92 protein-coding genes, 3 tRNA genes and 1 pseudogene (2 of these 96 cut by a window edge) are annotated in these 115343 nt (G+C 40.2%); 48 read left to right on the top strand and 48 right to left on the bottom strand.

Translation table 11 applies throughout. From position 1 onward, the window contains the following. Together coaE and G7B20_RS10040 are read left to right on the top strand one after the other, a co-directional pair. Positions 1 to 92, top strand: partial view of a dephospho-CoA kinase gene (coaE, locus tag G7B20_RS10045; protein WP_164110838.1) — the 3' end only. It extends 508 nt beyond the left edge of the window; 92 of the gene's 600 nt are visible here — the last part of the coding sequence; its start codon lies off the left edge, out of view; its stop codon occupies positions 90 to 92. Continuing rightward, positions 80 to 1033: an MBL fold metallo-hydrolase gene (locus G7B20_RS10040; protein ID WP_164110836.1), complete on the top strand. Its 954-nt coding sequence runs from the start codon at positions 80 to 82 to the stop codon at positions 1031 to 1033. The genes coaE and G7B20_RS10040 overlap by 13 nt, the downstream gene beginning before the upstream one ends. 57 nt (positions 1034 to 1090) lie before the next feature. Here G7B20_RS10040 and G7B20_RS10035 read toward each other — a convergent pair. Further along, positions 1091 to 1163 (bottom strand) — tRNA-Phe (locus G7B20_RS10035). 44 nt (positions 1164 to 1207) lie between these two features. Further along, positions 1208 to 1280, bottom strand: a tRNA-Phe gene (locus G7B20_RS10030). 185 nt (positions 1281 to 1465) lie between these two features. Here G7B20_RS10030 and mnmA point away from each other — a divergent pair. Next, on the top strand, positions 1466 to 2557 hold the full coding sequence (mnmA, locus tag G7B20_RS10025) for a tRNA 2-thiouridine(34) synthase MnmA (RefSeq protein WP_164110834.1): 1092 nt from the start codon (positions 1466 to 1468) through the stop codon (positions 2555 to 2557). Positions 2558 to 2569: 12 nt separating this feature from the next. Here the strand turns inward: mnmA and rimK are convergent, their stop codons facing one another. The 4 genes from rimK to rnhA form a co-directional block, all read right to left on the bottom strand. After that, positions 2570 to 3505, bottom strand: coding sequence for a 30S ribosomal protein S6--L-glutamate ligase (rimK, locus tag G7B20_RS10020; RefSeq protein ID WP_164110832.1), 936 nt, complete (start codon positions 3503 to 3505; stop codon positions 2570 to 2572). A gap of 49 nt (positions 3506 to 3554) precedes the next feature. After that, on the bottom strand, positions 3555 to 3986 hold the full coding sequence (locus G7B20_RS10015; RefSeq protein WP_164110830.1) for an ATP-dependent zinc protease: 432 nt from the start codon (positions 3984 to 3986) through the stop codon (positions 3555 to 3557). A gap of 5 nt (positions 3987 to 3991) precedes the next feature. Then, on the bottom strand, positions 3992 to 5170 hold the full coding sequence (locus G7B20_RS10010) for an AIR synthase related protein (RefSeq protein ID WP_164110828.1): 1179 nt from the start codon (positions 5168 to 5170) through the stop codon (positions 3992 to 3994). 92 nt (positions 5171 to 5262) lie between these two features. Beyond that, complete coding sequence (gene rnhA / locus G7B20_RS10005; protein ID WP_164110827.1) at positions 5263 to 5754, bottom strand: ribonuclease HI; 492 nt, start codon at positions 5752 to 5754, stop codon at positions 5263 to 5265. Between the two features lie 92 nt (positions 5755 to 5846). Between rnhA and G7B20_RS10000 the strand changes: the two genes are divergently transcribed. Further along, positions 5847 to 7673 (top strand): alpha-L-fucosidase, encoded by a 1827-nt coding sequence (locus G7B20_RS10000; RefSeq protein ID WP_164110825.1) that lies wholly within the window; start codon positions 5847 to 5849, stop codon positions 7671 to 7673. A 184-nt stretch (positions 7674 to 7857) separates the two neighbouring features. Here the strand turns inward: G7B20_RS10000 and G7B20_RS09995 are convergent, their stop codons facing one another. The 3 genes from G7B20_RS09995 to G7B20_RS09985 form a co-directional block, all read right to left on the bottom strand. Continuing rightward, positions 7858 to 8496 (bottom strand): hypothetical protein, encoded by a 639-nt coding sequence (locus G7B20_RS09995; RefSeq protein ID WP_164110823.1) that lies wholly within the window; start codon positions 8494 to 8496, stop codon positions 7858 to 7860. A gap of 64 nt (positions 8497 to 8560) precedes the next feature. Beyond that, positions 8561 to 9682, bottom strand: a complete 1122-nt coding sequence (gene lpxB, locus G7B20_RS09990; RefSeq protein WP_164110821.1) for a lipid-A-disaccharide synthase — start codon at positions 9680 to 9682, stop codon at positions 8561 to 8563. Between the two features lie 230 nt (positions 9683 to 9912). Continuing rightward, complete coding sequence (locus G7B20_RS09985; RefSeq protein ID WP_164110819.1) at positions 9913 to 11142, bottom strand: porin; 1230 nt, start codon at positions 11140 to 11142, stop codon at positions 9913 to 9915. Between the two features lie 180 nt (positions 11143 to 11322). Between G7B20_RS09985 and dinB the strand changes: the two genes are divergently transcribed. Beyond that, complete coding sequence (gene dinB, locus G7B20_RS09980; RefSeq protein ID WP_164110817.1) at positions 11323 to 12393, top strand: DNA polymerase IV; 1071 nt, start codon at positions 11323 to 11325, stop codon at positions 12391 to 12393. 204 nt (positions 12394 to 12597) lie between these two features. Here the strand turns inward: dinB and feoB are convergent, their stop codons facing one another. Beyond that, positions 12598 to 14694 carry a ferrous iron transport protein B gene (feoB, locus tag G7B20_RS09975; RefSeq protein ID WP_164110815.1) on the bottom strand — a complete coding sequence of 699 codons (2097 nt, stop codon included), beginning with the start codon at positions 14692 to 14694 and terminating at the stop codon, positions 12598 to 12600. Further along, positions 14694 to 14933 (bottom strand): ferrous iron transport protein A, encoded by a 240-nt coding sequence (locus tag G7B20_RS09970; protein WP_164110813.1) that lies wholly within the window; start codon positions 14931 to 14933, stop codon positions 14694 to 14696. Before G7B20_RS09970 ends, feoB begins: the two co-directional genes overlap by 1 nt. Positions 14934 to 15052: 119 nt before the next feature. Between G7B20_RS09970 and G7B20_RS09965 the strand changes: the two genes are divergently transcribed. After that, the gene (locus G7B20_RS09965) at positions 15053 to 15508 is read left to right on the top strand and encodes a MarR family winged helix-turn-helix transcriptional regulator (protein ID WP_164110811.1); all 456 of its coding nucleotides are present in this window, start codon (positions 15053 to 15055) and stop codon (positions 15506 to 15508) included. Between the two features lie 7 nt (positions 15509 to 15515). On the opposite strand, the gene G7B20_RS09960 is transcribed toward G7B20_RS09965, so the two are convergent. Next, a complete protein-coding gene (locus tag G7B20_RS09960) occupies positions 15516 to 16418 on the bottom strand; it encodes a ZIP family metal transporter (protein WP_164110809.1) in 903 nt (300 codons plus the stop codon). Beyond that, positions 16415 to 17011, bottom strand: coding sequence for a phosphatase PAP2 family protein (locus tag G7B20_RS09955; RefSeq protein ID WP_164110808.1), 597 nt, complete (start codon positions 17009 to 17011; stop codon positions 16415 to 16417). Before G7B20_RS09955 ends, G7B20_RS09960 begins: the two co-directional genes overlap by 4 nt. A 188-nt stretch (positions 17012 to 17199) precedes the next feature. Between G7B20_RS09955 and glmM the strand changes: the two genes are divergently transcribed. After that, positions 17200 to 18585, top strand: coding sequence for a phosphoglucosamine mutase (glmM, locus tag G7B20_RS09950; RefSeq protein ID WP_164110805.1), 1386 nt, complete (start codon positions 17200 to 17202; stop codon positions 18583 to 18585). A gap of 44 nt (positions 18586 to 18629) precedes the next feature. Here the strand turns inward: glmM and G7B20_RS09945 are convergent, their stop codons facing one another. The 7 genes from G7B20_RS09945 to G7B20_RS09915 all read right to left on the bottom strand — a co-directional run bounded on the left by G7B20_RS09945 (position 18630) and on the right by G7B20_RS09915 (position 23903). Next, entirely contained in the window at positions 18630 to 18815 is a 186-nt protein-coding gene (locus tag G7B20_RS09945) for a YqaE/Pmp3 family membrane protein (RefSeq protein ID WP_164110804.1), read from the bottom strand. An 18-nt stretch (positions 18816 to 18833) separates the two neighbouring features. Next, on the bottom strand, positions 18834 to 19127 hold the full coding sequence (locus tag G7B20_RS09940; RefSeq protein ID WP_164110801.1) for a DUF4342 domain-containing protein: 294 nt from the start codon (positions 19125 to 19127) through the stop codon (positions 18834 to 18836). A 148-nt stretch (positions 19128 to 19275) separates the two neighbouring features. After that, positions 19276 to 20004, bottom strand: coding sequence for a ThiF family adenylyltransferase (locus G7B20_RS09935; protein ID WP_164110799.1), 729 nt, complete (start codon positions 20002 to 20004; stop codon positions 19276 to 19278). After that, positions 20001 to 20672: a TatD family hydrolase gene (locus G7B20_RS09930; RefSeq protein WP_164110797.1), complete on the bottom strand. Its 672-nt coding sequence runs from the start codon at positions 20670 to 20672 to the stop codon at positions 20001 to 20003. The genes G7B20_RS09935 and G7B20_RS09930 overlap by 4 nt, the downstream gene beginning before the upstream one ends. Beyond that, positions 20672 to 21943: an AI-2E family transporter gene (locus G7B20_RS09925; RefSeq protein ID WP_164110796.1), complete on the bottom strand. Its 1272-nt coding sequence runs from the start codon at positions 21941 to 21943 to the stop codon at positions 20672 to 20674. The genes G7B20_RS09930 and G7B20_RS09925 overlap by 1 nt, the downstream gene beginning before the upstream one ends. Before the next feature lie 26 nt (positions 21944 to 21969). Next, entirely contained in the window at positions 21970 to 23136 is a 1167-nt protein-coding gene (locus G7B20_RS09920) for an MFS transporter (RefSeq protein WP_164110794.1), read from the bottom strand. Between the two features lie 8 nt (positions 23137 to 23144). Continuing rightward, complete coding sequence (locus G7B20_RS09915) at positions 23145 to 23903, bottom strand: TrmH family RNA methyltransferase (RefSeq protein ID WP_164110792.1); 759 nt, start codon at positions 23901 to 23903, stop codon at positions 23145 to 23147. 7 nt (positions 23904 to 23910) lie between these two features. On the opposite strand from G7B20_RS09915, the gene G7B20_RS09910 reads away from it, so the two are divergent. Continuing rightward, complete coding sequence (locus G7B20_RS09910; RefSeq protein ID WP_164110790.1) at positions 23911 to 26256, top strand: BamA/TamA family outer membrane protein; 2346 nt, start codon at positions 23911 to 23913, stop codon at positions 26254 to 26256. Here the strand turns inward: G7B20_RS09910 and G7B20_RS09905 are convergent. Further along, complete coding sequence (locus G7B20_RS09905; RefSeq protein WP_164110789.1) at positions 26253 to 26789, bottom strand: hypothetical protein; 537 nt, start codon at positions 26787 to 26789, stop codon at positions 26253 to 26255. The genes G7B20_RS09910 and G7B20_RS09905 overlap by 4 nt on opposite strands. Before the next feature lie 133 nt (positions 26790 to 26922). Here G7B20_RS09905 and G7B20_RS09900 point away from each other — a divergent pair, with 133 nt between their 5' ends. The 4 genes from G7B20_RS09900 to G7B20_RS09885 all read left to right on the top strand — a co-directional run bounded on the left by G7B20_RS09900 (position 26923) and on the right by G7B20_RS09885 (position 30300). Continuing rightward, the gene (locus tag G7B20_RS09900) at positions 26923 to 27180 is read left to right on the top strand and encodes a hypothetical protein (protein WP_164110787.1); all 258 of its coding nucleotides are present in this window, start codon (positions 26923 to 26925) and stop codon (positions 27178 to 27180) included. Between the two features lie 235 nt (positions 27181 to 27415). Then, on the top strand, positions 27416 to 29107 hold the full coding sequence (gene asnB / locus G7B20_RS09895; RefSeq protein ID WP_164110785.1) for an asparagine synthase B: 1692 nt from the start codon (positions 27416 to 27418) through the stop codon (positions 29105 to 29107). Positions 29108 to 29248: 141 nt separating this feature from the next. Beyond that, a tRNA-Asn gene (locus G7B20_RS09890) sits at positions 29249 to 29322 on the top strand. Between the two features lie 57 nt (positions 29323 to 29379). After that, on the top strand, positions 29380 to 30300 hold the full coding sequence (locus G7B20_RS09885) for a PfkB family carbohydrate kinase (RefSeq protein ID WP_164110783.1): 921 nt from the start codon (positions 29380 to 29382) through the stop codon (positions 30298 to 30300). A gap of 13 nt (positions 30301 to 30313) precedes the next feature. Here the strand turns inward: G7B20_RS09885 and G7B20_RS09880 are convergent, their stop codons facing one another. The 3 genes from G7B20_RS09880 to murB all read right to left on the bottom strand — a co-directional run bounded on the left by G7B20_RS09880 (position 30314) and on the right by murB (position 32379). Next, positions 30314 to 30571, bottom strand: coding sequence for a cytochrome b5 domain-containing protein (locus G7B20_RS09880; protein ID WP_164110781.1), 258 nt, complete (start codon positions 30569 to 30571; stop codon positions 30314 to 30316). Between the two features lie 19 nt (positions 30572 to 30590). Then, entirely contained in the window at positions 30591 to 31100 is a 510-nt protein-coding gene (locus G7B20_RS09875; RefSeq protein ID WP_164110779.1) for an RNA polymerase sigma factor, read from the bottom strand. Between the two features lie 268 nt (positions 31101 to 31368). After that, positions 31369 to 32379, bottom strand: coding sequence for a UDP-N-acetylmuramate dehydrogenase (gene murB / locus G7B20_RS09870; RefSeq protein WP_164110777.1), 1011 nt, complete (start codon positions 32377 to 32379; stop codon positions 31369 to 31371). A gap of 118 nt (positions 32380 to 32497) precedes the next feature. On the opposite strand from murB, the gene G7B20_RS09865 reads away from it, so the two are divergent. After that, a complete protein-coding gene (locus tag G7B20_RS09865; RefSeq protein ID WP_164110775.1) occupies positions 32498 to 33106 on the top strand; it encodes a TetR/AcrR family transcriptional regulator in 609 nt (202 codons plus the stop codon). Here G7B20_RS09865 and G7B20_RS09860 read toward each other — a convergent pair. The 5 genes from G7B20_RS09860 to G7B20_RS09840 form a co-directional block, all read right to left on the bottom strand. Beyond that, positions 33096 to 34070, bottom strand: a complete 975-nt coding sequence (locus G7B20_RS09860) for a YpdA family putative bacillithiol disulfide reductase (RefSeq protein WP_164110773.1) — start codon at positions 34068 to 34070, stop codon at positions 33096 to 33098. The two genes, G7B20_RS09865 and G7B20_RS09860, sit on opposite strands and share 11 nt — an antisense overlap. After that, positions 34054 to 36243, bottom strand: coding sequence for an FUSC family protein (locus tag G7B20_RS09855; protein WP_164110771.1), 2190 nt, complete (start codon positions 36241 to 36243; stop codon positions 34054 to 34056). The genes G7B20_RS09860 and G7B20_RS09855 overlap by 17 nt, the downstream gene beginning before the upstream one ends. Positions 36244 to 36251: 8 nt before the next feature. Beyond that, a complete protein-coding gene (locus G7B20_RS09850; RefSeq protein WP_205600203.1) occupies positions 36252 to 36893 on the bottom strand; it encodes a helix-turn-helix domain-containing protein in 642 nt (213 codons plus the stop codon). Positions 36894 to 36942: 49 nt separating this feature from the next. Next, positions 36943 to 37533, bottom strand: coding sequence for a YceI family protein (locus G7B20_RS09845; protein WP_164110769.1), 591 nt, complete (start codon positions 37531 to 37533; stop codon positions 36943 to 36945). 93 nt (positions 37534 to 37626) lie between these two features. Continuing rightward, positions 37627 to 38739: an MBL fold metallo-hydrolase gene (locus tag G7B20_RS09840; RefSeq protein WP_240452756.1), complete on the bottom strand. Its 1113-nt coding sequence runs from the start codon at positions 38737 to 38739 to the stop codon at positions 37627 to 37629. Between the two features lie 73 nt (positions 38740 to 38812). Between G7B20_RS09840 and G7B20_RS09835 the strand changes: the two genes are divergently transcribed. From G7B20_RS09835 to G7B20_RS09785, 11 genes are all read left to right on the top strand, one after another. After that, complete coding sequence (locus G7B20_RS09835) at positions 38813 to 39946, top strand: lipase family protein (protein WP_164110767.1); 1134 nt, start codon at positions 38813 to 38815, stop codon at positions 39944 to 39946. A gap of 42 nt (positions 39947 to 39988) precedes the next feature. Beyond that, positions 39989 to 40717, top strand: coding sequence for a nitroreductase family protein (locus G7B20_RS09830; protein ID WP_164110764.1), 729 nt, complete (start codon positions 39989 to 39991; stop codon positions 40715 to 40717). Between the two features lie 355 nt (positions 40718 to 41072). Beyond that, a complete protein-coding gene (locus G7B20_RS09825) occupies positions 41073 to 41639 on the top strand; it encodes a hypothetical protein (protein ID WP_164110763.1) in 567 nt (188 codons plus the stop codon). 129 nt (positions 41640 to 41768) lie between these two features. Next, positions 41769 to 42944 carry a FecR family protein gene (locus G7B20_RS09820; protein WP_164110760.1) on the top strand — a complete coding sequence of 392 codons (1176 nt, stop codon included), beginning with the start codon at positions 41769 to 41771 and terminating at the stop codon, positions 42942 to 42944. 241 nt (positions 42945 to 43185) lie between these two features. Continuing rightward, complete coding sequence (locus G7B20_RS09815; protein ID WP_205600202.1) at positions 43186 to 46662, top strand: SusC/RagA family TonB-linked outer membrane protein; 3477 nt, start codon at positions 43186 to 43188, stop codon at positions 46660 to 46662. A 34-nt stretch (positions 46663 to 46696) separates the two neighbouring features. Continuing rightward, positions 46697 to 48712 carry a RagB/SusD family nutrient uptake outer membrane protein gene (locus G7B20_RS09810; protein ID WP_164110758.1) on the top strand — a complete coding sequence of 672 codons (2016 nt, stop codon included), beginning with the start codon at positions 46697 to 46699 and terminating at the stop codon, positions 48710 to 48712. Positions 48713 to 48743: 31 nt separating this feature from the next. Further along, the gene (locus tag G7B20_RS09805; RefSeq protein WP_164110756.1) at positions 48744 to 50093 is read left to right on the top strand and encodes a DUF5126 domain-containing protein; all 1350 of its coding nucleotides are present in this window, start codon (positions 48744 to 48746) and stop codon (positions 50091 to 50093) included. A 30-nt stretch (positions 50094 to 50123) separates the two neighbouring features. Beyond that, positions 50124 to 50807 (top strand): DUF4998 domain-containing protein, encoded by a 684-nt coding sequence (locus G7B20_RS09800; RefSeq protein WP_164110754.1) that lies wholly within the window; start codon positions 50124 to 50126, stop codon positions 50805 to 50807. Between the two features lie 83 nt (positions 50808 to 50890). After that, positions 50891 to 51913: an MBL fold metallo-hydrolase gene (locus tag G7B20_RS09795; RefSeq protein ID WP_164110752.1), complete on the top strand. Its 1023-nt coding sequence runs from the start codon at positions 50891 to 50893 to the stop codon at positions 51911 to 51913. Between the two features lie 223 nt (positions 51914 to 52136). Continuing rightward, positions 52137 to 52730: an RNA polymerase sigma factor gene (locus G7B20_RS09790; protein ID WP_164110750.1), complete on the top strand. Its 594-nt coding sequence runs from the start codon at positions 52137 to 52139 to the stop codon at positions 52728 to 52730. An 82-nt stretch (positions 52731 to 52812) separates the two neighbouring features. Further along, on the top strand, positions 52813 to 52968 hold the full coding sequence (locus tag G7B20_RS09785) for a hypothetical protein (protein WP_164110748.1): 156 nt from the start codon (positions 52813 to 52815) through the stop codon (positions 52966 to 52968). 131 nt (positions 52969 to 53099) lie between these two features. Here G7B20_RS09785 and G7B20_RS09780 read toward each other — a convergent pair whose 3' ends face one another. After that, a complete protein-coding gene (locus tag G7B20_RS09780; RefSeq protein WP_164110746.1) occupies positions 53100 to 54005 on the bottom strand; it encodes a serine protease in 906 nt (301 codons plus the stop codon). Between the two features lie 431 nt (positions 54006 to 54436). Between G7B20_RS09780 and G7B20_RS09775 the strand changes: the two genes are divergently transcribed. The 4 genes from G7B20_RS09775 to G7B20_RS09760 are packed head-to-tail and all read left to right on the top strand — an operon-like array spanning position 54437 to position 63213. Then, positions 54437 to 58348 carry a response regulator gene (locus G7B20_RS09775; protein WP_164110744.1) on the top strand — a complete coding sequence of 1304 codons (3912 nt, stop codon included), beginning with the start codon at positions 54437 to 54439 and terminating at the stop codon, positions 58346 to 58348. 1 nt (position 58349) lies between these two features. Next, positions 58350 to 58703, top strand: a complete 354-nt coding sequence (locus G7B20_RS09770) for a response regulator transcription factor (protein ID WP_079642615.1) — start codon at positions 58350 to 58352, stop codon at positions 58701 to 58703. A 20-nt stretch (positions 58704 to 58723) separates the two neighbouring features. Further along, positions 58724 to 59791, top strand: coding sequence for a HEAT repeat domain-containing protein (locus G7B20_RS09765; protein WP_164110742.1), 1068 nt, complete (start codon positions 58724 to 58726; stop codon positions 59789 to 59791). Continuing rightward, complete coding sequence (locus tag G7B20_RS09760) at positions 59785 to 63213, top strand: sulfatase-like hydrolase/transferase (RefSeq protein WP_164110740.1); 3429 nt, start codon at positions 59785 to 59787, stop codon at positions 63211 to 63213. The genes G7B20_RS09765 and G7B20_RS09760 overlap by 7 nt, the downstream gene beginning before the upstream one ends. On the opposite strand, the gene G7B20_RS09755 is transcribed toward G7B20_RS09760, so the two are convergent. The 3 genes from G7B20_RS09755 to G7B20_RS19680 all read right to left on the bottom strand — a co-directional run bounded on the left by G7B20_RS09755 (position 63210) and on the right by G7B20_RS19680 (position 66815). After that, a complete protein-coding gene (locus G7B20_RS09755) occupies positions 63210 to 64472 on the bottom strand; it encodes a YaiO family outer membrane beta-barrel protein (protein WP_164110738.1) in 1263 nt (420 codons plus the stop codon). The genes G7B20_RS09760 and G7B20_RS09755 overlap by 4 nt on opposite strands. Positions 64473 to 64760: 288 nt before the next feature. Continuing rightward, a complete protein-coding gene (locus tag G7B20_RS09750; protein ID WP_164110736.1) occupies positions 64761 to 65588 on the bottom strand; it encodes an aminotransferase class IV in 828 nt (275 codons plus the stop codon). A 9-nt stretch (positions 65589 to 65597) separates the two neighbouring features. After that, positions 65598 to 66815: a helix-turn-helix transcriptional regulator gene (locus tag G7B20_RS19680; RefSeq protein ID WP_317164264.1), complete on the bottom strand. Its 1218-nt coding sequence runs from the start codon at positions 66813 to 66815 to the stop codon at positions 65598 to 65600. 865 nt (positions 66816 to 67680) lie between these two features. On the opposite strand from G7B20_RS19680, the gene G7B20_RS09740 reads away from it, so the two are divergent. After that, entirely contained in the window at positions 67681 to 68223 is a 543-nt protein-coding gene (locus G7B20_RS09740) for a hypothetical protein (protein WP_164110734.1), read from the top strand. Positions 68224 to 68748: 525 nt separating this feature from the next. On the opposite strand, the gene G7B20_RS09735 is transcribed toward G7B20_RS09740, so the two are convergent. From G7B20_RS09735 to G7B20_RS09685, 12 genes are all read right to left on the bottom strand, one after another. Next, positions 68749 to 69063, bottom strand: coding sequence for a hypothetical protein (locus tag G7B20_RS09735; RefSeq protein WP_164110732.1), 315 nt, complete (start codon positions 69061 to 69063; stop codon positions 68749 to 68751). A 206-nt stretch (positions 69064 to 69269) separates the two neighbouring features. Then, entirely contained in the window at positions 69270 to 70841 is a 1572-nt protein-coding gene (locus G7B20_RS09730; protein ID WP_240452755.1) for a RagB/SusD family nutrient uptake outer membrane protein, read from the bottom strand. Between the two features lie 2 nt (positions 70842 to 70843). Beyond that, the gene (locus G7B20_RS09725; RefSeq protein ID WP_164110730.1) at positions 70844 to 74131 is read right to left on the bottom strand and encodes a TonB-dependent receptor; all 3288 of its coding nucleotides are present in this window, start codon (positions 74129 to 74131) and stop codon (positions 70844 to 70846) included. 135 nt (positions 74132 to 74266) lie between these two features. Next, complete coding sequence (locus tag G7B20_RS09720; protein ID WP_164110728.1) at positions 74267 to 75229, bottom strand: FecR family protein; 963 nt, start codon at positions 75227 to 75229, stop codon at positions 74267 to 74269. A gap of 54 nt (positions 75230 to 75283) precedes the next feature. Then, positions 75284 to 75850 (bottom strand): RNA polymerase sigma factor, encoded by a 567-nt coding sequence (locus tag G7B20_RS09715; RefSeq protein WP_164110726.1) that lies wholly within the window; start codon positions 75848 to 75850, stop codon positions 75284 to 75286. A gap of 196 nt (positions 75851 to 76046) precedes the next feature. Then, a complete protein-coding gene (bglX, locus tag G7B20_RS09710; RefSeq protein WP_164110724.1) occupies positions 76047 to 78335 on the bottom strand; it encodes a beta-glucosidase BglX in 2289 nt (762 codons plus the stop codon). Beyond that, positions 78335 to 79681, bottom strand: coding sequence for a glucoamylase family protein (locus tag G7B20_RS09705; RefSeq protein ID WP_164110722.1), 1347 nt, complete (start codon positions 79679 to 79681; stop codon positions 78335 to 78337). Before G7B20_RS09705 ends, bglX begins: the two co-directional genes overlap by 1 nt. Positions 79682 to 79708: 27 nt before the next feature. After that, complete coding sequence (locus tag G7B20_RS09700; RefSeq protein ID WP_205600201.1) at positions 79709 to 81205, bottom strand: DUF4886 domain-containing protein; 1497 nt, start codon at positions 81203 to 81205, stop codon at positions 79709 to 79711. A gap of 86 nt (positions 81206 to 81291) precedes the next feature. Then, complete coding sequence (locus G7B20_RS09695; protein WP_164110720.1) at positions 81292 to 82785, bottom strand: RagB/SusD family nutrient uptake outer membrane protein; 1494 nt, start codon at positions 82783 to 82785, stop codon at positions 81292 to 81294. A 19-nt stretch (positions 82786 to 82804) separates the two neighbouring features. Beyond that, a complete protein-coding gene (locus tag G7B20_RS19600) occupies positions 82805 to 84139 on the bottom strand; it encodes a SusC/RagA family TonB-linked outer membrane protein (RefSeq protein ID WP_262886562.1) in 1335 nt (444 codons plus the stop codon). Then, complete coding sequence (locus tag G7B20_RS19595) at positions 84091 to 85788, bottom strand: SusC/RagA family TonB-linked outer membrane protein (protein ID WP_262886561.1); 1698 nt, start codon at positions 85786 to 85788, stop codon at positions 84091 to 84093. Before G7B20_RS19595 ends, G7B20_RS19600 begins: the two co-directional genes overlap by 49 nt. Positions 85789 to 86057: 269 nt before the next feature. Then, entirely contained in the window at positions 86058 to 88985 is a 2928-nt protein-coding gene (locus G7B20_RS09685; protein WP_164110718.1) for a triple tyrosine motif-containing protein, read from the bottom strand. A 962-nt stretch (positions 88986 to 89947) separates the two neighbouring features. Between G7B20_RS09685 and G7B20_RS09680 the strand changes: the two genes are divergently transcribed. The 4 genes and pseudogenes from G7B20_RS09680 (at position 89948) to G7B20_RS09665 (ending at position 93155) form a co-directional block, all read left to right on the top strand. Next, on the top strand, positions 89948 to 91807 hold the full coding sequence (locus G7B20_RS09680; protein WP_164110716.1) for a mechanosensitive ion channel family protein: 1860 nt from the start codon (positions 89948 to 89950) through the stop codon (positions 91805 to 91807). 520 nt (positions 91808 to 92327) lie between these two features. Beyond that, a pseudogene (locus G7B20_RS19760) lies at positions 92328 to 92534 on the top strand (family 20 glycosylhydrolase); the annotation flags it as partial. Positions 92535 to 92591: 57 nt separating this feature from the next. Next, entirely contained in the window at positions 92592 to 92810 is a 219-nt protein-coding gene (locus tag G7B20_RS19755; protein ID WP_164110891.1) for an FN3 associated domain-containing protein, read from the top strand. Positions 92811 to 92999: 189 nt separating this feature from the next. Beyond that, positions 93000 to 93155, top strand: a complete 156-nt coding sequence (locus tag G7B20_RS09665; RefSeq protein ID WP_164110714.1) for a hypothetical protein — start codon at positions 93000 to 93002, stop codon at positions 93153 to 93155. A gap of 328 nt (positions 93156 to 93483) precedes the next feature. On the opposite strand, the gene G7B20_RS09660 is transcribed toward G7B20_RS09665, so the two are convergent. Both G7B20_RS09660 and G7B20_RS09655 read right to left on the bottom strand, forming a co-directional pair. After that, entirely contained in the window at positions 93484 to 94242 is a 759-nt protein-coding gene (locus tag G7B20_RS09660; protein ID WP_164110712.1) for a tryptophan-rich sensory protein, read from the bottom strand. Positions 94243 to 94272: 30 nt separating this feature from the next. Then, positions 94273 to 94860 (bottom strand): glutathione peroxidase, encoded by a 588-nt coding sequence (locus tag G7B20_RS09655; protein WP_164110710.1) that lies wholly within the window; start codon positions 94858 to 94860, stop codon positions 94273 to 94275. A 346-nt stretch (positions 94861 to 95206) separates the two neighbouring features. Between G7B20_RS09655 and G7B20_RS09650 the strand changes: the two genes are divergently transcribed. The 10 genes from G7B20_RS09650 (at position 95207) to G7B20_RS09605 (ending at position 105524) form a co-directional block, all read left to right on the top strand. Next, positions 95207 to 96067: an NEW3 domain-containing protein gene (locus G7B20_RS09650; RefSeq protein ID WP_164110707.1), complete on the top strand. Its 861-nt coding sequence runs from the start codon at positions 95207 to 95209 to the stop codon at positions 96065 to 96067. Positions 96068 to 96119: 52 nt separating this feature from the next. Next, on the top strand, positions 96120 to 97127 hold the full coding sequence (locus G7B20_RS09645; RefSeq protein WP_164110705.1) for an ABC transporter ATP-binding protein: 1008 nt from the start codon (positions 96120 to 96122) through the stop codon (positions 97125 to 97127). Beyond that, entirely contained in the window at positions 97081 to 98091 is a 1011-nt protein-coding gene (locus G7B20_RS09640) for an ABC transporter permease (RefSeq protein WP_164110703.1), read from the top strand. Before G7B20_RS09645 ends, G7B20_RS09640 begins: the two co-directional genes overlap by 47 nt. 689 nt (positions 98092 to 98780) lie before the next feature. Next, positions 98781 to 100220: an SDR family oxidoreductase gene (locus G7B20_RS09635; protein ID WP_164110701.1), complete on the top strand. Its 1440-nt coding sequence runs from the start codon at positions 98781 to 98783 to the stop codon at positions 100218 to 100220. 151 nt (positions 100221 to 100371) lie between these two features. Next, entirely contained in the window at positions 100372 to 101049 is a 678-nt protein-coding gene (locus tag G7B20_RS09630; RefSeq protein WP_164110699.1) for a PorP/SprF family type IX secretion system membrane protein, read from the top strand. A gap of 503 nt (positions 101050 to 101552) precedes the next feature. Next, the gene (locus G7B20_RS09625) at positions 101553 to 101720 is read left to right on the top strand and encodes a hypothetical protein (RefSeq protein ID WP_164110697.1); all 168 of its coding nucleotides are present in this window, start codon (positions 101553 to 101555) and stop codon (positions 101718 to 101720) included. Positions 101721 to 102101: 381 nt separating this feature from the next. Beyond that, complete coding sequence (locus G7B20_RS09620; RefSeq protein WP_317166224.1) at positions 102102 to 102443, top strand: DUF6660 family protein; 342 nt, start codon at positions 102102 to 102104, stop codon at positions 102441 to 102443. Positions 102444 to 102531: 88 nt separating this feature from the next. Further along, the gene (locus tag G7B20_RS09615; RefSeq protein ID WP_164110693.1) at positions 102532 to 103323 is read left to right on the top strand and encodes a phosphatase PAP2 family protein; all 792 of its coding nucleotides are present in this window, start codon (positions 102532 to 102534) and stop codon (positions 103321 to 103323) included. A 464-nt stretch (positions 103324 to 103787) separates the two neighbouring features. Further along, complete coding sequence (locus tag G7B20_RS09610; RefSeq protein WP_164110691.1) at positions 103788 to 105068, top strand: alpha-L-fucosidase; 1281 nt, start codon at positions 103788 to 103790, stop codon at positions 105066 to 105068. 51 nt (positions 105069 to 105119) lie between these two features. Next, on the top strand, positions 105120 to 105524 hold the full coding sequence (locus tag G7B20_RS09605; RefSeq protein WP_164110689.1) for an SDR family oxidoreductase: 405 nt from the start codon (positions 105120 to 105122) through the stop codon (positions 105522 to 105524). A 12-nt stretch (positions 105525 to 105536) separates the two neighbouring features. Here the strand turns inward: G7B20_RS09605 and G7B20_RS09600 are convergent, their stop codons facing one another. Then, a complete protein-coding gene (locus G7B20_RS09600; RefSeq protein ID WP_164110687.1) occupies positions 105537 to 106418 on the bottom strand; it encodes a helix-turn-helix domain-containing protein in 882 nt (293 codons plus the stop codon). Positions 106419 to 106873: 455 nt separating this feature from the next. On the opposite strand from G7B20_RS09600, the gene G7B20_RS09595 reads away from it, so the two are divergent. The 5 genes in view from G7B20_RS09595 to G7B20_RS09575 are tightly spaced (at most 33 nt apart) and all read left to right on the top strand, a layout consistent with a single transcriptional unit that may run on beyond the window. After that, positions 106874 to 108226 (top strand): IPT/TIG domain-containing protein, encoded by a 1353-nt coding sequence (locus G7B20_RS09595; RefSeq protein WP_164110685.1) that lies wholly within the window; start codon positions 106874 to 106876, stop codon positions 108224 to 108226. Between the two features lie 18 nt (positions 108227 to 108244). Beyond that, complete coding sequence (locus G7B20_RS09590) at positions 108245 to 111373, top strand: SusC/RagA family TonB-linked outer membrane protein (RefSeq protein WP_164110683.1); 3129 nt, start codon at positions 108245 to 108247, stop codon at positions 111371 to 111373. A gap of 24 nt (positions 111374 to 111397) precedes the next feature. Then, positions 111398 to 113452, top strand: a complete 2055-nt coding sequence (locus tag G7B20_RS09585) for a RagB/SusD family nutrient uptake outer membrane protein (RefSeq protein WP_164110681.1) — start codon at positions 111398 to 111400, stop codon at positions 113450 to 113452. A gap of 33 nt (positions 113453 to 113485) precedes the next feature. Then, positions 113486 to 114388 (top strand): BT_3044 domain-containing protein, encoded by a 903-nt coding sequence (locus G7B20_RS09580; RefSeq protein ID WP_164110679.1) that lies wholly within the window; start codon positions 113486 to 113488, stop codon positions 114386 to 114388. Between the two features lie 15 nt (positions 114389 to 114403). Next, positions 114404 to 115343 carry the 5' portion of a BACON domain-containing protein gene (locus G7B20_RS09575; RefSeq protein ID WP_240452754.1) on the top strand. The gene runs 332 nt beyond the window's last position, so 940 of the gene's 1272 nt are visible here — the first part of the coding sequence; it begins with the start codon at positions 114404 to 114406; the stop codon falls past the right edge of the window.

Below are 115343 nucleotides of genomic sequence, written 5' to 3'. Positions count from 1 at the left end.
ACTTTACTATTCTTAATGATGGGGTAAGTCCTTTACTTCCTCAAATATTATATATACATCAACAGATTTTAGATAGACAATGGTCGAAATAATTGACGACTTTTTAATAGAAACGATACTGGGGTATTACTGCCGTATTGGTGATTTTTATATCGATCCCAAATATCCAGTGCAACAGGCAGTGATATCGCATGCACATGGGGATCATGCGGTACCAGGACATCAGGAGATATATTGTACAGCGGCGACGGCAGCATTTATGCGGTATCGATTTACGAAGCAAGCTTTGTCATCCTATAAACTCCAATCGTTTGACAAATCATTTGTTTTTAATGGCGTTGAGATTACTTTTATACCTGCTGGACATATTCTTGGCTCTGCTCAGATTTTGATGGTGTATAAAGGTGTGCGGTATCTCTACACCGGTGATTACAAGCTACAGGAGGATGCGACATGCGAGCCTATAGCTTATGTCAAAGCTGATGTATTGATTACAGAAACTACGTTTGCATATCCAGATGTTATCCATCCCGATCCCGTAAAGGAAATTCAGAGGTTAGGGCAGCAGTCGGCACATATTATGTTGGGCTGTTATGCCTTGGGAAAGGCTCAGCGTCTCACATATCTCCTTAATACTTATTGTCCACAGAAGGAAGTGTTTGTACATCATAGCATGGCCCCTCTTCATCGCATTTACGATCAGTTGGGCTTTGTGAAGCTCAAATATGAGCTGTACCACAGAAGGGCTTTAAAGGAGGGGAAAGATAAGGTGTATTTAATCCCGCCTATGACCTTCAACCATTATTCAAGAGCTAAAAATGTTATCCGTGTTTTTGCTTCGGGTTGGGAGCGTTTGCAACGGCATAATGATTTGTCTTTGTATATTTCTGATCATATTGACTGGAATGATTTGTTAGCGTATATCGGGCGGGTCGAGCCGCTTGAGATTTGGACGGTTCATGGAGAGGGCGCTCATCTACGTACTGTCTATAGTGATAAAATGAAAGTTAGAAACATTTTGAAAGAAGCCTAAGACGTTTGGATTTTCTTAAACGCAAAAAAAGACTATATTTTCAGATAGTCTTTTTTGTGGTGCCAGCTGGATTCGAACCAGCGACACAAGGATTTTCAGTCCTTTGCTCTACCAACTGAGCTATGGCACCTTTTCAAGTTTTTATTTATAATCTGTTACTTGTCAGATTTTGGGTGGTGCCAGCTGGATTCGAACCAGCGACACAAGGATTTTCAGTCCTTTGCTCTACCAACTGAGCTATGGCACCTTTTTTGCAATCCGTTTTACCGTTCTTGCGATGCAAATATAGCTTCTCTTTTTGGATTCTAAAACATTTATACAAAAAAAAACAGGATATATATACAAATGGTTGATTTAGATAGAGATAAAATTACACGAAATAAACACGGGGATAAATGATTTTAGGGTATCTTTGCATTTTATTAAAATAGTATGAGTAAAAGAGGAAGAGTATTGGTAGCGATGAGTGGCGGTGTGGATAGTTCTGTTGCGGCCGTCATGTTGCACGAGCAAGGTTACGAAGTGATTGGCATAACGATGAAAACCTGGGATTATGCTAGTTCGGGAGGTTCGTCAAAGGAAACGGGCTGTTGCAGCTTAGATAGTATTAATGATGCTCGGTCTCTTGCTGTAAATTATGGATTTCCCCATTTTATTTTAGATATACGCAATGAATTTGGTGATTATGTGATTGACAATTTTGTCGATGAATATATCGCAGGACGTACGCCCAACCCTTGTGTGCTGTGCAATACGCATATCAAATGGGAGGCACTGATTAAAAGAGCGAATAAGCTGGATTGCGAATTTATTGCTACAGGGCATTATGCGAATATCCGTCAACATGACAATGGGCGTTATGTGATCTCTAAAGGACTTGACGAGCATAAAGATCAATCCTATGTCCTTTGGGGGGTAACGCAGGAAAATTTGGCCCGTACACAGTTTCCATTGGGTGGTTTTCATAAATCTGAGATCAAGCAGATGGCTTTGGATATGGGGCAAAAAGAACTTGCTAACAAATCTGAAAGCTATGAAATATGTTTTGTTCCTAATAATGATTATAGAGAGTTTTTAAGACATAAAAAGCCTTCTCTTGACCAAGATATAGGTCCAGGCAATTTTTTGCTCTCAGACGGTACGGTCGTAGGCCAACATATAGGTTACCCTTATTTTACCATTGGTCAACGTAAAGGGTTGGGAATTGCGTTAGGCAAGCCCATGTTTGTAATTGAAATTTTGCCGGAAAGTAATTCCGTTGTCTTAGGCGAAGAGCACGAATTGGAGCGTTCACAGGCATTTGTACGTAATATTAATTTAGTGAAATACGCTTCTTTGGAAGAGCCTATGGAAGCTATTACTAAAATTAGATACAAAGATTCTGGTGCGGTATCTACCTTAACCCAAAAGGGCGAAATTATGCAGGTAGACTTTCCTCATGCGGTGAAAGGCATTGCACCAGGACAATCTGCAGTATTTTATGAAGGGAGCGATCTAATTGGCGGAGGATTTTTAATGAAGTAAGCTTTAGAATTTCTAAAGCTTACTTTCTTTTTTAACCTTTCGTTTTACAACAATTTGACGCAGTTGTTGCTTCGTTTCATATTGGATTTCGAGGTACTTGATAATTTCACCTGCGATATCTTTGTGCGTAGCTTTTTCGATACCTTCCAAACCTGGAGACGAGTTCACTTCTAGAATTAACGGTCCCCGTGTTGATGGTAACATATCCACCCCAGCCACAGTAAGCCCCATTGCGCGGGCGGCTGCTATAGCGGTCTCTCTTTCTTTTCGGGTTAATTTAACGATTTCGGCGGTCCCTCCGCGATGTAGATTCGATCGGAACTCTCCTTCTTTAGCAGTCCTTTTCATAGCGCCTACGACCTTGCCGTCAACTACAAAAGCACGGATGTCGGTACCTTTGGCCTCTTTGATATATTCTTGGATCAAGATATTATTGCCTAAGCCGTAGAAGGCTTCAATAACGGAGGAGGCTGCTTTTTTAGTCTCGGCCAATACCACGCCTATTCCCTGTGTCCCTTCTAGCAATTTGATTACCAGAGGAGCTCCGCCTACCATGTTGATAAGATCGTCTACATCTGATGTTGTCCTGGCAAATCCTGTGATTGGTAAACCTAATCCTGCTCCCGAAAGTATCTGCATACACCGTAGTTTATCACGTGAACGGGTGATCGCCTGACTTGGATTGGCCGATATTACATTCATTACTTCAAATTGACGTACGATCGCCGATCCGTAAAATGTTACGGAAGCACCGATTCGGGGTATTATAGCATCTATATCTGTTATATTCTCCCCTCTGTAATGGATGCTTGGTTTTCCTTGCTGTATTCCTACATAGCATTTGCTGTGATCCATAACAACACACTCGTGGCCTCTAGCGGAGGCAGCTTCGACTAGACGTTGTGTAGAGTATAGATTTTTATTTGTAGATAGTATTGCTATTTTCACGAATGTGTTTATTTAAAGTATAAAACAAATGGGTAGGCTAAAGGTTTGATTAAAAGCTGTTTCTCGAAAGGTTTTTCTTAGAAACGTCTACAAGGAATTTCCCGCTGATAAAGTTCCTGCCTAACAACATAGGATAGGACATGGATGACCGGTCTCTTAAAGATAACTTGATGTCATAGAGACGATCGAACATGCGGATTTTAGTTAAAAAAATGTGTCGGGTCTCTGTTTGACCGAACGAACTCTTAACCACGCGTTCGCGGTGAATAGGAAACGTTAATGTTAATATTTCTTCTTCCTCCAAATGAGGTTTAATATGGCAGGTTATGTATCGATGTCCATGTTTTTCATGAATCTTGAAGTCTTCACAGTGCAACACCGAGGTTTCAGCCCCGGTGTCGATCTTAGATTCTATATTGTACATCCCTAATTCAGGAAGGTCTACAATTTCATATCTACCTATAGTCAGTTTATCTTTCACGGATCTTACTCGTAGATAAATGTGCCGAAAGGCGAAGTTATAGTGACTTGTTTCTTCTCGCTATCTTCTACACGACCGATAATCTGAGCCGGTATTCCAAATGATTCGGAGATTTGAATAATGTCTTGGGCAATAGTTTCAGGTACATATAGCTCCATACGGTGTCCCATATTGAATACTTTGTACATCTCTTGCCAGTCGGTATTGGATTCTTTTTGAATCAATTCAAAGAGAGGAGGAATTGGAAAAAGGTTATCTTTGATGATATGGACATCATCTACAAAATGAAGTACTTTAGTCTGTGCTCCACCTGAACAGTGTACCATTCCGTCGATTAGGCTTCTGTATTTATCTAAAATGACTTTTATCACTGGGGCATAGGTGCGTGTCGGTGACAAGACTAACTTGCCTGCAGTAATTTCCTCTCCAGTTTCGACTTTGATTGAGTCGGTTAATGCTTTACCTCCTGCAAAAACCAGATCGTAAGGTACAGCTGGATCGTAACTTTCAGGATATTTCTCTGCTACGTATTTACTAAATACGTCGTGACGGGCAGATGTTAGCCCGTTTGATCCCATCCCTCCATTGTATTCCTTTTCATAGGTTGCCTGGCCATAGGAAGCTAATCCTACGATGATATTGCCACCTTTTATTTTGTGATTGGAGATGACATTTTCACGCTTCATGCGGCAGGTAACGGTACTGTCTACGATGATGGTACGTACCAGATCACCAACGTCAGCAGTTTCTCCCCCAGTAGAGTATATGCCAATCCCGAGTTCACGTAATTCGGCAAGAATTTCTTCCGTACCGTTGATGATTTCTGCAATTACTTCGCCTGGGATATTGTTTTTGTTACGACCGATAGTCGAGGACAAAATAATGTTATCGATGGCTCCCACGCATAGTAGATCGTCCAGATTCATAATAATCGCATCTTGTGCAATACCTCTCCAGACGGATATATCTCCGGTTTCTTTCCAGTAAATGTAAGCCAGTGAAGACTTCGTCCCTGCACCATCTGCGTGCATAATATTGCACCATTCTGCATCGGCACCCAAAATATCAGGAATGATTTTGCAAAAAGCTTTTGGATATAAACCTTTATCGATATTCTTTATAGCATTGTGTACGTCCTCTTTTCCAGCGGACACACCTCTTTGATTGTATTTTAAGTCTGACATCTTGTACAAAAATAAACATTGCTTATGATTATAGCGAAAGTTTTTCGGTAAGTATTCTTTTTTTTGAAGAACGGAACTCCAGTGGAGGGTTATTATTGATCTTCCATTTCAAAGACGGAGTCTATTTTCCAGTTTGTTTTATCCTTTGATGCGGCTACAGCTAATTGATCACAACGTTCATTTAACGGATGACCAGCATGACCTTTTACCCAGACAAGTTTGATTTCATGTAGTTTGTAAGATTGCATTAGACGGATCCACAGATCCTTGTTTTTTTTGCCCTGAAAACCTTTTTGCATCCAGCCATATACCCATCTTTTGTCTATTGCGTCGATCACATATTTAGAATCGGAATAAATGGTGACTTTCTGCTTTATGTTTTTAAGTGCCTCTAGACCAATTATTACGGCCATTAACTCCATTCGGTTATTGGTTGTCTTACGAAATCCTCCTGAAAACTCTTTTTCGATCAATTTACCCTGAAAAGCTGGGTTGCTACCTGTATAGATGGTTCTTAGTATAGTGCCGTAACCTCCTGGGCCGGGATTTCCGCTTGAAGCACCGTCTGTGTAAAGTTCTATCATTAACACAAAAATACATTATAAATCGTTATTCGTTAGTAAAATTTGCCATTGCTGATGATATATCTTATTTTAGTTTATTGAACTTTAAATTTATGATCAAGCGACTTTTTATTGGATTAGTGTTAGTTTTTTTATTTGCTAAATCGTATGGGCAAAATAGTCTTCCCAAGGATGAGAAGATGGCATGGTTTGATGATGCTAAATTGGGCATTTTTATCCATTGGGGGGTGTATGCCGTCAATGGTGTTTCGGAATCTTGGTCATTCTTCAATAATTATATGAGCCATGATAATTATTTGAAGCAGCTTCAAGGTTTTACCGCAAAAGAATACAAGCCTCAGGACTGGGCCAATCTGATTAAAGAGTCAGGAGCACAATATACGGTGATCACGACCAAACATCATGACGGAATCGCATTGTGGGATAGCAAAACAGATAAAGCATTGACAGTATCTAAACATGCTAACGTGAAGAAAGATGTGTTGACGCCGTTTATAACTGCTGCTAAAAAGGCCGGATTGAAAACGGGACTTTATTACTCTCTGCCCGATTGGAGTCACCCCTATTATGATGTGGTTACGCGTTCCCGTAAACGTTATGTCCTAAAAGATGAGCCTAAGCGTTGGGCACAGTTTGTTGACTACTATCAAGGGCAGTTGGCCGAGTTGTCAACGCAGTATCATCCTGATCTATTGTGGTTTGATGGTGACTGGGAGCATAGTGCTGAAGAGTGGAAAGCTGAGCAGACATTAAGTTTATTACGCCGGTACAATCCAAATATCATTGTTAACTCCAGATTAAATCATCATGGAGACTATGCTACCCCCGAACAAGGAGTACCGGTGAAGCGACCAGCGGATCGATATTGGGAACTGTGTTATACGATGAATGATTCTTGGGGATACCAACATTTTGATACCAATTATAAAACACCAAATATGATTGTACGGACATTTATCGATTGTATTGCAATGGGAGGTAATCTATTATTGGATATCGGACCTAAAGCGGATGGTACCATTCCAGAAGAACAAGTGAAGATCCTAAAAGAATTGGGACGTTGGACGAGTAAATATAAGGAAGCGATTTATGGCACTAGGGCAGGAGTATCACCTGCTTTCATAGCTGAAAAAAATAGTCTCTCTAAAGACGGCAAGACTGTGTATATATATTTAGATGAGATGAAAAATTATCTTCAGATAAATGGTTTGCAATCGAAGCCTGTTCACGTCCGTTTTATCGGTAGTTCTGAAAAAGTAGACTATAAATATGATGGTTATACTTTAAGCTTGAATATGACAACAAATGATTTTGATCCTACAGCTTCAGTAATTGCGATAGAGTTTGGTGATCGTCCCCATTTTGAGTTTGATCATGCTGAGGTTATACCCGTTCTTGCCGATGTACTAAGTGCTAAAAATAGCCCGAGTGCTATACGTGATATTGTAGCTTTTACTTCGGCAGGAGCTAATTTGTTTTCGGGACACATGAATGATGACGGCAGTGTGTTGTCAAAAGATCTAAAATTTTCAGATCAAAAAACTAAGGATTGGGTGTTGAAACATGCCGAGGTCCTGCACGATGCCCATAAAGGGATAGCCGAAGGACATTATATCGGAAATACGGCTTTATCCCGAGATCGGCAGACACTGTATCTATTTATTGAAGGTCAACCTACTGGGCCTATCGCTATCAAAGGGTTGAAAAATACTATTGCCCGAGTACGTATAGTAGGTGAGGGTTCGATGATAAGTCACAAGGTTTATAACAAATTATATTGGAGTGCTATCCCTGGGATTGTTTATATAGACGTTCCAAAAGATAGGTTAGACAGCTATCATACGGTTGTTGCTGTACTATTGGATAAGCCTATAGAATTGTATGCAGAAGAGGTAAAAGCCATAGAAAGCAATCTTTAGTCTATATTACTTTTATGTTCTGGTAGCTGGTCGATCTCCAATAGACATGAACCGAACCCGATCTTATGGGTAGTGGGAAAAATCTTGAAGGAAATTAATGCAACGGAAAGTTAAAATGAATCAATAATAGGCCCCCTTTCAGAAAAAAGGTCTGTATCAGAAATAATGATACAGACCTTTTTATTTATTTGCTACGGATCGTTACTTTTCCCTCTTTACCGGGGGATCCAGAATAAATCTGTCCTTGTGGTAGTCCGCGAAGGCCAGATGGAGAGGTTGCTATTCTAGAATAGATATTCGTTATTTCAGAGCTTGGTGTTACGTGGAGTCCCCCTGGTGTGATATCAACAAAGAGATAATTTTTTTGTTTTTTATTCTCCGTTTGTGGTGTGGTACCAGTAGGATCATAGACCAGGTTTACAATACCAGCATCCCCATTCGGATCCGTACGCATACCGTTGTTTGCATCCTGCCCCCTAGCTATGACGTACAATGAACCTAATTTCTTGAAATTAATATCAATGTCAAAATTAGATGCATTGTTCTGTCCAGCTTGTCCAGAAATGAATGCCCTATCTCCAATTTCTGCGTGTTTTACGACTAGTTTCACTTCTTTTTTTCCGTAGAATTGTAATGACGACCTATCTTTCATAATCAAGGTGTCAATGTGGACTACAGCAGATGAATCCCGATCGTTAAACACCTTTTTTTCTTTTTTATTCAATTCCAATTTGCTGATATGTATATCAGCTGTTTGTCCGATAGTTAGGGAATAGATCGCTATCAGAAAAGTCATTAATCCTAGTTTTTTGTTAATTTTCATTTTCTTTTGCTTTTTAATGTTATACCATCAAACTCCCGATCACCTACCTTATATATAGGAGCTTTTATTCTTTGACTTCGTTTAGGTAGTAAAGGATTAATTTGGCTGTTTTTTCTGAAGCCCCAGGTGCACCAAGTTTGCCGGCCAAGATTTCATAGTTTTCCATAATACTGTCCCTATGTTCCTTTTCAGAGAGGATTTTTCCAATTTCATCACGAATTTGTTGTGGATTACATTCTTGTTGTATAAGTTCGATGACCGAAAGGTAGTTGTTGATCAGATTTACCAACGAAATAAATTTTACCTTTATTAATTTTCGTGCTAACCATACGGAAATCGGATTGGCTTTGTACACAACAACCTGTGGTACTTTTAATATACCTGTCTCCAGCGTAGCAGTACCACTTGTCACGACCGCAGCATCTGCATGTTTTAGCAAGTCATATGTTTGATCAAAGATGATAGGTATTTCCAGATCTCCCACATATTTTTGATAGTAGGATGCTTCAAAGTTGGGAGCACCAGCAATAATAAGTTGATGCTTTGGAAATGCAAAGTAAAGATCAATCATATCCGGCAATATCTGCTCTATTTCCATTTTTCGACTGCCCGGAAGTAGAGCGATGATCGGAGCTTCTGATAAATGGTTTTTTTTCAAAAAACCAGGATTGAATGAATAGTTAGATATAGCGTCGAGTAGTGGATTGCCCACGTAGTCCACCTTCATGCCGAATCTTTTGTAGAAATCTACTTCAAAAGGCAGGATACAAAACATGTGATCGACTATCTTTTTAATCTTATGTACGCGACCTTGGTTCCACGCCCATATTTTTGGTGAAATATAATAAGAGGTTTTTATCTCATGTGCTTTTGCGAAGGAGGCAATTTTTAAGTTAAAACCGGGGAAATCAATAAGGATGACTGTGTCCGGATTAAAATCAAGAATATCCTTTTTTACCTTTTTAAGATTCTTGCTTATTGTCCCTAAGTTTTTTATTACTTCTACGAAACCCATAAAAGCCATTTCAGACGTGTGAACTAATGCTGTCTGATCGGCTTCTTGTTGCATACGGTCTCCACCTACAACTTTGAATACGGCATCGGGATCTTCAATTTTTAATGCTTTTATCAGATTCGCGCCATGTAGATCTCCTGATGTTTCTCCTGCAATAATATAGTATTTCATTAAATTCTCTCTAAATCAAAATATATGTGCTTGTCGCTCCTTTATTAATAAGTAACAATAAGCCTTGTAAATCTTTTTATTTAACTGTTAAAGATAAGTATTCACCTCTAGTTTTGTGAAATAGGAATATTTCTTTTTTTGAAGGATGTAAGAAGATCGTTGATCCCATATTTTTGAGTAAAAAAAATGCCAGACTTTGTCTGGCGATCTTCTGATAACGTATCAATGTATTAAATTCCAAGTTCCACCTGAAACATGGCCCCTAATATGTTTTTACTATGCGAGTTCTTATAGTTTCCCTCTTTTACGGTATAGTTAGCATTTAACTGGAATTTGAGACGATGTGCTTTCATATACTTTGTCAAGCCAATTTCGATTACTTCGGTTTGAGTCTCAAATTTAGATATTTGCTGATGCGGTTTTAAGTAGGTATACCGACCTGCGATCTCATAACCGTGATTTAATAAATAGGAAGTTTGTTGGTTTAATCCCCACCCCTTATAAGCATAGGTTTCTTCAGGTTTATCACCCGTTGTGTTGTTTATTGGATTGTCTACATCTCTGCGCATATACTCTGCTTGATATGCAAATCCTTGATATTTAAAGATTGCATCAGCGAAAGCTGTTTTTAAAGTGAAAGGGTTCTGTACATATTTACCTGTCTGCCCTCCCTCACGTGTAGTTCTGTCGTTGTAGCTGTAACCACCGCCAATAGAAAGCTTTGGCGTCACTTCTCTTTCAATATCACCTTCCGAGTAGTCACCACCGTTCACAAACTCTCCTAAAGGTAAAAACTCCACACGACCAGTGTATGCCAGTCCATCATCGGTAGAGTTTGCGGGACGCCCCTCTCCAGTAGATATCGCAGCCTTTGCATTAATTGGCATGGAACCAAGCTTTTTACTTAAGTTGAAGCTTATCCCAAAATCCCGGTCTACCGTAAAATTACTGTTGACCAAGGAGCGGTCGGCAAACTGTAATTGTCCCGAAGAGTTTACACGTTGTCTGTTTCCAGGCAATTTGTTCTGTCCAAAAGAAATGTAAAAATCATCTGAAAAGTTATAGAACATCACCGCATCACGTACAATATTTGGTATTCCCGTATCATCAAAATCCTGATCTGAACGGGTAAAGGCGAGCTGAACAGAATAGGATATCTTTGGGGTGTATATATAGCCATCCATACGCATACGCAATCTACGTATTCTAGCGTCAAATTTTTCATTATCTTCTCCATCCAAGACATTACTGTATCCCAATCTGTTCTGCATCCTAAATCTAAAGTTGGTGTAGAACAAGGAATCTTTAGATGTATATTGGATACCTTTAAAATTTAAAATGGTAGCCCGGTCATCTCTTTCCTGAGCTTTCAAGTTGCTGATGCCCAGAAGTATGAGTAGAGGAGCTGTTATTAAGGCTTTTTGACGAAAAAAAAACGTTTTAAAATTGTGGTACTGCATTGTTATTCTTTAAATTTAAAATCTAATTTTGGTGTATGGTATTAAGTCTTTGTGGCTTAACATTAATTTTACGCAAATATAGGGTTAATGAGGTGATTGCAAAATACTAAAGCCTAAGGTAATCATTTCATAATATTTATTTAACATAATTTTAATATTAACAAGGTATAAAGGGAGAGAATGAGAAAAATCATCCATGTTGATATGGATTCGTTTTATGCTTCTGTTGAGCAGCGTGATTTTCCAGAGCTCCGTGGAAAGCCAATAGCAGTAGGCGGATCTCCTGATGGACGAGGGGTGGTGGCAACTTCAAGTTATGAAGCACGGCGCTTCGGTGTCAAATCTGCTATGCCCTCCCGACAGGCACTACAACTGTGTCCAGATATTATATTTGTATATCCTAGATTTGACGTATACAAAGAGGTATCTGTACATATCCGCGAGATTTTTAGACGTTATACCGACTTGATTGAACCCCTTTCCCTGGACGAAGCTTATTTAGATGTGACAGCGGATAAGAAAGGGATAGGATCTGCCATAGAAATCGCGAAAGAGATTAAAGAAGCCATTAAGAGCGAACTTAATCTGACGGCCTCAGCAGGAGTCTCTGTAAATAAGTTTATTGCAAAGATCGCATCCGACTACAATAAACCAGACGGGTTGACATTTATAGGCCCCTCTAAAATTGTTAAGTTTTTGGAGTCTTTACCGATTGAGCGCTTCTTTGGAGTAGGAAAGGTGACAGCTGAAAAAATGAAAAGGAAGGGGATTCATCTAGGAAGTGATTTGAAATGTTTTTCCGAAGCACAGTTGATCCGTGACTTTGGAAAGTCAGGAAGTTTTTTTTACCATATGGTACGTGGTAATGATGATCGGCCGGTACGTTCTAATCGAGTAGCAAAATCTATTGGCGTAGAGGATACCTTTACACGGGATATTTTAGAGCTTGATGACATGAAAATCGAGCTGGATCATCTTTGCTATAAATTGAGTAAGCGACTCGATATTAAGTCGGTTTCAGGTAGAACCCTGACGCTAAAAGTAAAGTTTGCAGACTTCTCCTTATTAACAAGAAGCTATACAGGCTCTCATTTTTTATCAAGTTATCAGCAATTGAAAGATGAGGCTGAGACGCTTTTGGATAAAGTGAACTTTGAAGATCGGAAAGTCAGGCTTTTAGGGATTACCGTATCCAATTTTTTTGAACACGAATTTGATGCGCCCAGAAACGGACAGTTGAGTTTGTTTTAATATATTACTTTAGGGATTCAACAAACCCTAAAGTAATATCCATTTTTTAATTTTCGGCTTTTTCTGAGAAACTACAACCACAACCTTTGCCACAGCCTCCACTTTTTCTTTTAGAAGGCATGAATTTCTTTACCATAAATAGTATTGCAACGATAAAAACAATTGCGATAATAGCATATTGAATGTACATCATAGCTTGAATAATTATTTTAATAGTTGATACGCGATCAACGCTGCAATATAAGCAAGCCCGGTCATGAAACCGGCTTGAATCAAAGTCCATTTCCACGAACCGGTCTCTCTTTTTACAACGCCAATAGTGGCCATACATTGCATAGCAAATGCATAAAATAACAGGAGTGACACTCCTGAAGCTAAATTATAAGTAGGTTGACCTGTATTGCGATTGATTTCCGATTTCATCCTAGTGAATAATGTCTGTTTTTGATCGTTATCTTCAATATCCAGATCTTCTCCTAAGGAATATACTACAGCTACAGTACCAACGAACACCTCTCTGGCTGCAAAGGATGCTAGTAAGCCTATTCCAATCTTCCAATCGTAGCCCAACGGCTCAATTACAGGCTCAATGCCGCGACCTAAATAGCCCAAATAAGAATATTCCGTCTTATAAGCAGTCACCTCGTCAGCTATTTGTTCTTGCGAAAAGTGAGGGTTCTCTTGTGTAATGTATTTCTCTGGTTCAGAGAATTTGTCATTTGGGCCAAAATTGCCCAACACCCAAAGTATAACAGAAATTGCTAAAATTATTTTACCCGCTCCAAATAAGAAACCAGAAGATTTTTCCCATACTGTGTTCAGTACATTTTTCCAATCGGGCATTTTGTATGTAGGCAATTCAAAGATCAAATACGATTTCCGAACCGATTTTATTACTTTATTCAGGATTAATGACGAAAACAAAGCTGCTACGATGCCGATTATGTACATTGCAAATAAAACAATCCCCTGTATATTGAAACCTAGAAAAACGCTGTCTGGAATGACCAAGCCTATAATGACCACATAAATAGGAAGTCGAGCAGAACAGGTCATGAATGGAGTTACCAACATAGTTAATAGCCGTTCTTTGGGGTTCTCAATATTACGGGCCGACATGACGGCAGGGATAGCACAGGCTACACCAGACATCAATGGTATTACAGACTTTCCGTTTAGGCCAAATGGTTTGAGCCATCGGTCCATTAAGAAGACTACACGACTCATATAGCCGGTCTCTTCCATCAATGAGATGAATAGAAATAGAATGATAATTTGAGGAAGGAATATTACAATACCTCCGATACCCGCTATTACGCCATTGACCAGAAGATTCGCTAGGGGACCTTCGGGCATCAGCGCAGAGGTAGCTTCACCTAAGCTTGCAAACAATTCATCAACACCATCCATCAATGGTCCTGACCAGTTATATATGGCTTGAAATATTAAAAATAGTATGCCGAAGAATATCAAGTATCCATATATAGGATGGATAAGAATATTATCAATTCTCTCCGTTAAACTTAGTTTTTTATTTTCTTTTTTAAATAATATTTGCTGAAGGTCATTGTTTATTTTTTCCTGACGCAACATGGCTTCTGCCTTTTGAAGTTGCTGTATGCTGACACCATATTTGCTCCGTATAGCGGAGAGCTGATTGTTCTCTTCTGCAGATAAGATCTTGATGTTATCTTGAGCCAAATATTGCCATGTGCGGTATTCTGTGGAGAGCGGAAATAGCTTCTTGGCCTCGTTCAAGGGGGCTTGATATTCCTCAGGAAGCATCAAGCTATTAAAATACGGCGCTGGCTGTGCGTCCAGATTTCGTGTTAATTCATCTATTCCTTCTCCTGTACGGGCGTTAGTTCTGAAAACTTTAGTCTTGAGATAGTTTTCAAGAGAAGGTATATCAATTTCTACGCCTTTGGCCTCAATCTCATCCATCATATTGAGAACAAATACTGCCGAAAGACCAGCTTCACGTACCTGTTGATATAACACTATACCGCGATTGATTGTACTGGGTTCAGAAACTACTACGACCAAATCAGGAACTGTATTTTTATTCGCCAATGTATTGAAGACCACTTCTTCATCTAAAGAATTCGGAAACAAAGTGTAAGTCCCAGGCAGATCAATGATCTTATAGTTTTTATCGCCTACTTTTATAGCTCCTTCCCTTTTCTCGACAGTGATACCTGGGTAGTTCCCTACTTTTTGGTTTAATTTGGTAATACGATTAAATAGAGAGGTTTTCCCAACGTTTGGGTTTCCTAATAATGCTATTGTTCTGTTCTTCATTATATTTTGTTGGCCAGAATTAATGAGGCTTCTGACTTTCTGATTGCTACTAAGGTGTTATCTTGAATAATATTGACACAGATTGGACCGTGCAGTGGAGCTACGTGCTTAATTTGTATAGTAGTACCGGGGGTAAAACCCAATTCATAAAACTTGGCGGGAAGATCATCTTTATCAAAAGAATGAATGACTGCTTTTTCTCCTTTTTTTAGTTTATCAAGTGAGATTTTATTTTGCATTATTTTTGTAACTTTAGATAGTTTCTAATACCTCGAAATTCTCCAAATATAGCTAAAAGGAATGAGTTTAGGGATGTTGGTTATGTCACAGAATTGTTTTAATTAGATTCATTATAAATATGGGTATTGAGGATCGAATCAAAACCAGTCGGTTTCAGGATGATTGGCACAAGGCTACTATTAATATTCTTTATACCAATAATTGGTTGAGTAACTTGTTGGAATCTAGAGCTAGTAAGAAAAAAATAACGCTTCAACAGTTTAATGTTTTACGAATATTACGAGGGCAATTTCCCAATCCCGCTTCTAACGCGATGATTAAGGAACGAATGATAAACAGTACACCTGATATCTCCAGATTGGTAGAGCGCATTGTGACCAAGGGATTAGTTACACGGACGAAAAATAAATCTGACAAACGTGCTGTAGATCTACTTATCACGGAAAAAGGCCTCCAACTCTTAGACGAATTGGAGGCTGATATGAACCTTTCCGCTATGCTGTCAGAGAATCTTTCCGAGCAGGAAGCTGTGGTTTTAAATGGCTTGCTCGATAAATTACGGGGCGAAGCCTAAAAAAGTGTTAGTGTGTGTGACCTTCGTGGTCTTCATGCTTGTGCTCATTATCTGTATTGCCCTTTTCGGTGCTATGGCTTTCATTGCTATGATCATGATGGACTTTTCCTTTGTCGTCGTGACTGTGCTCACCATGGTCGTGATGTTCGTGATGTTCGTGTCCATGACCCTCATGGCTATGATCATGGGGTAATAAGAATGTGGTTAATGATATGGCTAGTCCTAAAAAGACTGCGGCCATTTTCTTTTTGTTAAATTTATGGTGATCAGCAGATCCAGACTCAAATAATATAGTAGTGGAGATATGTAAAAATATACCAATTACTACGGCCATGATTTTATCAAAATGCTGTGATATATTACCTACTTCGCCTTTACTCAATACGGAACTGGTCATGAACCCTAGTGGTGTCATTGCTGCAAAAATAAATAGCATGATTATAATAGCTCTTTTGCTCAAGGAAGAACTTAATAAAAGACTGCCTAAAGCAAATGCTGCTGGGATATGATGTATCGCAATACCAAATACCAGTTTGGACTGTTGACCTGAAATCAATGGCATCCCTTCTAAAAATGCATGTAGACATAGGCTGATCATGATTCCTAACGGAAACCCTGCATTTTCATTGTGGTGGATATGGCCATGTTCTATACCCTGTGAAAACTGTTCCAACAAGAGTTGAAAAATGAAGCCTCCTAATATATACAGTCCAATGACTTCTGGACTGGTCGTATTAGCGTGGTAAACATGTGGGATTAAATGTAGCACTGTAATAGCAAACAGATAGGCCCCACTAAAAGAGAGAATCAATTTGAGGTAGTTCGTGTTGTCTCTTTTGACAAAAAAAACGGCCAATCCGCTGATGAATGCGGATAGAAATAAAATAGCTACGATTAAAGTAAAGCTCATATAGTATTATGTGTTGAAATATTTTCTGTAAAGAAAGAGGGGACGAACCGTTTAAATAGGTTTCCATTTAAGATGCCGATCAAGCTACCGAGTAGAGCCCCACAGAGTACATCAAATGGGTAATGTACGCCTACATAAATTTGCGAAAAAGAAATTAATGCAGCCCATAAGACGCACAGCCATAGGGTGTGTTTCCACTTACGACGAAATAACACAATCCAGAAAAAAGCCATGGCAAAGTGATTTGTTGCGTGCGAGCTTGTGAAACTAAATCCAGAACCACATCTCACCCGGAGATTAATATCATGCTTGAATTCAATATCGTTGCATGGACGGATGCGCTTTACATTTTTCTTGATCAGATGGGATGATATACCATCGGACATACCGAAATTAATCAATGTGCATAAAACAACCAATATGCCTAGTTTGCCATAATGTTTGATGAAAAAGATAATGACAAATAGATACAAGGGAGCCCACGTGAATGGATTGCGTAAAATAGGTAATAGCCAGTCAAATACAGGGTTGCTTAACCCTTGGTTTATCAGTAAGAAAATTTCTTTATCTAGATCAATTATTTGTTGCCACATAAGATTCGTTGTTTTGTGTATGAAAAGCTAAAAGTACATTAATTGAAACTAAATGGGAAATGGAATTTTAATATTAAAATACACAAAGTTGCAACAAATATATGTTTTTTAAATTTTATATCCAATCAAGATGTTGTATTTATTTTGGAATAACCTATTTTTACGGTTCACTATAATTGATCAAGTTTATGACTTTAATAAAATCTATTTCAGGTATTCGTGGTACTATTGGTGGTCGTGCAGGAGAAGGATTGACGCCAATCGATATCGTTAAGTTTACTGCGGCATTTGGTAAGATATTGATGAGACAGTCCGATAGCAAGAAGATTGTGGTGGGGCGGGACGCACGCGAATCCGGGGAAATGGTTAGTAGCTTGGTAATCGGTACACTTCAAAGTATTGGTGCCGAAGTTGTGGATTTGGGCCTTTCTACCACACCTACAGTAGAGATCGCTGTACCTTTAGAAGGGGCAGCAGGGGGGATCATACTGACAGCTTCGCATAATCCTGGACAATGGAATGCTTTGAAGCTATTGAATGATAAGGGAGAGTTTATATCCGATATTGAAGGGAAAGAAGTTCTAGAATTGGGCGAAAGTCTTGATTTTGATTTTGCAGAGGTGCAGGATCTAGGAAAGGTCACCGTGGACGGCAGTTACCTGCAAAAGCATATCGACGCAGTTTTGGCTTTGGAATATGTTGATGTAGCTGCTATCCGTGCAGCTGGATTCAAGATTGCTGTAGATGCTGTGAATAGTACGGGCGGTATTTTTATCCCTGCTTTATTGGAAGCCTTGGGTGTGGAGACAATATTTAAGATACATTGTGAGCCTAACGGTAAGTTTCCTCATAATCCCGAACCACTTAAAGAACACTTAATAGATTTATCGGAAGCCGTATTGGCTAAGGGGGCCGATTTGGGTATTGCTGTGGATCCTGATGTCGATCGCTTAGTCTTTATGATGGAAGATGGAGAGCTTTTTGGAGAGGAATATACGTTAGTGGCCGTTGCAGATTATATTTTGTCTCAATCTAAGGGTGGTAATACGGTATCCAATTTGTCGTCTACTCGCGCGTTACGCGATATCACTGTTAAGCATGGTGGTATATATTTTGCAGCTGCGGTAGGAGAAGTGAATGTGGTGACAAAGATGAAAGAAGTGGATGCAGTGATCGGAGGAGAAGGTAATGGAGGGGTTATCTATCCAGCGTCGCATTATGGTCGTGATGCATTAGTCGGTGTTGCTATCTTCTTGTCTCATTTAGCAAAGATGGGAAATAAGGCTTCTACTTACAGAGCTGAATTACCGCAATATTTTATGTCTAAAAATAAGATCACATTGACCCCTGGTTTAGATATCGATGGATTACTGGCAAAGATGCAGACGAAATATGCGCATGAGAATCATTCCACCGTAGACGGGTTGAAAATCGATTTTGAAAATGAATGGGTACATCTACGGAAGTCTAATACAGAGCCGATTATCCGTATTTATTCGGAAGGTCCAACACCAGATGCCGCCGATGCTATTGCGCAGAAGATAATCAGAGAGATAGAAGAGATTATCTCGTAATGAATAAATGAAAAAGCCTTCCACACATTGCGAAGGCTTTTTCTTTATCTCCTATTTAGATTCTCTATGCGCTGCTTGGTTTTTGCATCCAGCCTAGAAGCTACTGCCCATATAGCGGCGGGTAGCCAACCTATCAAAGTTATTTGTAAAATTAAACATAAAATCCCCGAAAATATCTTGCCTCGTAAGAAGAAGGAAAGCCACGGGAATAATACGGCGATCAATATCATTATATTTATTAATTAAAACTAAACGACCGGATTGTCTTCTTTTTCTGTTTCTGGATTATTTTCTTTAGGCTCTGTATCTTTCCGCTCCACGATAATTTTACACTCCGCGACAATAGCGGCCAGTGCACCTACTGCTGCAAAAATAGGAGCTAAGATTAATCCTACGATTCCTATGGTAACAGGAAAGCTAATTATTTCTTTTTCATGTTTATCTGCGATAGTGATTTTTGTTACATTGCCATCCGCAATTAACTCTTTAATTTTTCGTAATAAATTCTCGCCAGAGATATTGTAAGTTTCTTTGAATGCCATGATTTTCTTTTTTTAAAGTTTATGCTTCTTGTTTGTATGCATCAAAGATAGAACGTAATACATAGACTAAGCACACAAATTAGGTAAACCTAGTCGAATCCTCGGTGAAAAATATATTTTTGTCGGTATATCGTATGAAGAATTGTGATTACGCTTCTTTCCCGATTAGTTCCCGAATTGCTACTGAAGCTATAGCTCCTCCAAATGCGGCTGGGAGATAAGACATCGTACCGTATGCCGATTTTTTAAAGTTACTCCCATCTGTGTAGATCAAGGAAGCTTTGTTCGGTAATTCCGTGGAAAAAGCAACTTTTACGCCTTCCCGGATATCATGTTTGCGTAGTTTTTTACGAATATGCAACGCCAGCTTACAGTTGTAGGATTTACTGATATCTGCTATTTGTATTTTCGTTGGATCTACTTTTCCTCCGGCACCCATAGAACTTACAAAGGGAATCTTTGCAGCGTAGGCACGTCGGATTAAAAATAGCTTGGGCGTTATGCTGTCTATCGCCTCGACTATATAGTCGGGCTTTGTTTCCAGCAAGGTTTCTAATCGCTCGGGGATAATAAATTCTTCCAAAACCGTAAGGTCCAATTCTGGATTTATGTCGATTAGGCGTTGTTTCATGATTTGCGCCTTAGGTACGCCGTGATTGCTGGATAGTGCAGGTAGCTGTCGGTTCCGGTTCGTGGGATCCACCGTATCTCCGTCAATGATCGTCATTTTTCCTACCCCGGCACGACAGATAAATTCCGCCGCATATGAGCCCACGCCACCTAGTCCAAGGACCATGACATGTGATGTGCTAAGTTTTTTTACGGCGTCACGGCCTATCAATGCTTCTGTTCTAGATAGCCAAGATAAATCTTTCATTCTTCAATCCTGTAATTAAATACATGCTCCATATTTTCTGCCATTTGTTGTTTTAAGACAGCAAGCGGGATTTTTCGAGCGGCACAAAAGTAAGAAAAAATATCTACTATATTAGTCGTTTTATTGTCTGTTTCGAGAAACATCCTGTGGAGTGGGATAGAGGTGATTAAAGCACTTTGCCTACCCAATAGTATCTCAGCTCCTAAGCTCAGATAATAGCCTTTTTTTAAGAGTTCCTGAGCTAGTTCGTTTTTTTTATTAAAGCCATGAAAGATGACAGGAGTCTGTACGCGCTGTAACGTTAGTTGCTGTACGATTTCTTGATAAGCTCGTACGCTATGGATGATAATAGGTTTGTTTGTCGTATTGGCTAGTTCTACCTGTTGCCGGAAGACTTCAATCTGTAAGTCCCAATCCGTAGTACATTGTTTATCTAATCCACATTCGCCGATGCCAAGGACCTCTTTTTTTGCTGCTATACACTCCAGTTGTTTCAATTGGAGATATGGAGATTGATCGATGTACCAGGGGTGTATGCCAGCTGTGTATAGGTAGTTGCTTGCCATTTCATCTTGTCCTACAATATGATTTCGAACCTGCAAAATACCCGGAATACTCCGGGTATCATGTGTATGTATATCAATGAAGGGAGGAGCCAAGTATTCCATCAGGCCGTAGAATTTGAATCTTCATCGTTTTTAGCTTCGGTATAAGGCATCTCCTCACTTTCGTGTATTTCCTTGTAAGCCATCTGGGAGCTGTTTTTCGGAGATTTAGCCTCCGTAGTGATGTTAATGTCTACTTCTATTTTGTCCTTAATTTTTGGGGTACGAACTATTCCCCATTTCATAAGAAGTTCTTGGGTGGAATTTCGTTTGAGATGTTGTTTTTCAGGTTCGCCGATTAGGAACCCAAAGGCCTCCATGTTAGGGATGGCGTCAAAAAGAACCTTCAACGTAGCAATAAAGGGGAGTGCCAATATTAAGCCGGCTAACCCAAATAACATACCACCTAAGAGGATACCAATGATCGCCATTAAGGGGTTTATACTGACTTTACTGCCTACAATGTTTGGAGTGATGATATTCCCCTCTAAAAATTGGACTATCTGGAACCAGGCTACGACTCCGAGTGCATACCAGGCCGACTCCTTTGTCGCCAACGCAAAAAGAGCTGGAAGGATAGAGCCGATAGCTATCCCGATATAGGGCAATAGCATAAGCAGGGAGGCTAAAGTTCCAAAGAACCAAGCGTACTCAATATCCATCGCCATTAAACCTACTGTGTTAAGAACTGCGATGATTCCCATTACGGTAACGAGTCCTGTTAGATAGCTTTGTACCACTGTATATATCTTGTTCAGTACCTCATTTACTTTTCGTTGTGGTGTGGATTTGAAAGCCTTAAAGAAAAATTCCCGGAAAAAATCTCGATAGTATAGCATAAAAAAACTATACAATGGTACAAGAATGGCGCTGGCTAACATATTTCCTATTGAGCCAAACGTCGTCGTTATTACCCCCCCAATGTTTTCTAAGGATTTGTTCCCTTGTTCTTTTAGTTTTTCGATTACCTGATTTTTCCCAATTCCAAATTGATCGTGTAGCCAGGATTGACCATTTTCTAGTACGGATAGCACCTTGTCGGTAATCGCTGTGGCGTCCTTTCCAATGATAATACTTTGATGAACTATAAACCATAGTACCGTTGCTATGATAGCAATCGCTACGATAACAGCTAGCATAGCCGCAAAAGCCCGGCCTAATCTTAGGCGCTCAAAAAATTTAGCTAAAGGGAATAACGATATTGAGATCAGGGTAGCAAATAAAATGGGGAGTAATACCCCTTGTGCAACATACAATAGAGCTAGTATCAGTACTAAAGCAAATAAGCTGGCGGATAGGTTTATTGCGTACGGTTTTTTCGAAGGACTTTCCATATTAGTTATAACAAGCAATAGTTAGTTTATGTTTTTGTTCTATTCCAATATATGACATAAAAAAAAGCAGTAAATATAACCGCCGCATTTCCATACATAATATATGGGATGCGGTAGATAAAATCCTGGTATATATAACCAGCCAAAAGTGCGCCTCCGCCGATACCTATCTCTAGGGCAATATACATCGTGGCCATGGCTTTACCTCTATATTGAGGAAGAGAGAGGTCTATTGTCCATGCGTTCAGTGCAGGAGAAAGAATCCCTGTTCCAATTCCGTATACACATGCTCCGATAATAAGCCCCGAAATGCTATCGCCATTCCCTAATAACATTAGCGAGATAAGGATAATCACTAGACCTACCAGCATGACTTTAATTCTCCCAAATCGATCTGAGACCTTACCCGACATAAACCGTATTCCAATAGATGCTAAGGTGTACGCCGTAAAAAAAAGTCCCTTATTTGTAATCCCTAAGTGTTCGCTCCAGTCTGGGATCAACGTGAGGATCACCCCATAAGCAGAGTAGGAGAGCAAGGTTACTATTCCTGCAGGTATCGCTCTTTTTTCTAAGATATCAAAGCGAGAGATCCGCAGCATCTGCCGCTTGAATTGCTGTTTTGGTTGAAGCGTTTCTTTCATGTTCATCACAATCACAATTGATAAAAAAGCAAATAATGATGAAGAGAAGAACATCGTATTGAGACCCAAGTTTTGGGCCACCAGACTTCCTACAGCAGGCCCCACTGCACCGCCTATACTAAAGCAGAGTCCGTGCATTCCCAATGCTTCTCCCCATCTGTCCTGGGGTATAATATCAGCAATATAGGCAGAGGTAGCGGTCGGTTTGAAGCCGGTGGAAAACCCATGTACTAGCCTAAGCATAAAGAAACCGGATAGTGTTGTCAATATAGGGTACAAAAAACCACAGATGACGCATACGATGGATCCTATAGCCATTACAGGTACACGCCCCCATTGATCCGTTAATTTACCACTAAAAGGACGTGATATGCCCGCGGTAAGTGTGAATAAGGCAATAATAAGTCCCTTGTGTTCAGCTCCACCAAGGCTTGATAGATAATTGGGGAGTTCGGGGATGATCATGTTAAAGCTGGCTGAGAATAAAAGCGAACTTAAACACAGCAATGCAAATTGTAGCGTATATATCGAAGTTTTTGTTTCTTGCATTATATATGTTATCTCCCTTTTTTCATACGGTGTCTAGCGATTTCAGAGCAGAATATGGTAGTAGCTACAGCAACGTTCAGCGATTCTGCTAGCCCTATTCTAGGGATTGTTACAGCCTTTTTTATGGAGGAGATTAGATCGGTATGTATGCCATTACCTTCATTTCCCATGATGATTAATCCTTCTGTCCCAAAGTCGGTTTCGTAAATCGATTCTCCTTCTAGTAAGGCCCCAAATGTAGCAATTTCTTTTTTCAGGATCAGGTCTTTAATGTTGGTGTAGTATAGATGTATCCTAGATAGAGAGCCCATGGTCGCTTGTACGACCTTTGGGTTGTAGGCGTCTACAGTTTCTGTAGAACATATAATGTGTTGTATACCAAACCACTCAGCGGTTCGGATGATCGTACCTAAATTACCTGGATCTTGTATGCCGTCTAACACTAAGCTGTGTGTTCCTTTTATGTCGTTCAGATCTAATGTTCGAGACTCCGGGATCTCTACGAGAGCAAGGGCGCCCTGTGGGTTTTTCAGGGCTGATATTTTACTGAAATCACTTTCAGAAAGTGTAATAGGTTTTATACTTTGCGGTATTTTAACCAATTTTGCGGAGGCCTGATCGGTGGCAAATATTTTTTGTACCTTGTATGACGAATGAACAAACTCCATTATGGATTTGGTTCCCTCTACGATAAAGAGACCATGTTTGGTGCGAAACTTTTTGTGCTGGAGAGAAGTTATCAGACTGATTTGCGCTTTTGACAACATTGGATTAATGACTATAAAAAGAAGACTTTTATTTTTTGCAAGTATAACACTTTTACTTTTAAGTTTTGCTTCCTGTCGTTCGGCAAAATATTTAGAAGAAGATCAGGCTTTGGTGACAGATGTGGATATGAGTGGTGTACCGCAAGATCTCAAAGAATCTGCAAACAGCTATGTGTCCAATGAGATTAGGCCCAATTCGGTGCTTAACTTAACTATATATAATTTATTCAATACCAAGAAAGGCCGTTATAAAACCCAAAAAATACGACAGGTAGGAGAGGCTCCGCACTTATTGGATTCTTCGTTGGTAGAGCTTTCTGCGACTCAGATTCAACGCTTTCTGCATACCAAAGGTTTTTTTAGAGCGCAGGTGGTGCCGCATATTCAAACGCAAAAGAAGAAAGCTAAGATTGATTTTGTTGCGGATATGGGAGATCCATTCCATGTACGAAAAATAGTTTACGATTTTGATGATCCTATTCTTTCAGCTATTTATCAGGAAAGTGTTGTTCCATCGAGCAAACTTAAGGAGGGGATGCGGTATGATGCAGCAAAATTGGGAGAAGAGCGGGAGAAGCTTTTTCGTGCCGTGAAAAATAAAGGTTATTATGATTTTCTTCGTCAATATATGCGTATCGGTGTGGATACGACTATGCCTGGTAATGATGCTGATCTTGTTATAAAATTAGCCGGACCAGAGGGGGAGGAGCACCAGCGTTACTATATTCGACAGGTATCGCTTCAGATTGTGCCCAATAGCGGCAAGAAGGAGGAATTTCCGGGTTCTAAAGATCCGCTCACCGGGATTGTTTTTCAGGACCATACGGATCGATATCGACTGAAGCCGATCGCACGCTACATGTATTTCAGACCCGGACAGATTTACAACTTGGACAATGAAAATCTGTCCTACGATAGACTTTACGAGATGAATGGTTTTCGTAGTGTGAAGATCAACTATGAAAAAGTCGATACTAATCAGTTGGATGTTTCTTATGAGCTTATCCCTAGGCCATTGATGGCCAATCAGGTGGAAGGTGAGTATACATTTAGTTCTGGGATGAGTGGTTTTAATGTAGGCAATACATTTTCGCATCGTAATGTGTTTGGAGGGGCCGAACTTTTGGAGGTCAAGTTGCGGTATGGCGTATTGTTTGATCCACGGTTACCAGGGAATTTAGCTCAAAAGATATTCAATAATGATTTTCAGGTCGGTGTCAATCTGGTTGTTCCGCGTCTACTTCTTCCTTTTGGAGTACGAAGTACGGGACGATATGGTCTTCCCCGTACGATGTTTTCTTCCAGCTTGCAGCTTTTTAATCAGGATGGGACTTATTCTAATCGCTATTTTATAAATACCTTGAATTATTCGTGGTGGCAGTCGAGCAATCTACAACATAGCTATACGCCATTAGTGTTAGAATACAGAGATGGTCGATTTGATCCGGATTTCAAGACGCGTTTATTGCAGGAGGGCTACCAATTGTACGTCGAATCTAATGATCGTCAATATTTTGGTTTAGGGTCGCAGTATGCGATTACCTGGAATGCACCAAAACTTCAAAAATTGGAAAATTTTTCTTTTATGCGTGGAGCTGTTGATGTCAGTGGCAATACCTTAGGAGCGTTGAGCTCATTATTCAATTTTAAGGAAAATAGTGCCGGCATGAAGACGCTGTTTGGAGTTACTTATCTACAGTTTATAAAAGGAGAAGTAGATTATAGATGGTATCGCTACTTGGGGGGTAATAGGCAGTTTGTATTTCGCTTTAACGGGGGACTTATTGTTCCGTATGGTAATAATTCAGAGTTGTTGATTTTTGAAAAGAGTTTTTTTTCGGGAGGAATGAATGGTATTCGGGCATGGCAGGCGAGAACTTTAGGGCCGGGGAACTATAACCGTAGTAGTATCAAATCTGAAGAACTGCGTTTGAATTTGCGTAATCTTGATCAGCTTGGAGAGGTGAAATTGGAAACCAACTTTGAATACAGGTTTCGTCTATTGGATAATTTTTTGGGAACTAAAATGAACGGTGCGACATTCGTTGATATGGGCAATATTTGGCGTTTACGTCCAAATCCGCTTAATCAGGAAGGAGAATTTAAAATCGATAAATTCTTGTCTCAGGTAGCTGTAGGGACTGGGTTTGGGTTACGTTTTGATATGGATTATTTTACGATGCGATTGGATGCGGGACTTAAGGTTAAGGATCCCCAGTTTAAAGGGGGAGATCAATGGGTGATCAAGCACTTGTTTGATGCCAAGGACTTTAAAGATAACTACCGTCAGACAAATAGTCCAGATCGTTATGGTTTTTTTCAGTATAATTTTGGTGTTGGTCTACCTTTCTAGAAAAAGCTTTTTAAAACTTCGAACGCACTTTCCATAATCTGACTTATGGACAACCCTTTACTGAAAGAAAAATATCCATACACAAGGGCTAGCACGACAAAAGTCGTGAGTAATCTTTTGAAAGCATAAGCAATCAAAAGTGCTACAGCCGGGATGATTAGAAGGAGTAGACCATTAATTTTTATGGGTGTGATATTGTTCTCCTTTTTGTACAAAAAGTAGAGTTTTCCGGAGCTACCATTTTGATTTTTATGCTTAAAGTAGGCAAAGGTAGAGCCGTCTATTGGATGAGAGGGGACACCCACTCCCTGATGGAAGGGGAGATTTTGTTCAAAACCATTTATGCTGAATTTGAAAGTGCCATTAATAGCTTCGTTGGCGATGTCGTTAGAGTCCACCGCTACAATGGCTACTTTGCCATTAGCAGTCAGGTTTTCTTTGACAATAAAGTTGTCTATATATTGAGGTGTAGTCTGTGCATATGCATGCACAGAGCTGTATATTAGCGTAAAAAAAAATAGTAATGTTCTCATGTGTTATTCTTCCTTGCAATATTACTAAATAATTCCGCTAAAGAATTGTGTGTTTGTTTTTAAACGTGAAAATATTTTTAAAATGTAGATATACTTTGTACCTTTGGCCAAAGAAAAAATAGCATACAATATTATGGAAAATACAGCAGCACAGAGACAGCCTAAAAAAACTGATAACAATGCAAATCAAACGCATTATTACGTTACATTGACTATCGCCATTATTATTGGTTTGTTTGGCGTTTTTGTAAGGTTCGTTCCTGATGTAATTTCGGCATTAGATCAGTATACATTTATGTTTTCTCTAATTGCTAATGTTTCCGTGATCATCGCTTCTATAATCGCTTTCAAAGTGGTGTTTGGAATTTTGGGATTCGGCAACAAGAGATAATCCGATAAGAAAGTAGTAATATCCTATATTTAGAAAAAGCAATGTCTTACAAGACATTGCTTTTTTTTGTATTGTTTATTTTGAATAGTATGATGTTTTTATTGTTATTTTGCTATTCAAAACTTGTGTTTGATGATAAGTTTTTAATAAAACTAAAAATTTGTTGAATTTTTGATTTAAATTGTTTTATTTTGTTGTCTAATTAGTATTAGTGATAACTTAATAGAGTTAAAATATGTGTGGTATTGTAGGAGCATTTGATTTGGTAGAGTCTGAGCAACAAGTTAGACCTCGGGTATTAGAAATGGCTAGACGTATTCGTCATCGTGGTCCCGATTGGTCGGGTATATTCAGTAGCAATAGAGCGATCTTGGCGCATGAGCGTTTGGCGATTGTAGATCCTTTATCGGGAAGTCAACCCTTATACAGCCCGGATGGGCAGGTGGTACTGGCTGTCAATGGCGAGATCTATAATCACCATGAGTTGCGCCAAGCTCTACCAGACTATAATTTTAGTACCCAGTCGGATTCCGAGGTCATACTTGCTTTATATCTTGAAAAAGGAGTGTCCTTTATTGAAGAATTAAATGGAATATTCGGTTTCGTGCTTTATGATTCGCGCGATGATTCTTATCTGATTGCTCGGGATCATATGGGGATTATTCCTTTATATTACGGGCGTGATGATTTAGGGCAGCTTTATGTAGCCTCAGAGCTAAAGGCTTTGGAAGGATACTGTACAACTATTGATCAGTTTCCTCCAGGATTTTGGATGTCTAGTGCCGAACAAGGAGGCGAGCCGCAGTGTTGGTATACCCGAGATTGGGAAGAGTTTGGTGCGGTGCATACTAATGAAACTGATCTGTCTGTACTACGTCAGGGATTAGAAGATGCTGTGTATAGGCAGCTGATGTCGGATGTTCCTTATGGTGTTTTGTTGTCAGGTGGGCTTGACTCTTCGGTTATTGCTGCTATCACCAAGAAATTTGCTGCTAGGCGAATCGAATCTAATGACGCGGAGGAGGCCTGGTATCCACAGTTACATTCTTTTGCTGTAGGACTTAAGGGTGCTCCTGATCTTCTGGCTGCTCAGCGTGCAGCGGATCATATAGGTACGATTCATCATGAAGTCAATTTTACTATTCAAGAAGGTCTAGATGCGATTCGCGACGTGGTTTATCATTTGGAAACTTATGACGTCACTACTATCCGGGCGTCGACACCGATGTATCTATTGGCTCGGGTCATTAAATCCATGGGGATTAAGATGGTGCTCTCTGGGGAAGGCTCGGATGAACTATTTGGAGGGTATCTTTATTTTCATAAAGCACCGAATGCGCAGGAGTTTCACGAAGAAACAGTGCGGAAGCTAAAAAAGCTTTATCTGTATGACTGCTTACGCGCCAATAAATCATTGGCAGCTTGGGGAGTAGAAGGTAGAGTCCCTTTTCTGGACAAAGAGTTTATGGACATCGCCATGCGTATCAATCCGAAAGACAAGATGATCGGTAAAGGTAAAATGGAGAAATGGGTAGTTCGTAAGGCTTTTGAAGATTATCTCCCAGAAAGTATAGCGTGGCGTCAGAAAGAACAGTTTTCAGATGGTGTGGGGTATAGTTGGATTGATACCCTCAAAGCACAGGCAGAAGAATTGATAAGCGATGCAATGTTCGAATTAGCAGAAGTACAGTTCCCTATTAATACACCAAAGAGTAAAGAAGAATATTATTATAGGACGTTGTTTGAGTTGCATTTTCCGTCTTCTGCGTCGGCGAGCACAGTGCCTTCTGTTAAATCTGTCGCCTGTAGCACGCCAGAAGCATTACTTTGGGATGCCTCTTTTCAACATTTAAATGATCCATCAGGGCGAGCTGTTGCAAATGTGCACCACGATGGTTACGTAGAAGAGTCTGTTAAATCTGTTTAAAATCAGATGGTTGTATTTATTGTCTTTCGGGATATAGTGAGTGGGGTAAAAAGCTGTTAGAAAAAAGAAAAAATATTTTGGAACCTTGAATTGTAAAACGTATCTTTGTATCACTTTAGAAGGAAGTACTTCTAGATATGATCCTGAATAGCTCAGTTGGTTAGAGCATCTGACTGTTAATCAGAGGGTCGCTGGTTCGAGCCCAGCTTCAGGAGCATAAAAAACCGGCCATTACAGCCGGTTTTTTTGTTTTCATCTATTTAATACGGGTAATGAGTTTAGTTATTGTAGGGACTGTAGCGTTCGATGCTATTGAAACTCCTTTCGGGAAAACGGATAAAATTGTGGGTGGAGCGGCTACGTTTGCAGGTCTAGCAGCGTCATTTTTATGCAACGATGTTAAATTGATTAGTGTGGTCGGTGAGGATTTTGGGGATAATATCGATCTGCTTAAGGATAAAAAAATTGATACTTCGGGGATAGAGGTTATAGCAGGAGGGAAGTCTTTCTTTTGGTCCGGTAGGTATCATAACGATATGAATAGCCGCGATACCTTAGTCACCGAGCTCAATGTGTTAGCTGATTTTGATCCGAAAGTTCCTGAGTCGTATCAGGACTGCACTTACTTACTGTTGGGTAATCTGACCCCTCAAATACAGATCAATGCTTTAGAACGTTTGAACACGAAACCGAAACTTGTGGTCCTGGATACTATGAATTTTTGGATGAATGTTGCTTTAGACGATTTAATGCGTGTGTTAAAGAAGGTCGATGTTTTGACGATCAACGACGCGGAGGCTAGGCAATTGTCAGGCGAATACTCTTTGGTGAAGGCTGCTAAGAAGATTTTGGCTATGGGCCCGTCGTATCTGATCATAAAAAAGGGAGAGCACGGAGCGTTATTATTTGGCGAAAATCAGGTTTTTTCTGCGCCAGCGTTACCATTAGCTGATGTTTTTGATCCTACAGGAGCAGGGGACGCTTTTGCTGGTGGTTTTATTGGCTACTTAGCTCGAGTTAATACCGTTAGTTTTTCGAACATGAAAAACGCGATTATTTATGGTTCAGCCTTAGCTTCTTTCTGTGTAGAGAAATTTGGAACAGCCCGTCTTGAGGATTTGACACAAGCAGAAATAACCGATAGAATACAGGAATTCATTGCTTTAGCAAAATTTGAGATAAGCGAATACTAATCCGCTTATCTCCTTATATGTTTTTGAATAATTTGCCTACTTTCTGGAATTTTTCAAAGACACTTTCGCTATGTGGTGCATCATTAAGCTCCTCCGTGAGATCCTGTCCCGCCCAATGTTCATAGTGCATGCCTTTCTTCCATAATCTACTACTAGTGACATCGTATATCATGCCTTGGTAGGCTATCCATATGTCGGGCTTATCCTGTCCATTTCTCAAAGCTAGTTGCGTCTTTGTATAGATAGGGAGGTTGTCATCCGCTATTTTCATAGACGCAAAACTACAGATCTTAATTGAATTTGTAGGCACATAATGATTTTTTCATCACCTTCCGAGCTACATGTATTCGAGTCTTGACAGTTCCAATGGGGATCTGTAAGTACTCGGCTATTTCATTGTACTTGTATCCTTCAAAATACATGGTGAAAGGTGTGTAATATTCATCGCTCAGTGTAGCCAGTGCTTTGTTGATATCTTCCATGATAAACTTGTTTTCGCCGGTATTGAGGTGAGCCGAAACGAGTAAGTTGGAAGGAGAGATGTCTTCTTCTTGTGTGATAAAGGTATTTGTTTTGGTGAGTCTGCGGTAGTTGTTTATAAAGGTGTTTTTCATGATGGTGTAGAGCCATCCTTTTAAATTGGTGCCATCTCTAAAGTTTTTGAAATAGGTGATGGCTTTTACGACGGTGTCCTGTACTAAGTCATTGGCATCCTCTTGATCTTTTGTAAAGTTTCGTGCATACGACTTTAACGAAATCGAATGCTGAATAACTAAATTGTTAAATTCCATTCTCTTCATAGCGTTGGTTTTATTTGTTCTACATTACTTTGCTTTTAAATAAACTACGGCCCTCTCTAGGTACAGAAAATATACCGATCTCTAATTAGTTTATACCTCACTTGTTTTTCAAGTAATAATGAACAAAGACTGTGCTAGTTTTTATCGATAAAGATTAAATTTTTGTTATGAGTAGATAAATTTAATAGCAAAACCAGTCTGGCGACAGGTTTAACAAAGATTAACGTTTTTAGTCTCCAGGAAGTTTTTAAGAAATGTGGAAAACTTTCTATAAAATATTTACTTCTCTTTCGAGTTTTATGCCAAATTTTTGATAGACAGTATTAATAATCTGTGAAGAGACTTCAAGTATTTCAATTCCTGTAGCTCGCCCTTTGTTGGTAATGACCAAGGCTTGATTCTTCCAGATGGCTACTTCACCGATCTCTTTTCCTTTCCATCCTGTTTGTTCAATAAGCCATCCTGCAGCTATTTTGGACTCCTCGTTATCAAGGGAATAGTATACGATATCTGGATGATTCTTTTTCAATTCGGCCAGTTGAGTATTGGAGATGATCGGGTTTTTAAAAAAACTTCCTGCATTTCCCACGGTAGATGGATCAGGTAGTTTTTCAACACGAATATGGGAGACAACTTCCGCAACATCCTTTATGTTAGGATTTGAGATCCCTCTTTTCGCTAGTTCAGATTCTATTGCGCCATAACTGGTGTTTATGTTGGCATGAAGGTGCAGTTTGTACGTGACCGATAGTATAATGTATCGGCCTTTATGTTTGCTTTTGAATATACTATCTCGGTACGTAAAAGAACACTCTTTATTGGAAAATGTTCTAAACTCTCCAGTGCGTGTATCAAAAGCTCTGCAACTGTAGAATATATGCATGAGCTCTGCGCCGTAAGCTCCTATATTCTGAATTGGGGATGCTCCTACTGTACCTGGAATGAGCGCCATGTTTTCCAAGCCAGCAAAGCCATGGTCGATGCAGTACCAAACCAGTGTGTTCCATATTTCTCCCCCTGCTGCTGTGACAAATATGTGTGACCCTTCTATGAAATGCTGAATGCCTTTGTTCGATATTTTGATAATGGTTCCTTCAAAATCTTGGGTAAACAAGACATTACTACCTCCTCCCAGGACAAAGAACTTTCGTTGAAAATATCCTTTACGATATAAGTCTACAAGGACCTTCTCATCCTGTACCTCTACGAGTTGTCTGGCTAAAGCTGGTACACCAAAAGTGTTTAGATTTTTTAAAGAGATATTGCTTAATACGTCCACTTAGTATCGATTTGACCTTTGCTTTTAAAAATTCAAATTAAAGTATTACCTTTAAATTGTTTTGTTGCGTAAAGATAGCAATAAAGCGAATTATTAAACAATCTTATTTTATTTCAATATGCCGAAAAATGCTGATGAAAAGCGATTAAAGATTTTAGAGACCGCCAAACGAAGATTTGCCCATTATGGTATGGGGAAGACCACAATGGCAGAAATAGCTAAGGATCTATCCTTTTCAAAGGCCCTTCTATATTACTATTTTCCGGATAAAAATAGTCTGTACGCTGCTGTTCTTGAGCATGTAGTAGAAGAACTGGAAGAGGATATTGCAGCATCTATCAAAAATATAAACTCTGTTTCTGAAGCCATTGTTATCGTACTGGAGAAACGGATGGAATTTGTCAAAAAATATTATTACATCCTCGAATATACGGTTTTGATGCGTAAAGATCTTTCTTCAGAACTGGATCAGCTGCTTGTCGATTCTTTCGAAAACCAAAGAGAAGTCATTCAGAATGTATTCCGTAAAGGGGTAGAGCGTGGAGAGTTGATGGATGTCGATCTGGCAGAGATCTCTAAAATATTCTTGTTTTCCTCTATGGGGATGCGTTTGGTAGTTGTCAAGGATTTGAAAAGCAGTTTTATCCCTAATAAAGAAGAGTTTGATGCCATCCTTGTCATGCAGAAAAAGATGGCAGCTATTTTTATAAGGGGGCTTAAAGCGTAGCTTTTGAAATAATCGCCTTAATTATCTGATCGGCATGTATTCTCGAGTTTTCGATAAACCAGAGATGGGTATTCAATCCGCCACAAACCACCCCTGCAAGATAGATTCCGTTGATATTGGTTTCCATCGTGTCTAGATTGTGATTTGGGATCATGGGTGATTCTGTGGAGATCTCTATATTCAATGATCTTAAAAAGTCAAAATTTGGACGGTACCCGGTAAGGGCTATTACAAAATCATTGTCGATAATTTCCTCTCCATTTTTGGTGGCTATATGCACACTGTCGGGTTCAATTTTAGTTAGTACACTATTGTAGTAGGCCTTGATCTCTCCTGCTGCTATACGATTTTCAATGTCTGGCTTGACCCAATATTTTACCCTTGGACTGATTTCATTGCCACGTATCACCAGAGTTACGTTTGCTCCTTTTCTATACACTTCCAGAGCGGCATCGATAGCGGAGTTGCTGGCACCCACAACAATAATATTTTGATCGGCATAGTAGTGCGGATCATTATAATAATGGCTTACTTTGGACAGTTCTTCACCAGGGATGTTCAAGTACATTGGAATATCATAGAAGCCTGTAGCTACAATAATATGTTTCGTTATATAGAATCCTTTTTCAGACTCTACTTTGAATAAATCTCCCTCTTTGCTATAGCCTATCACCTCCTCAAAAAGCCGGGTATTTAATTGGAAGTGGGTATTTGCCCTTCTATAATATTCGAGTGCCTCTGCCCGCTTTGGCTTAGGATTTATAGAAACAAACGGGATATTGCCTATTTCAAGCTTTTCTGCTGTCGAAAAGAATGTCATATTTACGGGGTAATGGTAAAGCGAGTTGACCAGACACCCTTTTTCAAGTATTATATAATCGAGGTGGTTTGTTTTAGCTGCGATACCACAGGCAATACCTATAGGGCCAGCCCCGATTATCAGGACATCATAGACGCTCTCCATTTATCTTTAGTTTAGTTTTTTCGATAATTTCGCTTTTCCCCGTAAAGTCGGTCGTTATTTTTTGTATATCAGCCGATATTTTGATCAAAAATTGCAGTTGTTCCGTGATTAACCGACCATCATCACTTTCCGTTTCATCCGTATCCAGTTTTTCTACACCCTGCACGGGTTCGAATGCTGTATCATCCTGTTCGCTGACATAATTAATAGTCTTCTCCAGATGTCCCAAGGCTTTATACAGCTGTCTCAAGTGTGCATTATTAAAATGATGGTCTTCAGCATCATGAAGTTGCGTCAAGAGGGTTGCTGTGTAGGAGGAAAATACGTGGTTGAGGATGACAAATCGGTTGACCTCTTTGGTTAGATTCTGCCTCCATTTGGGTTCAGTGAGTAAGCGCTGGAAGGTTGAACCCATATTAGCGGAAGCGATATACACTTCTTTACGCGCCAATTTATAGGAGGTTACATCTTCCGTGTTCCCAGATAATACCTTTATAGCCTGTGCTAGATAATGGTAGTTGGCAATGAGCAAGCTCCTTATATTAGCCCTTATCTGAAAACTCTCCCAGTTTGGAAAAACGATATAACTCGACAAAAAAGCAAGCGATCCACCTATAAAGGTGTCTAATATACGTTCTTTAGCCATCTCGATAGTGTTGACACCTGTAAAGCTGAGCATGATCAGTACGTAAGGTGTCATAAAAATAACCGCCATAATGTAATTGACACGGAACAAACTGTAGGCGATCAAGAAGAAGAAGATCAGTATCACAAAACGAGCTGTCAGGTCAGGAACTGTGGCGAGGATAATACCGCCTATAATTCCGCCGATGACTGTACCGATGAGACGTTGTACATTTCTTTCCTTGGTGAGCCCGAAACCTGGCTTCAATATCACCAATATTGTAAGTAATATCCAATAGGTTCCAAATCCAGGGTAATTCAGTAAGTTGAGGGTCAGGTAGGTCCCTGCAAGCATAATGGACATCCTTAATGCATGCCTGAAAATACTGGAGTTTATACTGAGGTTGTCTCTGAATTTTTCCCAATTAAGGGCTTCGTTACGGAGAAATTTACGGCTATGCTGTATTTCTTCTTTCTCTACATTGACAGACTTAAATTGTCCATAGTTGTATATATCCCGGATATGTTTGGTAATCGTCCTGATGTTTATCAGGACTTTCTTTAACGGAATTACACTTTGTTCAGAGGTTTTATCGTATCTATCTACCGCTATACGTAATTTATCGATTTCGGCTTCCAGGTCATGTATCGGCTTGGGAATTTTGTTGGCATTGATTTTATAGGCAATATTGTCTAATTCATGTGTCGCTTTAACGATTACATCTTTTATTTTTTCCAAGATCCCGGAGGGGCCATAGTTTATCCTTACCTTATCATAGTCATAATGGGTGGTCATACTCTGCTCGAAGAGGTCGTTAATATCATTAAATATTAGTGACAAAAAGCGGCCTTCTTTTGTGGTATCTTTGATAGATCGTTTACTACGGAAGAGGATGTCCCGTACGTTTTCCTGATGGGCATTAACGGCGATCTGACTTTCGATTAGCTTGATATAGTTGTCATCTACGTCGATACTGGTATCATAAAAATTAGCTTTTAGGCGTAAATATTCTGCCACCTGCAAGATCGTTTCAGAGAGCTCCTGCTGCGCCAATCGATATGGACGCACCTGCATGATTGAAAAGCTGATGATCATGTACCATACAGCGCCGATCAAAAAATACAAAAGATAGGTGAATTCTTGTTTGAGCGTGTACACATCATCAATGTTGATCAACATGACCAACAGGCACATCGTACCTATCGTAGCGGCTCTCGCATTAAATACGGCAAGCATAGAAAATAAGAACGCAAATATTGCGATGGTGATCGTCATCAATGGTAAAGAGCTGTTGAAGAGAGCCGTGATAAAGATCGTTATTATTCCGAGCAAGGTACAGTAGACCATCCCAAATCTACGGTGTCTTGGCGCACCGGGCGTGTCTGATAATCCGACTATCAGTGCACCTAAAGAAATAAGCGTGCCCGTCTTGAATTCGCCAAAGAACGCACATATCACGACAGGTATTATGGTGCCAATAGTAATCCTTAAGCCTTCCGCAAAGTATTGGCTATAAAAAAAACTGGTTATCTCTTCTGTTTTTCTCATGTTGCTTGCTACAGCTGATCCAAGTATTTTCTGTCTATGTTTTTCTGATTTCTGAATGTAGTGGCCGATACGCCAGCTATCTCTTTAAACTGTTTGCTCAAGTGCGCTACACTACTATAGTTAAGTACGTAGGCGATTTCTTTTAACGATAGCTCATTGTACGATAGTAGTTCTTTCGCCTTCTCAATTTTTAACTGAATATGGTATTTCTCGATGGTGGTACCCTCTTGTTGAGAGAATATCGAACTGATTGTATGGTAGTTTATGCCCAGCTTTTCACTGAGATAGACCGATAGTTTAATCGCTTCTGCATCTTCAGCGTTTACGAGTTCAATTAGCAAGGTCTTCACTTCCTTGGTTAGATTGTCTTTCGGATCATCGATCAGCTCAAAACCAATTTTTTCCAGTTCCGCTCCGATCTGTTTTACCTTACCCACCGCTATAGGGTCTGCCAATTGTATCGTGCCCAGTTGTACACTCGAAAAAGGTACCTCCAATCGATTGAGGATGTCCTCTACTGCCGATACACACCGTTTGCAGACCATATTCTTGACCGCTAATTCCATTTGCGCTAATTCTTTTTGTTTCGTTTGTTTTTCGCGTATAAACTTAACGATAATTGCCTTTAAATGCAATATTGTAAGATGCATTTAAAGGCAATTATAATGTAGCACCTGTTGTGCTTTGAGTAAGGTTTGACTAATTTTTCACAACTTCTACATGAACGATAATTTCTACGGTTGGAGCCACGGCGTCTACACCAGTAGGTAGTTTATCGTTGTATTTTATATTGTAGTCAAATCGGTTGATAGCTGTTGTTGCCGTAAATCCTGCACGGGTTTTTCCCCAAGGATCTGTAATGATGCCCCCATTTTGTGTTACCTTAAAAACAACCGATTTGGTGACATCACGGATGGTTAGGTCTCCAGTCAGTATAAAACTGTTGTTTTTGGCTTTTTTTAAGGTAGCGTTGGTCAGTTTCATGCTAGGGTATTTTTCTGCATTGAAAAAATCATCACTTTTTAGATGATTATCACGCATTTCCACACGGGTGTCAATGCTGTTGACATCGATAGTAAAATTTACCTTTGCTTTGTTAAAATCTGTTGCGTTAGCAGTCTCTACAGAGCCTTCCAGTTTGGTGAATGCGCCATCTACAATCGCGATACCTAAGTGCTTGACCTCAAATCTAGCGTTTGTGTGTGCAGGATCTATCGTCCAGCCTACCTGAGCAAAGCCCATGTTCGTAAAAAGGACAAATGCAATAAATACGTTTAATAGAGTTTTCATGTCTTATTTCTTTTTCTGTTTATGTACTACAAAGTTCGTAGAAGTTTTTTTGATAGAACTTAATGTAGATTAATAAAATAAAAAATATGTTTGCTAGTCTAGTGCCTGCCACCAAGCGGAGGATGGGGCAAACTGATCTAAATATACAACCTGGCCTATTTTTGGCGTGATGATATCGATGTTTTGCTCTTTGGCGGCCTTGCTGACGCGTATCAGTGGTTCATCCCAGGCATGGTTGGCGAGGGGAAACTTTGCCGAATGCACCGGAATCAAATATTTTGATTGTAGATCTTTTGTCGCATCGACCACTTCTTCAGGCATCATATGGATATATTTCCACATTGCGTTGTACTGACCATTTTCGAGTATCGCAAAATCAAAAGGGCCATGAATTGAGCCTATTTCTTTGAAGTGTTTGCCATATCCGCTATCGCCACCGATAAATATTTTTTTTGAGCCAGTAAGGACGAATGAAGACCATAGCGTTGTATTTCGTTTGAAAGTACGTCCCGAAAAGTGTCGTGCCGTTGTTGAATTAACCTGAAAACCATCGACCTGTGTGCTATCTCCCCAGTATAGTTCGGTGATCTGGCCGGCAGGGTAGCCCCATTGTTCTAGATGAGCCCCGACACCAAGTCCAGTTACGATATGTTTGACTTTCCCTTTGAGCTTCATGAAGGTGTTATAGTCTAGGTGGTCCCAGTGGTCATGCGTGATGAATAAGAGGTCGATATCCGGCATATCCTCCACCTGATAATCGTATTCGCTGTCAAAAGCACGTACAGAAACCCTTACCGGTGTGGCATACTTGCTAAATACCGGGTCTACCAATATCCTTTTGCCATCCAATTGTATGTAGTACGAGGAGTGTCCAAACCACACATAGAGATTGCTGTCGATCGGAAGTTTATAGAGATCGTGTTTTTCGACCGGTATTAATGCCTTAGGTATATTTCTTACCTTTTTTGCGAAGAAAAACTCAGAAAGCATCTTCGAGTAACTGGTGCCTTCGGCTAATGCTGGCGTATGTTCCAGGTTGTCAAAAGCTCCTTCTTTGTAGTTGGGCTTGCTTTGCATAAGAGCTAGGCGCGCGCCGCTGGCTTTTGCACCAAATCTGTCGTGTTGCATGTAGAGCAGCGTCACCAAGACGAGCACTATCAGGAGGGCTAATATAACCTGCATACTTCGTTTTAAAAACTTTATCATATAGTGTATCTCTAAGTTATGCGAAATATTCTAATCTAAAAGTCATAAATTGCCCCTTATTATCAGACGTCACATGATCAAGATCACATCATTAGCTTTTATAAAAACCATTTTGGTTTGCTTTTTCGCCTTATTACTATATAGGAGCGGGGTAGCACAGGTGTTGCGGCCGGGATTTGATAAAGCCGAATTTGCGGAGATATTGTCTATCAATGCGCGGTTTTCTGAAAGTCCCCAGATAGCAAAATTTGTCCCTGTCCCAACGCGTTCGCACCTCGTTTATAAAAGTGAAGAGATCGGACTGGTCAACCATTGGCAGCTATGGTTGATGGATAAAAAAGTGGCTGTGATCTGTACCAGAGGCTCTACCCGTGAAGGGGAGAGCTGGTTGGCCAATTTATTTGCGGCCCAGATTCCTGCTAAAGGTGTATTGAAGATCGAGAAGGATTTTGAATTTAGCTATACGTTGGCTGAGCATCCGGAGGCCGCTGTACATGCAGGTTATGTTTTCAGCTCGGCTTTCCTGTTGCGCGATATATTGCCTAAGATTGACTCCTGTTATCAAGCTGGTATCCGGGATTATGTTCTTTCTGGTCATAGCCAAGGCGGTGGCATCACCTACATTATGAGTGCATACCTGCTACAGTTGCAAAAGACGGGTAGGTTGCCCGCGGATATGCGCATCAAGGTCTATACCAGCGCTAGTCCCAAACCTGGGAACCTTTATTTTGCTTATGATTACGAACATGCCTTTGGCGATGGCTGGTCGCAACATGTGGTCAATACCGAAGATTGGGTACCCCAGTCTCCTTTCACGGTGCAGACGATAGCCGATCTGCCCGATGTCAATCCCGTTCCAGCCCTGCAGGCAACACTAAAAAAGCAAAGCTTCTTCAAACGGTTGTTTTTCAATTCGCTGTATAAAAAAATTACCCGGCCATCTCAGAAAGCAGTAGATCGCTATCAGAAATATTTAGGACAGTTTACAGGCAAGCAGATTAAAAAATATTATCCCGATTTTGTTATTCCCGAATTTGCCCATAGCAATGAATACGTCCGTACTGGTAGACAGGTTGTCCTATATCCGGATAGTGGCTATTTTGAGAGGTTTGATTATAGTAAGGACAAAACACAGATTATGCTGCATCATTCTACTGTAGCGTATTATAACCTGTTGAAATCTGTGCCAGGAGTAAACGTTAAATAACTCCGAGAACCGATTGTGGGTTTGTATTAACTAAATATAAGGATGAATCTAGAAGAAGTATTGAATTATCGCCGTTCTGTTAGGGTCTACGATCCCGAGAAAGCGATGGATAGCGAGCGTGTCAAGCACTGTGTCCAGATGGCTACATTGGCTCCCAACAGTTCTAATATGCAGCTTTGGGAGTTTTATCACGTGTGCAGTCCCGAGCTGTTGCAGCAGCTTACCCATGCTAGTCTAGGACAGTCTGCTGTAGGTACAGCTTCCGAACTAGTGGTATTTGTGACACGGCAGGATTTGCACCGTCGGCGGGCAAAAGCTGTATTAGCATTTGAAAAGGGGAATATTGAGCGGAATAGTCCTTTGGATAGGCAGGAAAGCCGTATCCGTGACCGGGAGCTGTATTATGGCTGGTTGATGCCAATCCTTTACACGCGTTTTTTTGGAATTATCGGGCTGTTTCGAAAGATACTGGTCAGTACTGTCGGACTTTTTCGGCCTATGGTGCGACAGACCTCCGAGTGTGATGTGCGCACAGTGGTACACAAGACCTGTGCATTGGCTGCGCAGACGTTTATGATAGCCATGGCCAATGAAGGTTACGATACCTGTCCCTTAGAAGGTTTTGACCATCGGCGGGTAAAGAAGATACTGAAATTGCCCCATGGTGCAGAAGTAAATATGATTATCTCTTGCGGTATCCGTAAAGGAAATGAGGGAATCTGGGGTGAACGCTTTCGCGTTCCGTTTAATGAGGTATACCATAAAGTATGAAACTCAACGTAGGGGATAAAAGAAGTAAAGAAATAGTCTGACTTGGAACTCGCGAACCATAGAATTGATTTTTTTATACTTTTAATCTTATAATCTGTTGTAGCGAGCAAGGCAAAACAAATTAAGGCGTTAAAATGTCCACATTGGGGGAGTGTAAAGAAACAAACTATAAAAGAATAACATTACCTCTGTAATCATTGTGGGGCCGAATATTTTTTGGATAATGACGATATCAATGTCAATATAAATCATCAATATGGAGATATTATATCTGTGCGGATAAGAGTAATAAAGTATATAAAATAGATCCTGCCAAGAATGAAGTAGTCGATATGACCGCGGCCTTTTTGCTGATGTGCCTGAGTTTTCTTCCGGTATCTCCACCTTAAAATTTACCCAGGACATAGAAGGTGATGGTTTTAATATCATGACCAATGATGGCAAAGAATATTACTATTATCCGCTTGTCCGCAAGATCTATAAAGATCATTCCGAAAGACGTGAGGCTGGTACCGGGCTATCCAGTTTATTACCGGGTGCAGGCTTATCGGTATACTATGCCTTGTCCGAAAAAAGTAGAGATTACCCCGAAGAGAAAATTCAACTGATCAAATATTGGTATAAGAACAATCCCGGTTATCCGATAATGCTTCCCTGCAGTTATCAGGTGTCGTGGGAGAAAGTATATCAGTATCCGAAAAAGTCAGGAATCTACTACGGTTCATTCCCATTTAAGAAGCAGTTGTTCAAAGAACCAGGGATTACCAAATTTATTGATCTTACACCCGTTCGCCTTTATTTTGAGGCTAAGGTAGCTTATCAAGATAGTACTAACCTGTATATTGCAGGCCTTCCGAATACCAATCCAGCAAAGGCCATCCGTATATTCAAAAGATCGATACTGATAGATGTAAAGTATTGATAGTTATATTGATAAATAAGTTTTTTTTCGGAGCGATTGGATGTTTTGTACTGCTGTTTTGATTTTATTTCACTTTTTTACTAAGGTTTTTCATTTTGCTTCGTATTGGTAGTATTAAGGGGAAAGAATATGTACAATACTTCAAAAATTGCCAAGTTAATCAAGAAGAAAATAGAAGGTACCATTACGGGCGATGAGTTGATCAAGCTTAATGAATTGGTCCAAAATAACCCGTCTATTAGCCGTTTGTTGGTGATTTTAGAGGATGATCATACGCTATTGGAAGATACAGCGACGTATCTAGGACTTGCCATGGACAAAGAAAAGGAAGATAGACAGCACCGATTGCTGGAAAATACCCTCTCCAAAATTCATAGCAGACCTAAAGTAATTTTGTTTCGTAGACTTCTTCCTTATGTAGCCGCAATTTTTGTCGTGTCGTTAAGTGCTTTACTGTACTATAAGGGAATGTTTAATAATTCGCAGATAGCTATAATTGAGGATTTGGCACCAGGTAGTAATAGGGCTTCTATCACACTCTCTGATGGACGTATTATCGAGTTGAGTCAAGACCAGCATGGCGTAGTAATGGGAGATCAATTGCAGTATGAGGACGGTACGTTGATTCAAGCAATGGATAACGCGGAGGTCGTGTACGCGACAATCGCTACTCCAAAAGGAGGGCAGTATCAGATAACACTGTCTGATGGTACGAAGGTGTGGTTGAATGCCGATTCAAAGTTAATATACCCATCCCGCTTTAAGGGAGATAGCAGGCTCGTAGAGCTGGAGGGAGAGGCATATTTTGATGTCTCTACGGTTACTGAAAAGGGAAAGAAAACTCCCTTTATGGTCAAAACCGCTCAACAGCAAGTAGAAGTGCTCGGCACACAATTTAACCTGAAGGCGTATGCCGATGATCAAGGAGATACCCGTACTACCTTGGTAGAAGGTGCGGTGTCCCTACACGTAGCCGATAAAATTTTGTCATTGATCCCGGGAGAGCAGGGCGTGAGCAGTAAGAAGGGCTTGAGCAAAAGAAAAGTTGATGTAGGCCCTTACATCGCTTGGAAGGACAATCAGTTTGTTTTTGAGGAAATAGAACTACACGAGGCGCTTAAAATACTGAGCCGCTGGTATGATTTTGATTTCAGTGTCGATAACGCAGTAAAACCTATACATCTATACGCAAGTATCAACCGTGGTAAAAGTCTAAGAGAGGTTCTTAATATTCTAGAAAGTAGCGGTATTAAATTTAGACTCGAACGTACCGGAGAAAGAAATAAATTATTAATCTTCAACTAAAAACCAATAACACTACTATGGAATAAAACGAAAGGAAAAAGAAAGGTGGACCAAAAAAGCGGACAGTGCGCTAACACTGCCCGTAATGTTATAGCTGTCTATCGTAATTATTATCTCTAGGCAAAGAGAAGATTTCTCATTTTAATAAATTACAATATGATCTAAACAGTACAAATGTATGATTTTTAAAACAAAACCTGAAGGGCTACATAGGCCTTCTGTTAACAGTGTGCTCTTAATTATGAAATTGATAGTTGTACTTATTTTGCTAAATATTACAGCAGTATGGGCCGATGGGTTTGCACAGAATATCACCCTGAAGGCGAAGGGGATGTCATTGGTGCAGGCCATGAAAAGTATCCAACAGCAGACTGGATATGAGTTTTTTATAAAAAGTAGAGACCTCGCGCAGATAAAGGTTAATCCCGATATCGAAGGTCTTCAAATCGAAAGGGCGATGCAGAGACTGTTGCAGGACAAGCCTGCAGCGTGGGTCTTGGAGGGGAATACCATCGTGATAAAACCACAGGCACCTAAAGCCTCCTTAAGTAAAACCGTCCCCAACCCGACACAAGGTATAGTTAGAGAATTGCCCGTTATACAAGAGCAGCGTATTACAGGTAAAGTGACTGATGCTATAGATGACTCCCCAATATCGGGAGCGAGCGTATTGATAAAAGGCAAAACAATAGGCACCAATACGGCTGTCGATGGGGTATACGAATTGATGGTTAATGAAGGGGATTCATTGATATTTTCGATGGTCGGCTATATCCAACAGCGGGTGAAGGTTGGTGCTTCCAAGTTGATCAACATCCGATTGGCTAAGGATAATAAAGAATTGGAGGAGACCGTTGTCGTGGCCTTTGGTAGACAGGCCAAAGAGAGCGTGGTATCTTCCATAACCACCGTCAATGTCAAAGATCTAAGATCTCCATCCAGCAACCTGACAACCGCTCTGGCTGGTCGCATGGCAGGTTTAGTGGCTTATCAGTCTACAGGCGCTCCAGGTGAGGAGGATGCGCAATTTTTTGTGCGCAGTGTGACTTCTTTTGGAAGCGGATTGACATCACCACTTATTCTTATTGATAATGTGGAGATGACGGCAAAAGATCTGTCCCGCTTAAATCCCGATGATATTGCAAGTTTTTCAATTTTGAAGGATGCCTCAGCTACAGCTCTTTACGGGGCGCGTGGAGCTAATGGAGTAGTGTTGGTGACCACTAAAGAAGGGGAGAAAGGAAGTGTTAAAGTCTCGTTTAGACATGAAACATCCATGTCTACACCCACTACTAAGGTAGATGTGGCTGATCCTGTCACTTATATGGAGTATGCTAATATAGCTAGTATGACCCGTCACGGCGAACTAACTTATTCGCAGAGCAAAATAGATTTTACCAAAGACCCAAATAGAAATCCAAATGTATATCCCGCTGTAGATTGGAAGGACATGCTGACTAAAAATCATTCCTTGAACCACCGCACTAACATCAACCTTACTGGTGGCGGAAATGCGGCAACCTATTACCTAGCAGGCTCCTTCTCGCAAGATAATGGAATATTAAAAGTGGATAATAAAAACCCTTTCAACTCTAATATCAACCTTAAAAAATACTCCGTTCGTTCTAATGTAAATTTAAATCTCAACAAATCATTAGAGGCTAAGGTACGCGTGAGTGCGAATTTTGATGATTATACGGGGCCTATCGGTGAATCTGGAAGTGGGGGCGCAAATACCTATGGTAAATCATTGATGGCCAATCCGGTGCTGTTTCCTGCTTATTATGAACCAGATTACAATACCCAATATCTTAATAGGATTTTATTTGGGAATTATTCGGGGGATGATTATGGTAATGGTGGGCCTGATTATATCAATCCTTATGCGGATGTGATGCGTGGCTACGAGGATGTGCGTAATAATACGTTATTGACGCAATTGGAATTGCATCAGGATCTTGCCTCGGTTACCACTGGTCTAAAAGCCCGTTTTATTGGTAGTCTGACACGCTACTCTGGATTCAATATTCAACGGAGCTATAAGCCATTCTATTACCAATACATCAGAGGAACTTATGACCCTACAAATCCTTATCCATATCAATTGGCTAACCTCAATATTGAAGGTGGTTCCGATAATATTGACTATACCGCAGGTAATAAGTTTGTAGAAGCAACAGGATATGCTGAAGGAGCGCTACTTTATAATCGTAGATTCAGCAAGCATGATCTAGGTGGTTTATTGGTAGGGTCGATAAAGGACAGGATGGATGGAAGCCCAAAAAATTTAGATTCGTCACTTCCATCCCGAAATGTGGCTCTAGCGGGACGTTTTACCTATGGCTATTCCAACAAATATTTTGCAGAACTTAATTTTGGATTAAATGGATCCGAGCGTTTCGATCCTAAATACCGTTGGGGATTTTTTCCATCTATCGGTCTAGGTTGGCAGGTGTCAGACGAGCCTTTCTTTGAGGGACTGAAGCCCGTGTTTTCTAAACTAAAATTGCGTGGTACCTATGGTTTGGTGGGGAATGATGTGATTGTTGAGGATACAGATCGCTTCTTTTTTACCTCCAATATTAACCTTAATGGGCCTAATGCTGGCTATTTCGGGAATAATCCCAATTCTACCTTCACCCGACCGACTATAGATATACTTCGCTATGCCAATCCTTTGATCACCTGGGAAGTTTCTTATAAAACAAATTTAGCAGTAGAGCTGGGCTTTCTGAATGACGAACTCTCGCTGATCGCTGAAGTGTACCATGAAAACCGAACTAATATCGTACAGGTGCGTAAAGATATACCTTCTATTGTAGGTCTGGCTTCAGAGATTAAAACTAATTATGGTGCTGCGGTAGGAAAAGGGCTTGATCTGACTTTGAATTATAATAAGTCATTTTTCAACGGTATGTGGTATATCTTGCGAGGGAACTTTACCTACGGCTCATCTAAAATTACCGAATACGATGAATTGAATTATTCGGGTTTCGCACCATGGAGATCTGTCATAGGCCGTAAAGTCGGTCAATCGCAAGGTTATGTAGCAGAGCGCTTATTTATTGACGAAAACGAGGTGTTGAATTCACCCGTGCAGATGGTTGCTGGCTCAGGTACGAAGTATCAAGCAGGAGATATCAAATATAGAGATATCAATGGCGATGGGATGATCAACGAATATGATATTGTCCCTATTGGTTATCCAGGAACTCCAGAGATACAGTACGGTATAGGTGGTTCATTTGGATTTAAGAATTTTGATATTTCTGCCTTTTTTCAAGGTTCATCACGCTATTCTTTTTTTATGGATGCCAATGCTATGGCTCCTTTTGTTAACGTCACATCGGGAGGAAGAAGAGGGAATAGAGCGATGTTGAACTTTATAAAGGAGAGTTTATGGACTGAAACGGATCGAGATGAATACGCAAACTGGCCACGATTGTCTCCCGATGTTGGTAACACGGGGATAGGTAACAGTAATAATTTTGTACGTAGCAACTACTGGATGCGTTCAGCAAGTTTTATACGCCTAAAATCAGTAGAAATGGGATATAAGTTTAAAGACTTTAGGGGGGTAAGCCCACGCGTATATGCGAGTGGGACCAATTTATTTACCATATCGGATTTCAAATTGTGGGACCCTGAAATGCGTGGTAACGGGCTCGCTTATCCATTGCAAAAGGTGTTCAATCTAGGTGTTCAAGTTAATTTTTAACAGAAATTGAGATAAAATGAAACAGTTTATGCTGATGAAAAAAATAATGTATGGAACGGTAGCTGTCCTTTTGATGTTACTCGTTTCCTGCGATAAGTACTTAGATATCCTGCCCGATGACAAGCCTGTCCTGGAAGATGCTTTCAAGGATCGCTACAATGCAGAGAAGTACCTATTTACCTGTTACGCCAGTCTTCCGAATTTTGCTAACCCTGATAATACTTTGGGGCTTACTGGGGGTGGGGATGTGGTGTATGACGAAAAAAATATGCCGGGAGGTAATACGGCTCATATGCCCAATACCATCTTGATGCTGTTCAATGGAAATAATGCAGTAAGTCCTTATATGAATTTTTGGGATGGCAATAAAGGGGCTAGTGAAAATATCTGGCAGGGAATACGGCACTGTAATGTGTTTTTAGAGCATATCAATCTAGAGGATGGTGGTCCACGTGATATGGACGAAATGGAGCGCGCCAAGTGGATTGCCGAAGTAAAGACGATAAAAGCATACCTTAACTTTTATCTATTTCAACTGTACGGGCCTATTCCGATTGTGGATAAAGCTTTTCCAATTTCTTCCAAAGGAGAAGAATTGGCTTTATATCGTGAGCCTGTAGATAAGGTAGCAGACTATATCGTGGGGCTTTTGGACGAAGCTATGGAGAGTCTACCCACGCCGAGTGAGCAAGATCCATCCACCGAATTTGGTCGATTCACAAAAACCATAGCAAGATCAATTAAAGCGAAGACGCTAGTGCTTCTTGCAAGTCCCTTATTCAATAACAATAATTATTATGCTGGATTTAAAGATAATCGAGGAGTAGAATTATTCCCTATTGGAGATAGTAGGCAAAGATGGGAACGAGCACTACAGGCTACGGATGAGGCGGTACGGTCGGCAGAAGATGATGGAAATATTATTTTAGTGACTACGGATGCCGGAGCTGGAGCTATTCCAGACGTTAATTCTAACAACATTAGTTCTCAGACTAAAGCGATGCTCAGCCTACGGCAGGCAGTTACTTTACCCTGGAACGCAGAGATTATCTGGGGGACAAATGAAAATACGAGGTTATTGCAAAAGTTTGCCAGCATGTTGAGTAACTCAGAGTGGGAGAATATAGCTGGTTCTGGCGCTCCTGATATCGGTCAGCGCCATGCTCCGACATTGAATATGGTCGAACAATTTTACTCTTCACATGGAGTGCCTATCGAAGAGGACGAAGAATGGGATACAAAGGGTTGGTACCAGAATAGGTATGTGACCCAGGTACCAGACGCCACCCATACCAAATATTTTATTAAATCAGGGCAAGAGACTGCAATATTGCATTTCAACCGTTCCCTACGGTTTTATGCCTCAGTGGGATTTGACGGTGGCATTTGGGAAGGACGCGGTAAAAGTTTAGCGGATCCCTCTTTCCCTAATTTTATGCGCCACATGGGGAGCGGGTTTAAATACGCGGAAACTTATGGGTTTTATTCCTACACGGGATATTTGGCTAAAAAGCTGACCCATTTAAAGACAACTTATAGAGACACCCGGGTTGAATTGGTTTATGAACCGTATTCATTCCCTATTATTCGTTTGGCCGACATGTATCTCTTATTGGCAGAGTGTCTGAATGAAGTCAATGGACCAAGTAAGACAGATTCAAAGGGGAATAATGCATACTATTACTTAGATGTGATCCGCGCACGATCGGGTATGGAAGGTGTTGTAGAGAGTTGGGCTAAATATGCCTCGGCGATGTATAAGTCCAAGCCAAATGATCAGATCGGTTTAAGAAAGATCATTCAGCAAGAACGTGTCAATGAGCTTGCTTTTGAAGGGCAATATTACTATGATGTACGGAGATGGATGACAGCAGAAGAAATCTATAATCGTCCGATATTGGGCTGGACTAAAGAAGGGGAAAAGAAAAAAGATTTCTATACCGTAAAAGTGCTACTACAACCTCGATTTTCGATGAAAGATTATCTAATGCCAATCGCAACGAATACATTGCTTCAAAATAGAAATCTGATACAAAATCCGGGCTGGTAAAATCATTCGATAGAATTTAAAAAGTATAATCATGCAAAGACATATAACATATCTATTCATTGTACTAGTAAGTAGTCTGATACTACTATCATGTATGGATTCGTATCTGGGACTGGAAAAGCTGGATATAAGTTCGGATAAGCCAGGTACATTGACTGTAGAAGAAGTTGTACCCAAGTCTGGGGGCTTGGAAATTCACTTTACGCTACCCAAGGGAAGCCCCAATAATGTTCAGGTCGTGGCGACCTATAAAAATAAAGCCGGTAAAATTGTAGAGTTTAAGGTGTCGCGGTATAGCAATGAGATCTTGGTAGAAGGGCTTACAGGTACGGATGAAGTGACAATAGAACTGGTAAGTGTGGATGAAAGTGGAAATAGGTCGGATGTTGTTACAGTGAAAGATAGACCTTTAATCTCTCCCGTAGAAATTGCTAGAGCTAGTTTGTCTGCGATTCCGGCTTTCGGTGGTGTAAAATTACTTTGGGAAAATAAAGGTTCTAATCCATTTGCTATCCATGTATTGACTGAACAGGAACTGCAAAAAGGCGTGATCGCACTGATGGAAGATCCCTCTAAAACGGTATACAGTTCCAGCGCCTCAAATACGGCGGTGTATTTGAGGCAATACGATAGCTTCGAACAAAAATTTGGTTTTGTAATATCTGATAAATGGGGGAATAGAACCGATACATTGGTACAGATGATTATACCTTATAAGGAAGAAGTCATAGATTACAAAATGGTAAAAGCAGTCAGTTATTTTAATCCATCTTATGGTACTACCGGCAAGGATTATAACCTGTCTGGGATTGACCCTAATACGGGTATCCCGAATGACGGAGTGGCGCACTCGGCTACTTTTCAGCCCCAGACCATTTTTAACGGGGTTACTGCCGCAAATGACTATTTAGCTTATAAGTATTTTGTTCAACCCGTAGGGCAGTCCCAAAAGACTTATGTGCAAGACTTATATGCTACATTCGACCTGAATCAGGACTTACGACTTAGCCGTGTACAAATATACCCCCGTCCTTCCAGTAGTTATCTTTATGCTAGGTCGAGTGTAAAACGGTTTAAGATATGGGGGACAAATGATGCAAATACAGAGCGTTGGTCAAAATTTCCACAGGGATGGACATTAATTGGTGAATATGTTGGTAAGATGCCTGAGTTTATGGCTGCCATTACGCAAGAAGAGACGGATTACTTCTATAATAAGCAGGAGTATGCAATAGTAGACGATAATATCAATTCTGAAGCTAAGCCTGCTGAATCTTTCCGCTATATGAGAATTCAGATGATGGAGTCGTATACAGCAACAGAAACTTTTTATACCATCAATGAATTTAAATTATTTGGTGAAGTGCTCAAGAAGTATTAATAGGTGTCTTATTAAAATAGTTATTTGAAGATGAAAAAGATAGTATATTTAATGGTCGCCACTTTGTCCTTATTTTCGGTCGGCTGTGATAATGCAGATGATTTATTGAATCAATATATTAAAGATGGTCCTATTGTATATGCAGGCCGTATTACCGATCTGAATATTAAATCTGGATATAAACGTTTGGGGGTGAGTGTATTTCCTGCTGAGGATGTCAATAGAGCTTATTGTATGTTGCGGTGGAATACTGGGTCAGGGAATAGAGACTCTATTAAAGTAAACTACACTGCGGATAATTATGATAGTACATTGCAGAGTTACTTTGCTATCATCGATATGCCCTCCATTGAGGGAAATGTATTAATCGAAGCTTGGAATGTGGATGCTTTTGGAAATAAATCGTTATTGACCAGTAAAGGCGGATTTGTGTATGGTGAAAACTATATTAAAACCCTGCTACCAGCATTGGCGAAATTCTCTACAGGAAATAAGACCGTAGAATTTGATAATAAAATAGGAGTAGTCGATAACCTAGTGAGTTATCAACAAACGGGGGGACAGTTTACAGACGAAGTTAAAGTGGAGAAGAGTCTTTCATTAGTTAATCCACTAAAAGGAGGGAAAGTACGTAGTAAATCCCGCTATTTAATTAACTCTAATGATCTAGATACATTAGTTACAGCAAATTATTTAGAAACAGTAATCCCTTAGTTTAAAATGAAAATAAATTTGATAGAGCGATGTCTAGCTAGCGATAGTCGGACATCGTTTCTCTCGATTTAGAATATAGTAATATGAGAAAGATACTTTTACCTATTTTGATGTTGGCAACAACATTTTTTGCTACAGCGCAAAAGCGCTCTTTTGAAAAAGACCAGAAAGGCTACGTTAATATTGGGGTAGAGACTATCCAGAAGTTAAATAAAACCAGTCCACTTGTATTAAGTGAAGAACGCTTATCTCTGCTGAAAACGATAGAGACTTATTCTGATCCATATTCGGATGTTCCATTTAAAGAATACCTGAAGAAGTCTGACGAAGAGGCCGAACTATTAGAGCACAAAGAACCTATTCTCTATGCTTATAGACTAGCTTTTGAGAAGGTACTGAAAGAGGTGAAAAGTACAAAGGTCAAAAAGGGGACGGCGTCGATCTGGATGTTGTACAATATGGGCTTTGTAATCAAGACCCCTTCGGGATGCTTTGGCATAGACGTCGACCATCGCTTGGCGGAACAATTGGCCCCTTATCTAGACTTTTTATATATCACGCATAATCACGGTGATCATGCTAATGTGAAGTTGATGGCAGCTATGAAACAGTTGGGGAAGCCTGTGATCACCAACTTTGATGTCGGCAATGCCCCGTATTTCTCGACGACTCCGTCTAGCTATAAGATTGGTAACTTTATGTTACGAACGGATATATCAGACCATCTGCGAAGTCCCGATTTGCCAAATTTTGTAGCTGTAGTTCGTATTGACTGTGGGGAGGATGCAGGTAATTTCTCGATGCTCCATTGTGGAGATTCTGGATTCGATCCACAACGATTCAAAGAAGTACAAGGGCCGGTAGACCTCGTGGTATTGCGGTGGGGAGCAGCCAGAGAGAATGATATCTTAGGCACGGGAGAAGGGCAGATTCAAACCAATTATGCACTCTTATCGCACTTGATTGAAATGAGACATAAGCCTTATCCGAAAGGCCAGGCCTCTATTACACAAACCCTAAAGCATCTTCCTAATGTAACCTGTGAAAATACTATTTTGCCTTTTTGGGGAGAAAGGTTAGTCTGGCAAAAAGGAATGTTGAAATAAACGCTGTTGCCAGACCGGATATAACATGCTCCTTGTGTTAGGAGCATGTTATATAATGGTTATGTAATTGGTTGGCACGGTCATTTCCGACTGGTTTTACTTATTTTTGCACCGAACTATTAATTCGCTGCTGTAGGTTCTTTTTTGAAGTTTATTTGATGCGGCGTTTAATTTAAATTGCTTAACTTAGTTATGCTATCAAAATTATTTAAACCTCTAGAGCGTGAAAGACGACCTAAAATATGTTGAAATTTTATGCCTTGGGCATGAATTAGGCTTACGGTATTTTATTGCTCGACTTGGAGACCCTTTACATTTTTTTGCCTACAAGATCACGAAGAATAAGGAAGTTTCTGAAGAGATCGTCTCGGAATCTTTTTGTAAACTCTGGCAGCGAAGAGAGAAGATGACAAGTTATGAATGCATAAAGTCCTTCTTGTTTTTAGTAACTCGTAATGCCTGCTACGATCATATGGGCTCCGCATATCAGAAGAAGGTATCTCTATCACACACAGACTGGACCAGTATCCAAGGAAAGGGTGGTGATATGTTGGGACAGATTATCTATGTAGAATTGATCATGCAGATTGCTGAAGAACTAGAGAAATTGCCCAAACAGCAGGCCGATGTTTTTCGGATGTCCTACCTAGAAGGAATGGATACGAAAGAAATTTGTGACTTATTGGGCACCACAGCCAGCACCGTATATTTCGCAAGATCGAAAGCTTTATCTACACTTCGTATGATATTCAAGGAAAAAGATATCAATCTATATATGACATTTCTGTTGATAAGTTGTTTTGGTGAAGGTTTTTAATCTATTTGATACCTTGGAATAAGAGTAGATGGTATAGACCTTGTTTTTGAAATTTCTCATAGTCAGCCTAATTTCGTTACCAATGCGGAGTAGTGTTCATGTCGGAATTGGCATCATATGGCAATGTGCACTTACGCTCATAGCCATGTATATAGTCGTAAAAGAGGGGGGGGGCTTTGTTAACAAGTATATTGGTCTTGGTTATAATGTCGTTAATCTTAAAGAAGAACTGGTATGAAAACCTTTGTCGCTACGAAAAGGAATACAATGCCTTCATACAGAAGAACAATCTGTGATATTGATCAAAGGAAAAGGGCTATTCCAATACGAAATAGCCCTTTCCCTTCGTTGGTTCAGATTAGATTTTGATTAAATGCTATTGATAAGTTCTTTCAATAATACCACCGGCTTGGTGTTTTTAACGACCATTTGAAGGTTCTTCTGCTCTTTCATGTCATAATATATTGATCTAGTTGCAGATACCGTACTGATCAGGTTACCACATTGATCTACAATGGGAGCGCCACTAGATCCTGCAGCATAGTCCGCAGTAATATCGGTTTGAGGTAGTTTGTCCGTTTTTGATATTGGATTCAAATAGTTACGTGCTACCTTACCAGTACTGAAATAGTTAATCATCGGAGCAGGATTGCTCATTACAAATACATTGTCTCCAACTTGGGCAGTGTTGCCTAAAGGAATTGGGGTCAGTTTTTTTCCTTTGGTGTCGATCTTTACAATCGCTAAGTCAGCGTCTTTGAAAGCGGATACAATCTCATTAACAAGGAACACATCCCCATCATTTGTTTGAATAGACATGGCTAGGTTTTTACCGCTACCGCTTTTGTTTTCGATATATCCCCGTATAACGTGGTGATTGGTCACGATTAAGCCATCTTCGCTGATGATGTATCCAGAAGCTGTGCTAAGATGTGTACGATGACATTTACCACAGTCAAAGGCACTTGCAAAAGCGACAAAAGAAGGTTTTATTAGGGTGGCGATTTCAGATGCTTCCAGTAATTTTTTACGAGGTTTTGCTAAGTTCGCTTCTATTTTTTTTCCTTCTACAGCGGCCAAATCGATGGCAGCTTGTTCAGAAGTTATAAAATTACTGCTTTTTAGAAGTTCTGCAGTTTTTAGCTCGAAGTTATTGTTAAACCGTTCTTGGTCACTAAAACCTTCCCATTTTTTTTGGGTCTGTGCGTATGACGCTATAGGCCCTAGATACAAGCCTATTGCAAATAGACCTAAAACTAACTTGCTTTTTTTCATGATTCTGTTTTTTTATATGTGTGATTTATTTTGGTTACTTTATTCAGTAAAGTTAGGGCTTTATGTGGATGCCTGTATCGCGTAACAATAATTTTAGAAAAGTATACCACGGAGATAGGTGAAATTGAATAACAGTTTGGTAAAATTATTTATAAAAGACCGAAAGTAGGTGATAAACTGGGAATCCTATTGGGGCGGTATCGTTATTGTCGTATTGCCCTCTTTTTATTTTTTTTATTAAAGCTACTTATTTCACTCGTGCTCAGCCTGATGAAAATGTGTTTTGTGAGGTATTCATGTGGTTCTTTTTCTATATAGGATATTAGGGTAAAAGTCATACGAATCTTTATTGATCTACAAATTCCAATTTCAATTGTTTTTATTAACTTCACCGTGTAAACAAACTACATCTACGCTAATTATATTATTACATGAAAAACTACCCAGTTCCGTCGGAAGAATTGGAACGTATCCATCGGTTACAGTCGTATGGGCTTTTAGGACTTGGTAAGGAACCCGAATTAGATGTGTTTGCGCAGGCAGCGTGTCTTATCGCGGACTGCCCTTCGGCGCTTATCGCCATGATGGAAGAAGAAGCCCAGCAGATCCAGAGTTGTGTCGGTATGGAACTCGATTCTGTAGAGAGACGTAATACGGTATGTCAATATACGATCATGAGTAAAGATGTGCTCGTCATAGAAGATACTTTTGAAGACCTTCGATCATCTACGAACCCGCTAATAAGAGAAGGAAATATCCGCTTTTATGCGGGAGTACCATTATTGGATGATGAAGGTTACGTTTTGGGAACCATATGCGTCATAGACTTCTCCCCGAAATCATTGTCAGAAAAACAGATTGAATCGCTAGAGAAGCTAGGGCAGGCCGTATCTAAAATTCTACTAAGTAAAAAGCGCAAAGTGCAGGCCGGTTACTTTGAAGAAATATTTCGGGTGACAAATAATATGATCTGTGTGCTTAATGATAAAAATGAGGTCAAAGAAGTCAATCCAATGCTGGCTCGAGCCTTGGGGATCCAAGTCAATGATTGTATAGGTCTACCTTTTGATAAATTACTGAACACGGATCGTCAACCTCTTTATCAGGAGATAAAGCGGGCTATATTAGAACAGGAAGGCGAACGTTTTACTTCGGTCACGCTAGGGGCAGGGGGAACGAAGATAGTCATAGAGTGGTATTTTAAGTATGATAAGGTAAATAGCGAGATTCTGGCATTCGGCAGGAATGTGACCCATGAAATAGAAGAGAAAGCCAAACTAGAAAATTCGGAACGTCGTTTTCGTAGTTTTTTCGAAAATGCTATCGGATTGATGAGCATGCACGATATGGACGGGAACATTATGGCTGTTAATGAAAGAGGCCGTAAACTATTGAAGTACAAGCTGGATGAGGTAATAGGTCTGAATTTAAAAAAGCTAGTCCCAGAAAACTTACAGGGAGCTTTTGAAGAATATCTAAAAAGGATAACAACCAACAAAGAGGACTCAGGTATGATGGTGCTCCGTACGAAGGAGGGAGAAAAAACGTACTGGTTGTACAGCAATACAGTAGAGGTTAGTCGAGAAGGGGAGCCTTATGTGGTGAGTACGGCGCTCAATATGACCGAACGTATTCAATTGGAACGTGATTTATTACGTACCAAACAAATTTTAGAACAGACCAATATGGTAGCTCAAGTAGGCGGTTGGGAAGTTGATTTTGAAGAGAAGAAGGTGTATTGGTCAGATTCTACCAAACTGATACATGGCGTAGATAAAGGTTATACCCCTGACCTGGAAAATGCTGTCGGTTTTTTTGATGAAGAAAGTCGCCCCTTATTACGTGCTGCATTTGAACGTGCTGTACAGAATGGAGTACCCTATGACATGGAGTTGCGGCTCCAGAAAAATGATGGACAACGAATTTGGGTTAGGGTCAAGGGGATTCCTGAATTAGAGAATGGCATATGTAAAAGAGTATTTGGTATCATCCAGGATATCGACCATAGTAAGACGTTGTATTTAGAACTGGAACGCAAGGAAGCTATGTTGCAGGCCTTTGTGAACTATGTTCCAGCTTCTGTAGCTATGTTTGACAGGGATTTTAATTATGTGGCGGTCAGTAACCAGTGGTTGGAGGATTTTCACCGTAGAAATAATAATCCATTGCAGGAGAATCTATTTAACCTATTTGCTGATATTCCGGAAAGACGAAGTAAGATATATCAAGATGCCTTAGAAGGTAAATCATATAAAAATACAAATGAAGTAATAGAAGCTGTTGGGATAGCAGAGCCTTTACATTATAACTGGGAGGTTCGACCTTGGCACCTAGCCGATGGCAATATAGGTGGGATTACCATTTTTATCCAAAATATAACCGAATCTGTCAAGATTAATGAAGAGTTGAAAATGGCAAAGGAGCGTGCAGATTTGGCCAGTCAGGCCAAATCTGAGTTCTTGGCAAACATGAGTCACGAGATACGTACACCATTGAACGGGGTTATAGGATTCTCCGACTTGTTAATGAAAACGCCGCTAAATGATATTCAGTTACAATATTTAAATTATATCAACGAATCCGGTAATAATCTACTTAATATTATCAATGATATTCTAGACTTTTCAAAGATCGAGTCTGGTAAGTTGGAGTTATTTATAGATCGATTCAATGTGTATGAGCTTGCCAGTCAAGTAATAAATGTTATCATTTATCAGGCGCAACGCAAAGATATCGAGCTACTTTTGAATATTGAACAGGGGCTGCCTGAATATATCTGGGTAGATGAGGCTCGTGTCAAACAGGTGTTGATTAACCTGTTAGGGAATGCTGTGAAGTTTACAAATTATGGCGAAATCGAACTGAAAATTGAAAAATTAAAGCTCAAAGATGACAGGCTTACTTTAAGGTTCTCCGTTCGAGATACAGGGATTGGTATTCCGATCGAGAAGCAACAACGCATTTTTGATGCCTTTACGCAGGAGGATAGCTCGGTTAGTAAGCGATATGGGGGTACAGGTCTAGGACTTACGATTTCTAATAATCTGTTGAAATACATGGGTAGTAAACTTTGCTTGGATAGTGAATTGGGTAAAGGATCGGAGTTCTTTTTTGATATAGAAGTACCTTACGAGTATGCCAGTGAAGAAGATATGGAAGATTTTGCTATTAACAGGATACTCATAGTAGATGATAATGCGAACAATCGAGGTATACTGCAGCACATGCTTGCGTATAAAAAGATAGATTCCATAACAGCAGAGAATGGGATGGAAGCTTTGCAACTGCTGATGCGGGGCGAACGTTTTGATGTTATTCTGATGGATTATCACATGCCCATTTTGTCTGGCGTAGAGACTATTGATAAGATAAAAGAACTTTTTCAAAAGCAGGGAGAGGCTGTGCCTTTGGTCGTCCTACACACATCTTCGGAAGAACATGAGGTGATATCTTCATTCAGACAAGAAGATCGATCTTTTTGTTTGTTGAAACCTATTAAGTCCAATGAACTTTATGAGATGCTGCGCAGGGCTATGCAACAAAATAAGACGGATAACAAGCAGATGGCAAAAGTGAGTCCTAAAGCAATAACAGAAATTTATGAACAATCTGCCAATATATTACTAGCCGATGATAATTCTGTAAATATGGCCTTGAATTTGCGAATTATGGCTTCATTGATGCCTAATGCTTCTTTAGTAGAAGTGTCTGATGGTGCACAAGCTATAGCTGCCTGTGTGGATCACGTTTTTGATATTATTCTTATGGATGTACAGATGCCTCAGGTCGACGGCATCGAGGCTACCAAACAGATTCGACAACTTCTAGGATATACTGATATACCTATCATAGGTATCACGGCAGGTAATGTCGTTGGTGAGAAGGAAAAATGCATAGAAGCAGGAATGTCTGATTTTCTAGCCAAGCCTATACGACAGAAGGATCTACAAACTGTATTGCAAAAGTATATACGGGTTGAAAGTAATGAACTTGGGGCTCGGACTGTCTTGGAAGAGCATTTGGACATGCGGGCACTAAGAGAACAGGTGGGAGACGACGAGGATTTTAGATCTTTTTTCTTAAATCTAGTGATCACGGAGATCCGTCAATCGGCTTTGAACTTAGAACAGGCTAGTAAAAACTACGACTTGCAAGCTATAGGAATGGTCTTGCATAAATTACGAGGAACAGCCGCTACAGCTGGCTTATTCAGACTAGATGGATTGGCTACTCAGTTGGAAAATGATCTTACTGTTACGAAAGACTTAGCAAACCGCATCCATGCCATCAGGGAAGAGATCGAAATAGGAATACATTTAATTACTAATTTAAAAGAGATATAATATGTTGATTTTAATAGCAGAAGATGATGAACTGATATTACGTACTATCGAGCATAAACTAGTGAAGGAGGGGCATGAGGTCTTATTGACTCGAAATGGTAAAGAAGCCATCGATACAATACGGGAAAAAGATGTTGATCTCGTAATAACAGATATAATGATGCCTTTTGCATCCGGGATTGAAATTCTTTCTTCTATACGCACATTTGGAAAAAAAGTGCCCGTTATTGTACTTTCTAGTATGGGGCAAGAAGAGGTCGTGGTGGATGCTTTCGATCTGGGAGCATCGGATTTTATGGTCAAACCCTTTAGCCCGAATGAACTGGTTTTGAGAATCAAGAGGTTAATAAATTAAAGGTGTTTTAATTAAGAGTTATGTCACAATTGATCACCATTCATGAACTGGTTGTAGTAATTATTGTTGTATTGCTAATCGTTTTGATCTTGATTATATCTGTTTTGATCTTTAGCTTTTACAGATACAGGTCGCTACAGCATCGGTTTGCGTGGTCAACAATTATCCAACAAAAAATAACGGAAGCTATTGTGGAAGGGGCAGAGAAGATGTCGGGAGATAATTCGTTTTCACTCCATCTCAAGGAGCCTTCTTTTCGTCGTTTTTTCTTGTCCACCTTAGTTTCGTCTGAACAGAAATTTATGGGTAAAGCAAGGGATGAGATAAATAACCTTTTTAGGGTTTATGATCTAGAACAAGAAGCTTGGAGGAAAATCCGTTCCAAACGGGACTATCTCATAGCCGGAGGGATACAGGAGCTCACCGTGATGAAGGTCGAGTCGGCGGTACCACAGATAGCCCTTTTTTTAAACCATCCTCGTCGACAGGTCTATCAAGAAGCACAGTATGCTATTGTGAGTTTTAAAGGGTTTGATGGTTTGTTTTTTCTGGATAAACTTGTAACACCGCTGTCCGATTGGCAACAATTACGGTTGCTACGTTCTATAGATACAGTACCCGACGGACAGATGCAGCACATTGTAAGTTGGTTGGGTAATAAAAATGAATCGGTGGCTGTGTTCGCATTGCGGCTTATAGGGCAGTTTCAGCTTCTTTCCTATTATCCAAAAGTGTTATCTATGTTAGACCACGAATCAATAACGGTACGTAAACATACTGTTCGGATATTACAGAAACTAGAGAATAGTTACACCGTAAGCCAATTGATTTCCTCTTTTGGTCAACAGCAATATGAAGTGCAGTTGGAGATATTAAAGGCTTTGAAAGTCGCAAAAAGTAAGCAGGCAGAACCGTTTCTTCAAGAACAGTTATGGCAACATCCTAATGTAGGGATTAAGGTGGCGGCAGCAGAGGTATTAATGATCTTGGAAGGTAAGTCTTATTTAAAGGATATCGCGGAGTCGCAGGATACGCCAATTCAGATTGTACATATTGTTAAACATGCTTTACAACAACAGATATGTTAGAATTTGCTCATATTCTATATGAAGTAGTAATATGGTTGTTTATTTTATATGCTATAGCCATATTCTTGATTTACAGCTGGGTGGGCTTATATGCCTATGGGGCGGTATTACGGTATAAGCATGAAAATACTTTCACAGATTACAATCTGATTGCAGTCAATCCGAATGCCCCTCGGTTTAGTATTATTGCTCCCGCTTTTAATGAGGGAAAGACTATAGTTGACAATGTACGGTCGCTTCTTTCCATCTATTATCATAAACTGGAAATTATTATCGTTAACGATGGCAGTCGGGATGACTCTATGGAGCAGCTGATCCGTGCTTATGATCTGGAGATGGTTTCGTTCTTTATTCAGGGCAATATATGTACGAAGGAAGTAAAGGGAGTATACAAGAGTAAAAACCCAGCTTTCAAAAAACTCCTTGTCGTGGACAAAGAGAATGGAGGTAAGGCGGATGCACTCAATGTCGGGGTGAATATATCTTCTGGAGAATATATCGTGTGTATAGACGTCGATTGTATTTTGGAACAAGACGCTATTTTAAAACTAGCTAAGCCCTTTTTAGAACAGACCAATAAACGGGTGATTGCCTGTGGAGGAGTAATCCGTCTAGCTAATAACTGTAAAATTGAAAATGGTAAAGTAATTGAGGTCAACCTACCCCAGACCTGGTTGGGACGTACGCAGGCTTTGGAATATATTCGGGCATTTGTCTTGGGACGCATGGCTTGGTCCAGGGCATCGGGTTTGATCTTGATCTCTGGTGCATTTGGTGCGTTTGATAAGGAGATTGTATTGGCTTGTGGGGGCTATGATAGCGATACGGTGGGGGAAGATATGGAACTCGTGGTACGCATGCGCCGTTACATGGAAGAGGAAAAGAGACCTTATGAAGTGGTGAACATACCGGATCCGTTGTGTTGGACCGAGGTGCCAGAATCAAGGGATGTGTTGAAAAAGCAACGCAACAGATGGATGCGAGGTACAATAGAAACCCTGTGGAAGCATCGTAAATTAATGCTTAATCCGAAATATGGAAGGCTCGGGATGGTCAGTATTCCATATTGGTTTTTCTTTGAACTCTTGGGGCCTATTGTTGAGTTTACGGGGTATTTTATCTTTTTAATATTTTGGATCTTAGGAATCATCAATTGGCCATTCTTCTTCGCACTATTGGCATTAGTAGTTTCATCAGGTATATTATATTCTATTTATGCAGTTTTGATCGATCTAGTGGGGCATCAGGTATATACAAAACGAAAAGATCTATCTAAACTCATAACGACAGCAATATTAGAGCCTATTTACTTCCATCCTATAGTGGTAAAAGCGGGAGTAGAAGGAGCAATCGATTATTTTCGAAAAAAACAGGGATGGGGAGAGATGACCCGACAAGGATTTCAGCAAGGAGTAAAGGGACTGCCATGGTGGCAACAGTTTGGAGAATACCTGCGGATGGTAGTGAAGAACTATACACCTATAGCTGCTGTTTTTTTGCTGTTCTTTCTTTTGACGGTTGGTGTAGAGCGTTGGTGGTACGCTCGGCAATTTGAACAACTGGAAGGTGCTGCTATAGGATGGCCGCTTTTTACAGATAATTTTTGTGTAGGCTTACAGTTTGCGCTTGCGGGGGGGCTTTTCTACCTCTTAATAGGTGCCATCAGTAGTTCCTTAGCAAGAACCTTTGCCATCGTTTCATTTTCGCTGATCATTATCACACAGTTTGTGTTGTTTTTATACTTTTCCGAATCCCGGAATCTACTCGGTGCAGATATATTTTACTATACGACAGAGGAGTTGAGTCAGATTTTGGAGGCAAGTGGTATGCTGAGTTGGACCAATATCGGATTGTTCGCTACGCTACTGCTACTGGTGGGCACACCTTTTTGGATTGTTAGCAAATGGCAGATGAAGACCGTTTTGGTTGGCTGTGTTTTCTTTGTGATCGGACTTCTCGTTTGTTTTGTCCCTATAGACCGGATTAACAATTCGCTTAGTGGAGATGAGTTTGTACAGAATGCCGAACGCAGTAAATGGCGGTATTTCTTGGCTTCGAATGCGACTAATTACATTCAGGAGCATCCATCGATTGCCGGTATATTAGGAGACGATGAAGTCGATGCCATGGGAAAAGATGATGAGTTTCCATTTCTACGTGTAGAAGATACTAAAGATCTGTTAGGACCTTATTTCAATTTAGCAGGCAGTCCTCCAAATCTCGTTGTTGTTATTGTAGAAGGATTGGGGCATGCTTATAGTTCGCCATCCGGATATATCGGTAATTTTACACCGTTCATTGATTCGTTAACTCGACGAGCATTGTATTGGCCGAACAACCTAAGTACATCAGGTCGGACATTCTCCGTGTTGCCTAGCCTATTAGGGTCCTTGCCTTTTGGGACTCATGGTTTCTTGGAGCAAGAGATCCTGCCCAAACATTTTAATCTTTTTAATGTGTTGAAGAAAAATGGGTTCCACACGGGATTCTATTATGGAGGAAATGCTGATTTCGATTTTATGAAGAAATTTGTTCGCTATAGTGAAGTGGACACGCTTATCGATCAATGGGCATACGAACCCCCTTATAGAAAGCTGCCTGCAAATGGTGGTGGCGAGAGCTGGGGGTACGAAGATCAAGCAGTATTTGGTAAAGTGTTAGAAACACAACGACTGCAATCGCAACCGTACCTTAATGTGCTGCTCACCCTATCAACGCATAATCCATTTTTGATCAATAATGTGGAACATTATGAAAAGATCTTTGATAAGCGTTTGAAAGGGGCCGATTTGTCTGCCGCAAACCAAAAATGGGCATTGGAAAATCGTAAACAGTTGGTGTCTGTATTGAATCTGGATGAGGCCCTCCAGCAATTTTTTAAAAGCTATGAGAAACGTCCAGATTTTAAAAATACCCTGTTCGTTATTACAGGAGATCACGCTATGCCTGAAATACCGTTACAGAGTAAGATTGATCGCTATCACGTTCCTTTAATTATATATTCACCCTTGTTAAAGTCTGCTCACACCTTTCGCCATATCGTAAGTCATCTCGATGTTACACCTTCGTTATTGGCTTTTTATAGAGAAAACTATAAGCTACAGACACCTGATCAAGTAACCTGGATAGGCCGTGGGCTTTCTGAAGGGCCTTCTAGTCGTAGCGCTGGTGCTGCGATGATGCAAAGTAAAAATCAGTTGATCGATTTCGTATGGGGCAATTATCATATCTCGGATAATAAACTCTTTAAGCTAGATGCCAAACTAAATGAAGAGCCTATATCGGACGACGCTATGAATGAAGCGCTAATACGTCGCTTTGAAGCTTTTAAGAAGGCTAATAAGAGGTCTTTTACGCAGAAGCAATTGATTCCTGATAGCCTTTATACCCGATATTTTCAGGGAGTTACATCAAGACATTAAAATGTTTTGATGTAACTCCCTGTAAAGTCAAACTGATTACCTTTTTCCTTTGGTCTGAACTCCTGATTGTAGTATGTGGATGATATCGAAAAAAGATTGGTACGTTTGATGGAGAAGTTGTATTCTGCTCCTACTTTAAATGTCTTTAGCTTGTATATGTTGTTGTCTAGTAGGTTGTTGCGGTTTTCTTCAGGACTTAATCCTGTCCCTATGATAAATCCAAGATAGTCATTAGCTCCCTTTGTATAGTAGCGCACTGTTCCAGCGTAAGACTGCGAGATGTTTTTGTTGTCCGGTGTGAGGTAGGTCTTTAAATTGAACCAGAAATTTTGATAATATTTACCCACTGAGGCTGTGTACATCCAAATATTGTCACTGAAATAGAGCTGGCGGTAGCCTATTTCCCCTTCAAAGCTATGAGGTAGGTTTGCATACAAAGATACGCCTGTCCTATATTTTGGGAAAATACCGACATTGTCCGAATAACCTGCGCCTACATATAGATAAAACATTTTTGAAAGTCTGGGGTAAGCTTCCAGTTCGAACTGCACACCATTGTCTGCAAACTTGTTGGCATAATTGGTACGGAATATCACAGATCCAATAGGAGTTGCTCTTTTATAACTCAGCCCTACAATATGCCAGTTGTCTGCAAATTGCTTGTCAAAATGAGCAAAATTGTATGTGAGACCTATTGCATTTTTGGCGGTGTACTCTTTGATACTTATGGATAGAGCCCGAGCCTCAGTATGTTTAGGGTTAATTGCTAAAAGCTGATTTATCGTTTTCTCTGCGAGCTGGTAGTTGCTACTGCTGTTATTTATTTTTGCTTTTAGTAGGAGTAGGTTTTCTGATGATGGGTGAACATAAAGACCCCTGTCAATTAGTGTATTTGCTTTGTTATATTGATCGTTCCAGTATTCCAAGGATCCATAGGCTAAAAAGAAATCTTCATCTTCTACTTTTTGATTATCCAATTGTTCGAATACATATCGCGCAGAATCGATTTTATCGGACCAGGTGTAGAGTCTACCTAAAAAAATACGGATATCCGTGTAGTTTGGTGCCTTTTTTAAGGCTTGCTTACTGAGGTCAATTGCTGCAGGGTAGTCTTTTCGATCAAAGGCACTACTACGTGCGCGTAGAAACAATTCATCGGCAGTGAGATTGCTCTCTTGCCCGGTACTATACACAGGCACAATGAAAAGGATAAGCAGAAGAGAACGCCATTTTTTCCAGATGAAAAATTGTGTTGACATAGGATGATGATGATTACTTGTTAAGTAGGTTAAAGATAACAAAAAAGTGTTTGTACAACGGTGATTTTTTTTGTTACAACTCGATCATTTTTGATAAAGTCGTAGAAAGGTTTATTTTCATTACAACGGTAAAGATATTTTGTTGCTTTTTGCCCCTAGCCATTATGCCGATAGAAATACGTTGTTCCGTATAGAGCCGTACGAACTTAATCGTTTGATAAGTTGGTCCATTAATAAAGTCACCCTTTTTGAAACCTTTAGATTACCATTTGCTAACTTTTAGGTCGTTCACCGCTGATAAACCAATATTTCTAAGCGCCTTTGTAATTGTTTGGTGATAGGGCCTGCGCCAGATTCAAAATCTTTATATCCCAGCACAGAAGTGATAGGAGTTATGTTTTTGGTTGTTGAACTAATAAAAGCTTCTCGTGCCCATTGCAGATCCACTATACTTATGTCTCGGACCTCGACTTCAGTTACTTCCCTTGCTACTTCAATGATTTTTTTACGCGTTACCCCTTGCAATACATCATCGGCTGCTGTTAATAGATTCCCTTCTGAACTCACCAAAAAGAAATTGGCACGTGGACATTCCGAGATGAGCCCATTTTGCACATAGACTACGTCGTCTGCCCCATGCGATTTGGCTACTTTTAATGCCTGTATCCCCATGACATAATCTATCGATTTGACTTGGCTGAAAGGTCGGTGATAGTCAAAGGGGAAAAGTCGTATTCCTTGTTCTTCTTGACCAATATTCCGTGTGATAGAATGTTGACTGATAATCAGGTTGGGCTCAGCGATACTATACCCATCGCTGCTGTATCCGCCGGTTAATAGTATCTTGATGCCCGATTGGGGGATGTTATTTACTTGCATTAATACCTCTATAAAATTCTTGAGTTCGTCTCTAGAATATTTCACGGGGAGATCCATCAATTCTGCAGATCGATAAAAGCGGTCCAGATTGTCTTCTAGAAAGATTGCTGTATTGTTTACTGTTTTGAAATAGTCGAATATACCATAACCACGGGCGATTGCAAGATCATTTGTAGCTAATTTTGCTTCTTTTTCTGGAATCAGAACTCCGTTGAAGTTTACATAGGTTGCGTGCATTTTTGTTTTTTAGTTAGAACTGAATAAATCCGTACGGCTTCCTATTCCTAAAATAGTATAAATCGTTTTCAGATGATATTTTACCGTATTTTCTGAAATAAAGAGCTCATTTCCGATTTCCTTATTTGTTTTACCTTCTTTTAATAGTTCAATGATTTGTTTTTGTCTTGGTGTAAGTGAAAATTGCTCTAGATCTAGGCTATTCTCACCTTGATCATTTATTGCCATGGTCACTCGTTCCAACTCTTTCCGCATCAGTAAATTTTCGTGTTCCAAGAGGAGATTACGTTGTTTACTTACCTTAAATAGGCGTAATAAGACAGTAATTAATACAAGCAAGAGAATAGAAAGTATAGTGAAAAAAAAACGTGTTTTTCCAGCATATTGAATTTCTACATTCTTTCGTGTTGCGAGAAGCTCCTTTTCTAGAACGGTAAGTTTGCCATTCTCAAAAGGTGCATTATACGTACTGGATATCGCTACACCTTGTTTTTCATGCATTGATGCATTTTTATAGTCCTCAATTACGGTATAGAAGTGACTCATGGCATAGTGTAATATGATTTTGTAAAGATCCATATTATACTTTTCTGCGTAATGCATACCTTGGTCAAATGCCTGCTTTGCCTTTTCCTGGTCTTCGAGGTGCTCACTAAGCCCTATTAACTTGGAATAGATAATGGGTAGGTGTTTCGGACTTTGTATCTCTAAGATCGTAATCCCCCTGTTTAATATGGACTCTGCTTGTTTAAATTCCTTATTTCTTATAGCGAGTACAGCTAGCACATTCATATAGAAGGCATGACTTTCCGCATTTAGTAAGTTTAAGTTCTTGAAGTCAATCTCTAATTGTAATTTTGTCAGTTCTTCATAGTTCTGACTATCAAATGTAATTAGCGCTTTTTCAACAAGTACTCGAATTTCCGCTTCTTCCTTTTTGTCTGTTTTTATCCCATATTCGAGTGCTTTATCCAGATTGTTAATCGCCTCTGGATAGTTGAATACCCTTTTATAGGTTAGTGCTTTTTGGAGGTAGGCATTGTATCTGTCATAATTTGAGGCATTGTCGGTATGGATGATATTATCTAGTTTTAATAGGGAAGCCTCATAACCTTTTTTATCATTGAGTTCAGAAATTTCTTGATGCAGTTTGACTGGATCAATAGGGCTGTGCGGGGTACAAGAAAATGTAAAAAGTAGTACAGCAAATAATACGGATAATCTCATTTTTAACGAATCGTAACAAAATATTGGAATTTAATCCATCGCCTTATTTTTCAAATGTAAATAATTACTTCATAATCCGCCAGCTGACGGGGCCAAAGTGTTTTCTGCACGTTTTTGTTTCGAAATGGTGTACATGCTGCTTCGCGCTCATTTCTGTTTGTGCAGTTCCATTACATGGATATTTTATACTTACTAAGATTACAAAAATAGAAAGTTAATATTGCTTTCTGTAGAAATCTCTTGATTTGTTTTTGTTTTTTTGGTCAGTAGGAGCGCGGAAGAATTATTGGTTCTGCAATAGGTTAGTACTAGTGTTATTGAGTATTAGTATTGTTTATCTATTAGGATGACATGTGACTATGTTCAACTTGTTTTAACCTGTGTTTTTTTGTTATAAATGTAATTTTAAATTTCTTTTTTGTTTTTTTCTGCTTTTTCTGTACCGCTATACGGTCTTCTTATGTTTTTTTATAATTCATTTGTTTATAGTTTTTTAGGTTTATTAAGTCCAATTGCGTGGTTTTATTTTTTTTAAAAACTACCCATAGAATAATAGTGTCTACTTAAATCTGATTACAATATTTCTTTTTCTTCCAAACTTCACATTGTTTTTCACAGTGAAAGGCCCAACCAAGAAGTGTGCAGATCAGCGGATTTGGCCTAGAGCTATGAATGAATGTTTGACAATTGTTAAATATTGATGTTATGAAAAGCTATTTAATTGAATGGGACGACTTAATCTTTTCTAAAAAAAGGTTAATTAAATCAATTAATCGTGTGTTTTTTCAGGTTATTAATATGTGTTTGGGACATTGTCCTTAACTTTGTTTTTAGAAAAACAGGTGTTTCACTCTTCTTTCTTGTAATGTTTGCACATGAAGTTAAGTCGCAATGTACATATAACATTGATGCAGGATCTACAGTTGTAAATCTTGTCGGGGTATCTACAAATGGACCTATGGAAGCAGCATTTGTATGGACGTTTAATAATACAGTATATGTCGCTATAAATTCTACCCACGACTTGGCCGATATGTACATTAACTCGCCTACCGTTACCACAACGAATAAGGAAGCGTGTGGAGTTGGGGTTAATTTGATCGTTAATAGCAATTCTCCAGGGACAGATCCAAAAACAGGACTAAAAGGTAATCTGAATGATGCTAAATGGACATTTAGGTTTGACAGAATTACATTGCTCCCATACTTGAATGATGGAATAAATTACATTACGATTCATGGAATTGGTGGAGGTCATGATGTAAATGAGGCACAATACACATTTGTAGTTCCAAAAGTTGACGTGACTGTTTATAAAAACTGGATAGGTGGATCGAATTATCCGAGTATCAATGTAACGCTATATGGTATGGAGGCGAACAGTACAACTGGAAAGATGCAGCAGTAGTATTGGATCAACTGGTACGTACATTGAGAGGCAATCCAACGTTTAAGATTGAGTTATTCAGTCATACAGATAGCAGGGGTAGTCATCGCTCTAATGATCAACTTTCTTAACGTCGTGCAGAGAGCGCTGTAGATTATATTATTTCTAGGAGAATCGAATGGGGCCGGATTGTCGCCAAAGGATACGGAGAGCGTCGCTTGTTAATCATTGTGCCGACGGGGTTAAATGTACAGCAGCAGAATATCAGGCTAATAGTAGGACCGAAGTCGAGGTGCTGAAGTATTAGTTATTAAGTTTCATATTTTACATGGTAACCGATCCCCTCGGTGCCAGATTTGTTTGGACAGCCCTCGCTATTGCGAGGATTTATTTGGTGTTATAATGCTTTTTTTTCCGAGTAATCTTACGTGTCGTGTGGTTCGTAGTTGTTTTCACGCAGATGATTGACCAAAAGCTAGAGGTCTTTTTCAAAAATCTGGTAGTGAGGTGTTATTCAGCTTATCATGCGTGCACTTATGTCTCTTTCTAATGCGAAATGTAGAATGAGTAGTTGATCGCTTCGGTGTTGATTATTGGTGTGCTATGGGATTTTAGGATATCTAGGTTTTCTAAACTATTTGAACCTAATTTCAGCTGATATGTTACGATTTGAAGCTTTGATCCAAATGAGACCGTTATATCCAATACACCTTCTATCGATAGAATTCTTCCGATGAAAGTATCGACGTAGATACCTTCGATATCCGAATTGATGGAGATCATGACTACACCCAGAATATCGGTTAGTGACTGCGATACAATGTATAGCTGATGAGTTGTTTTGGTGAGGATAAGTTTCAAAGTATGCTAGCTGTACTGAAATTCCATTATTGCAGACCTACAGTCAGGCGCGAGCTTTAACAGTCAAGCACAAAAACGCCTGAAGCGGGGAACTTCAGGCGTTTTAAACTAACCAATTATTAACCTAAATTATGAATACTAATATAATATCCAAATCTGTGCCAATTTAATATAATGTCATTTTTGTTTAACCAAAATTAACGTTTTTAGCGTGTATATACTTGTTGTTTTTCGTAACCGGGGTTTTGAGATAAACTTGGGTTTGCTTCTATGGCGCTGATCGGAATAGGAAGCAGTACTTTATATGCTGCGGATACAAAATCTTTCTCTTCTCGGGCGTCAAGGTATTTACCGAAGCGGATTAAATCAGTACGACGATTACCTTCCCAGTATAATTCATAACCTCTTTCCTTTAATATTTTATCCAGATCTACCGTGGTATAGGCAGGCATGCCCCGTTTTTTGTTACGTAGATAGTTGATGTCTTCAAGGGCTCCTGTAGCATCACCAGATCGGAATTTTGCTTCTGCACGCATGAGGTACGTATCGGAAAGCCTATACAGCGGGAAATCGTTTCCTGCATTGCTCGTGTTGGTCGTGGATGGATTTGGAGCAAACTTAACAATTCGTACACCAGCCTCTTCTTTGGAGTTTTTGATACTAAACTCTTTAGTGAAGATCAATGGTGCTCCAGTGCGTGTCTTTAGTGCTACACCTGTAGGCGAGTACTGCTGCCCGATGAGTAGACCTTGGTTAAATCCTAGTTGTCCAATAAGGCGTTTGTCTTTATAGCGTTTGTCGGATGTATCCCAGGTGTCGACAAAGGAAGGAGTAGTACAGCAGCCATTCCATAGACTGGTAAAGTTGCCAAACTTTTGGTTGTAATGCAGTGTTATGGGGATCCATACCGATCCGGTTAGCCCTACGGTCTCATCGTATATAATTGATAAGATCGACTCTGTGCTGTGTAGGTATTTGGCATTGTCATACTGAAATAAACCCCAATAGTCATCTGCAATGTTATATTGCCCCGAACTGATAATGTTATTACACTGCTGTATGGTTTCGTCCCATTTAGGTGTACCTAGAAAAACCTGATGGTTAAGATAGATGTTTGCCAAAAGCATTTGAGCAGCGGCTTTGGATACACGTCCATAAGGGACATCGGTTTTGGATTTCAATGCTGGAATAATTTCATTGAGATCTGAGATCATGCGGTGTACTGCCGCGCTACGGTCTAGAATTACCGGTTTTTTTGAATAATCAGTTTCAGTATGTTCTCGGAACGGAAATTGGCCAAAATTATCTGTTAATTTAAACATACATAACGTCCGGATGAATTTTACCTCGGCTATGTACTGATCTATCTCAGGTGATTTTGGAAAAGCAGATAAATACTGCAGAGCGACGTTGCAACGGGTAATTCCCAGCATAAAGCTGTTCCAGGTATTCCGTATATAGATGTTGGTAGGCGTGTATTCATGTGTGGATAGTGTCTGAAGATCCGGAGTCACCCAGTCCGAACCGCGTGCAGGCCAGGCCAGCTCATCTGTAGTCGCGAGTAGCGTTCCCCATACACCCGATCGGTTTTGCAGATCGCGCATGTAGGCATAGGCCGGAGCAACGATCATTTCCACATTTGCGGGATTGTTGACTAATTTATTGCCATTGACCTCATCAAGTATCTGTTCTTCTATTTTACAGGAGTGAAACAGCAAAAATGTAAGACAAAGTAATAGAAATGTGGGTTTCATATGTGCTGCATTAAGATTTTTCATAATTAGAATTCTACGTTTACGCCAAAAAGTATTGTCCGTGCTTTAGGATAAGTCGTCCAGTCTATCCCGATAGATGGTACTCCCCCAGATGAGTGGTCCGCATTCACCTCAGGGTCATATCCTGAATATTTTGTTATCGTGAATAGGTTATTGGCCGAGAGATTAAAACGTACTGAATTGATCCAATCTACATCCCTTAGCTTGAGATTGTATCCCAAAGTAGCATTTGAAAGACGCAAGTACGAACCGTTTTCAATAAATCGACTACTATAGGTCAATGTTCCATTTGGATTTTCATCGGTCTCTATGGCTGAGTTGCTTGCGTTCCATTCCTTCGCGATGAGTGTATTCTGATTGATGATATTTGCGACATTATTGTATACTTTGTTGCCATATACACCATTGAAAGCTACGTTTAGATCGAAGCTTTTGTATGCTAGAGAGGTGTTGATGCCGTATGAAAAACGGGGTAGAGCCGATCCCAAAGTCTGTTGAAGTTCAATGCCGTTTTCATCCTTTTCAAATAGGCTATTACCCTGTTCATCAAAACCTAAGAATTTTCTGCCCCAGAAGGTGCCTATAGCATAACCGTTTTTGATAATCTGTGAGGAATGGCCTGTGATACCTGGCCCACTAGGCGATCCAGTTGTGATCTGGCTAATAGGCAATCCCGATACCCGATTTTTTATAGTCGTGAAGTTGAATCCCAAATCCCACGTGAGATCTTTCTTTTCTAAGATAACACCGTTTAGAGAGATTTCTATTCCTTTGTTATTGATTCGCATATCCTCAACATTGGTCCACACTCTGGTGGTTGGAGCAGGAGAGACTGAAAAGACCTCTAAAAGCACGTCTTTTGTAGTTTTGTCAAATAAATCTATTGTACCATTCAGACGACCTTGTAGAAAGCCGAAATCTAAACCTAGGTTTAGCTGATCGGTTTTCTCCCATTTAATATCTGGATTTGGGGTGCGTGTCAAGGTCACACCCTGAATAACATTTTTGCTTGATCCGTCTAAGATAGCACCACCCGATGAGCCTAGGAGCATTTGTGAGATTTTATTGGGTATTTCTTGATTTCCTGTAATACCCCAGCCTGCTCTTAGCTTCAAGTTGCTAAATAGATCGATGTCTTTAATGAATTGTTCTTCATTCATACGCCAGGCTGCAGATGCCGAAGGAAAGTAGCCGTACTTATTGTTGCTACCGAACTTTGTCGAACCGTCTGCCCGCATAGTTGCTGTCAATAAATATTTGTCGGAAAGGTTGTAGTTGGCACGACCGAAGAATGATTGCAGTGCATTTTTTAATATGCTTGAACTGACCGCCGCTTGTTTTGAATTACCTAAACTGAGATCGTTGACATAGTCAAAGTCATCAATAGTAAATCCTTCTTCAGTAAGCTTATAGGATTGCGCTTTAAACTGTTGATAGGAGTGCCCCGCCAAAAGATTGAATCGGTGTTTGTTATCAACGTTGAAGTCATAGGTCAGGAAGTTTTCAGCCAAACTACTATTCTGCTCCACATTACTGATATCGACTGTGCCCTTATTGGTCAAATAGATGAGGCTGTGGTGTTGTGTCACTTTTCGTGAAGCATTGGAACGATCCGAAGCCAGATTGATTTTGTATTTTAAGCCCTTAATAATATCCAATGACGCTGTTATATTCCCCAAGATACGGTCATTCTGGTTGTTATCGTTGGTCAGGTTGATCATCGCCAAAGGATTTCTAACATCCTTGCTTAGTTGATAATAACTTCCATCCGGGTGGTAAATAGGTAGTGTAGGGTTGTTTTTTAAAGCCGAAAGAATGACATCTCCCTCAAAACCTCCGGTTTCGCCTATAGGTACACGTCGGTCTTTTGTACGTGCCGCCGTAATATTGGCCTCGATTTTCAGCCTATTGTTGATTAGGTTTTGACTGATGTTGAATCTTGCGGTTAGTTTTTCTAATCCGGTTTTACGGATGATACCTTCTTGATCCATGAAGCCAAGAGATCCCCGATAGTTGCCATTTTCATTTCCTCCTCCATACGAGAGATTGTGGTTTTGGGAATAGGCTGGCCTGTATATTTGATCTTGCCAGTTGGTGCTTGCTCCATAGTCTCCACCCGAGATCCCCTTGGAGGTACGGTAGGATTTGAATGTTTCGGCACTCATGACATCCAGTTGTTTCGGCAGCGTAGATATGGAGGCATTGGAACTTATGTTGAGAATACCTTTGCCACTTTTTCCTTTTTTTGTGGTGATGATAATAACTCCGTTGGCTCCCCTGGATCCATAGATAGCAGTCGCCGAAGCGTCTTTCAAGATATCCATGGAAGCAATGTCATCGGGATTTAGAAAGTTTAGCGGATTTTTAGTGGCATTGCTTCCAGCACCCGATATTGTTGCACCAGAGGGTTGGATATCGGTAATGTCGAGTGGAACCCCATCGACCACGTAAAGTGGGTCTTGCCCCGAACGTACCGAGTTGGATCCCCGTACACGAACCATTGCACCAGCGCCAGGTTCCCCTCCATTGGTGATAATATTGATCCCAGGAGCTCGCCCCTGCATTAACTCAACAGGGTTGGTCACCAGTCCTTTGTTAAAGTCTTTGTCTTTGAGTGATGATATCGATCCTGTTAAATCTTTTTTATTCACAGCACCATAACCTACCGATACGACAACTTCGCTCAGTCCGACAGCGGAATTGCCTAGCGTAACATCGATGTTGGATCTCCTCGCGGTAGATACTGTCTTATTTTCCATACCTAAGTATGAAAAAATTAAAGAAGCATTGCCTGTTCCAACAGTGATTTCATAGCGACCGTTATTATCGGTACTAACTCCACTCGAGGCGCCTTCGCTTTTGACAGATACACCGCGGAGAGGAGTTCCCATTTCATCTGTGACAAGGCCTGTTACTTTTCGTTGTTGCGCACTTTCTTTGGATCTCGTAGCTTTCGTTTTCGGTTTTAAGACGATTAGGCCATCAGGCTTAATCTCGTAGCTGATCGATTCGTTTGGAAACAACTTGTCGAGCACTTGCTGTATAGAATTGTTTTTTACATGGATACTCACCTTTTTAGGGATATCTAGTTGTTCTCTTTGGTAGAAGAAACGATAGGTTGTTTGTCTCTCTATTGCTTTGAGAATGTCGATAATACTTGTTTGATCATAATCAAGATCAAGGGACTGATTTTGTTGTGCAAAGCCGGTATTTAAGCAGAGCATAAATAAAAACAAGTGAGTCCCGTACCAACATCTTTGAAGAAGACGTTGTTTTTTAGGTGTTTTTTGCATAGTTTTAAGTAAAGATTAGTTTTTAAATCCTTTATTAATTGGTCTTTGGTGCCGAAGGAGTTTTCGAAGGGTCTTTCGGCATTTTTTAATGCTTCTTCATTTTACATAAGCCTAGGTATTAAGGTTTGTTTTATTTTATTTTTTGATTTCTACTGTATTATTTTCTCCCATGCGGTACTGAAAAGGAAGTGTCAGTCTGAGAATGTCTAGTACAGAAGCTAATGTTTCGTTGCGAATCGTACCATCATAATGGTAGTCAAATAATTCGGGGTCTTTAACGATAAAATGTACATGGTATCTACCTTCTAGAATTTTAAGTAAATCCTTGAAGTTTTTGTTCTCGAATTTAATCTCGCTTTCTTTCCAAAGTGACGCAAATCTGCTGTCGACTTTTGATAGATGCGATTCATTGTTTTTAGGGTCAAAATAGTATTGTTGACCAGGTTTCAGTATGACTGCTTTAGGACTTTTATTATTCTCAACCAACGGCAGTATTTCTATGGATCCATGTTCCAGTGTGGTGACTACCGGGCTGTTATCAGGAAATGAGCGGACATTGAACGCAGTACCGTGGACCAATACTTTATAAGAATTTGTGCTTACGATAAATGGGGTTTTGGCGTCTTTAATGACGTCAAACCAAGCTTCACCTTCTAAGGATACTATGCGCTGATGATCCCTGTTGTCTTTATGATAACTGATTTTTGAGTTAGCATTTAGCATGATTTTGCTCCCATCTGGTAGAATAGCCTGTGTGATAGCGTTGGTTGGTGCTATAATCGTAATCGGAGTTTCTTGCTCAGCAGAATTAGGGTAATTGTACCAGATCAGCATACTACTTAGTAATCCGAGGACAAAGATCGCGGCACGGGATGTTATTGCTCTAAAGAGCTTCGTACGGGCGATGCGTTTATTTTTAAGCACCTCTTGCTCTATTCTTACTTGTACGCGACGATAGACGTGATTTAGATCATGGTCTGATTCATAGTTTTCAGCTCCAGAGTCTAGCAAATCATATAATTCTTTTTTTGCCTCAGATTCCAATTGAGGTTCAAAAAAGGAACGATCTATCTTCTTTTGAAATTCTTCGTTGTGCATATATAACTATATACGGACAAATCCAATAAGGTACTCACTCCGAGCGAAAATATTTTAATAAAAATAGTAGAATACGAGATAGAGCATATATTTACTGTCGATATGCTGTTTCAAAAAGGACAGTGCCCTATAAATTTGGTTTTCCACTGTGCGGATGGATAGACTTAACTTTTGAGCAATCTCTTCATGCGTTAACCCTTCGACTCGACTCATAGTGAATATAATTTTTCGCTGATCAGGTAATTGTGCGATTAACGTATCGATTTGCTGCTGTAGTTCATTATACTGCAATGTATTCCAGGTGCCGTAATCCAGTTCTGTAGCTGTCATGGCGTTCAATTCCAGTGCAAGCTTATCCAATTTACGTTTTCTTAGTTGATCATAGATGAGATTAATTGCGATTTTGAAAATATATGCTTTTATGTTTCTGTCTTCGTCGAGTTGATTTTGATGCTGCCACAATTTGAAAAAGACGTCTTGAACAAGTTCCTCGGTATCTTCTACAGATTTCAGGTAGGAAAACCCAAAATTGTAAATCCGTGGTGCGTACTGTTCAAAAAGCGTTTTAAAAGCTGGACTATTTCCATCTTCAATAATACTATTATTAGAAAATAGTTTCATCGCTATACTGTGATTAATCTTAATTCGGTTTTTTTTGCGCCGAAAGATACGCAAGTAGTCGAAAAATGCAAAATTAATCTTGTTCCTTCCTTCTTTTGTTTATTGGTAGACCTATGTTCCGGAGAGTCTCTTGTGCGGGCTGATAAACACGGGAGGGATTCTGTGGTTTTCAAAAATCATAAAGAGAACGGCCTGTCTAGCGAATGAATGTGAAATTAGCCTCTTTAGTATCGTGCGAATTGGTGCCTATATATACTTTAAAGTCTCCAGGTTCAGCAACGTAAGCCAAATCTGCATTATAGAATTTTAGATCTTCTTCCGAAAGTATGAATTCCACCGTCCGGCTTTCCCCTTTCTTTAAGAATATTTTCTGAAAGCCTTTTAATTCCTTGACAGGCCGGGTTACACGACCGACCAGATCTTGTATATACAGCTGTACGACTTCCTCGCCATCATAGTCACCGCTGTTTTTTATGCTTACGGATGCTTTTATTTTTACTTCAGGAGTGAGGGTGTGATGATCTAATACGATCTCACTATATTCAAAATCCGTATAGCTAAGTCCATAACCAAAAGGGTATAAAGGAGCATTGTCTACATCGAGGTAATTGGATTTGAATTTTTGAAACCATGGGCTATTTCCCAGCGGTCTACCTGTGTTTTTATGGGCATAGTAAAGTGGAATCTGTCCTACATTTTTAGGAAAAGTAGCTGTGATTTTTCCAGAGGGGTTGACATCGCCGAAGAGGACATCTGCGACAGCTTTACCTGTTTCTGTACCTCCGAACCATACATTGAGTATGGCTGGCACATGCTGGTGCTCCCATGTTAATGTCAATGGTCTTCCCGTAAACAATACCAGGACCACAGGTTTTCCTGTAGTCAGCAAAGCCTTTAACAGATTTTGTTGTGTATGCGGAATATTTAGATCGGTACGGCTTGAGCTTTCTCCCGACATTTCAGAAGATTCTCCCAGGGCCGCTACGATAACGTCTGCCTGTCTAGCTATGGTCAATGCTTCTTTGATAATGTCTTGCTCTGGCCTCTTGTCGCGAGGTATCGTCCGTCCAAACATGGTTGCTCGCTCTTGGTATAAAGAATCCGTCAGCAGATTGCTGCCGAGGTGTGTCAGGATTTCGACTTGATTTCCTAAGGCTTCTTTCATACCCTCTACCAGTGAAGCCGTACGGGCATGGTCAGCACTGACACTCCAGGTACCGGGCATATTAGTCCCTGTATTGGCCAATGGGCCGATTACGGCTACAGTTCCTTGCTTCTGTAAGGGGAGTGTCTTATTCTCATTTTTGAGTAGGACAAATGTTTTTGTTGCAGCTTCACGCGCTTTCTCCCTATGCGTTGCAGTGAATATATCCTTTTTTGCTCTTGTCTCGTTGCAGTAACGAAATGGATCTTCAAATAGTCCAAGCTTATATTTCAATACCAAAACATTCCGGCAGGCATCATCAATCCGTTGTGCTGTGACTTTTCCTTCTAACAAAGATTTCTTAAGTGTAGTTAGAAAACCTTCACCCACCATGTCCATATCTAGTCCTGCCTGCAAGGACAGTGCGGATACTGTCTGTAGGTCGCCCAATCCGTGGTCCATTAGTTCATTGACTGAAGTATAGTCAGACACGATCATACCCTTGAATCCCCATTGCCCGCGCAAGACATCGGTTAATAACCATTTATTAGCTGTTGCAGGGACACCGTTTATATCGTTGAACGAAGTCATAATGCTTGCCACACCCGCATCCACAGCTGCTTTGTAGGGTGGGAGGTACTCGTTGTACATTCTGTGTAGGCTCATGTCGGTGCTGCCATAATCGCGACCAGCCTCAGATGCACCATAAAGTGCAAAGTGTTTGACACAAGCAGCCATCGTATTGGGGGCTTTAAGATCATGGCCTTGTAAGCCCTGGATCATAGCCACTGCTATTTGTGCGCCTAGATAAGTATCTTCACCTGAACCTTCGGAGATACGTCCCCATCTGGGGTCACGAGATATATCTACCATAGGCGAAAAGGCCCAGGAAATACCGTCTGCCGTTGCCTCGGTAGCCGCAATGCGCGCGGTCTCTTCAATGAGAGGCAGATCCCAACTCGCGGCTAGCGCAAGTGGAATCGGAAAAGCTGTGCGATACCCGTGTATAACATCCATGCCAAATATAATCGGTATTTTTAGTCGTGAATGTTTGACTGCCAATTCTTGTGTCTTGCGTATTTTTTCGGGTCCGCTCATGCTGAATATTCCGCCGATCTGGCCCTTCTTGATCTTGGACTCGACATCTGTCGATACCGCCGATCCCGTTATCGCTTCACCGGCTGTAACAAGATTAAGCTGTCCTATCTTTTCATCCAGGGTCATCTTTTTCATCAACTCATCGATAAAACGATTCATTTCCTGTTCTTGTGCACATAGCAGTGTCGGTATCGATAGGATAACCGTTAATAACCAGGTAATATGTAGGTATATCCTGTTCATTATTTCAGATAAGGGCTTTTAAATTCTAGTTTTTTTAATCCATTTTGGATTTCTGGGGCCTGCATAAAAAGATCCCAGATCAAACCCGATCGATAGTTTTCGATCATCACCACGATAGGGCCTTGATCAATAGCCAAGTACCTTTTGGGGAACCAATCCACCGTCTCACTGTAAGCATCATAGAAGCCATAATCTCCCCATACCTTGTCTTTTAGATGACGCATGAGGTAGTTGGCGAAGGCGATACTCTCTGTCGGTGTATAAGGCATCGACGATAGCGCTGCAGTAGGAGAGATTACGCCACTGTCGTTGTCCGGATGGTGGGCATCATATCCTTTGAGGGAGTAGCTCGCCGTCCAGCCCCAGCCTTTGTCTGCACCATAGCCTTTGTAGTGGGCGGGATTCAGATCCGCATAGGCGATATTGATTTTGGTGTGATTGACCACCAGATCCCAATAGTTCGCATAGCGATCTGTCAGATCTTTTGGGTTAAGTCCAAGAAAGCTGTAGTGCGACCAAAATAATGGCCCTACTTGACCTACTTTTGCATTATGTTTTAGCACGGTCGGAATATCGTATTTGGATATGGATTGCTTAATAACGCCTGATCTTGCCCAACCTTCATGATATACTTTCGGATCGATACTGTGTAGGGGGGAGGAGGCTGCGAGTAGATATGCAATAAGGCATTCGTCAAACCCTTGGATAGCATGGTTCATTCCAAAAGCATGATCTGGACTCCAGTGCCAGTATAGAACGTTCTTGTTATTGGTGTAAAAATCCCATTCTATACCTCGCCATAAGCTATCCGCTTTGGCAGCGATAGATTTTTGTTTGGGGTCGCCATCCTTAAAATATTCCCTAACTGTGATTAATCCTTGCGCGAGAAATGCCGTTTCTACAATGTCTCCCCCATTATCCTTATCCGAAAAGGCTTTAACTGTTGCCTGGTCTCCATTGTACCAGTGTGCCCATGCACCGTGAAATCGAGGTACTGCCCCTAGAAAGTCGATCGCTTTGCTCAATTGCGCTTTACCTTGCTCTTTTGTGATAAAGCCTCGCTCTATAGCTACAACTGTGGCCATTAATCCAAAACCGCTTCCTCCGATAGTGACAACATCTTGGTCATCTAGCGGATAATCCCCGTCGATATGTATGCGTTCACGTGCTAGGCCTGAAAGGGGCTCTGCGCCTTCATAAAAGTAATTAAAAGTCTTTTTTTGGATTTCCGTTAGTAGCGAATCTGTCGACGATTCCATGTGAGAATTGTTCCCATTATGGGTTTTGTTCTCTGCACAGCTAGAGAAAAAAGTTACGGCAATTAGTATAAATAAATTGATGCGCATAGTTAGAAGAAAGCTTAGTTTTAATAGTTAGTTGTTTGAGCTTAGTCGGGCTGCTGTGATATAATAAAATCCTGAACCATTGGTGTTATTTTCACCTGAGGTGATCGTGACTTTTATCTTTCCTTCGGAATCCGGCTTGATTTGATTTGCCGAAACCGTTTTATCGGTATTGCTGGATGTATTTAATCGTACGATGACCTCGTTTGCTCCCTTACAGATATATTTTGTCTCACGGTTGTCGCTCACTCCTCCGCGTGCACCGAAGAATCTAAGGTTGTACGTTAGGTTTTGATCCAGTCCTTTTATTTCTAACGCACTTTGCACAACTGTCATATTGTTGAAGGCCGCTTTGGAGTTGCCAAAGTAGGAAGTTTTAGAAACAGCCGTTGGCATATTTAAGGTGGTGTTGGTCGTTGATGGGCCATCGCCATTAACACCGTTGAAACGTTCTGTGATGGTCAACTTTATACCTACATAGGACCCCATACTGTCTTTTAAATTGATCGAAGTACCCGTTAGGAAGTTGTTGATCTGATTCCAGTGATTTGATGCTGCGGTATTTCCAAAGTCCAGTAATACGGCACTAGATAATGGTCCACCGGTACCTCCTTGAAACTCGGTCATTTCCGTGATGTTGTCCGGATTGGTTATGGCCAAATGCGCCGCATTTTGGGCTATGCTGACTTCAAATGCGGATAATCCTTCAGGTTTATAGGTATTGCCTACGGCAGATTTTCCAAAGATGGCCTCAAACCATGTACACGCGGCGGTATATCGGCCTATAGGAATAGCTAAGTGGTAACCATCTCTTGTAAAATTGTCTTCAACTACCGATGTCCTTCCGTTCTGTATGGCTGTTCCCGATGGAATGATCATATCGATAGGCACCAGGGATTTGGCTTTGTTGACGGCATCTACGATGGCATGGTACATGGTCAGCTGATTTTTATTGTAATTGGCAAAGCCACTATGCGTTGAATTTTGAGCATAGGCCCATGTTTGATGGAGGATGAATTTTACGTCAGGATGCTTGGCTCTGGGGGTTACGTAGTCATATACTTTTTTTAATGATGCAGCCCAGGTGTCATACATGCCTGAGTTAGAGCTTACCTGTTGAAAACTAATGTGGGTCCACTTCTCGTCGGCTAAGGTATTGGCGATCGTTTGGTTGGCGGTGGTGGTCTTTTTGCCGTCTTTGTCCGTTTTCCGATAGCTGTATACCGCGGCATTTTTAGATATGTTTTCGGCATGTTGAGCGAGCGAAGCATCGCCGATGTAAAGGTTTCCGATGATCACTTGTTTGCCCTCTGCTTTCGCAAGATCATATAGGTAGTTTTCTACGGCATCTTCGGAAAATGAATTTCCGATTGTCAGGATCCGGATGGTACCATCATCTGGAGGATCCTGTACATAGCTCATCTCCGGACGCTCCATTTTTTGACAAGAAGCAAAGCTGATGCCTACAATCAAAATGCTCAACAACATTTTGATAAGTATATTTTTGTTTTTTATAGCTGTTTTCATATGTGTCTAGTTTGTTTCTCATCAGTTATATGGAATACTCATGAGTCCTTGTGCTTTGCTAAACATGAGTATTTCATAATGGTGAGTTAATAATTAGGATTCTGGATTAAAACACCGCCCGATTTATCGATCTCAGGTTGTGGGATAGGAAAGAAGCGGTTTTTTATTTGATAGCTTACATGACCTGCAGCATGTAAGGTCTCTACGTCTATTCCCCACCGCACTAGATCATAAAATCTTTCATTCTCCATACCCATTTCGACTTGCCTTTCGTGACGTATAGCTTGTCGGAGCTCCTCTTGATTGCGCGTCGTGACAGGAGGTAATATAGTATTGCTGTTACCTCTTGCACGTGCTCTTACCCGTTCGAGGTGCGCTAATGCAATGTCGGTATTGTTGTCACCGCCAAGCTCATTTGCGGCTTCAGCAGCAAGTAGTACGACATCGGCGTAGCGGATGATACGGACGTTGAACCAATTTCCGGCCTGACTACCATATTGCGCACGCAAGGCAGGGTTGGTATAGACCTTTTTGTTCCAGTACGCTCGAGGTAGATTACTTGGTAAGGTCTCACCGTATGGGGTATTGGTCTGTCCGCTAAACAGTACGGTTGTTTCTTTTCTAGGATCCCCAGGCTCAAAAGCGTCAACTAAGATTTGATGTGGGATATTCCAGCCCCATCCTAGATTAAATTGTCCTGAACCGCGTATCCCTTGTCTGCTGGCATAGGTGACGCCAAAGTTCTGAACCCCATCGGCTAACGCCTGAATCTCAAAAATGGACTCCTTGCTATTCTCACTCTCTTCTCTGAAAATCATATTGTAGGGTACACTAAGGTCGTAGATACCAGAGTTTATTACCTGTGTCGCAGCGGCGAGTGCTTCGGCATAGCGTTGACGAGCCATGAATGTTTTGGTCTGTAAAGCCAGCGCAGCACCTCTTGTGATTCTACCGGGATGTTTGGGCCAGGTCTCCGGTAGCGCCGTCGTTGCATACTTAAGATCTTGGTCGATCAATTGATAAATAGCAGAAATGGGTGACTTTGGTTTATTGGCAGAAGCCTGGTCGGTAATCCGGAAATCAATTAAAGGTACCTCACCAAAGGTACGTACCAGATTGAAATAGGCCCAGGCTCTTAAAAATTTCACTTCACCAATATTTGCCATAGTCTCTGCTTTAGGATTATCCAAAGAATCAGCGATAGCGATTACATTGTTGGACTGATTGATCAGTTCATAGTGTCCTGTCCAGTAACTGTTAGTGAGCCAATGGGAGAGGGGGTATTTAAAATCATCATATATAGGTCCTGCAGCAGCGTAGTCACCATCATTACTACCTAAATGCGCATCGTCGGCCCGTATATTGTGTACGGCTACATAAGGTAGTCCACTCGTAGCCTCACTACGCAGCCCGGCATAAGCCGCAAATACCTGTCCTTCCAACGATCCAACAGGTAGATCTTCTTCTGTAAATCGGCCTTTAGGCTTGATATCCAGCCAATCTGTTCCACAACTACTCAGAATAGCAACAGTAAGTATTCCTAATCCTAATACTTTATATATAGTCTGTTTTATTTTCATCTTGTCGATCCGTTAAAGGTTAAAAATTAAGATTTACACCGAGTGTATAGATAGCTGGAACAGGGTAGGTACCTCTATCGACACCGAATGATGTAGCGCTCCCTCCAATTTCTGGCGTGAATCCCGTATTGTTGGAGAATGTAAAGGCATTCTGCGCATTGGCAAATAAGCGCAGGTTTTTCAAACGTAGTTTACCAAGTGTTTCTTGTGGAAAGGTATATGCTAGGGTCACGTCACGCAATCTAAAGAAACTACCGTCCTCGATAAAGTAGCTAGAATATACCCGGTTATTAGCTCGTCCTTCGTGTATAATGGGTTCCCAATTGCTTGTGCCTTCGCCATTCCAGCGATCCATACGGTCCGTTAGGAAATTGTAGGTGGCAAATTGGTTTTGATTCCAGGTACGCATGATTTCATTACCATATATTCCCTGAAATTCGACATTAAGGTCAAATCTTTTGTATGAAGTCGAAAGAGATAGACCGTAGAAGAAGTCTGGCGTAGGATTCCCGATTCGCGTACGGTCTTTGGTCGTGATGGTACCATCACCATCTATATCCTTATATCGGATATCTCCAGGTTTGAAATCACCTCCACCGAGGCCATTTTTTGCACTCTGGTTGACGTCTGTCTGTGTCTGGAAAATACCATCGTGTACATATCCCCAGAAATAGCCAATGGGATTACCTTCCGTGGTACGCGAGGGGCCATCAATGATATCGTATCCCTTGCTGGATAGACTGACGACATTATTGTCTATTGTCGTGATATTTCCACCTATTGAAAATTTCCAGTCTTCGGAGAGTGTTTGGTTCCATCTAGCTGAAGCCTCTATCCCTTTATTACGGATATTTCCTAAATTGCTTAATCCAGGTAGACTGCCCAGTATACCTGGGACTCGAACCAATACACCGTCCGTGTTTTTGCTGTAGTATACAGCCTCAATATTCAGTCTATTGTTTAATGTGCTGAGTTCAAATCCGGCCTCCCAAGCTTTGACAACTTCCCAGTGTAGATTGGTGTCAGGGATATATTCCGGTCCATAAGCCGGTACGACTTGATTACCAAATACAGCGGTATTCCCGGCCACCATCTGCGCCTGCATCGGGTATTTATTACTGCCTACGCTCTGGTTTCCTAGATTGGCGACCGATCCTTTTATTTTTAAGTTATTGATCACAGTCTGGTTCTGCATAAAATTCTCTTGGCTCAGGACCCAAGCCACACCTAGGGCGTAAAAATCCTGCCAAGGCTTACCGAATCGAGCAAAAGCCGAGCTTCCATCTTTACGGAAAGAGGTGTTGATTAAGTATTTGCCATCGTAATTGTAGAGTACGCGGGCCAGATAAGACAATGTCCGGGTTTCCCAGCCTGTGTTTTAGGATCTCCAATGCCTACATACCAATAATAGCTGTCATTTGGTATTTCATAGCCGTCTCCTTGTGTACGGCGAGCCGTTGTATTTTCAAAACCACTCATGTAGGTGGTATAACCGACCATAGCCTGTATATTGTGTTTGTCGAACGAATTGTTGTAGTTTAATAACCAGTCGGTTTGTATCTTATAGTATTTGTTTTGATCTTGATTGACTGCTGTAAGCAGGTTGCCGATACGCTCTGCTTTATTGTCACCCTCGATTTCTGGATTATAGACAGAGACAAGCCCATCGTAACTCCTTGTTTGGTTGAATCCATAATCCGCGGATAGATTTGTCCGGAAAGAAAAATTCTTTAAGAATTTGACCTCAGCGTAATAATTTCCTACGATACGGTAATTATTACCGATGAACGTGTTTTTTCGCTCCTCTATAGTTGTCAACGGATTGCCTACCTGTGCCCGTTGAAAACTAGGCATCGTATGGTAAAGACCATACTCCTCGTTGAATACAGGAGCAATAGGAGCTGCCAATATAGTTCCGAACACATCACGGTTTTGAGGTAGCTGTGCACGGTAACCATTTAATACGATACCGGTCTTAAAATTGTCCGTGACTCGAACTTCGTTGCTGAGGTTGAGGGTGATTTGACTGTGTTTCTCATAATTGATAATCCCTTGATCTAAAGAATAGCCCAAGCCCATCCGAAATGAATTCTTGTCCGTTGCGCTAGCTACACTTAGGTTATTATAGTTGAGTATACCATTGCGGAATATCTCGTCCTGCCAGTCCGTATTCGCATTCCAGAAGGAATAGTCATACGGAGCGTCCCCCTGGTTGAATCGTTGTTCTTCATATAATTCCTTAAATTGGGTAGCATCCGTCAATTTCATCCGATGAGAGACATCTTTGAAACCTATTCTAGAGCTAAAATCGAAATTCAATTGCCCGGCTTTGGCGCGCTTTGTCGTAATAGCGATGACACCGTTTGCACCTGCAACACCAAATATAGCGAGTGAAGAAGGATCTTTTAGTACTTCAATACTTTCTACATCATCAGGATTTAGAAAGTTGATATTATCGTTCAATAGACCATCAACAACATATATGGGCTTAGCCCCGTTTATGGAGTTGGTACCACGGATACGGATATCTGGTTCTTGTCCAGGACGTCCTGAATTGGTTACTTGTAATCCGGATACTTTTCCCTGTAGACTCGCTACCGGATTGGTGCCGGGGCGATCCACAATATCGCTCCCCTTCACTTGTACGATAGAACCCGTAAGGTCTCTTTTCTTTGCTGTTCCGTAGCCGATGACCACCACTTCATCGAGGCTTTCATTTTCGCCTTCCAAAAATACATTCAGCTGTGTTCGATTAGCGATCGGTACCGTCTGGGATGCGTAGCCTAAAAAGACAAACTGTAGACTATCCGTGGGAGAGGCAGTGATAGTGAATTGTCCTTTGGCGTCAGTCTGTGTTGCTGTTGGCTTTCCTTTAATACTGACAGTGACCCCCGAGATAGACAGCATAGACTTATTGTCTTTGACTACTCCGTTGACAGTCGTTTGCCCTACTGTGATAAGGGACATGAGCAACAAGGAAATAAGAATAGATAAACTCCTCATATAACTTGGTTTAATTAGATTTATAAAAATAGACACTGGTTGTTGTCTATTGTATTTCAAATTTGCTGATGTATTGTGATGTATCCAATTTTTTGAAATTCACATTACTACTACAAGGGGATATGGTGTTTCTAAAATATAGGTGGTGAGAAATGTAATCTGTTGTTAGTTATTGTTTTATGGTTTGTTTTTGATGCACATAAATTTTTACTAAGTGTTTTTTTTACACTTTAAGGTATGAGAGGTAATGATGTAGTGTTTTGCGCTCCTTAGCGCTCCAATAAGAACTCACTTAGGTTCTTATCAGATGGTATATTTAGCTTTTTTCGTAATCGATAGCGACGTATTTCTACTCCTCGGGTTGTAATATTTAAGAGTGATGCTATTTCTTTACTCGACATATTAAGCCTCAGGTAAGCACAGAGTTTGAGGTCATTTGGGACCAATGCAGGAAAGTCTACTTTTAGTTTTTTAAAAAAATTACCGTGTGCTTCGTTAAAGCTTTTTTCAAAGATGTCCCAATCTCGGTCATCGTTGTGTGCCTCGTCAATAAGCTTGTTTATTTTGTGCAATTCTTCGTCACTAAGTTGATTTCCTTCCGCATCTTTCAATTGTTTGAGTTGCTCGTGTAGATTGTTGAGCATTTCATTTTTGTAGACAATATTAGTTGCTGCATTGGCTAGCTCTCTGTTCTTAATCGCTAGTTCACTTTCGAGTTGTTGATTTTTGAGTTTGATGAGTTTTTGCTCATTAAGTTCAGCATCTCGGGCTATGGCCACTTTCTGTTGTTCGAGTAACCTACGCTTAATTTGAAATTGACGCTTTTGCTCTTTTTTAAGCTGTTGGGATCGGAGGAAAATAAATAATAGAAAACCAATCAAGGCATATATTATCAAGGCGTACCATGAGAGGTACCAAGGACTATTTATCTGAAAAGTTAATGTGGTGACAGGGGATATATGGCCATCTGCCGATTTTGCTCTCAGGTGAAAAATGTATTTTCCCGAGGAGAGATTCGTAAAATCTTTATAGGTCATCTGATCCCAACTGGACCAAGTCTCCGAGTATCCTTCTAAAAGGTATTGATAGTGCAGTGGCGAAAGACTATAAAATGGAGTCGAAAATGCAATGCGTAGATTATTGTCTGTATAGTTCAGGATTATTTTTTCGTCATCGATAAGTAATGGCTCTTTCGATATGTTCCATACATTTGAAATGATGGGGTATGGAAGCATCATCTTTTGCTGTTTGGGTTGATCTCTATAGACTGCAAATCCATTATCTAGACCTATCAGAAAATGGGCTTGGTCAATGGGAAATATATTTTCATAATAGTCCATCAGTCGATTTTGCAAGCCATTCAGTGAGTTAGAGTCTATCTCGATTAGACCATTAGGTCCAAAGGATGCCTGTGCAATGTGCGAATGTCTGATAAACCAATATCGGCCTTTTTGAATTGGAATGATCTTGTTGGTATACTGAAAAGAGCCTAATTGTTGGTTTAATTCTTTGTGTAATTTAAATTTTTTAACGATATCATCATAAATAAACAATCCTGAATCCGAGGTGAATACAATGTTGTTTTCAAGGTTGAATACCCCGGTAAAGCCTATCCCGCTTATAGATTTATCGTCTTTGGTTCTGACGATTGTTTTTAAGTTTTTAAAATCAGAACTCAGTTCAATGAGATTAATAGTATTGCGGTTTCCTACCCAATAGTGATGTTGGTCTTTTGCAGCAAAAAAGCGCGTTGGCTCCCGAAGTTCAGGGTATTGTTGGAGAAAAGATAGATTTTCTCGGTTCTGAAATAGTGCTATACCCGTATAGTTACCTTGTAAGATATAATCAGAATTTGGGATCCGTTCAAAAAACCATCCGCCAGTCAACTGCGAAATCTTTTTGAGTTGCATGTTTTCTACCTCAAAAGTCCCATCATTATGGCCGCAGAGCAGCTTGTTGCCTATCATGTCGAGTGACCATACCTGGCCACTTGAAGTTGGAATTTGCCTAAAATCCAGCGATTGAAAAGTGTGTATTCCTTTCCAGGGACTTACGAATAGCCCTTGATTAGTGCCTAGATAGATGTGATCTTTAAAGATGGCTGTAGCATATACAGTTCCTATTTTTCCTAAGAAGTCCGTATGAAAGTATAGCGAACTGTTTATTTCGATCCGGTCTATTCCATTATCAAGACCTACCCAGAGATTTTGCTGTTTGTCTTTTGCGATACTTAGTACGGTATTGTTTTGTAAACCATTGTTTTTGTTGATGTGCTGTATTAAAGCTCCATTCTTATTTATTATGTATACCCCGTTTTGTATCGTCCCGAATGCATATTGATTGTTACTAAGGGGGATTCCGTTATTTATCTGCGCTTTGGCAAGTAATCTACTAGCTTCCGTGTCCCAGCTTTCAATGGACCCATTTTTATTTAAAAAAAATAACCCATGGTGTGCTGTTCCCAATAGATATCTTTCGGTATCATAAGGTAGGATACAAAGTATATTTTTGTTTTTTAGAAAATCCTTATCCTCGACTGGAACCAATTTTTGTTTCTCCCATAAATGCAAACCTGATGGTATCTGTTCAAAATAAAGCCGATCTTCTACCTGATGAGGAAAGAGAAAAGGTTCTCCATTCGCAGTTATAGTTGTTATTGCATTATTTCTGTATATATAGGTTTTTGAAAAGGCGTGAAAGTATATCGTTTCATCTTGGATGATGATTTTCCAGATTTCATCATTGGTCAACAAACTTTTATCTTGAAGTAGATTGGAGATACTTGTGTAGGTCATACGCCCATGTGACTGGCGTTGCCAATATCCAAATTCAGCTTGTCCTCCGACATAGATTTTTCCACTTTTGTCTGCTTTTACGGATCGTACAGCAGATTTGTTTTTCAGTGGATAAAGTTTCCAGTACTGTCCGTCAAATATAAGCAGTCCATCTGTGTTTCCACAGTATATAATGCCATCCTCACCGACGGACATGCTCCAGTTCTGGTTGCCTGCTTTGTACGCAGTTTTGTTGAATTGTTGGACAGACGGGCTTCCTACACGGATGATGTTTTGAGCCTGAACTAAAGCAGAGACTGCACTATATAGTATGGCTAAAATAAAGCTTAAGCGAAAGATCCATCCGGTTAGGTACCTATGAAGCGACGTTGCACTATTTTTAATATAAGATGTCGTACTCAAATTTTGTGATTTATTGTAATGGCGTTTACTAATATAATAATCTTCGTTTTAAGTGCAAAATAGAAGTAGCCATGGTTGTTCGAAACCTTAGCTATACTCAATTTTATCATTCTAGCTTAATGATTGATAAAAATATCGAAATACTTAAGAATGCTGAAGACCTCATCAGTTCTTCCCTTATGTGGCTTTTCATTTTGTGATCGACTTGCTGTAAGAATATCAATCACATCTTTCATTGTGTTTTGTGCTAAAAACCAGTAGAATATGATGATTCTTTTAAAACATGTGTAATAGTTCTATTTTTATAAGATGTTCAAAACAATAATCCTTTTCCATGTTTTAGTTCTGTCTGCGCTATAAATACGAGCTCAGGAATCCGGCTTATTAGGACAGCGGTAGATTCTCGTTTATAGCATCGTTGACTTGTTCCGATTGGTCGCGATGGGATACTCATGGGGGGACTTCGCTAAACATGAGTATTTCATGTTGCTAAAGGTCTTTTTGATAAATAAACTTCTAATAACCTGGGGCTTATTTGCAATTTGGGTTCTTTGTAATCTCTGCAGGTTGAATCGTTTGTTGGTCATTACAGCTGTCATAGTTAAAGACATAGTCAGCTCCTGCCCCTTTTTATTCCATATACCTAGCATCTAAAAAATATGACACCATTTGAGGACAGTGGCGCCAAGGATATAAACATGGGATGCTTTCGGTACATTTCTTTACTATCTTTAAAAATTTAGCTTATAAATATGTTTTTTACAAAAATATGGTTATTTTCAATGATCATAGGTAATATCCATCATTTAAAAAGCGGATGTTTTAATCATTGATATTACACGTAACAACAGTTGAGAGTTTATTAATCTTTATAGTTTATTTTTCGTTTAAGGTAATGCGTTGCGGTCTAGATCTAATATTGGTGAACTTAAAAGAAGAAGAATCATATTTCATTAACACTTATGAAAAAGAAAATATTCCTTTGTTTATCGTTTGCTTTTTTTGTGTGTGTTTCTTTTGCACAGCGAGATACAGCACAAGGCTCAAATGACACACTTAGTAATCAATTAAGTACTAGTTTTAACAAAGTAAGTCAACTTTCTGCCGAAAGATACGCTGATTCGTTAAAGCGAAATGCATTGCAGCAGGAAGTAAATGACTTAGGTGAAAATGATTTAATAAAGCGGAAGGAACTGCTGGACGAACTGAATGCATTAAAAAGGAGAGATTCTCTACACGAGGTTAGACAGCGCAAACAAGTAGATTCACTCCGAAGTTTTGTCAAAGGAAACCCCGTAGTTCTCGCGAATGATACCTTATTTTATATCTATACAAGACAAGGCAGTTTTTCCGCAAGTGATAGGGCTGAGGCGGTAAGTAAACGAATATTGCGACTTACGGAAGATCCTTTGTTTATAATTGATTCTATAAAGATCATTGCAGCCGAACAGACCACCGATTTGATATATAACACAAGCTTGCTTATTTCGATATCACAAGAAGATGCGCTTTGGGAAGAGAGTACCAAGGAAAAATTAGCAGCAAAGATCAAACTGCAAATTGGAAATTCCATTGCTGCTTATCAGAAGGCTAATAGCTGGCAGGTCTTATTGAAGGAAATCTTACTTACATTTTTAGTTATAGGTGTGGTGATACTCTTGATTAAAGGAGTGAACCGTCTTTTTCGCTCGATCGGACTGAAATTGCAGACTTATCAAGGAAAGGTTAATAAGGGGATCAAAATTCAGAATTATGAACTCCTCACCGCACAGCGAAAGCTACGTTTTTTTGAAACATTAAATAACTTTTTGAGGTGGGTTGTCATTGTACTAGTGATTTATTTGGCTTTACCTGTGCTGTTTGGTATATTTCCTTTTACCAAGGATCTTTCTGAAAACTTATTGAGTTATATAGTCTCCCCTTTAAAGAAGATTAGTTTGGCTGTTTGGGACTATATTCCTAATATGATTACCATTTTGGTGCTTATCGTTGTTTTTCATTATTTATTACGTTTTCTACGGTTTATTAAAACTGAAATCGAGCGGGGTAAATTGAATATTTCTGGATTTTACAAAGATTGGGCGAACCCGACATATCAAATTGTTAGAGTTTTGTTGCTCGCCTTCATGTTAGTGGTTATATTTCCTTATTTGCCCGGTCATGACTCTGATATATTTAAAGGAGTGTCGGTTTTTATGGGGGTTTTGTTTACTTTCGGTTCTGCAGGTGCACTTAGTAATGTGGTGGCTGGTTTGGTTCTTACCTACATGCGGGCATTTAAGATTGGCGATCGGGTGAGAATTGGCGAGGTTACCGGTGATGTTATGGAGAAGACACTATTAGTAACCCGGGTACGGACGATTCAGAATGAGATCATTTCCATCCCAAATTCATCGGTGATGGGCAACCACACGACCAACTACAGTGAGGAAGCGAGTAGCAATGGACTTATTATTAATACGACAGTGACTATTGGATATGATGTTCCCTGGAGACAGGTTCATGAGCTTTTGATAGCGGCGGCATTAGATTCAGAATATATAGAACAAGAGCCGAAACCCTATGTTTATCAAACTAGTTTAGACGATTATTACGTTAGTTATAGAATCAATGCCTTTACTAAACAGGCTAATCGACAGGCTTTAATTTACTCTTCGCTACATGCTAATATTCAGGATCATTTCAATAGCGCAGGTGTTGAGATTATGTCTCCACATTATAAAGCCTTGCGTGATGGAAATGCTACGACAACCCCCGTTGAATATTTGCCGCATGATTACAAAGCACCGCCGTTCAAAACTTCTTCGGATGACAATAGCTAAATTGGAACATCAGGCTGAGAGGTGTGATACGAAAAAGGTGACATAAACAACATACTGAAAATAGCACATTTGTACGATTCATGGTTCATATATCGAAAGCATGGGTAAGCATTTGTGGAACGCGACGTCTAGGAAAGCAATTGTTCTTATCTGTTTTTGATAATATTCATGATTTGTTGTAGGTACTTCCTTGTGCAGATAGATGTGATTATGCCTCGTTCAAAGCAGGCTCTTTACTGATCGAACATCCTGCCATCAAGACGATTTCTGTCAAGCAACTGGGAGATGATAGTTAATTTGTTTCAGGAGGGATAACACTCCTAAAGGCTACAGAAAGAGATAAATTACCTAAAACAGCGTATTCGATAGCCATTCGACCTACAGGTATTACGCTTAAAGCTTGGAATCGAGAGCAGATTATTTCTGCTGTCTACACTTTGATTCAGTTGGGCTATCTCCCTTTGGAAAAGGTATATAGTTATGATCCGGTGCCAGCGGCCATCGCTGGAATAAAAAGCATCATATCTTAGGAGCACAGGCTAATATTTGGACCGAATATGTGCCCACGAAGGAGCATATAGAGTATATGGTATTTCCGAGAGCATTAGCACTGACTGAGGTCAATTGGATCGCCGAACAAGATAAGAATTGGACAGATTTTCATATCCGGATGCAAAAACATTATAAATTGCTGCAAGATCTGCATGTTAATTATTATCGCCCATGATACCATGTTACTTATACCAATGTTTTTGATTTTGAACGCAGAGAAAAAGCCCTTAGTCTGGCTACGGAGCAGATCGATTCACAAAATATTCGCTATACGCTGGATGGCAGTGTGCCACAGGTAAATTCTCCATATTATACAGGCCCATTTGTGTTAAATAGGAGCACACGTATAGCAGCTCAATATTTTCTAGATTCGATTGCTATAGGTCCTTCATTGATTGTTGATACGGATATCCACAAGGCTATAGGCAAGCCCGTCAAATATAATAGCTAATGGGATGGCTATGATGCACAAAAGGAACTTACAATGACAAATGGCCTACAAGGGGGGACTTACTTATCATGACGGGCAATGTCAGGGCTTTACCAGGCCAATAGATCTGATTGTAGACCTACATGAGTCGCAGTCGGTTAGTCTAGTAGCTATGAATTTTATGCAGATGATAGGTCCGGGGGGGGGGATATGCCGGGCGAACTTGAAGTACTACTTTCTGAAGATGGAAAGTATTTTAAGTCCGCAGGTAAAGTCTTTAATGATATTTCGGATCAAGAGGCTAAACTGACATTCAAACGATTTGAGTTGAAATTGGATAGCACACATCACGCACGTTATATTTAGGTAAAAGCAAGTAACCCGAAGCGCGGCTATCTATTTAACGATGAGATCATAGTATATTAAAACTTGTTTTTATTCAAGGAATAGGAATAATTGTACCCAACAAAGCTATCACAGAACAAAATAAGAAGTCACACTAAATATTGGATTATGTTTTGTCTGTAGATATCGATCCGAAGAATATCGATGTTTTTTCGACTTTTTGGGTGTTAATTCCTCTAGGTCCTTTAAGTGGGCAATAGTATAGATCGCTTATCTATAGAGACAGTAGCAAAACTCTAGTTTTGTACTGTCTCTTATTTGTCAAAAGGCACCTCTCCTGCTACTTTATTCAACTGCTTTTTTTAATGATGTGCACGACCGCATTTACAAATAGGATTATTGCTGTTACTATCGCAGCTAGATAAACAGTGTGGTTGCTTGGTTTATTGGCCATCGCAATGGCAATCAATGCCCAAACTGACACCAAGCCGAACGCTACCATATTTCGTTTCCAGATCATGAATAGATGGATAAGTGCGGCTATTGAAAACATGACAATTGTCCATAATGTCTCTGATACTCCAAATCCTGCCCACTGTACTTTTTTCAAATAGGCAGCTACATTGGCAATTAAAGCTACAGAAATCCAACCTGAATAAATATAGAAAGGCAATCGAAAAAAAATACTTGTTTTCCAATCCTCTATCTTTAATTCCCGTCGCGTATTTGTTATAATTTTTAATAACGCAACAAATAGCAAAACCATGATCGGAATTGTGAGTAAGGTATATTCATACAGCCAAGTTATTACCCATAAACAATTGGCTACACAAGAGATGGTAAACCACCATCCAACATTTGAAAGGATTTTTTCCTTGGCTTTGGTTTGTCTAGTAAATGGACCATAATAAAACACAAATCCGCAAAGTCCTATGAAAATCAATCCCCAAATAGAAAAAGCGTAGCCGGCCGGAGTAAACAGATTATGGTATTTCCCTGAAATCGTAGCCATTGTTTCCCCGTTAAAAAGTCCATTATTGGAGAGGTAGTTGATTCCTATTGTTGCTACCAAAGCGACGATATTCAATATTTGAAGGGACTTATTCATGATTTTTCTTTCGAAAGTATTTTTTAGATATTATTTATCAATAGCGTCAATCATTTTTTGATCTAGTGGGGCTACACTTGATTTAAAATAGTGAAGTAGCTGTCCATCTTCACTAATCAGATATTTGCTGAAATTCCATTCTGGTTCTTGGTCATTCCATCCATTTAATTGTTTGTCGGATAGCCATTTGAATACCTCTTGTTGTTCCGCATTTTTAATGACTCCCGCTTTCTTAGCTATCGGAAATGTTACACCGTAATTTGATTTGCAGAATTGCGCAATTTCTTCATCACTGCCATTCTCCTGGTTTGCAAAGTCATTTGCTGGGAAAGCGATTATCATTAATTTATCTTTGTACGCTTTGGATAGTTTTTCTAAGTCTTCATACTGTTTCGTGTAACCACACTTTGAAGCTGTATTGACCAAAAGCACTTTTTTACCTTTTAAACTTGAAAAATTAAGCTTTTCACCGTTGTTCAGTGTTACGGAAAGATTGTAGAATGAAGTATTCATTGTTGGAATAGTTTTAGTTTCCGTGGATTTTGTTTGTTGACCATTGCAGGAGAAGCCACTCAGTAGTGTGGCTACTATAAATACATGACTGATAATTGATTTCATGGATGTCATTTTGATGTTTATAAAAATTCAAAAATTAGCTTTCTGTTAAATACAGTACAATTATACTAAATAAAAGTTTTTTTGTGTATTATTTTACTTTTGTTTCTTGGTTATGGGTTATAAATACACTAAACTATCTGGTCGACGTGCCTAAAAGATTGCTGCTTTAATTCCTTAGATGTTGATGATAAGTTAGCAGAGTGTAGTACGCGAGATAGAAAAATAAAATTTTACTTGACGTGAATATCTCCAGTAGTTAAATTTGGACTCGAAAACCTAATAGGTACAACTTTTATTCAAGACATTTTCTAAAAGCTATTAATATAAAATTGTTAGTTATTACATTATGTTTAAAGGATTCATTTTTACCGAACGTTTAAAGTCGAGAATTTTTCTATTAACCCTAACTCTCGCATTAAGTAATCTATTAGCTCCCTCAGAGTTGTTGGGGCAAGAAAGAGACAAACCGGAACAATCCAGTTTTAAAGTTCGTCTAATTAATCTGGAAGTACCTTCAACCGATGTTTTTAGGTACAATGGTACGCTCACTAATACCAGCCGTCAAGAGAAAATATACGAGTTACAATCTAATCTGCCCCCGGGATGGACTATTGCTTATAAAACGGAGGGAATGCAGGTGACATCAGTCAACCTAGATCCTCAATCCAGTAAAGAATTGAGCATAGAAGTCACACCGTCCTATACTGCAGATAATAAAAAACACGTCATTCCGATCAAAGCTATTGCAAATGGCGATACGACTACCATTAACTTGCAGGCCGTTATAAAAGGAAGCTATAAAATGGAAGTCAGTACTCAAAATCAAATTTTGAGTGGCAGTACCACAACAGGAAGCAGCAAGGAAATATTCATTACCGTGAAAAACACCGGTACGCTGCCTTTAGAAAATATCGAACTGAAAGCACAATTGCCAAACAAATGGGAGTCAAGCTTTGATATCGATAAAATAGAAAAGCTTGAACCAGGCAAAGCCAAGGAAATCAAAGCACATATCAAGGTTCCAGACAAAACCATTGCCGGTGATTACATGATCAATGTATCGGCCAAGAATGGCAATTTAGAGTCCACTTTAGCCTATCGTGTTGAAGTTAAAACTTCTTTGCTGACGGCTTGGTTTGGGATACTTTTAATTCTATTGGCAGTAGCGTTTATATATGTGTTGATTCGTAGATACGGACGACGCTAGATAGTAACCGTATAAAAGATTTTTGTACGCAATTATTCAACCATCATACGATATGAGTAATCCTATTATACAACTAAAAGGGTTATCCAAGCATTATAAAGACAAAATTGCTGTAGACAACCTTTCCCTTGATATACATAAGGGTGAAATATTTGGACTTTTGGGACCTAATGGGGCGGGAAAGACGACCACTATCCTCATGTTATTGGGCTTAGTCGAACCGACTTCGGGTGAAGCATATGTATGTGGTCAGCATACAACGCGGCATCCCATACGGGTCAAGCAGCGAGTCGGATATCTTCCTGATAATCTAGGTTTTTACGATAATATGTCCGCTCTGGAAAACCTTACTTTTGTAGGAAGGCTTAATGGACTAACGGAAATGGAATCCGAGAACAAGGCGATGAAGCTACTTGATGTGGTGGGTTTGAAAAGTAATGCTTTATGGAAGACCGGAACTTTTTCACGAGGTATGAAACAGCGGCTTGGTCTTGCTGATGTATTGATAAAGTCTCCGGAGGTTATTATTCTTGACGAACCGACCTTAGGTATAGATCCTAGTGGAGTCCGGGAATTTTTGGATCTTATAAAACAGCTTAACAAGGAACAAAACTTAACGGTACTTTTGTCGTCGCATCACCTCCATCATGTGCAGCAGGTCTGCGACCGGGTAGGCATTTTTGTCGACGGCAGATTGTTGGCGCAAGGAAATATAACAAGTCTTTCTAAACAACTATTTAATAAAAATGGCCATGTAACCTTACTGGAAATGCAAAAAAATGAAGCTGGGTTTGAAAAGCTAAGACAGGAGATTGCAAAACTGCCTCATATACAAAATTTGAGCATAATTGATAACAAAATTGAAGTAATGTCTACTGTAGAGCAGACCGCTGACATCGTACGTTATGTCGTCCAAAGGGGATACGATCTAATGGGGGTGCAGCAAAAGACTTATGGCTTGGATGAGATTTATCTCGAGTATTTTAAGAACGAAAAAAATCAAGATGTAAACCATGAAAAATCTAAAGGGATATTTAAGAAAAAAAGTTTTAGAAAATAAAAGATATCATGGTGCCAGCTCACCCATGCATGTACTGTTGCGTAAGGAGATTGCAGAGCATATCCGAAGTTGGAGGTTTATCATTCTCGTGATATTGATCATTCTTACTTTTGTAGTGTCAATATATTCGTCTTTAAGTAATATTAAATCAGTATTTGAAGCAACAGATAGTAGTAAGGAATCTTTTTTCTATTTAAAGCTATTGACCTCAACAGATGAATCCGTGCCTCCATTTCATGTATTTCTCAGCTTTCTTGCTCCGATACTAGGCATTAGCTTAGGGTTTGATGCTATCAATTCAGAAAATAACAATGGTTCGCTAGTACGCTTAATGGCCCAACCGCTATTTAGAGATAATTTGATACTCGCTAAATTTTTCGCGCCTTTGTTGATTGTTGCCTGCTTATTTTTCTCGCTCACTTTTCTGATTGTCGGCTACGCCATGTGCTTGAGTGGTATTGCTATCGAGTGGCAAGAGGTGGTACGTATTTTGGCTTTCAATATCAATACCATTTTGTATGTAGGCTTCTGGCTTAGTATAGCTATTTTTTTATCCATCAGGTTTAAGCAACCTGCAACTTCTGCATTGACCGCAATAGGGATCTGGTTATTCTTTACAGTCTTTTATCAGGTCCTAGTCAATATCGCTATAAAAGCGCTCATACCCAATCCTGCTTACCTTTCTCCAGAACAAATATCCTTTTATAATGAACGCATTCTTGACGTTTTGCGGATCTCTCCGAGCCAACTTTATGTAGATGCTTCCACTACATTACTGATGCCTACGGTGAGAAGCTTAGGCCCAGTATCCATGGAACAGATGGTAAGGGCTATACCCAACGGCATAGGACTGAGGGATAGTTTAATGTTGGTGTGGCCACAATTAAGTGGATTAATAGCGTTTACACTATTGTTATTTGCTATATCGTATTATTACTTTATGCGTAGAGAAATAAGATCATGATATTAAAACCAAAAGGGTTCAGCGTAGCTGAACCCTTTCTTGATTTTTCTTTCTTTTCTCCCAATTTTGGAATACCCCCTAGTAACAAACAATTTGTTATTCGTTTTCGATAAGCATTAAGGGTACTATACCAAAACACATGAATCCCAAAGTAAGTGTGTGGTTCCTATTCCAATAAAAAAAGTTTCTTAATTATACTTAAGTTTAGGGTAAATTTTTTGCGAAACAAATGTATTTTAAGGAGGAGGAATAAATTAATAAATTTTTAAAAAATGAGAAGTAAATTATCTGCCAAAGTTTTGTTAGGACTGATATCGGCTGTGACAATATTTCATCTATGTGTTATAACCCAAATAATCCCTTACACTATCGTGTGGGGCGGTTTATTAAAGAATGAAAGAGAGATGTACATTTTCGAATTCTTTTCTATACTGTTCAATTTATTTTTTGGTTTTATCGTACTTATGAAGGGCGGTTTCATCAAACATTATTTCAGAAAAAATGTTATTGATATTGTGCTTTGGCTTTTCATTTGCTTATTTATACTCAATACAATTGGAAATTTGTGTGCGACTACTGCTTTAGAGAAGATGTTTTCAGTTTTAACTTTAATCCTTGCCTTTCTCACATGGACGCTAATTAGGACTGAAAAGTAAAAAAGCGAAAAATCTAGGTAAAAAGAAGGAGGTATGAAAATATTATTAACCGGTGTAACAGGCTATATCGCGAAAAGACTACTTCCAGTGCTTATCGATAAAGGGTACCATGTGGTATGCTGTGTCAGAGATCAAAACCGATTTTCTTACAATCCGGAATTTAGTGACCGTTTATCCATAATTGAAGTAGATTTTTTAAAAACAGATACACTTGCGAAAATCCCTTCAGATATTGATGTAGCTTTCTATTTGATTCATTCTATGTCTACCAAGCAGGGCGATTTTTCGAGAATGGAAGAAATCTGTGCCCATAATTTTAAAGACAGGCTATCGAAGACAGCAACGATGCAGGTGATCTATTTAGGAGGGATAAATAATGGACAGAATCTTTCCAAACATTTAAAATCACGGAAAAATGTAGAATCCATTCTTTCAGAAGGGAATTATGCGCTCACTGTATTAAAGGCCGGAATTATTGTAGGATCCGGGAGCGGTTCTTTTGAAATCATTAGAGATTTGGTCGAAAAACTTCCCGTGATGGTTGCACCTAAGTGGTTAAAAACAAAATGTCAACCCATTGCTATTAGAAATGTTATTGAATTTCTGGTGGGCGTAATTAACAAGCCTGAGACTTATGACAAAAGTTTTGATATTGCAGGCCCGGATATTTTGAGTTACAAGGAGATGTTACTGCGGTATGCCCAAATCAGAGGTTTGCAGCGCAGGATTTTTATCATCCCGGTGATGACTCCGAAACTATCGTCCTACTGGCTCTATTTTGTCACTTCGACATCATATCCTTTAGCCCGAAATCTAGTAGATAGCATGAAGGTCGAGGTGATTGCACAGCCGAATGATTTAATACACATGCTTCACATAGAGGTTATTGATTATAATACTTCTATCAAACTTGCTTTTGAAAAAATTGAACAAAATAATGTGCTTTCGAGTTGGAAAGATGCGCAAAGTAGCACTATTTTAAATCATGGTATAGTTCGTTTATTAAAGGTTCCTGAGTACGGTTGTTTCAAAGATGTGCGTAAAGTACAACTTAGTGCGGCCGAAGGTCCTCTTGCTAGAATATGGTCTATTGGGGGGCATGTAGGCTGGTACTATGGAAATTGGCTTTGGGAGATCCGAGGTTTTATCGATCAACTCGTAGGCGGGGTAGGTATGAGACGTGGTAGAAAGAGTGATTTGGATTTATACCCTGGTGACGCGTTAGATTTTTGGAGGGTGCTGATAGCCGACAAAAGTGAAAGAAGATTACTGTTATATGCAGAAATGAAACTTCCGGGAGAAGCTTGGTTAGAATTTAAAATCGATCAAGACAATGTGCTCACACAGACAGCTACCTTTCGCCCGTTGGGGATTTCGGGGAGATTATATTGGTACGCCGTTTTACCTTTTCATGGGTTTATTTTCAGAGGAATGATTAACCGCATAGCTGCTAGAGATAGAATTTCCACATGAAAATAGTAGAAGAGAATGCCCTATCTGTCGCATCGATTTAACATGAGTCAGTTTTTTCGAAGTTTTTTTGTGTGGTAATAAACGGTTGTTGCTAAACCCGTAGAGGCTTTTTGTGTTTTGTCCTAATACCTGAGCTTTATAAGTATTTCAGTTGATATGGAAAAAGGAGGGGGAAAGCCGCCTGCAATTGGACCGTTCCGATGAACATCGACTTGCTTTTGGGGGGGCTGGAGGGGTAACCCAGTACGGTCTTGATGAGAATAAGCTAACCTCTGTCGATAAAGGAGACTTTGTCCTACCCGCTCATATGTTCACGACATGGCGGCCAGATATCCGTTTGAGGGTGTATTATAGCAATCCAAAATGGTACGCTGGGGTATCCGTTCAAGATCTTTTTGCGAATAGCGATAGTGGCGAAGATTTTCAGTTCAATCAGAACTCGCTCGAAGGTCACTATCGAAAAGTACATGGTTATTTCATCGCAGGGGATTTATTCGAATTGGATCCAGGATTGCTTCTTAGACCTAGCTTGTTGATCAAAGATGATTTTAAGGGGCCTACCTCGCTAGATCTTAATGCGATGTTTATTTTTAACGGCAAATTTTGGATTGGAGCCGGATATCGGGCGCGTGCCCAGATTTTTAACCGGGTGTACAATACAGCCTCTGTCAATAAACTTAGCTTGCTGAATTCGCTTTGTGGTATTGCACAATTTTATGTAAGTTCAGAGTTCCGAATAGGGTATTCCTCAGATCATATGTTGAACCGCATGAATGGTTTACAGAATGGTACGCATGAACTTACTTTAGGCATCACCTTCGGGCCTTGATACAATCAGATACTGAGTCCAAGATATTTTTAGATATAATTTGTACTGTTCTAAATGGATTATTCACATGAGAAATAGATCTTATTTAAATAAAAGAAGCGGTCTGCTGTGGCTCGCTTTGGTTACGGCTATGGCACAAGGGCAAGAACAGCCGAGTATGTGTAGCCGCGCCAATATGTTGTATAAGTAGATGCAGCATGCAAAGGCTGCATCTGCATACGAAAAACTCGTTGATGTAAAAGAGCCGGCTATAAAATCAATGGAGCGCTTAGCGCATATTTATTATTATATTAAACAATATGATCTCGCTGAAAATTGATATGCAAGCGTTATCGATCAACAAGGCGCTTCAAAAGAGGCTCGCTATAATTATGCTGAGGTATTAAAGCAGCAGGGGCAAATATGCTGAGGCCAAAGTGCAGTACAAGAAGATTATCGCTGATAACGGTCAGCAGCCGGAATAGCTAGCTGCAATACGTGGAACAGACTCTGCCCAAGTAGGGATGCGTAAACCTACGCCCCATACATTGAGAAATGAACAGTTCTTGAATACCTCATTGGCCGAGTTTGGTGCAGTACCCTATTCCAAAGGAATCTGGTATGAAGCAGAATCCAATTGCCTATTGAAGACTAAAAGTGGAAGGACTGGGCATGCCTTTTTAAAAGTATAAAAGGCAGATCGTCAAACGGATAGTACACTGGCTTATCCGGATCAATTGAGATCATCCATCAACGATTCTGTCTACCATATTGGCCCTGTATCCACGAATGCTAGCGGGAATGTATTGTATGTAACTGCTGCACAATGCTATGGTGAGCGACGGCTTGTTGAATCAATGTGCACATGGGGTAAGGTGTAGTGTTGCAGAACATCAAGCCAATAGACGAACAGAAGTCGAAGTTTTAGAACGTTAATGTATAAGTAATTTTACATTTTGTTTTAATAGTTGCAAGCTGCCTCAGATTTGCTGAGGCAGCTTTTTTATTATAAACCGGTTTTGTCTTTTATCAATTGTATTGATCTCTATAGTTTTTTTATTATTTTTGATTCGATGAGACTGTTAATGAGCCTTATGTCGGTTTACATGTTGTTCCTCACTACAATTCTCTGTAGCGATAGTCTCGCTCGTATACTGTGCGACCACGATAATACGTTTACGCTCCACATGGAAGAGATCGAACAGAATGTACATTCAGAAAGCGAACAAGATGCCTGTTCCCCATTCTGCGCCTGCGATTGTTGTGGTATTAAATTATCCTCTTATTCGTTGTTTTTAAGCGAGTGGAAATTGTTAGCACTATTTTATGATAATTACCGTCCTCCGTTTAAAAACATTGGACATGACAGTTGGTCGTCAATCCCGGTATGGCAACCTCCGCAAATGGATATTTAAATCCTCACCCCATTTTTTGTAGGGTTACTTTTCAGGAATAGCAACAATTGCTATTTCCCAACCTATTGTCCATTTTAAACATTAAGAAATGACTGTTTTCATTTTAACGAGAGCACAGTATGCGTTTTTATTGCTCTTTACCATACTATTTTTTAGAACTACCATAAGCCAAGCGCAGTCGGTTTCCGACTTATCGGATAGCACCATGATGCATCATCAATCAGACAGAACGTCAATCTATAAAAGATGGGTTGTCCCGAGTGTATTGGTGTCATATGGAGTCGTTAGTTTTGCTGTACCTCAGCTAAAACAGATCGATGTATCGATCCGCGATGAAGTGTTGCATGAACAGTTTAGGCGTACTTGGATTGATGACTATACCCAATACGCCCCCGCGGCTGTTGCTTTGACTTTGAACCTTTGCGGTTACAGTGGGCGTAATACTTTTAAAGAGGCTTTTTTTATTTACGGTACATCCCAATTGTTGGCTGCTGCAGTAGTGGTCCCTAGTAAGTATTTAATCGGAGAGCAGAGACCGGACGGATCGAACAACCTTTCATTTCCCTCTGGGCACGCGGCTACAGCCTTTTCATCAGCACACTTTATGTATAAGGAATACCGTGACCGAAATTTTTGGTTGAGTGTATCGGGGTATCCTTTTGCTGCATTTACAGGGATTTATAGGGTCATAAATAATAAGCATTGGGCTAGCGATGTAGTCGCGGGTGCTGGTATCGGTATTATTTCGACTGAACTCGCATACCTGCTCTATCCAAGATTTTCGTCTCTATTTGATGGGAAAGACAAGAAGAATTCCGTTACAGTCATGCCTTTTTATCAACAAAACAAAGCTGGTGTTTCACTGCTTAGGGTATTTTAATAAACCGGGGTGTGCTATCGTTAAAAAAAAGCGCAAGCCCCAATTTATTTGTATGTTTAAGGATATGAGGCTCGTTGTATTTTGGTGATCAACTTTGCTGAAAATCTGTTCACAATATGCTGACGGGTATCCCCTTGTTTGCAAAGAATGTTCGCTCGTTTCCATCGAGTGATAACTGAAACCCGACGATCATTCACATTTTTGGGGTTGTTCTGTTACTTACTGTCTGAGTTTGAACGGTTGTATGTCCGTATAATGCGTTATTGAATAGTTCTATTTTACGCTTGACGCAAGATAACATTATGGAATGTTGTGAAATAACAAAATGTAAAACGCGGATACGCCACCAACGTCAATTTTGGATTAGCATCCACCAATATAGGCTAAGCCTATAAAATCATTCTTTGATAGTTTTGGATTAGCCTACATGTTACTATGTACGGTTTACGATAATAATAATTTTTATGAACCTATTAAAGCATTTATTGTTGGCAGCAACGCTGCTTTTTTCGTTCGGTTTTATGGCTAAGGCACAACAAGTTGATCAGCAAGCGCTGCGTGCCTTTATGGAGAAGCGGTTTGGTCTTTTTATTCATTGGGGGCCTGTGTCGTTACGTGGTACAGAGATCGGTTGGTCCCGCGGACATCAGGTGCCGAGTGCCGATTATGACCAGCTGTACAAGGAGTTTAATCCCATGTTGTTCAATGCAGAAAAGATTGTCGCCATGGCCAAAAGTGCAGGTATGCGTTACCTGACCATTACAGCCAAGCATCACGATGGATTTTGTCTGTGGCCATCAGCATTTACCGACTACGATATAGCGAGCACACCTTACAAAAAGGATGTCATAAAGGCGCTAGCTAAAGCGTGCAAAAAAGTGGATATAGCGTTCTGCATTTATTATTCGGTTTGTGACTGGTATCACCCCGATTATCCGATCCATCGATCTGGAGATAAGCAGTTGGATCCAAAATCCAATATGGCCAACTATGTACAGTATATGAAGAATCAGCTCCAAGAGCTGGTCACCAAGTATGATCCGGAGATGCTCTGGTTTGACGGTGCTTGGGAATCCCCTTGGACAGAATCTATGGGCAGGGAGGTATATTCGTTTCTCAAAGAATTGAAACCTGCACTGATTGTCAATAATCGCCTCGGCAAAGAGATCGCGGCTGTAAATAACAAGAAGATCGATGTTAGTAAGATGATTGGCGACTTTGACACACCTGAGCAGGTCGTAGGACACTACAACCTCGAGCTGCCTTGGGAAAGCTGTTTTACGCTTTGTAAACAGTGGTCATGGAAAGCAAACGATGAGATGAAACCCCTAAAGCATTGTCTGGATATAATCTCGAAGACCGCTGGTGGAAGTGGTAATTTGCTGTTGAACATCGGGCCTATGCCCGATGGGCGTGTAGAAGCAAGACAGCAGCAACGTCTTTTGGAAATAGGGAAGTGGATGAAGACCTATGGTGTAGCCTTATATGGAACTACGGCGGGACCGTATGCTCCTACGGAAGATTATACGACTACCAGAGGTGAAAAAACCTTGTATATCCATATCCTCAATACGGCGAAGACGGAGGTTCAGCTACCGGCATTTACCTTAGGTAAGGTCGCCAAGGCACAGGTGATCGATGGGGAGTCTGTCGATGTTCAGGTCAAAGGGGACAGTCTTTTATTGAACTTGCCGCATCAGCGCAAGGATACGCAGAATTATGTGGTTGCGCTTTCATTGATGTAGTATAGATTTTTCTGTAAAGCAAATAATACCTAAACAATACGATTATATAACATGATAAAAGGATTTAAGATCCAGGACAGACGATTTCCCCTACAGGTAGGGGCGGGGAGTGATGCGATACATAAAGACCCCATTTACTCTTATGCGGTCACGACATTGGTCGATGCGTTGACCAAGTCCATGGCAATTGATTATGCTAAAGATGGCATCCGCGTCAATACGGTACTGTCTGCGGCTGTCATGACACCTACCTTAAAGCAATGGATCAGTGAACAGGAGAATTCCCGTAATATGAATCAGTTTTTAGAAGATATTCATCTTTTGGGCTATTGTCCAGAGGGGGGTGTTATAGCAGATGCCTGCGTGTTTTTGATTTCTGATAAAGCACATTTTATCACAGGGGTAAGCCTGCCTGTGTCGGGAGGTGCCGAACTGGGGTATAGACGTAATGTCTAAAGGATTACCGTTTTATTGATGTAGATTGCTAATAATGTCCTGTTTGTATTGACTCGGTGTTTTTTGTTTTAGAGATTTGAAAATCTTATTGAAATTGGATAAGCTGTTGAAGCCACAGGAGTAGGCGATGTTGTTAATCTGATCATTATTTTCTTGTATCATTTCGCAGGCATGCATAATGCGCACTTCATTGACGAATTGGATAAATGTTTTCTGTGTTCGACTCTTGAAGTAGCGGCAAAAGGCATGTTTGCTTAAACTCATTAGCGAAGCCACTTTTTCAAGACTTATCGCTGTTCCATAATTTTCAAGCACATATTGAAAGACCTTATCAATACGTTGCATATCTTTTGGTATATAATTATTGGTATAACTGGTTCCAGATAGGAATGTAATTTCTCTTGTCTCCGTTAACTCATTTATAAGATGGAATAATAGGACTGTTTTTTGCATGCCTGTTGCTTCTACCATCTGTTGAAGAATGGTTTTAATTTTTTCCTTGCTCGCTCCGTGAAAAATAATACCTCTTCGCGCTTGAGTTAAGAATTGTGTGAGTTTGGTCGTATCGAAGAAAACACTAAGATGTTGTACCAATCGTTGTGGATCAAAGAATAGTGCGATAGAATAAGCCTGATGTTCATTTTCTTCCGTTAGGTCTGTCGTATCATTATGCCATACATGAGGAAGGTCGGATCCTAAAAAAGTCAACTCATCGTTGTCAAAGTTAGCGATATTATCTCCTATCATCCGCTTACCTTTACTTTTTACGATATAGGTCATCTGACACTCTTTATGAAAGTGAAATTCCGTGGAAAAAGTCTTCCTTTCGGTAATCCGTACGGCAAATATTTCTTGCCCGACGGTCTCAACTACTTTAGCGAAAATAGGTTTCATCCGAATTTAGTGTTTAATGTGCTCGTACGATGTCTGTACCGATGCTAATGCTAAAAATAGATATACTTAGCGTAAGTATAAAATTAAGGGCAATATAGTGTCATCCTATTGAGAAACCGATCTCTTTGTTGCAATACTTTGTTTCATTTGCTTTTTTAAAGAGCTTTCTTTTTGTACTCTTTCGTTTATTGATTGTTTTTTGAGGTAGATGTTAACCTTAATTTAACGCAAGGTTAAAGATAATATAACGCCTTTATTGAGGGTTTGTGCAAGGGTATTGGCTAGTTTTGCATCGTCAAAAAGACAAACCGTCAACCGGTATTAACTTGTATTGTATGTTTCTGGTGATTTCGAATTTTGTTGAAATGTTTTTGTTTTGTTTCTTTTTGAAGCTGGTGACTCTTCGAAATGAAGTTTACTCCTCAACCCGTGAGCATAATTAACCCATATATGTTATGAAACAACGTAATCTATTAACACTTCCTTTGTTATTGTTGCTGTTTTTCTCTTCTTGCAAAGAGGATTCTGCATCAACACAGAGTGAGCATGATCCCAACAAACCAATCGTGCTGACCTCATTTTACCCTGCAGAAGGTGGGGCAAAAGACAAAATCCTATTGAACGGTGAGAATTTTGGTTCTAACCCTAAGAAAATCAAAGTTTATTTTAACAATGCCAAAGCAGCTGTAGTTTCAGCTAGTGGAGGTCGTGTTTACGCTATCGTTCCACGTTTGCCAGGAGAAAATCCAAAGATATCGGTAGTAATCGGTAACGATTCTGTTGTATACGATAATACATTCGCCTATCATGTACAGGCACAGGTGACTACAGTTACAGGAACTGGATCTCGAGAATTTATCGCGGGTACGCTGGATCAGGCGCGCGTTTGCGCCAAATACCTGGAGCTGGATGCCGAAGGAAATCTCTTTATGACCTGGCGGGATGGTAAAGATAATGCGAAATATGGCGTAGGTAGAGTCAGTGAGAAGGAAAACTTGGTTACGGCTATGTATCAGGTAAAAGAAAGCCCTTATCCTTATGCGAATGGAGTTACAGTGGACAGAAAGACTGGAGTAATGACGGTCTCGCATGAGTCTGTTGTTGAAACATTTTTCTCGTTCGATCCTATTGAAGGTTGGTATCCGCGCCAGCGTAATGCCAAATTTGCTCAGGCCCACGGTATACCCAATGGGGATCAATATATGAACTTTATTACTTTCAGTCCTTATGATGGTTATCTCTACAGCCGCTCACGTGATGGAAGTGTGATCAAAATACATCCAGATACGTATGAAGCGACACTGGTCCATAAAGGATCAAAAGCAGCAGGTTCTACATGGCCTTATGGATCACAGTACGGACAAGGAATCAATCCGGCAAAACCATGGGAGCTGTGGATGACACTCCACTCGAATGCCAGTCCGATAGAATACCGTCAGGGACTTATGGTGCTGGATCTAAGGCCAGAGCATATCGGTAAAGGGTTTCGTCGAGTGAATGGTACAGGGGGAAGCGATCATCGCGATGGCCCATTAGAAGATGCTATATTTAACTATCCAAAGGATATTAAGTTTGATAATGCTGGTAATATGTTTATAGCAGATTCGGGCAATCAATGTATCCGTATGGTATCAGCCGATGGAATCGTTACGACTGTAGCAGGTCAGCCTAAGGTAAAAGGCTATAGAGATGGTGGTCCGTTGGAGTCTATGTTCAATGAGCCGTGGGGAGTAGCAGTCAATGAACAGGGCGAAATCTATATTGCTGACTATGGAAACTCACGAATTCGCAAACTAGTTATTGAATAATTAACCTAATTCTATATCATGAGGATTATTTACATTCTGTGTATGCTACCGCTATGCCTATGGTTTACGGGGGTATTTGCACAACAAACAGAAGAATTGATAATTACAGGTACTGTTGTCAATGAAAAAAATGTACCTGTACAAAGTGTTTCTATATACATAAAGGATAGACCTGCAGGAGCAGCATCTACCGATCAGAACGGAAAATTCAGCATTAAAGGGATATATGGCGATATGTTGGTATTCAGTTATGTAGGTTACGAATCGATAGAGCATCTCGTTACAAAGTCGGAAGCTAATTTGAGTATTAAGCTTACGGACAAAAGTCTTGATGTGGAAGAGGTGGTAGTTGTCGGTCTGGGGGCTAAGCAACGGAAAATCAGTTCGGTAGGAGCCATTACCACGGTAGATGTCAAGCAATTGCAGAGTCCAGCTCCATCGATGTCCAATCTTTTGGGTGGACGCGCTGCGGGAGTGATCTCGATGCAGGCATCCGGAGAGCCAGGTGCTAATATTGCCGATTTCTGGATACGTGGTATTGGTACATTTGGAGCAAATGCCAAAGCACTAGTACTTATCGACGGGTTGGAAGGTGACCTGAATACAATTGATCCGGCAGACGTCGAAAGTTTCTCTATTTTGAAGGATGCATCGGCAACGGCGGTATATGGTGTGCGTGGTGCGAATGGGGTGGTTTTAATAACGACCAAAAGAGGTACGGTAGACCGTATACAGATTACTGCGCGAGCTAACTCTACACTCTCTACGCTTAATAGGTTGCCTAAATATCTAGGTGCTTATGACTATGCAAAGCTAGCTAATGAAGCAGCTTTCTCGCGTGGAGAATCACCGATATATAACCCTACTGAATTGGGGATTATTGAGAATGGGCTAGACCCAGATATGTACCCCGATGTCGATTGGCAGAAGGAGATTTTGAACAATAGCTTCTGGCGCCAGAGTTATTATGCCTCAGGGCGTGGTGGATCCGAAATCACACGTTACTTCTTGAGTCTCGGTGGTAAGAGTGAAACGGCTGCCTATAAAGTAGATAAAAATAGCCCTTATAGTTCCAATGTAGGATTCAATACCTATAATTATCGTGTAAACTTGGATTTGAACCTAACTAAAACGACCAAAGTATATCTGGGATCGGACGGATATTTATCCAGACTATTACAGCCGGGTATCTCAAATACGGATTATATATGGAGAGCACAATCTAGTCTGACCCCACTGTCAGTTCCTACAAAATATTCTAATGGTTTGTTTCCTGCGGCAGGAGGAGGGGAGCTTTCATCGCCTTATGTATTGATCAATCGTACAGGCCGCGCTTCGGAGGAGTGGTATAAAGGCAAGACTACGCTAGCTATAGATCAAGATCTGACCAGCATATTAGATGGTCTTAAGTTACGTATGCAAGGAGCCTATGATATTCATGCTAATTTTAACGAGCGCCGTTGGGTACAACCGGCTCTTTATCAGGCGATGGGTCGTAATTATGACGGGTCGCTTATTATGAAAGAGACGGTACAGGAGAGATCGGCTCAATATCTTAGCGGACAGAGGCAGTTTCGTAAATACCACTTCGAAACTACACTTAACTATGACCAGAAATTTGGAGAAGATCACCGTACGTCAGCATTGCTGTATTATTATATGAGTGACTCTAAAGATACAAGGAAGGCAACAAATAATCTTACGGCTATTCCGGAACGCTATCAAGGGGTGTCTAGTCGATTGACTTATGGATTTAGAGATACATATTTATTGGATGTCAACTTTGGATATACGGGATCGGAAAACTTTCAGCCTGGACGTCAATATGGTTTCTTCCCTTCTGTAGCTTTGGGTTGGGTGCCGACAGGTTATAAGTATGTACAGGAGAAAGCTCCTTGGTTGGATTATTTTAAGATCAGAGCTTCTTACGGTACGGTAGGTAATGACCGTATCACAGATGACATACGTTTCCCTTATCTGACTAAAGCGGATCAGTATATCAGTAATGTATGGGGAATAGGAGGTGTAGAAACAATTGCTGAAACCCGTATCGGGGCTGATAACCTAGCCTGGGAAAGAGCTGTAAAAGCTAATCTTGGAATCGAGGGTAAACTCTTCAATAACAAAATTGACTTTGTGGTAGACTTCTTTAAAGATCAACGTAACGGTATATTCCAGCCCCGTGTGCAGGTTCCTGAATATGTAGGGGTTATTTCCAACCCTTGGGCTAATGTGGGACGGATGTGGAGCGCAGGAGCAGATGGTAATATTAGTTACAATATGCAGATAAATCAAGATATGGGATTTACGGTGCGGGGTAATTTTACCTACTCTAAGAACATGGTGCAGAACTGGGAGCAGCCTTATATGGAGTATTCATACCTAGAGTACAACGGATTCCCTTATGGTTCTATCCGTGGTTATCAGTCTCTCGGTTTGTTTAAGGATGAAGAAGATGTCAAGTATAGTCCCAAACAAACTTTTGGAACAGTATTGCCCGGTGACATCAAGTATAAAGATGTAAACGGAGATGGAGTAATCAATACCTTAGATAAAGTACCATTGACGCACAATGACTATCCCTTAACAATGTTCGGATTTGGTGGTGAATTTCGCTACAAGAACCTATCGGTTGGGGTCTTGTTTAAGGGAACAGGTAGTACACCTTTCTACTATGTGGGAATGCCTAAAAAGTATAAAGATGTCACAGAGATCAATGGAAAGGGCTATATGCCATTCTATAATGGTAGTGAAGGGAATGTAATTACTATGGCTAATGATCCTGCCAACCGTTGGATACCCCGCGAATATGCTTTGCAGGAGGGAATGGATCTGTCCTTAGCAGAAAATCCGGATGCCCGTTTTCCTCGTTTGCAATACGGTAATAATGAAAACAACACCCAGTTGTCTACATTCTGGAAGGATGATGCACGCTATATAAGACTACAGGAACTAACGGTTAATTATCGGGTCAACCCTAATTTTCTTAAGCGCGTAGGGGTTAAATCTATGGATCTACAGTTTGTAGGAAATAACCTGTACATCTGGGATAATGTCAAAATATTTGATCCTGAACAGGCTGCCTGGAATGGACGTAAATATCCAATACCGTCCACTTATTCAGTGCAGGTATATGTTAATTTTTAATACGATTAGATATAGATCAACGATATGAAGACGTCAATAATCATAAAGAGAATAGCGAAAGCGGCCTTTATTATTCAACTGTTTTTTCTGGTGACATCCTGTAAGGACTACCTGAATATCGATAATTATTTCGATGATGAATTTAATATAGACTCCGCTTTTAGTAATGCGCGGAATATGGAAGCTTATATGTGGGGAGCCGCAGCTATGTTTCCAGACGAATCCAGAACGATAAGAGGAAATTATACGCCGGGACCGATGGCTACAGATGAAGGTTTTAACGGTTTGACGGGGGCGGGAACTACCAATATCTATTATGGGATGGATTTTGCAACAGGGAATATCACTCCAGATAAATTTGGTGGGCTTAATCAGTGGGGCAATTATTATAAAATAATCCGTAAGTGTAATCTAATCTTGCAGAATCTGCAAAAGCCAAAGGATATTACTTCGACAGATAGGCTTCGTATAGAGGGGTATACCCGTTTTATCAGAGCTTATGCTTATTACAACATCTTAGTGGATTATGGCCCTCCTATTTTATTGGGCGATGAGGTTGTAAATACCAATGAAAGTATGGAATACTATGACCGTCCGAGATCTACCTACGATGAGGCCATGGAGTATACCTGCGCTGAATTTGAGAAAGCGGGTACACTAATGCCTCCTGATGTCGGTCTTTTAAATTTTGGACGACCTACTCGAGGTGCTGCTTTTGCTATGATCGCTCGTCTACGTTTGATACATGCTAGTCCTTTGTATAATGGAGGTAATGCAGCGCGCTCTTACTTCGGAAGCTGGACGCGTAAGACTGATGGTGTGCATTATGTATCACAGCAGTACGATGAGAGTAGATGGGCCGTGGCAGCGGCAGCTGCGAAACGTGTTATGGATATGGGGAAATACCAGTTATATACTGTTCCTGCAGACAACCTGACCGCTCAACTACCTTCGGGGGTAACTTCGGATCCAAATTTCTATGGATCATATCCTAATGGTGCTTTGGGTATAGATGCCTTCAAATCCTATTCGGATATATTTACCGGTGAGTCTGTTGCGGCGATTAATCCGGAGTTTATCTGGGGAGTTAGTGCGCCCTATATCAACTCGGACATCAATCAGGGGGCTTTCCCGCCTACACTGGGTGGATGGGGGCGTTTCTGTGTGACGCAGAAAGTAGTGGATGCTTATCTGATGGAAGACGGACGTAGCATACAGGAAGCTCGTGGTGATACCTATTTTGAAAGCGTAGCCGATCTACCTGCAGGCGGAACTTTTAATGACCTCTTTACGGAGCAGTCTAAAACTTTCTCTGGATACCCACTCAATGCTGGTGTGTATAAAATGTACGCAAATCGTGAAATGCGATTTTATGCCTCTGTTGGTTTTAACGAAGCCGTATGGCAGGCATTGTCAACGTCTGATGCTGCATTACAGAATCATACTGCGAAGTATTATTTTCAGGACCTTGATGGCCGTGGTGGTGTATCTGCGAGCTCACCTAACTATCCGATTACTGGATATATTATTAAAAAATGGGTTCACTCGTATGATGCAAAAACTGGTACAGGAGCTCGCACACTTCCGAAATTCTACCCTATTATCCGGTATGCGGAGATCTTATTGTCTTACGCTGAGGCATTGAACAATCTGAACGGTAGTCATACGGTCAAGATGGGAGAGAGAGATTATACGATGTCAAGAGATGTGGAAGAGATTAAGAAAGCATTTAACCAGGTGCGCTACCGTGCAGGTCTACCAGGATTGTCTCCAAATCAATTAACTTCGGCGGCGACTGTTCAAAAAGAGCTTGTACGTGAACGTATGGTGGAGTTTTTGTGGGAAAATAGACGTTTTTACGATGTACGTCGTTGGGGAATGTATGAGGAAACCGAGCGTGAACCTATTATGGGAATGAATCCGGATGGTGCGACTAAGGAAGCGTATTATAGACGTGTGATCCCTGGGACGTCATCTTTCTTGACAAGAGAAGTGAACAAGAGATTGAATTGGGTACCTATCCCGCGTGCCGAAATGAGAAGATTGCCTTCTGCGGATCAAAACCCAGGATATAATTAAAAAAGTAGTACCTGAAAACTAAAGAAATAACAGATGAAACGAAGATATATAACAGTTCTTGCACTCCTGTTGGGATTGGCTTCATGCAAGGATAATGAAGTGTTTGAGAAAGAAATGTATAAAAATGAGGTTTCCCTGATTAGTAGCGAAAATCACAATGTCTTTCAAGAGGTGGTGCATATGACAGGTGAAGAAATCATTGGCTTTGTAGCTGCTTCTGCTGGTGGTACATTGGCTCCAGCAAAGGATCTAGTCGTAGGATTGGAAGAGGATGCCGAGCCGCTAAAGGAATATAACTGGGCTAATTTTGATGCTGCTGAGGAGCTCTATGCTAGGCTGTTGCCTCAGGATAAGTACGAGATCATGGATGATAAAGTGGTGATCAAGGCTGGTGAGCGTACGGGAAGGACGATGATTAAATTGAGACCAGAGGGGCTATCACCAGACTCGACTTATTTTATCGGATTGAAGGTTGTTGATCAGTCAGGTGTCGAGATCAATCCGAAGAAAAGTACGATGCTATACCAGGTGTCTTTTCAGAATGATTATGCCTCGCAAGTGAATAGTTCGATGTATATGATGACGGGGGTGAAGGATGATGTCATACCGGTTGCGGCCAATAAAAAGATTTTTCCATTGACTCATAATAGTGTAAGATTGACTGCAGGTAATGAATTGTTCGAACCAAAGCTTGCGAACATTGATAAAAACTCAATGATATTGGAAATTGATGATTCTAATCGGGTGACTATCAGGCCGTATAAGACTATACATGTTGTGCAATTGGATAACGATCCTAAATATCCGAATATATTTCAGGTAGAAGAGTCTTTTGGTAAGAAAACGAATGTATTCTTGCTCTCTTATCAGTATTCGGTTGATGGGGGGAAAACTTACAGTAAGATGAAAGAACGCGTGGAGATGCAGGTTAAATAATAAATGAAGGAATCCATGAAAACGACTAATTATCATAAAATTAAGGCGATGGCAAGAGTGGTTTTTTCTTTTGTCCTATCCCTGACAATGTTATTGACGTCCTGTAAAGATGAAAATGAGGTGAAGGGCCGGTTTATGTTAAAGGACAATCCATCGAAGATGGAGGTGTCTTCGCGGGGCTCTTCGGAGACCTATACCGTGCAATCTAGTGGTCACTGGAAGGTGGAACCACAGCGTAAAGAGAAGTGGCTAAAGATCGATCCAATGGAAGGTAATGGCGACGGTACATTTACAGTGACGGTGAATAAGAATATGGCTCAGGAAGCCCGTAATGTAACGCTCTTTTTTACAGTAGATGGTCAGCTTCATAATAGCGTGCTTAAGATAGAACAGGCAGCTGGGACAGGAGAAGGAGAAAATGAGGAACCTTATATTTACCTTGATGGAAAGCCGACTAAACTGGAATCAGAGGAAGCTGGTGCTGTGACAAATTATGTCTTGCGTGCTAATGGAAAATGGCGCTTGGAGTTGGAAGATCAACCAGACTGGGTTAATGTGGAGCCAAAGGAAGGTCAAGGGGATACGCCGGTAAAAGTGACCATTGATAAAAATACGGATCTAGAACGTACAGCAAACCTGTTGTTCTTTTTGGATGGTATACAGCAGGAAAATGTGTTGAGTATCCATCAAAAAGGTCAGAAGCTACAGGTTTCAGGAGATTTAGTCTTGAAAGAGGACTTTAGTTGGTTGAACTATGGGAGCGAAATATTTAACGCGACTACAGGCGAGACAAGAATTGGCTCTTGGAAAGCAGAAGAGCTGGCTAAAGGTTGGACAAGTACTATTAATACAACAACAGGAGCTAGCGATTATGCCTCTATCTACGCACGTCCAGGGTTTGTGAAATTAGGACGTACCAATTATGGTGGAGATCTGATATCGCCTAAGTTGGAAA

The organism is Sphingobacterium sp. xlx-96 (genome assembly GCF_011007365.1).
GTDB classification, from domain to species: domain Bacteria; phylum Bacteroidota; class Bacteroidia; order Sphingobacteriales; family Sphingobacteriaceae; genus Sphingobacterium; species Sphingobacterium luzhongxinii.
This window is presented reverse-complemented; position numbering and strand designations above follow the sequence as displayed.

Coding starts and splice junctions, on each gene's coding strand:
- G7B20_RS10040 (WP_164110836.1), top strand. CDS start 80: ATGGTCGAAATAATTGACGACTTTTTAATAGAAACGATACTGGGGTAT.
- mnmA (WP_164110834.1), top strand. CDS start 1,466: ATGAGTAAAAGAGGAAGAGTATTGGTAGCGATGAGTGGCGGTGTGGAT.
- G7B20_RS10010 (WP_164110828.1), bottom strand. CDS start 5,170: ATGTCAGACTTAAAATACAATCAAAGAGGTGTGTCCGCTGGAAAAGAG.
- rnhA (WP_164110827.1), bottom strand. CDS start 5,754: ATGATAGAACTTTACACAGACGGTGCTTCAAGCGGAAATCCCGGCCCA.
- G7B20_RS10000 (WP_164110825.1), top strand. CDS start 5,847: ATGATCAAGCGACTTTTTATTGGATTAGTGTTAGTTTTTTTATTTGCT.
- G7B20_RS09995 (WP_164110823.1), bottom strand. CDS start 8,496: ATGAAAATTAACAAAAAACTAGGATTAATGACTTTTCTGATAGCGATC.
- lpxB (WP_164110821.1), bottom strand. CDS start 9,682: ATGAAATACTATATTATTGCAGGAGAAACATCAGGAGATCTACATGGC.
- G7B20_RS09985 (WP_164110819.1), bottom strand. CDS start 11,142: ATGCAGTACCACAATTTTAAAACGTTTTTTTTTCGTCAAAAAGCCTTA.
- dinB (WP_164110817.1), top strand. CDS start 11,323: ATGAGAAAAATCATCCATGTTGATATGGATTCGTTTTATGCTTCTGTT.
- feoB (WP_164110815.1), bottom strand. CDS start 14,694: ATGAAGAACAGAACAATAGCATTATTAGGAAACCCAAACGTTGGGAAA.
- G7B20_RS09970 (WP_164110813.1), bottom strand. CDS start 14,933: ATGCAAAATAAAATCTCACTTGATAAACTAAAAAAAGGAGAAAAAGCA.
- G7B20_RS09965 (WP_164110811.1), top strand. CDS start 15,053: ATGGGTATTGAGGATCGAATCAAAACCAGTCGGTTTCAGGATGATTGG.
- G7B20_RS09960 (WP_164110809.1), bottom strand. CDS start 16,418: ATGAGCTTTACTTTAATCGTAGCTATTTTATTTCTATCCGCATTCATC.
- G7B20_RS09955 (WP_164110808.1), bottom strand. CDS start 17,011: ATGTGGCAACAAATAATTGATCTAGATAAAGAAATTTTCTTACTGATA.
- glmM (WP_164110805.1), top strand. CDS start 17,200: ATGACTTTAATAAAATCTATTTCAGGTATTCGTGGTACTATTGGTGGT.
- G7B20_RS09945 (WP_164110804.1), bottom strand. CDS start 18,815: ATGATATTGATCGCCGTATTATTCCCGTGGCTTTCCTTCTTCTTACGA.
- G7B20_RS09940 (WP_164110801.1), bottom strand. CDS start 19,127: ATGGCATTCAAAGAAACTTACAATATCTCTGGCGAGAATTTATTACGA.
- G7B20_RS09935 (WP_164110799.1), bottom strand. CDS start 20,004: ATGAAAGATTTATCTTGGCTATCTAGAACAGAAGCATTGATAGGCCGT.
- G7B20_RS09930 (WP_164110797.1), bottom strand. CDS start 20,672: ATGGAATACTTGGCTCCTCCCTTCATTGATATACATACACATGATACC.
- G7B20_RS09925 (WP_164110796.1), bottom strand. CDS start 21,943: ATGGAAAGTCCTTCGAAAAAACCGTACGCAATAAACCTATCCGCCAGC.
- G7B20_RS09920 (WP_164110794.1), bottom strand. CDS start 23,136: ATGCAAGAAACAAAAACTTCGATATATACGCTACAATTTGCATTGCTG.
- G7B20_RS09915 (WP_164110792.1), bottom strand. CDS start 23,903: ATGTTGTCAAAAGCGCAAATCAGTCTGATAACTTCTCTCCAGCACAAA.
- G7B20_RS09910 (WP_164110790.1), top strand. CDS start 23,911: ATGACTATAAAAAGAAGACTTTTATTTTTTGCAAGTATAACACTTTTA.
- G7B20_RS09905 (WP_164110789.1), bottom strand. CDS start 26,789: ATGAGAACATTACTATTTTTTTTTACGCTAATATACAGCTCTGTGCAT.
- G7B20_RS09900 (WP_164110787.1), top strand. CDS start 26,923: ATGGAAAATACAGCAGCACAGAGACAGCCTAAAAAAACTGATAACAAT.
- asnB (WP_164110785.1), top strand. CDS start 27,416: ATGTGTGGTATTGTAGGAGCATTTGATTTGGTAGAGTCTGAGCAACAA.
- G7B20_RS09885 (WP_164110783.1), top strand. CDS start 29,380: ATGAGTTTAGTTATTGTAGGGACTGTAGCGTTCGATGCTATTGAAACT.
- G7B20_RS09880 (WP_164110781.1), bottom strand. CDS start 30,571: ATGAAAATAGCGGATGACAACCTCCCTATCTATACAAAGACGCAACTA.
- G7B20_RS09875 (WP_164110779.1), bottom strand. CDS start 31,100: ATGAAGAGAATGGAATTTAACAATTTAGTTATTCAGCATTCGATTTCG.
- G7B20_RS09865 (WP_164110775.1), top strand. CDS start 32,498: ATGCCGAAAAATGCTGATGAAAAGCGATTAAAGATTTTAGAGACCGCC.
- G7B20_RS09860 (WP_164110773.1), bottom strand. CDS start 34,070: ATGGAGAGCGTCTATGATGTCCTGATAATCGGGGCTGGCCCTATAGGT.
- G7B20_RS09855 (WP_164110771.1), bottom strand. CDS start 36,243: ATGAGAAAAACAGAAGAGATAACCAGTTTTTTTTATAGCCAATACTTT.
- G7B20_RS09850 (WP_205600203.1), bottom strand. CDS start 36,893: ATGCATCTTACAATATTGCATTTAAAGGCAATTATCGTTAAGTTTATA.
- G7B20_RS09845 (WP_164110769.1), bottom strand. CDS start 37,533: ATGAAAACTCTATTAAACGTATTTATTGCATTTGTCCTTTTTACGAAC.
- G7B20_RS09840 (WP_240452756.1), bottom strand. CDS start 38,739: ATGATAAAGTTTTTAAAACGAAGTATGCAGGTTATATTAGCCCTCCTG.
- G7B20_RS09835 (WP_164110767.1), top strand. CDS start 38,813: ATGATCAAGATCACATCATTAGCTTTTATAAAAACCATTTTGGTTTGC.
- G7B20_RS09830 (WP_164110764.1), top strand. CDS start 39,989: ATGAATCTAGAAGAAGTATTGAATTATCGCCGTTCTGTTAGGGTCTAC.
- G7B20_RS09820 (WP_164110760.1), top strand. CDS start 41,769: ATGTACAATACTTCAAAAATTGCCAAGTTAATCAAGAAGAAAATAGAA.
- G7B20_RS09815 (WP_205600202.1), top strand. CDS start 43,186: ATGAAATTGATAGTTGTACTTATTTTGCTAAATATTACAGCAGTATGG.
- G7B20_RS09810 (WP_164110758.1), top strand. CDS start 46,697: ATGAAAAAAATAATGTATGGAACGGTAGCTGTCCTTTTGATGTTACTC.
- G7B20_RS09805 (WP_164110756.1), top strand. CDS start 48,744: ATGCAAAGACATATAACATATCTATTCATTGTACTAGTAAGTAGTCTG.
- G7B20_RS09800 (WP_164110754.1), top strand. CDS start 50,124: ATGAAAAAGATAGTATATTTAATGGTCGCCACTTTGTCCTTATTTTCG.
- G7B20_RS09795 (WP_164110752.1), top strand. CDS start 50,891: ATGAGAAAGATACTTTTACCTATTTTGATGTTGGCAACAACATTTTTT.
- G7B20_RS09785 (WP_164110748.1), top strand. CDS start 52,813: ATGCGGAGTAGTGTTCATGTCGGAATTGGCATCATATGGCAATGTGCA.
- G7B20_RS09780 (WP_164110746.1), bottom strand. CDS start 54,005: ATGAAAAAAAGCAAGTTAGTTTTAGGTCTATTTGCAATAGGCTTGTAT.
- G7B20_RS09775 (WP_164110744.1), top strand. CDS start 54,437: ATGAAAAACTACCCAGTTCCGTCGGAAGAATTGGAACGTATCCATCGG.
- G7B20_RS09770 (WP_079642615.1), top strand. CDS start 58,350: ATGTTGATTTTAATAGCAGAAGATGATGAACTGATATTACGTACTATC.
- G7B20_RS09765 (WP_164110742.1), top strand. CDS start 58,724: ATGTCACAATTGATCACCATTCATGAACTGGTTGTAGTAATTATTGTT.
- G7B20_RS09760 (WP_164110740.1), top strand. CDS start 59,785: ATGTTAGAATTTGCTCATATTCTATATGAAGTAGTAATATGGTTGTTT.
- G7B20_RS09755 (WP_164110738.1), bottom strand. CDS start 64,472: ATGTCAACACAATTTTTCATCTGGAAAAAATGGCGTTCTCTTCTGCTT.
- G7B20_RS09750 (WP_164110736.1), bottom strand. CDS start 65,588: ATGCACGCAACCTATGTAAACTTCAACGGAGTTCTGATTCCAGAAAAA.
- G7B20_RS19680 (WP_317164264.1), bottom strand. CDS start 66,815: ATGAGATTATCCGTATTATTTGCTGTACTACTTTTTACATTTTCTTGT.
- G7B20_RS09740 (WP_164110734.1), top strand. CDS start 67,681: ATGTTTGCACATGAAGTTAAGTCGCAATGTACATATAACATTGATGCA.
- G7B20_RS09730 (WP_240452755.1), bottom strand. CDS start 70,841: ATGAAAAATCTTAATGCAGCACATATGAAACCCACATTTCTATTACTT.
- G7B20_RS09725 (WP_164110730.1), bottom strand. CDS start 74,131: ATGCAAAAAACACCTAAAAAACAACGTCTTCTTCAAAGATGTTGGTAC.
- G7B20_RS09720 (WP_164110728.1), bottom strand. CDS start 75,229: ATGCACAACGAAGAATTTCAAAAGAAGATAGATCGTTCCTTTTTTGAA.
- G7B20_RS09715 (WP_164110726.1), bottom strand. CDS start 75,850: ATGAAACTATTTTCTAATAATAGTATTATTGAAGATGGAAATAGTCCA.
- bglX (WP_164110724.1), bottom strand. CDS start 78,335: ATGAACAGGATATACCTACATATTACCTGGTTATTAACGGTTATCCTA.
- G7B20_RS09705 (WP_164110722.1), bottom strand. CDS start 79,681: ATGCGCATCAATTTATTTATACTAATTGCCGTAACTTTTTTCTCTAGC.
- G7B20_RS09700 (WP_205600201.1), bottom strand. CDS start 81,205: ATGAAAACAGCTATAAAAAACAAAAATATACTTATCAAAATGTTGTTG.
- G7B20_RS09695 (WP_164110720.1), bottom strand. CDS start 82,785: ATGAAAATAAAACAGACTATATATAAAGTATTAGGATTAGGAATACTT.
- G7B20_RS19595 (WP_262886561.1), bottom strand. CDS start 85,788: ATGAGGAGTTTATCTATTCTTATTTCCTTGTTGCTCATGTCCCTTATC.
- G7B20_RS09680 (WP_164110716.1), top strand. CDS start 89,948: ATGAAAAAGAAAATATTCCTTTGTTTATCGTTTGCTTTTTTTGTGTGT.
- G7B20_RS09665 (WP_164110714.1), top strand. CDS start 93,000: ATGCCGGGCGAACTTGAAGTACTACTTTCTGAAGATGGAAAGTATTTT.
- G7B20_RS09660 (WP_164110712.1), bottom strand. CDS start 94,242: ATGAATAAGTCCCTTCAAATATTGAATATCGTCGCTTTGGTAGCAACA.
- G7B20_RS09655 (WP_164110710.1), bottom strand. CDS start 94,860: ATGAAATCAATTATCAGTCATGTATTTATAGTAGCCACACTACTGAGT.
- G7B20_RS09650 (WP_164110707.1), top strand. CDS start 95,207: ATGTTTAAAGGATTCATTTTTACCGAACGTTTAAAGTCGAGAATTTTT.
- G7B20_RS09645 (WP_164110705.1), top strand. CDS start 96,120: ATGAGTAATCCTATTATACAACTAAAAGGGTTATCCAAGCATTATAAA.
- G7B20_RS09640 (WP_164110703.1), top strand. CDS start 97,081: ATGAAAAATCTAAAGGGATATTTAAGAAAAAAAGTTTTAGAAAATAAA.
- G7B20_RS09635 (WP_164110701.1), top strand. CDS start 98,781: ATGAAAATATTATTAACCGGTGTAACAGGCTATATCGCGAAAAGACTA.
- G7B20_RS09625 (WP_164110697.1), top strand. CDS start 101,553: ATGCGTAAACCTACGCCCCATACATTGAGAAATGAACAGTTCTTGAAT.
- G7B20_RS09620 (WP_317166224.1), top strand. CDS start 102,102: ATGAGACTGTTAATGAGCCTTATGTCGGTTTACATGTTGTTCCTCACT.
- G7B20_RS09615 (WP_164110693.1), top strand. CDS start 102,532: ATGACTGTTTTCATTTTAACGAGAGCACAGTATGCGTTTTTATTGCTC.
- G7B20_RS09610 (WP_164110691.1), top strand. CDS start 103,788: ATGAACCTATTAAAGCATTTATTGTTGGCAGCAACGCTGCTTTTTTCG.
- G7B20_RS09605 (WP_164110689.1), top strand. CDS start 105,120: ATGATAAAAGGATTTAAGATCCAGGACAGACGATTTCCCCTACAGGTA.
- G7B20_RS09600 (WP_164110687.1), bottom strand. CDS start 106,418: ATGAAACCTATTTTCGCTAAAGTAGTTGAGACCGTCGGGCAAGAAATA.
- G7B20_RS09595 (WP_164110685.1), top strand. CDS start 106,874: ATGAAACAACGTAATCTATTAACACTTCCTTTGTTATTGTTGCTGTTT.
- G7B20_RS09590 (WP_164110683.1), top strand. CDS start 108,245: ATGAGGATTATTTACATTCTGTGTATGCTACCGCTATGCCTATGGTTT.
- G7B20_RS09585 (WP_164110681.1), top strand. CDS start 111,398: ATGAAGACGTCAATAATCATAAAGAGAATAGCGAAAGCGGCCTTTATT.
- G7B20_RS09580 (WP_164110679.1), top strand. CDS start 113,486: ATGAAACGAAGATATATAACAGTTCTTGCACTCCTGTTGGGATTGGCT.